The organism is Nocardia sp. NPDC049737 (assembly GCF_040674755.1).
Lineage (GTDB): Bacteria > Actinomycetota > Actinomycetes > Mycobacteriales > Mycobacteriaceae > Nocardia.
Genome location: NZ_JBFANH010000001.1, coordinates 115,344 through 230,686, shown reverse-complemented (window position 1 = coordinate 230,686; position 115,343 = coordinate 115,344). Strand labels below are relative to the sequence as shown.

99 protein-coding genes, 2 tRNA genes and 1 pseudogene are annotated in these 115,343 nt (G+C 65.9%); 35 read left to right on the top strand and 67 right to left on the bottom strand.

Annotated features, from left to right (window positions below; genetic code table 11):
* Positions 1-267: 267 nt before the first annotated feature.
* Positions 268-498, bottom strand: coding sequence for a helix-turn-helix transcriptional regulator (locus tag AB0J47_RS01075; RefSeq protein ID WP_364339058.1), 231 nt, complete (start codon positions 496-498; stop codon positions 268-270).
* 126 nt (positions 499-624) lie between these two features.
* Between AB0J47_RS01075 and AB0J47_RS01070 the strand changes: the two genes are divergently transcribed.
* Positions 625-1,092, top strand: a complete 468-nt coding sequence (locus AB0J47_RS01070) for a hypothetical protein (protein ID WP_364339056.1) — start codon at positions 625-627, stop codon at positions 1,090-1,092.
* 18 nt (positions 1,093-1,110) lie between these two features.
* On the opposite strand, the gene AB0J47_RS01065 is transcribed toward AB0J47_RS01070, so the two are convergent.
* The 8 genes from AB0J47_RS01065 to AB0J47_RS01030 are packed head-to-tail and all read right to left on the bottom strand — an operon-like array spanning position 1,111 to position 12,093.
* A complete protein-coding gene (locus AB0J47_RS01065) occupies positions 1,111-2,040 on the bottom strand; it encodes a hypothetical protein (protein WP_364339054.1) in 930 nt (309 codons plus the stop codon).
* A 55-nt stretch (positions 2,041-2,095) separates the two neighbouring features.
* Positions 2,096-2,728 carry a nitroreductase family protein gene (locus tag AB0J47_RS01060; RefSeq protein WP_364339052.1) on the bottom strand — a complete coding sequence of 211 codons (633 nt, stop codon included), beginning with the start codon at positions 2,726-2,728 and terminating at the stop codon, positions 2,096-2,098.
* Complete coding sequence (locus AB0J47_RS01055) at positions 2,728-3,714, bottom strand: ScbA/BarX family gamma-butyrolactone biosynthesis protein (protein WP_364339049.1); 987 nt, start codon at positions 3,712-3,714, stop codon at positions 2,728-2,730. The genes AB0J47_RS01060 and AB0J47_RS01055 overlap by 1 nt, the downstream gene beginning before the upstream one ends.
* A complete protein-coding gene (locus AB0J47_RS01050; RefSeq protein ID WP_364339046.1) occupies positions 3,711-4,643 on the bottom strand; it encodes a nucleoside-diphosphate kinase in 933 nt (310 codons plus the stop codon). The genes AB0J47_RS01055 and AB0J47_RS01050 overlap by 4 nt, the downstream gene beginning before the upstream one ends.
* A complete protein-coding gene (locus AB0J47_RS01045; RefSeq protein WP_364339044.1) occupies positions 4,640-5,731 on the bottom strand; it encodes an SDR family oxidoreductase in 1,092 nt (363 codons plus the stop codon). The genes AB0J47_RS01050 and AB0J47_RS01045 overlap by 4 nt, the downstream gene beginning before the upstream one ends.
* Entirely contained in the window at positions 5,728-5,979 is a 252-nt protein-coding gene (locus tag AB0J47_RS01040; protein ID WP_364339042.1) for a phosphopantetheine-binding protein, read from the bottom strand. The genes AB0J47_RS01045 and AB0J47_RS01040 overlap by 4 nt, the downstream gene beginning before the upstream one ends.
* Complete coding sequence (locus AB0J47_RS01035) at positions 5,976-9,374, bottom strand: AMP-binding protein (protein ID WP_364339040.1); 3,399 nt, start codon at positions 9,372-9,374, stop codon at positions 5,976-5,978. Before AB0J47_RS01035 ends, AB0J47_RS01040 begins: the two co-directional genes overlap by 4 nt.
* Positions 9,361-12,093 carry a phosphoenolpyruvate synthase gene (locus tag AB0J47_RS01030; protein WP_364339038.1) on the bottom strand — a complete coding sequence of 911 codons (2,733 nt, stop codon included), beginning with the start codon at positions 12,091-12,093 and terminating at the stop codon, positions 9,361-9,363. The genes AB0J47_RS01035 and AB0J47_RS01030 overlap by 14 nt, the downstream gene beginning before the upstream one ends.
* 251 nt (positions 12,094-12,344) lie before the next feature.
* On the opposite strand from AB0J47_RS01030, the gene AB0J47_RS01025 reads away from it, so the two are divergent.
* Together AB0J47_RS01025 and AB0J47_RS01020 are read left to right on the top strand one after the other, a co-directional pair.
* Entirely contained in the window at positions 12,345-13,055 is a 711-nt protein-coding gene (locus tag AB0J47_RS01025) for an ESX secretion-associated protein EspG (RefSeq protein ID WP_364339036.1), read from the top strand.
* A gap of 89 nt (positions 13,056-13,144) precedes the next feature.
* Positions 13,145-13,519 (top strand): hypothetical protein, encoded by a 375-nt coding sequence (locus AB0J47_RS01020; protein WP_364339033.1) that lies wholly within the window; start codon positions 13,145-13,147, stop codon positions 13,517-13,519.
* Between the two features lie 37 nt (positions 13,520-13,556).
* Here AB0J47_RS01020 and AB0J47_RS01015 read toward each other — a convergent pair whose 3' ends face one another.
* Together AB0J47_RS01015 and AB0J47_RS01010 are read right to left on the bottom strand one after the other, a co-directional pair.
* Positions 13,557-14,066: a hypothetical protein gene (locus tag AB0J47_RS01015; RefSeq protein WP_364339031.1), complete on the bottom strand. Its 510-nt coding sequence runs from the start codon at positions 14,064-14,066 to the stop codon at positions 13,557-13,559.
* Between the two features lie 328 nt (positions 14,067-14,394).
* Entirely contained in the window at positions 14,395-14,688 is a 294-nt protein-coding gene (locus AB0J47_RS01010) for a hypothetical protein (protein ID WP_364339029.1), read from the bottom strand.
* 418 nt (positions 14,689-15,106) lie between these two features.
* On the opposite strand from AB0J47_RS01010, the pseudogene AB0J47_RS01005 reads away from it, so the two are divergent.
* Positions 15,107-15,193, top strand: a pseudogene (locus tag AB0J47_RS01005) (type II toxin-antitoxin system VapB family antitoxin); the annotation flags it as partial.
* 39 nt (positions 15,194-15,232) lie between these two features.
* Here the strand turns inward: AB0J47_RS01005 and proB are convergent.
* From proB to AB0J47_RS00950, 11 genes are all read right to left on the bottom strand, one after another.
* Positions 15,233-16,348: a glutamate 5-kinase gene (proB, locus tag AB0J47_RS01000; RefSeq protein ID WP_364339765.1), complete on the bottom strand. Its 1,116-nt coding sequence runs from the start codon at positions 16,346-16,348 to the stop codon at positions 15,233-15,235.
* Between the two features lie 369 nt (positions 16,349-16,717).
* Positions 16,718-18,172 carry a GTPase ObgE gene (obgE, locus tag AB0J47_RS00995; protein WP_364339027.1) on the bottom strand — a complete coding sequence of 485 codons (1,455 nt, stop codon included), beginning with the start codon at positions 18,170-18,172 and terminating at the stop codon, positions 16,718-16,720.
* A gap of 154 nt (positions 18,173-18,326) precedes the next feature.
* Positions 18,327-18,593: a 50S ribosomal protein L27 gene (rpmA, locus tag AB0J47_RS00990; protein ID WP_330253217.1), complete on the bottom strand. Its 267-nt coding sequence runs from the start codon at positions 18,591-18,593 to the stop codon at positions 18,327-18,329.
* A gap of 40 nt (positions 18,594-18,633) precedes the next feature.
* The gene (gene rplU / locus AB0J47_RS00985; RefSeq protein WP_040687720.1) at positions 18,634-18,945 is read right to left on the bottom strand and encodes a 50S ribosomal protein L21; all 312 of its coding nucleotides are present in this window, start codon (positions 18,943-18,945) and stop codon (positions 18,634-18,636) included.
* Between the two features lie 302 nt (positions 18,946-19,247).
* Positions 19,248-22,451, bottom strand: a complete 3,204-nt coding sequence (locus AB0J47_RS00980) for a translation initiation factor IF-2 N-terminal domain-containing protein (RefSeq protein WP_364339023.1) — start codon at positions 22,449-22,451, stop codon at positions 19,248-19,250.
* 486 nt (positions 22,452-22,937) lie between these two features.
* The gene (ndk, locus tag AB0J47_RS00975) at positions 22,938-23,354 is read right to left on the bottom strand and encodes a nucleoside-diphosphate kinase (RefSeq protein ID WP_364339021.1); all 417 of its coding nucleotides are present in this window, start codon (positions 23,352-23,354) and stop codon (positions 22,938-22,940) included.
* A 45-nt stretch (positions 23,355-23,399) separates the two neighbouring features.
* Complete coding sequence (locus tag AB0J47_RS00970) at positions 23,400-23,741, bottom strand: DUF4233 domain-containing protein (RefSeq protein ID WP_364339763.1); 342 nt, start codon at positions 23,739-23,741, stop codon at positions 23,400-23,402.
* Between the two features lie 170 nt (positions 23,742-23,911).
* Positions 23,912-25,282: a folylpolyglutamate synthase/dihydrofolate synthase family protein gene (locus AB0J47_RS00965; protein WP_364339760.1), complete on the bottom strand. Its 1,371-nt coding sequence runs from the start codon at positions 25,280-25,282 to the stop codon at positions 23,912-23,914.
* A gap of 86 nt (positions 25,283-25,368) precedes the next feature.
* Positions 25,369-28,047 (bottom strand): valine--tRNA ligase, encoded by a 2,679-nt coding sequence (locus AB0J47_RS00960; RefSeq protein ID WP_364339019.1) that lies wholly within the window; start codon positions 28,045-28,047, stop codon positions 25,369-25,371.
* Positions 28,048-28,398: 351 nt separating this feature from the next.
* Entirely contained in the window at positions 28,399-29,355 is a 957-nt protein-coding gene (locus AB0J47_RS00955) for a YegS/Rv2252/BmrU family lipid kinase (protein WP_364339016.1), read from the bottom strand.
* Positions 29,352-30,929: an FAD-binding oxidoreductase gene (locus AB0J47_RS00950; protein WP_364339758.1), complete on the bottom strand. Its 1,578-nt coding sequence runs from the start codon at positions 30,927-30,929 to the stop codon at positions 29,352-29,354. Before AB0J47_RS00950 ends, AB0J47_RS00955 begins: the two co-directional genes overlap by 4 nt.
* A 185-nt stretch (positions 30,930-31,114) precedes the next feature.
* On the opposite strand from AB0J47_RS00950, the gene AB0J47_RS00945 reads away from it, so the two are divergent.
* Together AB0J47_RS00945 and AB0J47_RS00940 are read left to right on the top strand one after the other, a co-directional pair.
* The gene (locus AB0J47_RS00945) at positions 31,115-31,723 is read left to right on the top strand and encodes a helix-turn-helix domain-containing protein (protein ID WP_364339014.1); all 609 of its coding nucleotides are present in this window, start codon (positions 31,115-31,117) and stop codon (positions 31,721-31,723) included.
* A gap of 54 nt (positions 31,724-31,777) precedes the next feature.
* Positions 31,778-33,331 carry a glycerol-3-phosphate dehydrogenase/oxidase gene (locus tag AB0J47_RS00940; RefSeq protein WP_364339012.1) on the top strand — a complete coding sequence of 518 codons (1,554 nt, stop codon included), beginning with the start codon at positions 31,778-31,780 and terminating at the stop codon, positions 33,329-33,331.
* A 1-nt stretch (position 33,332) separates the two neighbouring features.
* On the opposite strand, the gene AB0J47_RS00935 is transcribed toward AB0J47_RS00940, so the two are convergent.
* Together AB0J47_RS00935 and AB0J47_RS00930 are read right to left on the bottom strand one after the other, a co-directional pair.
* A complete protein-coding gene (locus AB0J47_RS00935; RefSeq protein ID WP_364339010.1) occupies positions 33,333-33,860 on the bottom strand; it encodes a GNAT family N-acetyltransferase in 528 nt (175 codons plus the stop codon).
* Between the two features lie 20 nt (positions 33,861-33,880).
* Positions 33,881-34,552, bottom strand: a complete 672-nt coding sequence (locus tag AB0J47_RS00930) for a TetR/AcrR family transcriptional regulator C-terminal domain-containing protein (RefSeq protein ID WP_364339008.1) — start codon at positions 34,550-34,552, stop codon at positions 33,881-33,883.
* A gap of 131 nt (positions 34,553-34,683) precedes the next feature.
* Here AB0J47_RS00930 and AB0J47_RS00925 point away from each other — a divergent pair, with 131 nt between their 5' ends.
* The 3 genes from AB0J47_RS00925 to AB0J47_RS00915 all read left to right on the top strand — a co-directional run bounded on the left by AB0J47_RS00925 (position 34,684) and on the right by AB0J47_RS00915 (position 38,853).
* A complete protein-coding gene (locus AB0J47_RS00925; RefSeq protein WP_364339006.1) occupies positions 34,684-36,108 on the top strand; it encodes an MFS transporter in 1,425 nt (474 codons plus the stop codon).
* 25 nt (positions 36,109-36,133) lie between these two features.
* A complete protein-coding gene (locus tag AB0J47_RS00920; protein WP_364339003.1) occupies positions 36,134-36,964 on the top strand; it encodes an NAD(P)H-binding protein in 831 nt (276 codons plus the stop codon).
* 272 nt (positions 36,965-37,236) lie between these two features.
* A complete protein-coding gene (locus AB0J47_RS00915; protein WP_364339001.1) occupies positions 37,237-38,853 on the top strand; it encodes an FHA domain-containing protein in 1,617 nt (538 codons plus the stop codon).
* 53 nt (positions 38,854-38,906) lie between these two features.
* Here AB0J47_RS00915 and AB0J47_RS00910 read toward each other — a convergent pair whose 3' ends face one another.
* From AB0J47_RS00910 to AB0J47_RS00900, 3 genes are read right to left on the bottom strand one after another with little or no spacing between them, the layout of a single operon-like run.
* Positions 38,907-41,303: a protein kinase gene (locus tag AB0J47_RS00910; RefSeq protein ID WP_364338999.1), complete on the bottom strand. Its 2,397-nt coding sequence runs from the start codon at positions 41,301-41,303 to the stop codon at positions 38,907-38,909.
* Positions 41,300-42,136, bottom strand: coding sequence for a hypothetical protein (locus AB0J47_RS00905; protein WP_364338996.1), 837 nt, complete (start codon positions 42,134-42,136; stop codon positions 41,300-41,302). The genes AB0J47_RS00910 and AB0J47_RS00905 overlap by 4 nt, the downstream gene beginning before the upstream one ends.
* Positions 42,133-42,978, bottom strand: coding sequence for a hypothetical protein (locus tag AB0J47_RS00900; RefSeq protein ID WP_364338994.1), 846 nt, complete (start codon positions 42,976-42,978; stop codon positions 42,133-42,135). The genes AB0J47_RS00905 and AB0J47_RS00900 overlap by 4 nt, the downstream gene beginning before the upstream one ends.
* A 465-nt stretch (positions 42,979-43,443) precedes the next feature.
* On the opposite strand from AB0J47_RS00900, the gene AB0J47_RS00895 reads away from it, so the two are divergent.
* From AB0J47_RS00895 to AB0J47_RS00885, 3 genes are all read left to right on the top strand, one after another.
* Positions 43,444-45,774 (top strand): FdhF/YdeP family oxidoreductase, encoded by a 2,331-nt coding sequence (locus AB0J47_RS00895; RefSeq protein ID WP_364338992.1) that lies wholly within the window; start codon positions 43,444-43,446, stop codon positions 45,772-45,774.
* The gene (gene fdhD, locus AB0J47_RS00890) at positions 45,771-46,604 is read left to right on the top strand and encodes a formate dehydrogenase accessory sulfurtransferase FdhD (protein ID WP_364338990.1); all 834 of its coding nucleotides are present in this window, start codon (positions 45,771-45,773) and stop codon (positions 46,602-46,604) included. The genes AB0J47_RS00895 and fdhD overlap by 4 nt, the downstream gene beginning before the upstream one ends.
* A gap of 68 nt (positions 46,605-46,672) precedes the next feature.
* Entirely contained in the window at positions 46,673-47,206 is a 534-nt protein-coding gene (locus tag AB0J47_RS00885) for a hypothetical protein (RefSeq protein WP_364338988.1), read from the top strand.
* Positions 47,207-47,269: 63 nt separating this feature from the next.
* Here the strand turns inward: AB0J47_RS00885 and AB0J47_RS00880 are convergent, their stop codons facing one another.
* Both AB0J47_RS00880 and mihF read right to left on the bottom strand, forming a co-directional pair.
* Entirely contained in the window at positions 47,270-47,680 is a 411-nt protein-coding gene (locus tag AB0J47_RS00880; protein ID WP_364338986.1) for an NUDIX domain-containing protein, read from the bottom strand.
* Between the two features lie 52 nt (positions 47,681-47,732).
* Positions 47,733-48,047 (bottom strand): integration host factor, actinobacterial type, encoded by a 315-nt coding sequence (gene mihF, locus AB0J47_RS00875; protein ID WP_040687687.1) that lies wholly within the window; start codon positions 48,045-48,047, stop codon positions 47,733-47,735.
* Positions 48,048-48,675: 628 nt separating this feature from the next.
* Between mihF and AB0J47_RS00870 the strand changes: the two genes are divergently transcribed.
* Complete coding sequence (locus tag AB0J47_RS00870) at positions 48,676-49,053, top strand: nuclear transport factor 2 family protein (RefSeq protein WP_364338985.1); 378 nt, start codon at positions 48,676-48,678, stop codon at positions 49,051-49,053.
* A gap of 72 nt (positions 49,054-49,125) precedes the next feature.
* Here AB0J47_RS00870 and AB0J47_RS00865 read toward each other — a convergent pair whose 3' ends face one another.
* The 6 genes from AB0J47_RS00865 to AB0J47_RS00840 all read right to left on the bottom strand — a co-directional run bounded on the left by AB0J47_RS00865 (position 49,126) and on the right by AB0J47_RS00840 (position 55,189).
* A complete protein-coding gene (locus AB0J47_RS00865) occupies positions 49,126-49,464 on the bottom strand; it encodes an STAS domain-containing protein (protein WP_364338983.1) in 339 nt (112 codons plus the stop codon).
* 292 nt (positions 49,465-49,756) lie between these two features.
* Positions 49,757-51,037, bottom strand: a complete 1,281-nt coding sequence (gene clpX, locus AB0J47_RS00860) for an ATP-dependent Clp protease ATP-binding subunit ClpX (RefSeq protein ID WP_364338981.1) — start codon at positions 51,035-51,037, stop codon at positions 49,757-49,759.
* A 458-nt stretch (positions 51,038-51,495) separates the two neighbouring features.
* Complete coding sequence (locus AB0J47_RS00855) at positions 51,496-52,164, bottom strand: ATP-dependent Clp protease proteolytic subunit (protein WP_364338979.1); 669 nt, start codon at positions 52,162-52,164, stop codon at positions 51,496-51,498.
* A gap of 45 nt (positions 52,165-52,209) precedes the next feature.
* Positions 52,210-52,794 (bottom strand): ATP-dependent Clp protease proteolytic subunit, encoded by a 585-nt coding sequence (locus tag AB0J47_RS00850; protein ID WP_364338977.1) that lies wholly within the window; start codon positions 52,792-52,794, stop codon positions 52,210-52,212.
* A gap of 277 nt (positions 52,795-53,071) precedes the next feature.
* A complete protein-coding gene (tig, locus tag AB0J47_RS00845) occupies positions 53,072-54,445 on the bottom strand; it encodes a trigger factor (protein WP_364338975.1) in 1,374 nt (457 codons plus the stop codon).
* Between the two features lie 156 nt (positions 54,446-54,601).
* Positions 54,602-55,189: an FKBP-type peptidyl-prolyl cis-trans isomerase gene (locus AB0J47_RS00840; protein WP_364338973.1), complete on the bottom strand. Its 588-nt coding sequence runs from the start codon at positions 55,187-55,189 to the stop codon at positions 54,602-54,604.
* Between the two features lie 272 nt (positions 55,190-55,461).
* Between AB0J47_RS00840 and AB0J47_RS00835 the strand changes: the two genes are divergently transcribed.
* From AB0J47_RS00835 to AB0J47_RS00825, 3 genes are read left to right on the top strand one after another with little or no spacing between them, the layout of a single operon-like run.
* Positions 55,462-57,930: a phosphoketolase family protein gene (locus AB0J47_RS00835; RefSeq protein ID WP_364338971.1), complete on the top strand. Its 2,469-nt coding sequence runs from the start codon at positions 55,462-55,464 to the stop codon at positions 57,928-57,930.
* Between the two features lie 54 nt (positions 57,931-57,984).
* Positions 57,985-59,520 (top strand): 3' terminal RNA ribose 2'-O-methyltransferase Hen1, encoded by a 1,536-nt coding sequence (locus AB0J47_RS00830; protein ID WP_364338969.1) that lies wholly within the window; start codon positions 57,985-57,987, stop codon positions 59,518-59,520.
* A complete protein-coding gene (locus tag AB0J47_RS00825; RefSeq protein WP_364338967.1) occupies positions 59,520-62,090 on the top strand; it encodes a polynucleotide kinase-phosphatase in 2,571 nt (856 codons plus the stop codon). The genes AB0J47_RS00830 and AB0J47_RS00825 overlap by 1 nt, the downstream gene beginning before the upstream one ends.
* Before the next feature lie 27 nt (positions 62,091-62,117).
* On the opposite strand, the gene AB0J47_RS00820 is transcribed toward AB0J47_RS00825, so the two are convergent.
* Positions 62,118-62,708 carry a short chain dehydrogenase gene (locus AB0J47_RS00820; protein ID WP_364338965.1) on the bottom strand — a complete coding sequence of 197 codons (591 nt, stop codon included), beginning with the start codon at positions 62,706-62,708 and terminating at the stop codon, positions 62,118-62,120.
* 156 nt (positions 62,709-62,864) lie between these two features.
* Here AB0J47_RS00820 and AB0J47_RS00815 point away from each other — a divergent pair, with 156 nt between their 5' ends.
* Positions 62,865-64,103 (top strand): serine hydrolase domain-containing protein, encoded by a 1,239-nt coding sequence (locus AB0J47_RS00815; protein ID WP_364338963.1) that lies wholly within the window; start codon positions 62,865-62,867, stop codon positions 64,101-64,103.
* Positions 64,104-64,340: 237 nt separating this feature from the next.
* On the opposite strand, the gene AB0J47_RS00810 is transcribed toward AB0J47_RS00815, so the two are convergent.
* Positions 64,341-65,057, bottom strand: a complete 717-nt coding sequence (locus tag AB0J47_RS00810) for a TetR/AcrR family transcriptional regulator (RefSeq protein WP_364338961.1) — start codon at positions 65,055-65,057, stop codon at positions 64,341-64,343.
* Between the two features lie 98 nt (positions 65,058-65,155).
* Between AB0J47_RS00810 and AB0J47_RS00805 the strand changes: the two genes are divergently transcribed.
* The gene (locus AB0J47_RS00805) at positions 65,156-65,857 is read left to right on the top strand and encodes an NAD(P)H-binding protein (RefSeq protein ID WP_364338959.1); all 702 of its coding nucleotides are present in this window, start codon (positions 65,156-65,158) and stop codon (positions 65,855-65,857) included.
* A 34-nt stretch (positions 65,858-65,891) separates the two neighbouring features.
* On the opposite strand, the gene AB0J47_RS00800 is transcribed toward AB0J47_RS00805, so the two are convergent.
* The 5 genes from AB0J47_RS00800 to AB0J47_RS00780 all read right to left on the bottom strand — a co-directional run bounded on the left by AB0J47_RS00800 (position 65,892) and on the right by AB0J47_RS00780 (position 69,417).
* Positions 65,892-66,287 (bottom strand): DUF1801 domain-containing protein, encoded by a 396-nt coding sequence (locus AB0J47_RS00800; RefSeq protein WP_364338957.1) that lies wholly within the window; start codon positions 66,285-66,287, stop codon positions 65,892-65,894.
* Positions 66,288-66,651: 364 nt separating this feature from the next.
* Positions 66,652-68,151, bottom strand: coding sequence for an ATP-binding protein (locus AB0J47_RS00795; RefSeq protein WP_364338955.1), 1,500 nt, complete (start codon positions 68,149-68,151; stop codon positions 66,652-66,654).
* 162 nt (positions 68,152-68,313) lie between these two features.
* Positions 68,314-69,030: a response regulator transcription factor gene (locus AB0J47_RS00790; protein WP_364338953.1), complete on the bottom strand. Its 717-nt coding sequence runs from the start codon at positions 69,028-69,030 to the stop codon at positions 68,314-68,316.
* A gap of 195 nt (positions 69,031-69,225) precedes the next feature.
* Positions 69,226-69,299: transfer RNA gene (locus AB0J47_RS00785), tRNA-Pro, on the bottom strand.
* A gap of 44 nt (positions 69,300-69,343) precedes the next feature.
* Positions 69,344-69,417, bottom strand: a tRNA-Gly gene (locus AB0J47_RS00780).
* A 491-nt stretch (positions 69,418-69,908) separates the two neighbouring features.
* Here AB0J47_RS00780 and AB0J47_RS00775 point away from each other — a divergent pair.
* Entirely contained in the window at positions 69,909-70,862 is a 954-nt protein-coding gene (locus AB0J47_RS00775) for a GGDEF domain-containing protein (protein ID WP_364338951.1), read from the top strand.
* A 42-nt stretch (positions 70,863-70,904) separates the two neighbouring features.
* Here the strand turns inward: AB0J47_RS00775 and AB0J47_RS00770 are convergent, their stop codons facing one another.
* The 5 genes from AB0J47_RS00770 to AB0J47_RS00750 all read right to left on the bottom strand — a co-directional run bounded on the left by AB0J47_RS00770 (position 70,905) and on the right by AB0J47_RS00750 (position 75,221).
* A complete protein-coding gene (locus AB0J47_RS00770) occupies positions 70,905-71,687 on the bottom strand; it encodes an alpha/beta hydrolase (protein WP_364338949.1) in 783 nt (260 codons plus the stop codon).
* A gap of 24 nt (positions 71,688-71,711) precedes the next feature.
* Positions 71,712-72,647 carry a PDR/VanB family oxidoreductase gene (locus AB0J47_RS00765; RefSeq protein ID WP_364338947.1) on the bottom strand — a complete coding sequence of 312 codons (936 nt, stop codon included), beginning with the start codon at positions 72,645-72,647 and terminating at the stop codon, positions 71,712-71,714.
* 181 nt (positions 72,648-72,828) lie between these two features.
* Positions 72,829-73,908, bottom strand: coding sequence for an aromatic ring-hydroxylating dioxygenase subunit alpha (locus tag AB0J47_RS00760; RefSeq protein WP_364338945.1), 1,080 nt, complete (start codon positions 73,906-73,908; stop codon positions 72,829-72,831).
* A 98-nt stretch (positions 73,909-74,006) separates the two neighbouring features.
* The gene (locus AB0J47_RS00755) at positions 74,007-74,750 is read right to left on the bottom strand and encodes an IclR family transcriptional regulator (RefSeq protein WP_364338943.1); all 744 of its coding nucleotides are present in this window, start codon (positions 74,748-74,750) and stop codon (positions 74,007-74,009) included.
* A 12-nt stretch (positions 74,751-74,762) separates the two neighbouring features.
* Positions 74,763-75,221: a MarR family transcriptional regulator gene (locus AB0J47_RS00750; RefSeq protein WP_364338941.1), complete on the bottom strand. Its 459-nt coding sequence runs from the start codon at positions 75,219-75,221 to the stop codon at positions 74,763-74,765.
* A gap of 194 nt (positions 75,222-75,415) precedes the next feature.
* Between AB0J47_RS00750 and AB0J47_RS00745 the strand changes: the two genes are divergently transcribed.
* From AB0J47_RS00745 to AB0J47_RS00720, 6 genes are read left to right on the top strand one after another with little or no spacing between them, the layout of a single operon-like run.
* Entirely contained in the window at positions 75,416-76,870 is a 1,455-nt protein-coding gene (locus tag AB0J47_RS00745; protein ID WP_364338939.1) for an aldehyde dehydrogenase family protein, read from the top strand.
* 19 nt (positions 76,871-76,889) lie between these two features.
* Positions 76,890-77,990: an NAD(P)-dependent alcohol dehydrogenase gene (locus AB0J47_RS00740; protein ID WP_364338937.1), complete on the top strand. Its 1,101-nt coding sequence runs from the start codon at positions 76,890-76,892 to the stop codon at positions 77,988-77,990.
* A gap of 25 nt (positions 77,991-78,015) precedes the next feature.
* Complete coding sequence (locus AB0J47_RS00735; RefSeq protein WP_364338935.1) at positions 78,016-78,939, top strand: SDR family NAD(P)-dependent oxidoreductase; 924 nt, start codon at positions 78,016-78,018, stop codon at positions 78,937-78,939.
* Positions 78,936-79,811 carry an amidohydrolase family protein gene (locus tag AB0J47_RS00730; protein WP_364338933.1) on the top strand — a complete coding sequence of 292 codons (876 nt, stop codon included), beginning with the start codon at positions 78,936-78,938 and terminating at the stop codon, positions 79,809-79,811. Before AB0J47_RS00735 ends, AB0J47_RS00730 begins: the two co-directional genes overlap by 4 nt.
* A complete protein-coding gene (locus tag AB0J47_RS00725) occupies positions 79,811-81,322 on the top strand; it encodes a long-chain fatty acid--CoA ligase (protein WP_364338931.1) in 1,512 nt (503 codons plus the stop codon). Before AB0J47_RS00730 ends, AB0J47_RS00725 begins: the two co-directional genes overlap by 1 nt.
* A gap of 28 nt (positions 81,323-81,350) precedes the next feature.
* A complete protein-coding gene (locus AB0J47_RS00720; RefSeq protein WP_364338929.1) occupies positions 81,351-81,809 on the top strand; it encodes a MaoC family dehydratase in 459 nt (152 codons plus the stop codon).
* 10 nt (positions 81,810-81,819) lie between these two features.
* Here the strand turns inward: AB0J47_RS00720 and AB0J47_RS00715 are convergent, their stop codons facing one another.
* The gene (locus AB0J47_RS00715; RefSeq protein WP_364338927.1) at positions 81,820-82,635 is read right to left on the bottom strand and encodes a DNA-formamidopyrimidine glycosylase family protein; all 816 of its coding nucleotides are present in this window, start codon (positions 82,633-82,635) and stop codon (positions 81,820-81,822) included.
* Positions 82,636-82,853: 218 nt separating this feature from the next.
* Complete coding sequence (locus AB0J47_RS00710) at positions 82,854-83,327, bottom strand: ribose-5-phosphate isomerase (protein WP_364338925.1); 474 nt, start codon at positions 83,325-83,327, stop codon at positions 82,854-82,856.
* Positions 83,328-83,501: 174 nt separating this feature from the next.
* Here AB0J47_RS00710 and AB0J47_RS00705 point away from each other — a divergent pair, with 174 nt between their 5' ends.
* Positions 83,502-84,704 (top strand): M48 family metalloprotease, encoded by a 1,203-nt coding sequence (locus AB0J47_RS00705; protein ID WP_364338923.1) that lies wholly within the window; start codon positions 83,502-83,504, stop codon positions 84,702-84,704.
* An 8-nt stretch (positions 84,705-84,712) separates the two neighbouring features.
* On the opposite strand, the gene AB0J47_RS00700 is transcribed toward AB0J47_RS00705, so the two are convergent.
* The gene (locus AB0J47_RS00700; protein ID WP_364338921.1) at positions 84,713-85,375 is read right to left on the bottom strand and encodes a DsbA family protein; all 663 of its coding nucleotides are present in this window, start codon (positions 85,373-85,375) and stop codon (positions 84,713-84,715) included.
* Positions 85,376-85,538: 163 nt separating this feature from the next.
* Here AB0J47_RS00700 and AB0J47_RS00695 point away from each other — a divergent pair, with 163 nt between their 5' ends.
* The 3 genes from AB0J47_RS00695 to AB0J47_RS00685 all read left to right on the top strand — a co-directional run bounded on the left by AB0J47_RS00695 (position 85,539) and on the right by AB0J47_RS00685 (position 88,524).
* Complete coding sequence (locus AB0J47_RS00695) at positions 85,539-86,786, top strand: FAD-dependent oxidoreductase (protein WP_364338919.1); 1,248 nt, start codon at positions 85,539-85,541, stop codon at positions 86,784-86,786.
* Between the two features lie 97 nt (positions 86,787-86,883).
* On the top strand, positions 86,884-87,285 hold the full coding sequence (locus AB0J47_RS00690) for a YciI family protein (protein ID WP_364338917.1): 402 nt from the start codon (positions 86,884-86,886) through the stop codon (positions 87,283-87,285).
* Positions 87,286-87,291: 6 nt separating this feature from the next.
* Positions 87,292-88,524 carry a DUF6596 domain-containing protein gene (locus AB0J47_RS00685; protein WP_364338915.1) on the top strand — a complete coding sequence of 411 codons (1,233 nt, stop codon included), beginning with the start codon at positions 87,292-87,294 and terminating at the stop codon, positions 88,522-88,524.
* 82 nt (positions 88,525-88,606) lie between these two features.
* Here the strand turns inward: AB0J47_RS00685 and AB0J47_RS00680 are convergent, their stop codons facing one another.
* Positions 88,607-89,188, bottom strand: coding sequence for a nuclear transport factor 2 family protein (locus AB0J47_RS00680; RefSeq protein WP_364338913.1), 582 nt, complete (start codon positions 89,186-89,188; stop codon positions 88,607-88,609).
* 601 nt (positions 89,189-89,789) lie between these two features.
* Here AB0J47_RS00680 and AB0J47_RS00675 point away from each other — a divergent pair.
* Positions 89,790-90,266: an NUDIX domain-containing protein gene (locus AB0J47_RS00675; RefSeq protein WP_364338911.1), complete on the top strand. Its 477-nt coding sequence runs from the start codon at positions 89,790-89,792 to the stop codon at positions 90,264-90,266.
* A gap of 143 nt (positions 90,267-90,409) precedes the next feature.
* On the opposite strand, the gene AB0J47_RS00670 is transcribed toward AB0J47_RS00675, so the two are convergent.
* The 3 genes from AB0J47_RS00670 to AB0J47_RS00660 all read right to left on the bottom strand — a co-directional run bounded on the left by AB0J47_RS00670 (position 90,410) and on the right by AB0J47_RS00660 (position 92,004).
* Positions 90,410-90,856 carry a nitroreductase family deazaflavin-dependent oxidoreductase gene (locus AB0J47_RS00670; protein ID WP_364338909.1) on the bottom strand — a complete coding sequence of 149 codons (447 nt, stop codon included), beginning with the start codon at positions 90,854-90,856 and terminating at the stop codon, positions 90,410-90,412.
* 60 nt (positions 90,857-90,916) lie between these two features.
* Positions 90,917-91,351: a VOC family protein gene (locus AB0J47_RS00665; protein WP_364338906.1), complete on the bottom strand. Its 435-nt coding sequence runs from the start codon at positions 91,349-91,351 to the stop codon at positions 90,917-90,919.
* Positions 91,352-91,614: 263 nt separating this feature from the next.
* Entirely contained in the window at positions 91,615-92,004 is a 390-nt protein-coding gene (locus AB0J47_RS00660) for a helix-turn-helix domain-containing protein (protein WP_364338904.1), read from the bottom strand.
* Positions 92,005-92,154: 150 nt separating this feature from the next.
* Between AB0J47_RS00660 and AB0J47_RS00655 the strand changes: the two genes are divergently transcribed.
* Entirely contained in the window at positions 92,155-92,883 is a 729-nt protein-coding gene (locus AB0J47_RS00655; protein ID WP_364338902.1) for an alpha/beta hydrolase family protein, read from the top strand.
* Between the two features lie 147 nt (positions 92,884-93,030).
* On the opposite strand, the gene AB0J47_RS00650 is transcribed toward AB0J47_RS00655, so the two are convergent.
* Positions 93,031-93,867, bottom strand: coding sequence for a phosphoribosylaminoimidazolesuccinocarboxamide synthase (locus AB0J47_RS00650; protein ID WP_364338900.1), 837 nt, complete (start codon positions 93,865-93,867; stop codon positions 93,031-93,033).
* Positions 93,868-94,004: 137 nt separating this feature from the next.
* Here AB0J47_RS00650 and pepN point away from each other — a divergent pair, with 137 nt between their 5' ends.
* Entirely contained in the window at positions 94,005-96,587 is a 2,583-nt protein-coding gene (gene pepN / locus AB0J47_RS00645; protein ID WP_364338898.1) for an aminopeptidase N, read from the top strand.
* Positions 96,588-96,720: 133 nt separating this feature from the next.
* On the opposite strand, the gene AB0J47_RS00640 is transcribed toward pepN, so the two are convergent.
* The 4 genes from AB0J47_RS00640 to AB0J47_RS00625 form a co-directional block, all read right to left on the bottom strand.
* Positions 96,721-97,185, bottom strand: a complete 465-nt coding sequence (locus tag AB0J47_RS00640) for a DUF5130 domain-containing protein (RefSeq protein ID WP_364338896.1) — start codon at positions 97,183-97,185, stop codon at positions 96,721-96,723.
* Positions 97,172-97,447 carry a hypothetical protein gene (locus AB0J47_RS00635; protein WP_364338894.1) on the bottom strand — a complete coding sequence of 92 codons (276 nt, stop codon included), beginning with the start codon at positions 97,445-97,447 and terminating at the stop codon, positions 97,172-97,174. Before AB0J47_RS00635 ends, AB0J47_RS00640 begins: the two co-directional genes overlap by 14 nt.
* 217 nt (positions 97,448-97,664) lie before the next feature.
* Positions 97,665-99,239, bottom strand: coding sequence for a glycoside hydrolase family 13 protein (locus AB0J47_RS00630; protein ID WP_364339756.1), 1,575 nt, complete (start codon positions 99,237-99,239; stop codon positions 97,665-97,667).
* 163 nt (positions 99,240-99,402) lie between these two features.
* A complete protein-coding gene (locus tag AB0J47_RS00625) occupies positions 99,403-99,807 on the bottom strand; it encodes a globin (RefSeq protein ID WP_364338892.1) in 405 nt (134 codons plus the stop codon).
* 260 nt (positions 99,808-100,067) lie between these two features.
* Here AB0J47_RS00625 and AB0J47_RS00620 point away from each other — a divergent pair, with 260 nt between their 5' ends.
* Positions 100,068-100,775: an HNH endonuclease gene (locus AB0J47_RS00620; protein ID WP_364339754.1), complete on the top strand. Its 708-nt coding sequence runs from the start codon at positions 100,068-100,070 to the stop codon at positions 100,773-100,775.
* A 244-nt stretch (positions 100,776-101,019) separates the two neighbouring features.
* Here AB0J47_RS00620 and AB0J47_RS00615 read toward each other — a convergent pair whose 3' ends face one another.
* A complete protein-coding gene (locus tag AB0J47_RS00615) occupies positions 101,020-101,580 on the bottom strand; it encodes an XRE family transcriptional regulator (RefSeq protein WP_364338890.1) in 561 nt (186 codons plus the stop codon).
* 123 nt (positions 101,581-101,703) lie between these two features.
* Between AB0J47_RS00615 and AB0J47_RS00610 the strand changes: the two genes are divergently transcribed.
* A complete protein-coding gene (locus tag AB0J47_RS00610) occupies positions 101,704-102,408 on the top strand; it encodes an AzlC family ABC transporter permease (protein WP_364338888.1) in 705 nt (234 codons plus the stop codon).
* Positions 102,409-102,466: 58 nt separating this feature from the next.
* A complete protein-coding gene (locus AB0J47_RS00605; RefSeq protein ID WP_364338886.1) occupies positions 102,467-102,787 on the top strand; it encodes an AzlD domain-containing protein in 321 nt (106 codons plus the stop codon).
* Positions 102,788-102,944: 157 nt separating this feature from the next.
* Here AB0J47_RS00605 and AB0J47_RS00600 read toward each other — a convergent pair whose 3' ends face one another.
* The 7 genes from AB0J47_RS00600 to AB0J47_RS00570 all read right to left on the bottom strand — a co-directional run bounded on the left by AB0J47_RS00600 (position 102,945) and on the right by AB0J47_RS00570 (position 115,307).
* On the bottom strand, positions 102,945-103,610 hold the full coding sequence (locus tag AB0J47_RS00600; RefSeq protein ID WP_364338884.1) for a hypothetical protein: 666 nt from the start codon (positions 103,608-103,610) through the stop codon (positions 102,945-102,947).
* Positions 103,611-103,792: 182 nt separating this feature from the next.
* Complete coding sequence (locus AB0J47_RS00595) at positions 103,793-104,248, bottom strand: thioesterase family protein (RefSeq protein WP_364339752.1); 456 nt, start codon at positions 104,246-104,248, stop codon at positions 103,793-103,795.
* An 8-nt stretch (positions 104,249-104,256) separates the two neighbouring features.
* The gene (locus AB0J47_RS00590) at positions 104,257-109,236 is read right to left on the bottom strand and encodes an NAD-glutamate dehydrogenase (protein ID WP_364338882.1); all 4,980 of its coding nucleotides are present in this window, start codon (positions 109,234-109,236) and stop codon (positions 104,257-104,259) included.
* A gap of 611 nt (positions 109,237-109,847) precedes the next feature.
* Complete coding sequence (ettA, locus tag AB0J47_RS00585; protein ID WP_364338880.1) at positions 109,848-111,524, bottom strand: energy-dependent translational throttle protein EttA; 1,677 nt, start codon at positions 111,522-111,524, stop codon at positions 109,848-109,850.
* Positions 111,525-111,601: 77 nt separating this feature from the next.
* Positions 111,602-112,126 carry a single-stranded DNA-binding protein gene (locus AB0J47_RS00580; protein ID WP_364338878.1) on the bottom strand — a complete coding sequence of 175 codons (525 nt, stop codon included), beginning with the start codon at positions 112,124-112,126 and terminating at the stop codon, positions 111,602-111,604.
* A gap of 152 nt (positions 112,127-112,278) precedes the next feature.
* Entirely contained in the window at positions 112,279-113,247 is a 969-nt protein-coding gene (locus AB0J47_RS00575; protein ID WP_364338876.1) for a threonine/serine dehydratase, read from the bottom strand.
* A gap of 20 nt (positions 113,248-113,267) precedes the next feature.
* Positions 113,268-115,307 carry a cytochrome c oxidase assembly protein gene (locus AB0J47_RS00570; protein ID WP_364338874.1) on the bottom strand — a complete coding sequence of 680 codons (2,040 nt, stop codon included), beginning with the start codon at positions 115,305-115,307 and terminating at the stop codon, positions 113,268-113,270.
* Positions 115,308-115,343 lie beyond the last annotated feature (36 nt).

The following is a 115,343-nucleotide window of genomic DNA, read 5'->3' as shown; positions in this document are numbered from 1 at the left end:
GCGTTTCGGCTCGACAGGCACGGTGCTCCGGGCAAAGATAGGCAAATCCGGGCCGGATGAATGCCGGGTCCAGTCGCTGTGCGAACGTCAAGTTTTCGCGACGCCAGCAGTCGCCGCATACCACTGTGTTCATGTGGCACCTCATTCCGCTCACGGGACGTGTCACCAAGAATTCCCAATTCCGGCGGAATCAACGCCATATGAGCCCATGGCAACACAACCGTTACTTCGGCCGCGCACTGAAGCGTCTTCGCAGGTCCTGATGGGTCAGCGGTGGAGGTTCCTGCTTACCCAAGCCGCGATCTGGCTACGGTTGGCGAATCCGAGCTTGGTCAGGATGTGTTGCACGTGGTTCTGCGCGGTGCGCTCGGATAACACCAGCGTGGTCGCGATCTCGCGGTTGCTCTTACCGGCGGCGACGCGGGCCGCGACTTCGCGTTCCCGTGGTGAGAGCGTCGCTAGCCTCGTAGGTAGCACAATTCGGGAGGGTGCGGTCATGGCGTCGCTCGAATCCACCCAGGATTTCATCCGGCTCTACGGCGGCTGAGGCCTTTCAGATCTTGCGGTGGGACGAGGCTGTGCCGACACTGGTTCGGTCGGATTATCGCGAGTGCAGGAGCCAACATGGCCATCACAGCTGTTCGTCGTATCTCGTCCGGATTCGCGGTTCTCGCCGCAGTCGTTGCGTTGGGAGGTGCGTCGTTGCTGGCCGCCGGGACCGCCGTCGGCGCACCAGGGGATGTCACCACCGCGGTGACGCTATCCGGGCAGGCGGCCACCGGGTGCACGGCGCAGCTGAAGGCAACGGTGGCGGGGAGTTCGGCGCTCGGGCTCGGGAATTATATTCCGCCGGTGGAGTTCTGGGATGACGCGACGTTTCTCGGCAGTGTCACACCGACGGTGAACAAGGCGACGCCGTCGAATGGTGTCTCCTTGACGGCCCAGGTCGATTGGAAGCCCGCAACGACCGGTAATCACACGTTGCGGGCGAAGTACGTGGGCGGAAATTACACGCCCGAGTCGGAGGGCTCAGTTGTGGTGCGCGTCGGAACGGGCGTCGATCTCGGGTCGGCGTGCTTGCCGATCGGCTGAAATCTGCTGCGCTCGGACTTACGTCAGAGTGATCGCCTGAATGATCAGCGCTATGTACAGCGTCAGGATGAACAGGACGGCCGGGAGTACTGGATAATCCGGCTTGCTGCCGCGTACGAACTTCACCGCACCCCAAATGGGAAGCAGTAAGAGCGCCAACGGAATCCAGGCGACGACCGCCGTTTTCGTCCATGGCTGGACCAGGACGATGTCGGTAGCGGCGGCGACGGCGGCGCACAGCAGCCCGAAGGCCGTGCTGCCGGTCGCACCGAGCGCATTGGAGTAGAAGTGCTCGTCGGGGCGTGGCGTGCGAGATGTCTTGCGGGCGAATTCGAATTGCAGGAATGCGCCCGCGAAGATCAGGGCAACTGCCGCGGTCTTCCAGATTGCGCGGACCTCGCCGGTGTCAGCGGCAGAGAGGACGACATAGGCGGTGACCAGTAGTTGAACCGGATAGGTGACGGCCAGATTCGCCAGAATATCGGTTCGGATGGTCGCCGATAACCGCTCGAGACCCCACAGTGCCAGGCCGTAGGCGAGGACTGCGGCGATCATGAGCGCGGAGATCACCGAGAGCGTCAGGCTGGCGGCGATCGCACCGATGGCGATCGCGGCCATGGCGGCACGCAGTTCGGCGGCCGAGATCGCGCCGGTGACCAAGGGACGGTCCGGGTTGTGCACACGGTCGTAGTCCAGGTCCTTCTGCTCGTCGGCCATGCGCAGATACAGCAGGACGAACGCGACGACGACGATGCGCAAAGTTGTGGAAACCGTCGGATGCCAGCCCGAATCCGGTTGTGACACAAGGGCCGCGGTGCCCTCCAACGCCAGCACCCACAGCACGCCGTACAGAACGTAGTGCGGTTTGTACATGACCGCGGTGAAGCGCCCGATGCGAACGACGGAATCGAGGACACCCGGGGACGACGTGCCAGCGACCTCGCTCATGCCTGCGCCTCGCCGGCGCTCGGCTTCAGTACACGCTGCGACAACATTCGCTCGCTCACGCTTGCGTCCACCGGTCCCACATGGTCACCTCCGCGGCAGGCGTGCGCCGCAGTCCCGGGCCCTGGGTGCCGGGCAGCAGATGAGCGACCGGCAACATGGCGACCTGAGTGACCTGCTGGAACGGAATCCCGAGCAGATCGGCGATATCACGCTCATAGGCCAGATGCGCGGTCGTCATGGTGCAGCCGAGCCCACGTTCGTGCAGCGCGAGCATGAAGTTCCAGACCGCCGGATAGATCGAGCCGTAGAAACTGGCCAGCAGCAGCGCCGACGCATTCGCGGGTGGACGACCGAGAGAGCACACGATGACCAGGGCGGGCACCTCGTGTAGATGCGCCGCGAGGTGCTGCCCGGAGGCCAGATCACCTAGTTGGTCCGGACGGGGCGTGCGCGCGGAAAGGTAAGCGGCGAAACCCTTTCGGTAATACTCGGCGATCTGCTGTTTGGTCGCCGAATCCTCGACGACCAAAAAGCGCCACGGCTGACGATTGGTGCCACTCGGCGCATGCACCGCGATATCCAGGCAGTCCAGTAGATCCTGGCGCGCGACCGGACGGGTCAGGTCGAGGCGGCGGCGGAAGGCGCGGGTGGTGGTCAGCAGGTCGGTGCCCGTGAACTCCTCGCCCATCAGACTCCTTCGGAATCGGCCTCGGAAACCAGTGCATCCTCGGCGAATTCGAGATCTATCCGAGCGGCCACGGCATCGGCCTGGTGGATCTCGCAATGGATCACGGTACTGCCCGCCCCTTCATCGGTGATCTCGGCGATGCATTCCACGGGCAGGTCCAGTTCTACGAACCGGTCGAAAGTACTTGCCACACACTCGAGTTGGGGCATATCTCGCACGACCATCGACAATGCGGTCTGGCGGCAGGCCTCGATGAGCAGGCTGCCGGGCACATGGTCGAGCTGGTGGTCGAACAGGAAGGGATGGCCGAGATCGGGCACCAACCTCGCCCGTGCGATCGCGCCGTCGCGTACCGGCGGGCCGATCACCACATTGCGCCAGTTCTCCCGGCCCACCGAGGCGGGTGCGGCGCGCTCGGTCAGTGCCGAGGCACCGCGAAACGCACCGAGCCCCAGGCTTTCCCGGAATCCGCTACGCAGTGCCGACCACTGTCGCGCGGTCACCCAGGAGAAGGACCCGTCGACCGTCAGCATCGGCTCGCCGTCGGATTCGATCTCGAGCACCATATCGACGCCCTGCAGCGCGCCACCGCGCTGGTGACGCTGCGGAACTCGCACATGCATCACCAGATCGGCGGGCGCGGTACGCACCTCCCAGGCGGCGGTGTCGGATCCGGTGCCGTTGAAAGTGCGCACCACGAAGGCCATTTCGTTCGGCACACCGTAGAACTTGTGCGTCAATGCGATGGCCGCCTGCCGGGCCGCCTCCATGACCACAAGCGGATCATGGCGCACCGCAAGCGACCCGGCATGATCGCCGTAATACGCGTGCATCCTGGGTAGTTGAGCTCCGGCGACGAAGGTGTGCTCGCCCACGGCGTCCAATGAGGTGACGAACACCTCCGAGACCGCGCATCGGTGTGCGAGTTCCCGGGAGATCGTGCGGGTATGGCTCGCCGTCTGCACGGCGGCCGCATCTGTGGTCACGTTCGACCCTCCAACCATTCTTCGGCGGACACCGGCCGCAACGTCTGCGACGCGGTGCCGGTCCGCATGGGAAGTACATAGGATCCGAGTACGATCACCGACCACGGATCCAGCTCCCGGCCATCGGCCCAGGACTGATACAGCAACTGCGCGCAGTCCGCATCCGAGGCCGGATCGAAGCCGGGCGGGGCCGCCTTACCGCCCCCTGCCGAATCGTGCAGCACCCGGTCGAGCGCGTCCGCCCGATCGAAGCTGCGCGCGGGTGTGCGCGCATAGAGTTCCTCGGCGACCGCGACCGCGTCCGCTGTGCGGTCCGCTCCGGCGCAGGCCTGTGCGATCACTGTTGCCCGACTCCATTCGTCCAGGTAGATGGCGAGTTCCCGCAGCACGTCGGCGGGATCGTCGGGCGAATGCACCAGGTTGAGCAGATAGTTGTGGCGGCCGAGCAGATACCGCAGCTCGCCGGGGCGGCGCTTGCGCGGATCGGTAGCGCCCTTCGCCTCGGTGAGCCGCACCGGTACGGGCAGTTCACCGTCTGGGGCGTGCACGACGAGTACGAGCACATCCGAGATGGCGACCAGCAGATCGGCCAGACGGCGGCGTTCGGGGGAGGCGATATTCCACGCGAAATACCACAGCGCGCGCGCCAGATGCCGGTCCACCGGGACGCGGAATGCGCTGACGATCCGAAACCCGTTGTCGGCTAGCCAGTTCAGCGTCGGCTCGACGGAACGAGCGACGATCGCATCCGGCTTGAGCAGCAGTAGCGAATGCTCCCTGGCGAATTCGGCCACGTCGAGGCCGAGTCGATCGAGCTGGTCGACCGATTCCTGGACATAGGTGTCGGCGACATAGGCGTCGACCTTCTGCGGTGATGGCGTCAGCGTGCTCAGCAGTTCCCGCAGCGACTCGGGCGTCATCGCACTCATGGGGCGGCTCCGTCGAAGTCGTTGCCGGCCAGGATGTCCGCTATCGAAGGCAGCGGCATGCCCAGGTATCCCGATTCCAGGCAGTAGTCCAGCAGCACCCGCAGATACTCCTTGCCGCTGGCCGGGGACGGCTTGCCGAGCAGCACGTCGGCACGGGCGGTGTCGAATACCAGCCGTCGCCGGAAGTAGCTGGTGTAGAGCGAACCGATGCGGCGGTAGTACTCCCGCTCGATCGGCTCGAGATCGTCCTCGGCGAAGGTCGCCGCCGGCACGAAGGTGGCGACCTCGAAGGACGGATATTCGGCGAGCACATCGGAGACCTCGCGCAGCGAAAGAGTGTCGCGGCCGAGCGCGTGCAGCGTACGATTGCGCGCGGAGTCGAAATCCAATACGGCTGCGGCGATTACATCGGCGACATGATCGACCGGCGCGAGCGACAGCGTCGCGTCGTAGCGGCCGGGCAGTGCGCGCAACTTGCCCTCGACCATGAGTTTCACCACGGTGTAGAGGTTCTTGTACTCCCGGATCGTGCCGGTATCGCTGGCCCCGGTAACGATGCCGGGGCGCACGATCACCCACGACAGGCCCTGCTCCCCGGCCGCTCGCACCAGCTTTTCGGCGCGAAACTTGCTGTCCTCGTACCCATTTCCGAAAGTTTGACCGGCATCGAGTTCATCCTCGGCGATGGTGCCGCCGCGCATACCGCACACATATGCGGTGCTGACATGCACCAGCGGCACCTCCCACTCACGTGCGAGCGCGATGGCATTCGCGGTGCCGACCACATTGAGTTCCTCGTAGTCCGCGGCCGATGCATCGAATGCCGTGGTCGCCGCACAGTGCACGATGATGCCGACTCGCTCGGCGAGGTCTTCGGTATCGCGCTCGGAGAGACCGAATCCGGGCATGCGCACGTCGCCCGCGACTGCCGTACCCGGCTCGATCAGCGTGCCGTCATTGCGCACGATAGTCGAATTGCTGTGCAGCACAGCGGCGATCGGCCGACTCGCGGCCGCGAGCCTGGCCACTACCTCGGCGCCGACCAATCCGGCCGCACCGGTCACCAGCACGGTATCGCCGGAGCTCATAGTGGCACCTCGCCAGCCGCCGAACTGCCCGCGACCAGGGCGATCACCGCATCGACCCGGCGCACGCCCACCAGCTCCTCTGGCCGGTAGCGCGGCAGTTCGAACGCCCGCTCCAGGACAACAGTGAGTTCCATCAGACGCAGTGAATCGAACCCGAGATCCTCCACGAGGCGGTGCTCGTCGGACAATTCGGCGGGCGGTTGCGGGGCCATGGCCAGGACGATCCGGCGCACCTTATCCGCAGTCATGACTCTCCTTCCCGTAGATGCGGTTGTTGGCCACCGGAGGTCAGCAGATCGCGGGCCTCGTCCAGAGGTAGGTCGGTATTCAGGTACCCGGCGATGCGCAGCCAGTCGTAACCGATCGCCAGGGTGCGCCGCCACTGCTCACGCGAATCGAAGGAGGCCGGGAACCCCGCTGTCGTCTCTGCCCCCGCCGCGATCGATCGGACCAGTGTGACGAAATCGTCCAGCACCGCGAAACCCGCGAAAGTATCTCCGCCTGTTCCGATTATCTCCGAGAAACGGACCCGCCGTGCCGATTCCAGCTGTGCCAGCAGATCATCACGACGCAGGGCGTGGCCCGGCAACAGTCGTCGCAGGGTCTGTGCGGGCGCGACATCGGCAGGTAACGGGTGAATCCCGAATGCGGACAACAGGACACGGACCGCCATGGCGATGAGCCGGTGTGCGGCGATATCGGCGACCGCGCCCTGCGAGTTCTTGACCGCACCCGCCAGATCCTCCCTGGCGTTCTCCAGGACGACATTGGACCACACCAAATTCAGCGCGCATTCGGTGAATCTGGTTGCGGGCAGGGGTGACAGCGTCGCGATCACATCGTCGCGTGCGGCACCGGTCAGCCCCAGGGCGGGTGCGGCCGCGTAGGGCACCGGAGTATACGGCTTGACCGGCTTACACATGGCCAGCGCGGGTTCGATGAGTTCCCCGCCGCGCCACTGCAATCCGACCAGACCGAGCCCGAGGAACTCGAGCAGATCCTCGGCGATGTCGTGATCGGCGCGGCCGAGGACATCGCGCAACGAATGCCGGAACACCACAGAACGCCAGGCGCGGGCCGCGCTGTCCGAGAGTGCGAAGACGTCGCGGTCGTCGCGGATCACGTGGATGCGACCGCCGATCGTCCAGGTGGTGACTCCTGGGCGCCGCGCGAACAGAATCTGGTGCGGATCATCGGCGATCTCGGGGACACCGAGCGCCGCCGCCAACTGCCAGACGTGTTCCCATGCGACCTCGGTCGACTTGGTGAGGTCGTGGTAGCGATCGATGAGCGCGTCGGTTCCGATACGGTCGAGCTGTTGCGGCAGCCACTTGGTTTCCAGGTAGCTCTCGCCCTTGCGGGCGGACCAGCCCTTCATTGCCTGGAGCAGTCCGTCGCGCGCCCAGTCGGCGGCTTCGGCGTCGGCGTGTAGCCCCCGCAGCGCGACCGCATAGCGCAGCGCCTGCGTTGCACGCCGGGTCCACCAGTCGGCTATCAGGGCGGTGAAGTGCGAATGCGGCAGCAGTGCACGCAATTCCGCGACATTCGGTTCCCCGGCCTGTACCACGGTCGCGCGCAAGAATCGCTGACACCGGTTGAGCAGATCCTCGTCGATCTTGTCCGAACCACTCGCCGCCAGTTCCAGCTGATTGCGCAGCTGCGCCTCGCACCTGGTCCGCACCTCGACGCGACGGCCATCGATGAACAGCACCGTCGGCAGCGTCGGCAGGTCCTCGTCACCGGGTGCGACAACCAGGAAGTCGACATCGGATCCGGCATTGCCGAACCCTTCCGCCAGCGACCCCTCGAACAGCACAGTCGAATTTCGCGGTACCGCAACACTTTCCAATGCACGATCGAGCAACTGTCGCACTCGTTCGGCAGGCAGGGCAGGCTCGGGTACAACATCGTCGGTGGCCGGGCTGTCGGTGCGCAGCTCCGATTCTGTAGCGTCCTCGGTCGCGTGCACCACCGCGCCCGCCAACGCACCGTCCGCGAAAAGCTGCCACATATACCGACGCCGCGGTTTGCCGCTCGAGGTGCGGCGGATGATGCCGCGCGGGCCGGTCACGATATGCACCGTCTGTGCGGGCCCGAGTTCACCGCGAATGATCCTGCGCGCCTCGGCAATCCAGCCGCCCGGTGCCGATTCGGCGAACAGTGCGATGCCCTGGGCACCGGCCTCGGTGATCGCGACGGCGGCGAGCTTGCCCTTGGTGATTCCGGTTTCCTGTGCGACTCGGGATTCGATGTCCTCCATGAACACCGACCGGCCGCGGACCTTCAGACTCGACCCCATCCGGCCGAGTACGAAAACCTCGCCGTTGTGCAGGAATCCGGCATCGCCGGTGAACAGCACACGCTCGACGATCCGCGTTGACGAACCGATGTCGGGCTCGCCGGAGTAACCCAGCGCGACCGAATCTCCGACGACGATCATCTCGCCGAGGGTGTCATCGGGCAGCTCCCGGCCGTCTTCATCGACCACGCGCACGGTCGATTCGGGCGTCGAATAGCCGAGTCCGGTGATCCAACCGGAGCCTTCGACACGGTGGGTATCGTCGAGCAATTCCTCGGCCAGGATCGTAATCGGTTGGCCGAAGCGCAGATTCGGATTGTCCAGCCGCAGCGCGGTGATGGGTCGGTTGCGTGCCGAAGAAGTCACCATCAACGTCGCCTCCGCCAGACCATAGGCAAGGGTGTAGGCGTTGGTCGAAAAGCCTTGTCGGCCAGCCAGTCCCGCGAAAGACTGGAGATCGGCCACCTCGACCGGCTCGGAACCCACGGCCAGTGTGCGCCAGCCGGACAAATCCAGATCCGTGATCTCCTCCGGCGCGACGCGGTGGGCCACATAACCGAGGGCGAACGACGGCGAGGGCGTGTGCTGTGCGTGCGACATGGCCCGCAACCAGCGGGCCGGATCGCGGACGAACTGGTCCGGGCGCATCAGATACAACTCGCCCTGATTGGTCACGGTGGTCAGAAATGCGCCGACCAGGCCCATATCGTGATAGAGCGGCAGCCAGGAGACCATGGTTTCGCCGTGCCGCCAGTCGATCAGCGACGAGATCATCGCGATGTTATTGGCCAGGTTGTGCCAGCTGACCCGCACTCCGCGCGGCGTGCCGGTGGATCCGGAGGTGAATTGCAGCAGCGCGCATTCGTCGGGCTCGCCGAACTCGCGCTCCGCCGGCGCGGGACCCAGATTCGCGGCATCGATCACCAGCGGCTCATCGGTGCGTCCCGCCGCCTCCGCCGCTTTGCGCACCAACTGCTCGAACTCGGTCGAGGTCACCACCAAACGCGGCTGGGCCTGCTCCAGAATCGCCGCGATATGGGCGATGATCTGGTCGAGGTCGCCGAACATCGGCGGCGCGACCGGGGTGAAGACGCCACCACAGGCCCATACCGCGTAAAATGCGGCGGCACAGGGGAATCCGGTCGGCATGATCACACATGCGCCGTCGCCGCTGCCCATACCGTGTGCACGCATGCGCGCCGCGATCGACCAGCTCAGCTCCGCCAGATCGTGATAGCTGCGGTATTCCCAGCCGTCGGCCTCGTCGGCCAGGTGGATCCCGGCGTCACGCGCCGGATCGGCAAGCCAATTACGCACTGCGGCAACGTCTTTATCCGGCATCATCGCGCGGCTCTCCTCCCGACAGCACAGTCACGGTACCGTTCGTGCCATCGACCCGTATTCCCATACCAGAACGTATCTTCTTGGTCAGGTCCTTGACTTGGACCACGGTCGGAACTCCCAACTCCCGTGCCACGATCGCGACATGAGTGAGGGGGCTGCCGCGCTCGATCACCAACGCCGATGCCGAGGGCAGCGCGGCCACCCAACCGGGATCGGTGCGGTATGCCACCAGAATGCCGCCTGCCACGTCGCGTGGCTCGTCGACGACCACCGCAGTGCCCTCGACGATGCCTGATGCCGAGGGCGTGCCGGGCAGGACCGTGCCGACGGTTGCCGCCGGAGTGTCGGTGACCGGCACCCAGCCCTGGCGCGCGAGTTCCGCGCGCCCGAATGTCGGCCCTGCGGTGACGAAGCGGGCCGGAGCGACCAACTCGGCGTCCCTGGCGCGCTGGGCTTTCCGTGTGGCGACCAGATCGCGCAGGTTGTCTGTGTCGGCGCCCTCGTAGCAGCCGCGCAGTTCCTGGACGGTCAGTGCGAAGACATCGTCGAATTCGTCGATGACGCCGCGCGCCACCAGATCTCGGCCCATTACCCGGATCATCCGCTTGACCATGCCGAAGGCCCTGGTCCGGCAGAACCGCAGCCGCTCCCGATGCGCGGCGCACCGATTCACCTTGCCGCGCAGGCGCTCATAGATCCGCCGACGGAAGCCGTGCAGGTTGGCGTCGAGGTATTCGTCCGCCTCCGCACTGCGGCTGTGCTGTGCCGCCTCGCCGACGCGGCCGATCGCACTGCGCAGCATGATGAACAAGCTCGCGGGATCCTCACGCAGATCCGGGGTTTCCAGCTTCAGCTCGTCCAGGCTGCGGTAGCCGTAGCGATCGATGTAGTCCTCGACCCTGGCCAGGAATTCGGTGCGGTCACCGATGTCGTCGTAAATCTGCTCCGCCGCAGTCGAATTGATCAACGCCACCAGCTCGGAATCCTCGCGGACAAACTTCGCGAGCTCGGTCATAGCGCGCGCCGGTTCGGCGGATTCGACATCCGCGCCGGGCCCGACGACGGCGTACAGGAACCACTCCGGCGCCTTCGGCAGCAGCAGTTTGGTGAGCAGATACATCAGACCGGTGCAGGTCAACAAGATTGCGTCCAGGACCATCAGCGGACCCCAGCGCTCGACCAGGTCCCGGTCGACCTTGCGATAGGCCGCGTAGGCCTGTGCGCCGGTCAGCGTCGAGTAGTCGAGTGCGTCGTATTCGTCGTAGACGCGGTAGAAGTCGGTCATGAAGCGCTCGACCATATCGTCGATGCCGAACAGTCGCCGCACATAGGTCACCGTGGTAATCGCACGCGACCGCAGTCGGGCCGGCCGTGTACGGAAGGTGAACGGGCGCAAGGTCTTCGCGATCTCGTCGGGCAACGGTTCGTCGACGCCGAGCGCGGCCTCCAGCACCTTCCTGTTCAACGGATACCCGGGCGCGATGCCCACCATCCGGTACCAGTGCAGCAGGTTGTAGTAGACCCGGCCGTGAAAGTAGCCGAGTAGCACCGGAGTCCATCGATCGGTCTGGCGCAGTTGCGCATCGGGCACCCGCAGCGACTTCGCGTAACCGTGGTAGACGCGGCCGTAAATGTCGGCGGCGGTCGTGTAGGTCAGCGGGGAGGTGATACCGCTGAAACTTTCGATGATGTTGGAGTTGTCCCAGATTCGCTCTTCGCCGTCGGCCAGCACCTCACCGGCCCCGCGCAGTGCCGCACCGCGCGCCGCGCCGTCGGTGACCGCCGTGGTGATCGGACGCGACTGCAGGAACCAGAGGCCGTCGGCACCGATGGCCCACTCGATGTCCTGCGGCGCACCGAAATCGGCCTCCAGCTTGCGTCCCCACTCCACCAATTCGGCCAGTTCGGCATCGGCGAGCACAGTGCTCTCGCGGCGCTGCTGCTCGACCTCCAGCACCGCACAGCCCTGCGCTCCCGCGGGCGCATAGCTGCGATCCTTGTCCCCCACAGTCGTTTCCAGCACGGTGCCGGAGGTTTTGTCGACCACAACCGAATCGGCGTCCACCGCACCCGACACCAGTCCCTCGCCGAGCCCGTACACCGCACTGACAACCAATTCGTCCGCGGCGCCGTTGATCGGGTTCGCGGTGAACATCACGCCGCTGGACCGCGCATCGATAAGGCGTTGTAGGACAACGGCTATGGCATCGGCGCGCGGCTGTCCGTGCGCGAAGGCATAGCGGATGGACCGTTCGGAAAAGGCCGAGGCCCAACAGTCACGCACGCGCGCCGCGACCGCATCGACGCCGTTGACATTGAGGAACGAATCGAACTGGCCCGCATAGGAATGGCCGGGACCGTCCTCGACGACCGCCGACGATCGGACCGCGATCGCGCCCGCCCCCAGGCGGCTGTAAGCATTGTCGATCAGTTCGAGGACCGGCTGCGGCAGCGGCGCATCGACGATCGCGGCGCGTAGGTCCGCACCGGCGGCCAGCGCCGAATCGAGGTCGTCCGATGATGTGACATTCAACACAATAGCCGCCAAATCGACGTCGGTGTTGGTCTCGATAAGGAACCGGTTGAAGACGTCGGTGCCGAGCACCGCCCAGTCGGGAACGCGGAAGCCACCATTGTGCAAGGTGTACAACCCACCCGCTTTACCCCCGCCTAGCGCGGCAAATGTCGTCGAGTCGGTCCACGGTCCGAGTAGCTGCAAGACTTTTCTCCCATCACCCCATTCACCGCACCGGAGCAGGCGCTCCGGCACCACAAGGCAGCGCAAAACCGAAGGGGCTGTCTGGATATATCCGAGATTTGCTTTCGACGTTAGCCCGCAAACCTTGGGTACTGCTTGGCAAAGACTTGGTTCGAACGCCTCGAGGCACCAGTAAGCTGACCCTTTCGAGCGACCTGCAAGCAGTCGCTAGCGGCGCGATGACGTTCGTGGGTTGTTAGGAGTGATTCGGCGTGGGTTGGACCTTCACCCCGGACGAGTTCGCCCATATCTGGCGCGAAACCGAAGTGGACCGTCACCCGTATCCGCTGCGCATTCTCGAGACACCACGAACCGAGACCGAAGCCGACAAATTGCGCGCACAGCTGGAGGAGCGACTACCGCCGCGCAGCGATCCGGACCTATCGGCGTGCCTGCGGATCATGGCCACACCTCAGACCAGGATCGTGGCGATCGGTGGCGGGCACGGTCCCGGCACCGAGATCCGGCTGCTGGCCTGTGCGATCTACGACCGTGCCGTCCTGGCCATCCAGGAACCTGGTTCCGGACCGGATTTCGGTGGGCGCGTACGACTTTCGATCGGCCTCAGTGCCAAACTCGGTGCTCGGATCGCCGCATTGCTGCCCGCGGTCCCAGCCGGACACGAACCGGCGCGGGCGGCATCCGCCGAAGCGATCCGCGACGACGAGACGGTGGTCGTAGCGCAGCGGGCGGTGCCGTCGATACGGCGGCTGCTGCTCAAGCCGCATACCGCCGAGGGACACATCCGGATCGAAGGGCGACTGGACCAACCCTCCCCGCAGCCGCCGATCCACTACACCTGGATCGACGTCAAGGGCGACGGGCGCTATCTGATCAAAGCGGGCGATACCGTGCACATCGTGCCCGCCTCGGCCGAGCAACTCGCGACCCAGCTGCAGAAACGTATTCCCGCGCCGGCCTGATAAGCCGTAACCGACCGGAACTATTTCATCCGGAGGCATGGCTAACGGTTAGTCTGAGGCGGACCGACCGATCCCCGGGGGTGTGGTGCATGACGATCGAGAACAGCCGAGCCGATATTGCCCGCTTCAAACAGGAGGCACAGGCGGGCACCGTCAAGTTCGACCCGGATGCGGCGCGACGTTGCGCCGAAATGTACGACAACCAAGCCGACCGGCTCATCTATCTACGCCGACGCCTCGAATCGGCGGGCGAACTGGGCGGCTTCGGCGGATTCATCTCCGCACAGCAATTACAGGCCGGATTCGCGCACAAGGCCCGCGACGCCGCCACCCTGCTCGACCACTACATCGAAGCCGCCTACCGCATGAAGGAGGCCTTCCTGATCAGCGGCGGGCTGTTCGAGGAGGCCGATGCGGCGAATGCCGCGGCATTGCGGGCGATCGAAACGCGGGTACCGCGATGAGCTGTGATTCCGCGCAGAACGGCTATCAGCCACCCGATCAGCAAAACAAGACACACCACGCCACGCGCAAGACGCGGTCGAACGTCAGCGAGGCGCGACGATGAGCGGTAATGATCCCGATTACATCAGCTCGATGGAGCATTTCGAGTCGATGAAGCATGAGGAGATCTACGCCGAGACCCAGCAGATCGACGCCGCGCAGATCCTCAACGCATCGGTCACCTGGCTGGAAGTCGCAGGGACACTGGCGAGTTCGTTTCCACTGACCAGAGCCGGCTCGGATCGGGTAATGAATTCGATGGCCTGGGAGGGCGTCGCCGCCGAAGCCGCCTACGCCTGCGCCCGTAGCTACGCCGACTCCGTCGATGAACTCGCCGCGATCATGGGACAGGTCGGCACCCGCCTCGGCGCGGTGGCCGCGGCCGCCGAAGCGGTGAAGATCGCCGTTGTCCCACCGGGCAATTCGGGTCCGATCGGCGCCATAGCCCGACTGCTCGAAGCCGCCCATGTGATCAATGCGCAAATGGCGCAGGAAGCACTGCGCCAAGAAGCCGTCCTCGCCATGAACATGATCTACAAACCCGCCTACCAAATGGCAGGCACCGCCGTCCCGGCCCTCCCCCGCCCGCCCTCCTTGCCGGGCACTCCGGACGCGACGTTGGCACCCCGGCACTCGCCCACTCGCGAACCAAGCCAGCCCGGCGCGCAGATCCCCGAAACCGAGCCCTCCACCCCGCATTCCCAAACACCACAGCCAACCCCCACCCCGGAGCCCGAAGCACCACAACCCACCCCGACCCCGGGCACACCAGCACCTTCCACGCCAGAATCCCAAGCACCGCAACCAACCCCGGAACCCAGCCCCCCGGGCCCGTCTACACCGGAATCCCCAGCACCGCAACCAACTCCGGACCCAACGACACCAGCACCCACCACCCCGGCACCCAGCTCTCCGGAACCCGCACCAATTCCCGCCACGCCGGAATCCCCAGCACCGCAACCAACTCCGGACCCAACGACACCAGCACCCACCACCCCCGCCCCTGGAATCCCGGAGTCACAGGCACCACAGCCCACCCCGGCTCCGCCCCCTCAACCCGCCCCAGACTCACCGGTACCTGCCACGCCGGAATCTCCAGCGCCGCAACCAAACCCAGCACCTCCGACATCGGAATCCCAGGCGCCACAGCCCACTCCGGCCCCACAGCCGGAACCATCAACCCAACAAGCACCCCCTCCGGCCCCACCCCAACAGGCCCCGCCCCCAACGCAGGAGCCACAACCTCCGGAACCCGCACCAGCACCCCCAACTCAACAGGCGCCTCCACCCGCGCCCCCGGCCCCCGGCCCGTCGGCACCAACCCCTTCCCTCCCCGACCCCGGCGGCCAACCAGGCATCACCGGCCCCATCCCCGACCGAACCGGCCCCTCCCAACCCCCACCAACCAGCAACCAACCTGGCGTCATCCCAACCCCAGACAGCGGTCAGCGATGAGTAGCTCCCGAAAAGCACGAATCCGACTGGTCTCGACAAATCAGATCGGTGTCCAGATTCCGCCTATTCGTCGAGAATCATGATATGGCTCTGAGCATCCGGAAGCCGATCGGCTGGCGCGGGAGCTGGCGGCGCAAACCGGCGAAACTTTGACCGAGGCCGTCGTCATCGCTCGTCGCGGTACATCACTACGTTCCGGTTGCCGCAGGAAACAGACGCTAAACCTTGACCAGGTCGTCGGCGTGGATTACCGGACGTTGCATGGTGTCCGGGAGTTCCGTGGTGGAGCGGCCGAGCATGCCGGAGAGTTCGGTGCTGTCGTATTCGACTACGCCGCGGGCGACTATGCGGTTGTCGGGGGCGATGAGGTCGACTACGTCGCCGCCGTGGAAGCGGCCACGGACGCCGGTTATGCCTGCGGCGAGCAGTGAGCGACGGCGGTCGGCGACGGCTTGGACGGCACCCTCATCGATGAGGATGGCGCCGCGGCTATCGGCGGCGTGGCGGACCCAGAATTTGCGGGCGGAGAGGCGAACCGGGCGGGCGGCGAAGGCGGTGCCGACGGTGCCCGCGCTGAGCGCGATTTCGGCCTCGGTGGCGGCGGCCAGCAGGACAGGCACGCCCGCGTCGGCGGCCAGCCGGGCCGCGGAGAGTTTGGAGGCCATGCCGCCGGTGCCTAGTGCGCCGCCGCTGCCCGCGATGACGCCGTCGAGGTCGGCGCTGCTGCGCACCTCGGGGATGAAGTTGGCGGCACCCTTGCGCGGATCGCCGTCATACAGGCCCTCGACATCGGAGAGCAGCACCAGCGCGTCGGCGCCGACCAGATGCGCGACCAGCGCGGCTAGGCGGTCGTTATCGCCGAAGCGAATCTCTTCCGTTGCGACGGTATCGTTTTCGTTCACGACGGCGACCGCACCGAGCGAGCGCAACCGGTCCAGGGTGCGCTGGGCATTGCGGTGATGTTCCCGGCGCGAGAAGTCGTCGGCGCTCAACAGCACCTGCCCGACCGTGCGCCCGAACCGCGCGAACGAGGTGCCCCACGCATGCGCCAATGCCAACTGACCGACACTTGCCGCAGCCTGCTTGGTAGCTAAATCCCTTGGGCGAGTTGTCAATCCGAGCGGAGCGATACCCGCACCGATCGCACCGGACGAAACCACGACCACATCGGATCCGGCCTGCATCCGCGCCTCCACCGCATCGGCAAGCCGATCCAGGCGCGCCATGTCGAGTCCGCCCTTAAGGCTGGTCAGCGCCGAAGACCCGATCTTCACCACCACACTGCGCGCCGATGCAATCGCCGTCCTGGCTTCACTCAGCCCGGACTGCGACATCACCTCGGCCATCCCCGAACTCACCTGCATCGCAACCGAACTCCCTGTACCACAACAGAACCCACGAAGTCGATCGCCCGAACTGGCCTGGGCGCACCGGCCGACCGCAAGGCACAAGCCGCCACCGCCGAGCCAGCCGCCGCATCAACAGACCGAACCAGGCCCGGACCAACCGAGCTCACTGCACCAACCGACTCGATCGAACTCGCCGCACCATCCAGGCCAACGGAACCCGCCGGGAGCGATACTGCCCGAACGCACTGGCCCGCACTGAATTCCGACGCGCGCTGAACGGGCGACCCGAGCCGCAGCGCTCGCCGAAACGCCGTGCCAGACCCCGGCGCACACCACAAGCCCACGGCGTCCACGTTATTCCTCGTCGTCCTTGACCAGACCGCGGCGCACTCGGGAGGCGTGTTTGCGTTCGGCGGCGCTGATCCGGTCGTTGTGCTCCAGACGGATGTCGGTGCCGCGGCCGGTGGGCACCATATCGATGCCCGCGGAGATCTGCGGCTCCCACTCGAAGGTAACATCGCCGATCGTGACCGGCGCACCGGGCTCGGCGCCCTGCTTCACGAGTTCGTCTTCGACACCGAGGCGGGCCAGGCGGTCGGCGAGGTAACCGACGGCTTCGTCGTTGTCGAACTGGGTCTGGCGTACCCAACGCTCCGGTTGCGGCCCGCGCACGATGAAGCCGCCCGGCTCCTCGGGATCGGCGATCACACTGAAGCCGGACTCGTTCACCGCGATCGGGCGGATCACCGGACGCTTCGGCGCGGCCTTCGGATGCGCGCTCCGATACTGCTCGACCAGCTCGGCGAGCGCAAAGGTCAAGGGACGCAGGCCAGCTCGGCTCACCGCCGAAATCTCGAAGACCGGCCAGCCGCGAGCGGTGAATTCGGGCGTGACCATTTCCGCCAGCTCGGCGGCGTCGGGCACGTCGACCTTGTTCAGGATCACCACGCGCGGCCGATCGGCCAGATCACCGAGCCCGGTATCGGCATCCAGAGCCGGTTGGTAGGCGGCGAGTTCGGCCTCGAGCGCATCGACATCGGAGACCGGATCGCGTCCCGGCTCCAGCGTCGCGCAATCCACAACATGCGCGAGGACCGCGCAGCGTTCCAGATGCCGCAGGAAATCCAGCCCGAGCCCACGCCCCTCGCTCGCGCCCGGAATCAGCCCGGGCACATCGGCAATGGTGAAGGTGGTGTCACCGCTGGAGACCACACCGAGATTGGGCACCAGCGTGGTGAACGGGTAGTCCGCGATCTTCGGCTTGGCGGCCGAGAGCACCGACACCAGCGAGGACTTACCCGCCGACGGGAACCCGACCAGCCCCACATCGGCGACGGACTTCAACTCGAGGACGAGATCGCCTTCATCACCGTCCTCGCCGAGCAGCGCGAAACCGGGCGCCTTGCGTGCCTTGGAGGCCAGCGCGGCATTGCCGAGTCCACCGCGTCCGCCACGGGCCACGATGAACTTATTGCCCGAACCGACCAGATCGACGACCACCTTGCCGTCGTCGTCGAGCACCACGGTGCCGTCGGGCACCTTCAGCACCAGATCGGTGCCCTGCTTGCCGTCGCGGTTACTGCCCTCGCCCGGCTTGCCGTTGCTCGCCTTGGCGTGCGGGTGGAAATGGAAGTCCAGCAGGGTGTGCACATTCGGGTCGACCTCGAGGATCACATCCCCGCCGCGTCCGCCATTGCCGCCGTCCGGTCCGCCGAGCGGCATGAACTTCTCGCGGCGCACGGAGGCGCAGCCGTGACCACCCTTGCCCGCACGCACGTGCAATACGACACGGTCGATGAATTTGGACATGTCCGAATCATCCTCCTCGGTGGTAGCCGTAGCGACTGCTCGCAGGTCGCTCGTAAGAACCTGCTTTATGGGAACGCGATCGTTCGAGAACGCGAAAAGCGGGCCAGGGAATGCACCCTGACCCGCTCAGCTTTTCCGGAATCGGCAGAGGCGGTCAGGCCTCGACCGGCTCCGGAACCACGATGTTGACGGTCTTGCGGCCACGCTTGGTGCCGAACTCGACCTTGCCCGCCGCCAGGGCGAACAGGGTGTCGTCGCCGCCACGGCCGACGAGCACACCAGGGTGGAAGTGCGTGCCACGCTGGCGAACCAGGATCTCGCCCGCCGAAACGGCCTGGCCACCGAAACGCTTGACGCCGAGTCGCTGTGCGTTCGAGTCGCGACCGTTGCGGGAGCTGGATGCACCCTTCTTATGTGCCATTTCTGAACTCCTGTGAAGTAATTCGAGAAAGCGCGGAGGCTTACTTGATGCCGGTGACCTTGAGGACCGTCAGCGGCTGACGGTGACCCTGACGCTTGTGGTAGCCGGTCTTGTTCTTGAACTTGTGGATGCGGATCTTCGGGCCCTTGGTGTGCTCGACGACCTCGGCCGCCACCGAAACCTTGGCCAGCTTGTCCGCATCGGTGGTCAGCTCGGCGCCGTTCACCACGAGGACCGGGGCCAGCGCCACGGACGAACCCGGCGCACCCTCGATCTTCTCGACCTTCACCAGGTCACCGACCGCGACCTTGTACTGCTTTCCGCCGGTCTTGACGATCGCGTACGTTGCCATCGGTCGGCTGCCCTTCTTCCTGTAAAGCGCGCGGCTCGTGCTCGCGCGGCTGCGTGCTCCCGCCCGGATGACTCCGGCTGGAAACCACAGCACTCTGGTCTGGTAGTCACCGCCGCCACAGCAACCTGATGGCTCTCGGCTTCGAGCCGAGTCACAAACACAGCGCAGATAAGCGCTGTCGCCGGGCAGCGACTGTCCAAGATTACAGGACGGATACCACCCCGACCAAACCGGTGCCCGCGAAAGGCAGGAACCCCCGTCGCGGAATGCGGCGGGGGTCCCAGGTTTTCGGATCGTGGCAATCAGTTCACGTCGTCCACCGGTGGCCCGGCAGGACGACCGACGGCCCGGCGGCGTGGCTTGCGCGTCGGCACCACGACCGGCACATCCGCCGTGTAGTCGACCACGGGCCCCGCGGACCCCTGATCGGCCGTCGGCAGCACGAACACCGCGCCGGTGCTGTCGGCGGCAGGTGCGGCGGCCGAACGCGCGACGCGACGTCTGCGGCCGGTCGAACGGGGTGCGGATTCGGGCACACCGTTGGCCGATGCCACGACCGGCTCTTTCGCGGGCTCAGCGGCTTCGTCCGCCACCACGGTCGACTCTGAATTCCGAGCATCGATCGGAGCAGCGAACGCAGCGAACTCCTCGGATACAGCCGCAGCGGCTTCCTCGGCCGCCACCTCCGCGTCCGCGGCTTCCCAGGCGACCGCCTCCGCGACTTCCTCGGCTACCGCCTCCGCGACTTCCTCAGCGACCGCAGCAACGGACTCGGAGACCACGACCTCATCGACCGGCGCCTCATCGCTTGCGGCGACGACATCCGCAACGGCTTCCGCGACCGCAACGTCCTCCGGGTGCGCCGCATCCTCCGACTGATGCGCCGCCATCGCCAACGCCACCGGATGCGCGCGCTTGACGGCGATCTCCGCCTCGTCTTCGACAACATGCGCGGTGCCATTGCTGGCCGCAGCGGGTGCACTCGGTGCCGCACCCTTGTCCCGGCCACGCCGCCGCCGCGACCCGGTCTCGCGGCCACCGCGCGCACTGTCCTCGGCGCCGGTGAGCTCCACCGGGTAGGTGTGCACGATGATGCCCCGGCCGTGGCAGTGCTCACAGTTCGACGAGAACGCCTCGACCAGGCCGGTGCCCAGCTTCTTGCGGGTCATCTGCACCAGGCCGAGCGAGGTCACCTCGGAGACCTGGTGGCGGGTGCGGTCACGGCCCAATGCCTCGGTCAGCCTGCGCAACACCAGATCCCGGTTCGACTCCAGGACCATATCGATGAAGTCGACAACGATCATGCCGCCGATATCGCGCAGCCGCATCTGGCGCACGATCTCCTCGGCCGCTTCCAGGTTGTTCCTGGTGACCGTCTCTTCCAGATTGCTGCCGCCCGCACCGGTGAACTTGCCGGTATTGACGTCGATGACGGTCATCGCCTCGGTCCGGTCGATCACCAGGGTGCCGCCAGAGGGCAGCCACACCTTACGATCGAGCGCCTTGGCGAGTTGCTCATCGATCCGGTAGGTCTCGAAGACGTCGACACCATTGTTCTCGTGCCGGGAGACCCGGGCGAGCATGTCCGGCGCGACCGTGCGGATGTAGTTCTCGACGGTGCTCCAAGACCGCTCACCCTCGATGACCAGCCTGGAGAAGTCCTCATTGAACAGGTCGCGGATGACCTTGACCAACAGGTCCGGCTCTTCGTACAGCGTCTTGGGCGAGCCGTTGTCCTTGACCTCGGCGGCCTTCTCGATGGTGCGCCAGGTCGCCTGCAGCCGCTCCACATCGCGCGCCAGTTCGGTTTCGCTGACACCCTCCGACGCGGTGCGGATGATCACCCCGGCGTCGGCGGGCACGATATCGCGCAGGATCTCCTTGAGTCGCTTGCGCTCGGTATCGGGCAGCTTGCGGCTGATACCGGTGGACGAACCGCCCGGCACGTACACCAGGAAGCGTCCGGCCAAGCTGATCTGGGTGGTCAGCCGGGCGCCCTTGTGCCCGACCGGATCCTTGGAGACCTGGACCAGCACCTGATCGCCGGGCTTGAGCGCCTGCTCGATCTTGCGCTCCTTACCGCCGAGACCGGCGGCCTCCCAGTTCACCTCACCGGCGTAGAGCACACCGTTGCGGCCGCGGCCGATATCGACGAAGGCCGCCTCCATCGAGGGCAGCACATTCTGCACCTTGCCGAGGTAGACATTGCCGACCATCGACGCCGAGCCGGTATTGGTGACGAAGTGCTCGACGAGGATGTTGTCCTCGAGCACCGCGACCTGGGTCGCGGTCGTATGCTGCGCTGAATTGTCCCTCGCTTCGCTCGGGAGCGGGAAGGTCTTCTCGCGCACGACCATGACCCGGTCCACCGCCTCGCGGCGGGCCAGGAACTCCGACTCGGTCAGGATCGGCGGGCGACGGCGACCGGCCTCGCGGCCGTCGCGCCGCCGCTGCCGCTTGGCCTCGAGCCGGGTGGAGCCGGTGATGCCCTGCACCTCGTCGACGGTGGCGCGGCTGCGGCTCTTATTGCGCGGCTCACGCTCGTGCACGACGGTATTCGGTGGATCGTCATCGGAGGCGCTGTCGCTATCGGCGCCGTCCCCCGCCACCTTGCGGCGACGACGGCGACGGCGACGACGGCTCGAACCCTCCGGCACACCGGATTCGTCGTCCTCGGTCTCGGTGTCGTCGCTGGGCTCGGCTTCGGCCTCGCTCTTGGCGGCGGCCGGCTCGTCCTCGGCGCTCTCGTCGGTGGCTTCGGTGTCCTCACCATCGATTTCGGTGTCGGTGTGCTGCTCACCCCGGCCCCGACCCCGCCCTCGACGGCCACGTCGACGACGACGCGGCTGATCCGCCTCGCCCTGCTGTTCGGTCGACTCGTCCTCGGCGGTTTCGGTCTCTTCCTCGACGGTTTCGACCGCGCTCTCCTCGGCGCGACGGCTATCGCGCTCGGCCCGACGCTGCCGACGCGCCGCCTCGGCGGCCGCGGCGTCCGGCGGCAGGAACAGCGGTGCGGCGACCTCGGCCGCGGCCTCGAAGACGACCGGCGTCGTGACATGCGGCTCCCGCGGAACCGAATGGGTGAACAACTGCACCGACGGCTGATGCGCCGCGGGCTGCTCCCCAGTTGGCAGCGATCCGGACTGGTCGATCACTTCGTCCGGCGCGGAGAAGATGGGCCCCGGCTCACGCACGGCCGCCTCGGGCGCGGCGGCAACCGGCTCGGGCTCGGGCGCCACCGGCTCGGCCGCAACCGGTTCTTGCGCGGCGGCATCCGGCTCGACGGCCTCGGATTCCACCGTGCCGAGCGCTTCGCGGACAGATTCCGCTACCGCTCGATCGACATTCGATTGCGCACTACGTGCGTCGGCACCCAACTCGGCGAGCTTGGCCAGGATGCGTTTGCTGGTTACTCCCAGCCGCTTGGCAAGCGCGTGAACTCGGATTCGCTCCGGCAATTGTTCGGCATCCTGTGATGTTGTTGTCAGCGGCTCTTGTTCGGCCACGAAGTCTCCTCGGGTCCCCGGGCGCGTCCCTCCTGGCAGGAGTGACGCGGCCGACGCGGGGGCACTGTCCGTTCACCTCACGCGGTTGGCGCAAGGTCAAGTGGTCTCGCCCCGCATGCCCGGTTAACACCATTATGTTCGTCATCGGGCTAACTGGTCACGCGGCGCCTGGCTATTGGCTGAACTCCACGGCGCGAGCGCTCATCCAGCGTGCCGACGCGAACCTCCGGCCCCAGCAAGCGGCCAGCTGTTCGTAGCAGCGATGATCGGCATCGAACCGCAGTGTCATCCGGTTACCGTCCGGCACCGATCGTCCGCGTACCTGCGCGAACAGTCGGTATCGTGAGCAACCACTCCCAGTATCCCACACAGTGCGGCGACGTCTCGCCAGCGCCGCACGACTTAGCCTCGCTGGTGCGCGACTAGGTCCCGCGGCGACGCCGGCTGTGCTGTCTGTTCGCGCAGCTCACGCCTCAGGGCCTCGTATCAGGCGGGGAACTCGGGAAACCAGAGCGCGATTTCCCGCTTGGCCGATTCTGGCGAATCGGAGCCGTGCACCAGGTTCTCCTGGGTCTCCAGTGCGAAGTCGCCGCGAATGCTGCCCGGGACGGCCTTCTCGACCGGATCGGTGCCGCCGGCGATCTGACGGAAGGCCGCAATGGCGCGCGGCCCCTCCAGGATGGCCGCGACGACCGGGCCGGAGGTGATGAACTCGATCAAGGAACCGAAGAACCGCTTCTCGGCATGTTCGGCGTAGTGGCCACGCGCCAACTCGTCGGATACCTGCTTCAGCTCCAGGGCGGCGATCTTCAGGCCCTTGCGCTCGATCCGGGCCAGCACCTCACCGACGAGGCCACGGGCCACACCGTCCGGCTTGATGAGTACCAACGTCTGCTCAGTCACGGCGCTCAGCCTAATGGGCGATACCGCCGGTTACCGAACCGGCGGCTAGGAAGAGCCCTGGATGCGTTGGCTGGGCAGCAGGCCGAGTTCCATTCGGCGCTTGACGTCGGCGCGCAGCACCAGGATGAATCCCCAGACGACGGCGAAGAAGACGCCCATGACGCCGATGGACAGGTGCACGAAGACGCCCAGGATCAACAGGACCTGCAGCCCGAGATTGAACGGGATGGCCCACGGGCGGCGTTGCAATCCGGCGCCGAGGATCATCACCAGCGCGAGGACGACCAGGTAGCCGCCGGAGAACCAGCCGATACCGCCGCCGACGGACCCGACCACGGGCAGTGCGAGCAGCACCGTGATCGCCTCGAGGATCAGCGTGCCGGCCATGACGCCGCGCAGACCCTTCCACGGGTCGGTGGCGGGTTGAGGGACCCGCGGCTCGCCGTCGGCCCGGTCGGGCTCGGCGGCGTCGCCGGTTGGCTCAGTCACGCTGTCTCCTTGTCGGCATTCGCGGGTCCCACGTGCTTACGCATGCTGCCGCATTCGGACCGTGCGGCTCATGCCGGGTCCTTTCCGAATAGGGCGCGCGCCGCACCGGCAGTGACCACGGAGCCGGTCACCACGACGCCCGCACCGGAAACCATCTCGCCCGCATCACCGACCTCCTCGGCGATTGCGATGGCCGTTTCCAACGCGTCGGGCAGCGTCTCGGCGGTGACCACCCGTTCGTCACCGAAGCGCTGCACGGCGAGGTCGGCGAGGCGTTCGACATCCATGGCGCGCGGCGAACCATTGTTGGTGACCACGATCTCGTCGAATATCGGCTCCAGCGCGTCCAATATGCCCGCCACGTCCTTGTCGCCGAGCACCGCGACGACACCGACCAGCTTGCGGAAGTCGAATTCCGCAGTCAGCGTCGCGGCCAGTGCGCGCGCGCCCGCCGGATTGTGCGCGGCGTCGATGAAGATGGTCGGGGCATTGCGCATGCGCTCCATCCGGCCGGGACTCGTGACGCTCGCAAAACCAGCACGCACCGCCTCGACATCGAGCTGCCGATCAGCACCCGCGCCGAAGAACGCCTCGACAGCCGCCAGCGCGAGCACCGCATTGCGCGCCTGGTGCTCACCGTGCAGCGGCAGGAAGATTTCGTCGTAAATCCCACCGAGGCCCTGCAATTCGAGCTGCTGGCCGCCGACCGCTATCTGGCGGGCCAGTACCCGGAACTCCGATCCCTCGCGCGCCACCGCGGCATCGACCTCGACCGCCCGGCGCAGCAGCACATCCATGGCTTCGGGTTCCTGCTCGGCGATGACGGCGACGGTATCGCGCGGCACCAGGCTCTCCGGAGCCCGTTTGATGATCCCGGCCTTCTCCCCCGCGATGGATGCGAGATCGTCACCGAGGAAATCGGTGTGGTCCAGACCGATCGGGGTGATCACCGCGACCTGTCCGTCGATGACATTGGTCGCGTCCCAGCGGCCGCCCATACCGGTCTCGACGACCGCGACATCCACCGGGGCCTCGGCGAAGGCGGCGTAGGCCATGCCCGTGAGCACCTCGAACTTGCTCATCGCCGGACCGTCGGCGGCGGCGGACTGCTTATCGATCATTTCGATATAGGGCAGCAGTTCGCGGTAGGTCTGCACGTACTCGGCCGGGCTGATCGGCGCATTATCGATGCTGATCCGCTCGGTGGCCAGCTGCAGATGCGGACTGGTGATCCGGCCGGTGCGCCGGTGCAGTGCGGTCAGCAGCGCATCGATCATCCGGGTCACCGAGGTCTTGCCATTGGTGCCCGCGATGTGGATGGCCGGATAGCTCTGCTGAGGTGAGCCCAGCAGATCCATCAGCGTCGCGATGCGGCTCAGCGATGGTTCGATCTTGGTTTCCGGCCAGCGCCGATCCAATTCCGCCTCGACCAACGCCATTTCAGCCAGATCCACCGGGGACGGCCCGGATCCGAGTCGTCGCTTCCGATCTTCGTCGTCGGCGTACTGGGGTTCTGGTTCGTCGTTCATTTGCCGCTCAGTTCCGCGAGCCGGGCGCCGATGCGCGCGACCTCGGCCTCGGCGACATCGCGACGTCCCTTGATCTTGTCGACCACCTGGTCCGGCGCTTTGGCCAGGAAGGCCTCGTTACCGAGTTTGGCTGTGGTGGTTGCCAATTCCTTCTCGGCCGCGGCGAGGTCCTTCTCCAGGCGGCGGCGTTCGGCATCCAGGTCGACCGCGCCGGAGGTGTCGAGCTCGACCGTCACGGTCGAGCCACTGAGGCGCACCTCGACCGAGGCGGTCGCGGCGAATTCGGCGCCGGGCTCGGTGAGCCGGGCCAGGTTGGTCACCGAATCGTGCAGTTCGGTGAGGCCCGCGGTATCCAGGCCGATCAGCTTGGCCGCCACCTTCTGCTTATCGGCCAGACCCTGATCGCTGCGGAAGCGACGGATCTCGGTGATCAAGCGCTGCGCATCCGAAATACGTTGTGCGGCGGTCACATCCGTGGCCACACCGGTGGCCTGCGGCCAAGTGGCGACGACGACGGATTCGCCGCTGGTCAGCGCCCGCCACAGCGATTCGGTGACGAACGGGATAACCGGATGCAGCAGCCGCAGCACCGCGTCGAGCACATTGCCGAGCACGATACTGGTCGACTCGGCGCGCGAACCACCGGCGGCGAACTGCACCTTGGACAGTTCCAGATACCAGTCGCACAGCTCGTCCCAGGCGAAGTGGTACAGCGCCTCACACGCCTTGCCGAATTCGTAGGCGTCGAAGGCCGAATCCACCTCGGCGCGAACCTGTTCGAGCCGATCGACGATCCAGCGGTCGGCGTCGGTGAGTTCGGCGCGATCGGGCAGCGTGCCCTGCTGCGCACCGTTCATGAGCGCGAACTTGGTGGCGTTGAACAGCTTCGTCACGAAGCTGCGTGAGGCGAGGGCATGCGATTCGCCGACCGAGAGGTCACCGCCGGGCTGCGCACCGCGCGCCAGGGTGAAGCGCAGCGCGTCGGCGCCGTAGGAGTTGATCCAGTCCAGCGGGTCGATGCCGTTACCGCGGGATTTGGACATCTTCTTGCCGTGCTGATCGCGAATCAGGCCGTGCAGGAACACATCCTTGAACGGCACCTGCTTCGCACCGCCCTTGCCCGCGGTGAGGACGTGATCGTCGGAGACGAAGGTGCCGAACATCATCATTCGGGCCACCCAGAAGAACAGGATGTCGTAACCGGTGACGAGAACGCTTGTCGGATAGAACTTCTGGAGCTCCTCGGTGGAATCGGGCCAGCCCATGGTGGAGAAGGGCCACAGGCCGGAGGAGAACCAGGTGTCGAGCACATCCGGATCCTGCACCCAGCCCTCGGGCGCGGTCTCGTCCGGACCGACGCAGACCACCTCGCCGTCGGGGCCGTACCAGATCGGGATGCGGTGGCCCCACCACAGCTGCCGCGAGATGCACCAGTCGTGCATATTGTCGACCCATTCGAACCAGCGCGGTTCCTGGCTGGTCGGGTGAATCACGGTGTCGCCGTTGCGAACCGCGTCACCGGCGGCCTTGGCCAGCGATTCCACCTTGACCCACCACTGCATCGAAAGCCGCGGCTCGATCGCCTCGCCGCTGCGCTCGGAATGTCCGACGCTGTGCAGATAGGGCCGCTTCTCGGCGGCGATCCGGCCCTCGGCGGCGAGCCGCTCACGCACCTTGACCCGCGCCTCGAACCGGTCCATACCGTCGAATTCGGTTCCAGTGCCGGTAATCCGGGCGCGCTCGTCCATGATGTTCGGCATCGGCAGGTTGTGCCGCAGGCCCATCTCGAAGTCATTGGGGTCATGCGCCGGCGTGATCTTCACTGCGCCGGTGCCGAATTCGGGATCGACGTAGTCATCAGCGATGATCGGGATCTGGCGTCCGGTGATCGGATGCTCGAGGGTGCTGCCGATCAGATCCTTATAGCGCGGATCCTCCGGATGCACCGCCACCGCGGTATCGCCGAGCATGGTCTCCACCCGGGTGGTGGCGACGATCACATGCGGCTCATCGTCTTTCAGCGAGCCGTAGCGCAGCGAAACCAGTTCGCCCTCGACATCCTCGAATTTGACCTCGATATCGGAGATGGCGGTGCGCAGTTCCGGCGACCAGTTGACCAGGCGCTCGGCCCGGTAGATCAGGCCCGCGTCGTATAGGCGCTTGAAGATGGTCTGCACGGCACGGGAAAGCCCGTCGTCCATGGTGAAGCGGTCGCGGCTCCAGTCGACGCCGTCGCCGAGCGCGCGCATCTGCCACTGGATCTGTCCGCCGGATTCGCGCTTCCAGTCCCAGACCTTGTCGATGAACAGCTCGCGGCCGAAGTCTTCCTTGGTCTTGCCGTCCACCGCGAGTTGCTTCTCCACGATGGTCTGGGTGGCGATGCCCGCGTGGTCCATACCCGGCAGCCACAGCACCTCGTAACCCTGCATGCGCTTGCGGCGCGAGAGGGTGTCCATCAGGGTGTGGTCGAGTGCGTGGCCCATGTGCAGGCTGCCGGTGACGTTCGGCGGGGGCAGCACGATCGAGTAACCGGGCTTATCGCTGGCGGGATCGGCGGCGAAGTAACCAGCCGCTACCCAGCGCTCGTACATCTCGGCCTCCACCTCGCTGGGAACCCAGCTCTTGGGGAGGGCATCGGCACGATTACGCGGGTTGTCAGGGGTTGCGCTGGTCACCCCGGCATTCTAGTGGGATGCCCGCTGAGCTCCTAAAAGGGCTAGCGCATAGAAAAGGCGGGGTCTTCGGTGGATGAGGGACACCGAAGACTCCGCCCACAGGTGGAGCTTACCGCCGAAACGGGCCCGAGCTCGGAATCCACAACCAATTCTCAGCTTCTCGACGAGTTCAATATGCGGCTGCCGCAATGGCACCTTTTCCGCCCCTGACGGCGCGTCTGCTGCCCAAACAGCCGGACGCTCGCGCTGGCGGATGAGGGGGTTACACCCCTGCCGCACCGGAGTCGACCGCTGTCCTCGGCCGAACCACCATCGACCGCCTACGCCCGGTCGGTTTCGCGGCTTGCCGAATCAGGGGACGAGCACCGTAAGCGCGCCGGGCACCGCGCGGAGGGTTACGGGAAGAGTGCCCGCAGGTTCGCCGTCGGCGGTAGCGGGAGCGCCGGGAGCGGTGAGAGTCACCTGGGCGACGCGATACTGCTTCGACTTCGGATGATCGATTCGCTTACCGGCCGACAGGGCTGGCAGCATGCGGAGCATATCCAGGCGGGAAACCGCGCCTACGACAGTCAGATCCAGTAGCCCGTCGTCCATTACCGCATCCGGGCAGACCCGCATGCCTCCGCCGTAGGTGCGGGTATTGCCGATGGCCACCATGACGGCATCGGTCTCGATGACGGTGTCGGTATCGGGATTGTCGAGTGCGCCGGGCACGACACCGGACAGCTCGATTCGGTACGGCACGGTGAAGCGCCCGGAGATCTCGGCCAGTGCGGCGAAGGTGTAGCGGAGTGGACCCTTGGGCCAGCGCATATCGTTGGCGCGCAGGGTGACTCGCGCATCGAACCCGGTGCCGGTAACGGTGGCGAACCACTTGGGAGTGAATCCGGGCGAGGGCGATTCGATGCGACCGAGGTCGATGGTGCGGGTGCGGCCGCCGAGGATCAGGTCTGCTGCTGCGACGGGATCGTCAGTGGGCACACTGATCTCGCGCGCGAGATCATTGCCGGTGCCCGCGGGTATCAGGCCCAGCGCTACGCCGGTCTGCGCAATGGCTTCCAGCACGACATTCATCAATCCGTCGCCACCGATGCAGACCACCGCATCCGGCGTGGCGCTGCCGGTAATCGAATCCCGCACCTGGCGTATGGATTCGGCGGCCGATGCCGCGCGGACCTCGGTGACCTCGACCCCCCGAGCGGCGAAACGCGCCAGCGCGGCCGTGGCCACCTCGTGTCCTCTGCCGACACCGGACTGCGGGTTGGTCACAACGGTGATCGCACGCATCGGACGCGAAGCCTGTGTCACGGGACCAGCTTTCCCGGGTTGAGGATGCCCGCGGGGTCCAATTCCCGCTTCACCGCGCGCAGTACGCGCACGCCGAGATCGCCGATCTCCTCCGGAATCCAGGGGCGGTGGTCGGTGCCGACCGCGTGATGGTGGGTGATGGTGCCGCCCACGGCCACGATCGCGTCACCGACCGCACGTTTCGCGATATGCCACTGGGCGATCGGATCGTCCAACTGCTTGGCGATGACGGTGAAGTACAGCGACGCTCCGGTCGGATAGGTGTGCGAGATGTGGCACATGACCAGCGGCGGGGTGCCCTGTCCAGCAAGTGAATCCGTTAGTGCCGCAGTCACCTTCGCCTTGAGCTGGGCCAGATTCGACCAGGTGGTCGCGGTTTCGAGGGTTTCGCACAGCACACCGTGATCGAGCAGTGCATCGCGCATATAGGGTGCGGCGAAACGTCCGTGCTCCCATTCCTGAGCCGGGGTCTGTCCCAGCGAAGTCCCGCCCCCCGCCGCGAGCAATGCGCCCGCCTCGGCGCCGCGGGCCGCGACATGCGCCTGGGTGCCTTCGAAGGTGGTGACGGCCAGACAACCGGCCACCGCCTCGCCGCCGATATCGGCGGAGCGCGCCAGGTTCACTCCGGTCTCGACCTCATCGGACAACCGCAGCACCGTGGGCGCGGCACCCGCCTGCACCACTGAACGCAGTGCGGCGGCGCCAGTTTCGAAATCCGGAAACGACCAGGCCTGGTAGCCGATGGTTTCCGGGGCCGGATGCACCCGCAGCGTCACCTCGGTGATCACACCCAGCGCACCCTCCGACCCGACGAACAATTCACGCAGGTCCGGGCCTGCGGCGGAGGCGGGTGCGCGGCCGAGTTCGATGGTTCCGCTGGGTGTTGCGACCTTGAGATGCTGGACCATGTCGTCGAAGCGGCCGTAGCCCGCCGATGCCTGACCGGAGGACCGGGTTGCGGCGAATCCGCCGATACTGGCGAATTCGAAGCTCTGCGGGAAGTGACCGAGCGAAAGTCCATGTGCGGCGAGGAGTTCCTCAGCCTTGGGTCCGGTGAGTCCCGCGCCGAGCGTGGCGGTGCCACTGACCGGGTCGATCTCCGAAATACCGTCCAGGCGGCGCAGATCCAGCGCTATGACGGTGTCGAAGCGACCGCGGACCGGATCGACGCCGCCCACCACGCTGGTGCCGCCGCCGAAGGGTACGACCGCGATGGCATTGTCGGCGCAGTAACCGAGCACCGCGAGTACCTGCTCGTGATCGGCGGGGAAGACGACAGCATCGGGTGCGTCCTGCGGACCATCGGCGCGACGACGCAACAGGTCCGGGGTGCTCTTACCGCCCGCGTGCAGCAGCCGATCGTGGTGGTCGACCGAAATGCTGCCCACGCCGACCACCGCGACCAACCCGTCCCGTTGAGTCGGCGTCAGCGTCGACTCGCGTAGCGGCACATCGCCCTCATCGCGGCGCGCCACCGGGTCACCGGACACTCCGAATACCTGCGTCAACAGGTCCCGAATCGAAGCCGAGAGCGGCTTGTGTCCGGCGGGGATGCCCCAGGCGTCCCAAACCATACCCGCCGCATACGTGGGCTCGCCCAGGTTTGCGGCAGCCGCACCGGTCTCGGACTGTCCGATTTCGTCGGTGTGCTGTTGCGTCTCGACCATGCGTTACAGTTTGACATAGACTGTCAAGCAGTAATGATCAGGCATCCGTTTTCCGGCACTTCGGTGCCGCCGACACCCGGTGGTGATACCCGATGACCTCCGCAGCGTCCACCCCCGATGACGCGCTCTCGGCCACCGATCTCGCGATCCTCGACGCGGCCAGGGCCTGCGTCGAGGAGTTCGGGGTGCGCCGCACTACACTTACCGAAGTCGCCCGCCGCGCCGGTGTCAGTAGGCCCACCGTCTACCGCCGCTGGCCGGATACCGGATCGCTGGTGGCCGAACTGCTGGTGCGCGAATTGCACGCGATCGTCGCCGACACCATGCCTGCCGCGGGAGATGCGCGCACGCGGCTGGTCGCGGGGGTGGTCGCGGGTGCGGCGACGATTCGCTCGAATCCGTTGTTCGGCAAGATCTTCCGCACCGATACCGATCTGATGCTGACATATGTCTTCGGCCGCCTCGGGCGCAACCAGCGCGCTCTGATCGACCTGTTCAGTACGAGCATTCGAGAAGGCCACCGGGACGGCACGATTCGCGCGGGCGACCCGGAACAGATGGCGACCATGCTGCTGCTCATCGCGCAGTCGGCGGTGCAGTCGGCCGGTACGGTCGCGCCGTTGCTGGCCGGTGCGGCGCTGGACACCGAGTTGGCCCGTGCGATCGACGGTTATCTGACCCCCGTCGAGAAGGCGCAATGACAAAGGCCCGAATACCTCAGCACCGGCGATTGCCCGCCGTCGAAAAGGATTGTAATGACTACGAATTCGGCTGATCCCCACGGCAATTCCGCGCTGAATGCCGCACGCCGCAACCGTGAACTGACGCTGCTCGGCGACGGCGGCGAAATCGACGTGTTGGTGATCGGCGGCGGCGTGACCGGAGCCGGTGCGGCGCTCGATGCCGCTGCGCGCGGGCTGCGAACCGTGCTGGTGGAGCGCCACGATCTGGCATTCGGCACTAGCCGCTGGAGTTCGAAGCTGGTGCATGGCGGGCTCCGATATCTGGCCAGCGGGCAGGTCGCCATTGCACACGAAAGCGCGGTCGAGCGCGGGATTCTGATCACCACCACCGCACCGCATCTCGTTCGCCCCCTGCCGCAGCTGGTACCGCTGCTCCCGGAAATCGGTATCGCACAACGCACTTTGATCCGCGCCGGCTTTGTCGCCGGTGACGTACTGCGCCGCAGTGCCGGCACTTCGCCTGCGACACTGCCACGTTCGCGTCGGGTATCCACCGCCGAGGCGCTGCGGTTGGCACCGATCGTGCGTCGCGACGGGTTGCGCGGCGGCCTGCAAGCCTGGGATGGACAGCTGGTGGACGATGCGCGGCTGGTAGTCGCGCTGGCTCGCACGGCCGCCGCACAAGGCGCGATGATCCTCACCCGCCTGGAAGCCCTCGACGTGACCGGCGATTCGGCCACCCTGCGCGACACCCTGACCGGCGAAGCCATGACCGTACGGTCCCGCACGGTCATCAATGCCACCGGCGTCTGGGCCGATCAGGTCGACCCGAGTATCGAACTGCGTCCGAGCCGCGGCACCCATCTCGTTTTCGATGCCGAATCATTCGGCGGACTGACCGCTTCGCTTACCGTCCCCGTCCCCGGCAGTACCAGCCGTTTCGTCTTCGCCTTGCCCGCCGCGCACGGCCGGGTCTATCTCGGTCTCACCGATGAGGATGCCCCCGGCCCGGTTCCCGACGAGCCGAAGCCCACCGACGCCGAAATCGATTTCCTGCTCGACACCATCAACACCGCACTCCGAGAGCCATTGACCCGCAATGATGTTCGCGGCACATACGCCGGACTGCGCCCGCTGCTGCGGACGGCCGACAACAGCACCGCCGATATCTCCCGTCAGCACGCGGTCCTGCACTCCCCCACCGGCGTCATCACGATTGTCGGTGGCAAACTCACCACCTACCGCCGGATGGCCGAGGACGCTCTCGATGCGGCGATCGCGCACGGCAACCTCACCGCCGGTCCGTGCCGAACCAAGCGACTTCCGTTGGTCGGCGCGGTCTCCGGTGCGGCCCGCGATCGCATCAACGCCCCGACCGTGCTGGTCGAGCGCTACGGTAGCGAGTCCGCGTCCGTACTCCAACTTGCCGATCGGAATCCCGCCTTGGCCGAACAGGTCGCGCCCGGAATCGACGTCACCGCAGCCGAATTCGCCTTCGCGATCACCCACGAAGGCGCCCTCGACACCGATGACCTGCTGGACCGCCGCACCCGGATCGGTCTCGTCCCCGAGGACCGCGCGGCGGCCCTGCCCGCAGCGGAGGCCGCCTTCGCGCGGCAGTATTAGCTCAGTCCATTTGCCAGGTGTCGAGTTCGGCGCGCATGGCGGCGCGCGGCCAGAGGTCGAGGCCGTGCGCGGCCTCGGCGGCCCGGATTTCGCGTAATTCCGCGGTCTCCTCGGCGGCGGTCAGAAAGCGGAAGCCGAGGCGTTCGTAGTACGGGCCGTTCCAGGCCACATCAATGAAGGTTGTCAACGTGATCGCCTGCATCCCTTGGGCTTTCGCCCAGCGCACGGCATGGTCGATGAGCCGTTTGCCGATCCGCTTGCCCGCGTGATCCGGATCCACCGAAACCTGGTCGATATGGGCGTTACCGTCGACGATCCCGAGGATCAGATAGCCGATCGGGCGGCCAGCGGCATCGGGAAAGATCCAGGCGCGGCCCGCGTGCTGGAATTCCCGCAGCGTATCCAGTGACGGCGGATCGTCATCGGCAACGGCCATCATGCCGATGTCGGCGAATGGTTTGCCCGCCACGCGCTCGATATCTTGCAGTATCGGCAGGTCGTCCTCGACCGCCGGTCGAATCATCCGCATAGACGATTCTCCCACGGCATTCATTCGACCGGAGTCGCCAGGATGCCGTTGACCAGCGCACGCAGCGCCCAGCGCGACCGATCGTCGCCGCCGCCCGCCAGCATCTGTTCGCGCATGGCCACCAGTGTCGGATAGCGGTCGGCAGGTAGTTGGGCGAAATGACGGGCGACCTCGGCGACATAGTCCTGCTCGTTGGTGTCCTTGGTGTTGTACGTGCTCTGCTCCACGGCCTGCGCTGATATGTGCAGGTAGATCAGGTCGACGGCCCAGGAATTGGTCTGCGGGTCCACGCCGCCCTCGGCGAGCAGGGCGAGTAGCCGCTCCACGATCAGCAGCGCGTTCGGGCTCGTCGGGATCGAGCCGAGCGCGACCAGTGCGAGTCCCTCGTGTTTCGACATCGCGTCGACGGTCGTTTCGACCAGCGTCGTCAGGCGGTCGCGCCAAGTGTCGCCCGTGGGCTCGGGCACCGTACCGAGCACCTGGTCGAGCATGGCGGCCATCAGGTCGTCACGGTTGGCGACGTAGACATAGAGCGAGGCCGCGCCGGTATCGAGGTCCTGGGCGACGCGGCGCATGGTGAGGGCGGCCAAGCCGTCGCGGTCGAGAATGCGCAGACCGGTATCGATGATGACGTCACGACTGAGGGGTGCCTTCGCGGGACGGGCCCGGCGGCTGACGGGTGCGGCGCTCATATTTCGGAGCATACGCCTCGACGAACAGCGTTTGACACGAACGACGTTCGCCGCATAGGGTTTCCATCACATCGAACACTGTTCGTGACGATCATTGTTCGCTGCCGACACATCTTCCTCGAGAGCTGGACATGACCACCCCAACACAGCAAGCGGCGCCACCAGATACCAAGGTCAGCCCCCGAATGTGGGCGATATTGGCCGTCATTCTGGCGGCTGACATCCTCGACCTACTCGACTCGACTATCACCAATATCGCCGCGCCGACCATCGCGCGGGATCTGCACGGCGGACCAGCGCTGATCCAGTGGCTCGGTGCCGGATACGCCCTCTCCCTCGGCGTTCTGCTCGTCGTCGGCGGCAGACTCGGCGACCGCTTCGGCAAACGCAGGTTGTTCCTGATCGGCTTGGCCGGGTTCACCCTCGCCTCGATCGCCTGCGGCCTCGCCGTCGATCCGACCACGCTGATCTCCGCGCGACTCGTACAGGGCGCCTTCGGCGCGATGCTGATCCCGCAGGGTTTCGGCATCCTGACCAGCGTCTTTCCCCGTGAACAGCGCGGCAGGGCATTCAGCGTTTTCGGTCCGGCCCTCGGCCTGTCCGGAGTATGCGGACCGATCCTGGCCGGATTTCTCGTCGATGCCGATCTATTCGGCCTCGGCTGGCGTGCCATGTTCCTGATCAATATCGGGCTCGGCGGGCTTGCATTCGCCGCCGCCTATCGCCTACTGCCAACCGAACAGGGCGATCGCACCGTCACCATCGATGCACTCGGCGCTGTTCTGCTCGCCGCAGCGATGCTCGGCACACTATTCGGTCTGATCGACGGCTCGGCCCACAGCTGGACCGCTTCATCGTTCGCGTCGATAGCGGCGGGAGTCGCGGCCTTCGCGCTGTTCGCCCGTCGGCAGGTCACCGCGGTCGCTGCGCTGATCGAGCCGACGTTACTGCGGAACCGGGGCTTCACCTCGGGTCTGATCCTCGGACTCGCCTTCTTCGCCGCGGTCTCCGGGCTGTTGTATGTGCTGTCGCTGTTCATGCAGAACGGCCTCGGTTATCGCCCGACCGAAGCCGCGCTCGGCCTGGCGCCGCTGGCCGTCGGCATAATCATCGCGTCGATTGCCGCGCACCGACTATTGGCTGAACTCGGTCGCAATCTCATCCTGATCGGCCTATTGATCACCCTTTTCGGCACCGGCCTGCTACTGATTCTCGCACTCACCACCGCAATCACTAATGCCCCTTGGGCTCTCGCCGTGGCGATCCTCGTGCTCGGCCTCGGTATGGGCACTTGCTTCGGCAGCATCTTCGTTGTCACCATCGGCGATATCGACCCGTCCGAGACCGGCAGCGGTAGCGGATCGCTCTCCGCCGTACAGCAACTCGCCAATGCGATCGGCGCCGCCGCCATCACCACGGTGTACTTCCACACGGTCGGCTCCGGTGCGGCGCACGCACTCACGGCCAGCCTCGTATTCGTCACGGCCATCACGCTGATCAGCCTCGGTCTGGTGCGGCTGCTGCCGCGACATGCCCAGGCCGAGCCACAGCACTGAATCACTCTCGACTCGAGGACTTCTCATGATTCTCATTACCGGAGGCCGCGGCGCGGTCGCCACCAAGCTCCTGTCCCTGCTGCGCGCCGACGGCCACCCTGTCCGCGTCGGTTCCGGCCGGCCCGAGCAGCTTCCCGCGGGAGTACCCGCCATCACCTGCGACCTGCGCAACCCGGCCACCTTCGCCGCCGCACTCGACGGCGTCACCTCGGTATTCCTGTATGCCGAACCCGAATGCATCACCGAATTCGTCTCCGCCGCAACCGAAGCCGGAGTCGATCACATCGTGCTGCTGTCCTCGTCCGCGGTGCTCGATCCGGCTGCGACCACCAATCCGGTCGCGAAGTCCCACCTCGACGCCGAACTCGGACTGGCCGACGCACCGATGACCGTCTCCGTGTTGCGTCCCGGCGCCTTCGCCGGCAATGCCCGCGGCTGGTCGTTCGCGATCAAGGCCGAACGCCCCGTCAGCCTCCCCTACCCCAATGCCTACACCGATCCGATCCACGAACTCGACGTCGCCGAGTGCGCACATGCGCTGCTCACGAAACCCGACCACCGTGGCGGTATCTATACCCTCACCGGTCCGCAGACCTTGACGTTCACCGCGCAGATCGACCTGATCGCCGAGGTCACCGGCCGCACCGCAACCATCGCCCACGTCACCCCCGACGCGTGGAAGCAAGAGATGGCCGAATTCATCCCTGGCCGCTACGCCGACGGCCTGCTCGACTATTGGCGACGCTGCGACGGCGTCCCCACTCCGATCACCGACGCCGTCTCCATCCTGACCGACCACCCCGCCCGGCCATTCACCACCTGGCTCGAAGACCACGCATCCGAGTTCACCGGCTGACACCTGTCCGGGCTCATCGCGCACCGACCCGGCAGTATGAATCCCGCCGTACCGCCGGTCGTTCGCGCAGTGTCCGCGCGCAGCGGTTTGCCGCTCGCAGAAGACCGCATCTGCGGGATGGAGTCTTTGATATTCAGTGGTGCACGACACCTCGTCGATCAAGGCCGGTAAGAATCACAGCGTGTGCGCGCTTGCGGTTCTTCGGCGGCCGGTTTCGGGTGCTGGGCACGTTCTATGCTGGACGCCGGTAGTGGGCCGGGAAGGAGGCGCGAGTGCGGAATGACGCGTCGACGGTGGGGATTGCGCCGGGTGATGGTCTGATCGCACGCTTCGGCGCGGTTGTCGTCTATCTCGCGGACGAGACCCCTTCGACCGACCGGATACTCGGTGCGATCGAGGCCGTCGCGGATGCGCGCCATCCCGGGGCCGCGATCGCGCAGCGGCTGGCCGCAGTGGTTTTCGGCGGCAATTCCGAGGCGCCACCGTTCGGAGTTATCGCACCGACTGCTGATGGCACCGTCATTCTGCTGCGCGGACAGGTCAGCGCGGAGATCCAAGGCGCGGAAGGATCCCGCCGACTCTCCGGAGCCCGCGCGTTCACCTGGGTAGACGAAATCGTGCGAGAACCGGTGCGCCGGATCGCGGTCGGCGCGGACATCGCCTTCCCGATCCACGAACTCCCACGCACCGACCTGCGCGCCGGCATCGTCGCCGGCAGCGGCTTCGTCCTGCGCATAGCCACCCGCCGCACCGGAAAATCGGCGAACACCCGAGCCCGCACCACCGCTAACCCCTCCCCCGCCGAACCCCCGCCCACCGCTCCGGCCGGATTCGAAGCCCTGCGCGTCCCGACCGCAAAATCCGCGACCGAATCGACACCAGCCGCAGGCTCCGCCCAAAGCGCAGGCGTCACACGCGAGGCTGGATCTGCCCGTCCGACAGGGGAGTCCAGCCGAGACCCCGCTGCGCGGTCGACCGCCCCCAACGAGCAGGGGCGCTCCGCAGGATCCGCCACCGAGTACGACGGGCCAACCGAGAGGGCGGGAACCACCGGATCGGTGGACTCTGGCCAATCCGCACAGCGATCCACTACCAAGTCCACCGCACACGACAAGCCAACCGAAAAGGCAGGACCCACCGGATCGGTGGACTCTGTCCGGTCCGCGAGGGGATCGGCGGCGCAGAGCGTGGGATTCGGCGCGTCGGCCGATAAGGTCGGGCCCGCGAGATCGACGTCCGCTGCTCGACTCGGCGCAGCATCATCGGAGGCGCGGCCGAGTGGTTCGGCACCGTCGCGTGCATCCGGGCAGGCAGATGCGCCGGAGGAAATCGGCACCCAAGCCATGCCCGCCCGGGAACGAGAGGACGCCGCTGGAACGCGGGCGGGTTCGGCAGCGCGGCCGGAACCGATTGCATTGCACAAGATTCCGGCGTTGCAAGGGGTACGACCGCGGCCGCTACGACCAGTAGGCGAGGCGAATAATCAGGAGAACTCCGGGGCGCGACCGCCCGTAGGCGCGCTGGTTCTGGCGGATGGCTCCGCGTTTCCGCTGGACCGACCGTATGTCGTCGGCCGCAGCCCAATGATCGACGAGACAGTGCGTGCCGCCACTGCCACACCCCTCGCGGTCCCGCGCGATCGCCACGTCTCGCGGGTGCACGCCTACGTCTCGGTCGACCGCGGGAAGGTCTACGTCCGTGACGCCGCAACCCCCGCAGGCACATTCATCGCCGCCCCTGGCGCCGACGAATGGACCCGTATCGGCACAACGCCCACCGAACTGCACCCGGGATGGAGCCTCCGCATCGGCCAACGCATCCTCACCTACCGCACCGAGGCCCACCCGAAGCACCCAACCGAGGCAACCAGCAAACGGCGCCGTTCCTGAGCAGCTCACACCGCCACCGAAAAGCCTCCGGCCTCCGTTCCAGGGCTACTGCTTCAACGTTTATCGCGCCGTGCGCGGCGGAGCAAGCTGTGGCGCTTGCCGATTCGGCGTGCGGACGATGCGGCGGCGAGGCCAGCTCCGGCGGCGAGTACGGCGGTGATGGCAAGGGTGCTGATGGTGGGCGGAGTGTCGTGGAGAATCCAGGCGCCACCGGCCACGGCGACCGCGAGGATGGCTGAACTCGCGGACAGGCCGATGATGTTGGCCAGTCCACCGTGGGCACGGCGTAAGGTGCGGGTGTTGGACTCGAGGTAGGCAACGGCGAACAGGGCGAGGACCACGATCGCGGCCGCTGCGGCGGTGCGTGTCGGGCGCTGGGTGCTGCGGAATTCGATTCGCTGCGTGGCGATTTCCGTTCCGCTGCGCAGCAGGGTCAGCTCGCCGTCGAATTTCCCGGCCAGCACATGTGCGTTGACCGGATCGGGCAGGGTGGCCGCGCCGCCGGGCCGCAGCGGCACCGGATCCCCACCCAACCGCACACCGAATACCTCCACCGTGAGCGCAGCCGAGTCGACGTCGATTCCGTTGACCTGCAATGGAATCGGCTCCGACAGATCGACCTCGATCGGATTCGGACCCGTCGCATCGACACCGGCAACGGTGACAGTCCCGGGTACCAGATCCCCTCCGGCGGTCGGCGCGCCCACCCCGATCACCGCAACCGCACAAGCAGCCACCGCAAGCAACGCGCCAACCCCGAACATCGGCCACGGCGAAGCAAAGCTGACAACATCGCGGATCGGCACCAGATCTCGGCGATCGACATCAGCCAACCGAACTCCATTGTCCTGCGCCCTATGCACCGGACGCACGCGAACCATCGGCGGCCGGAAGGGCTCCGCCCTGAAAGGCCCAGGCCACGACCTTCCGGACGACGACACCTGTCGTGCCGACCCGCCATACCCCGAGGAACCCTGCCCGGCTCCATAAAAAGGCGGTCCTGCTGGCGCATCTCCCGAGGTAGGCGACCCCGGCACGGGCCGCGGCCTTGACGTCGCATCTCCCGACGCATCCGTGCCCGGCGCGGACCTCCTCGCCCCTGACAGCTCCGGCGCTGGCGGCTGCGCCCCGGGCGACCCGGATGCGCGCGGCTCCGACGTGGACCACTCCGGCGCTGGCGCCCCTGGAGCCCCTGGCGCGCCGCGTGCCGCCGCGCCGAACTGCTCGGAACCACCCGTGATATCACCACGCGCTGGTGGCACCGGCGATAACGGCGCACTCGGAGCCGGATCCGAACCCACTATGTCCGGCATCGACGAGATTTCGGTCGGAGCCGACGAAGGGAACGCTACCGCAGCGGGGCCGGGTCGTGGCGGTGAGGCACCGGTCGGAGGCTGGGTGGGGACAGCTGTTACCGGCGCGCGAGATTCGAAGCCCGCGGCAAGCACGCCTGTCCGGTGCCTGACAGCGGACTGCTCGAGCCCACTCTTCGCTCTCGGCGTCTGAACACCGGATCGCCCGGCGGCGCGACTGCTCCCGGTCGCGGCGGCGACAATAGTGTCCGCGCCGATGACCGGAATACCCACGGGCGTAAGCCAATCGCCACCCCAGCACGAGGCGGCGAGTTCGGCGAGAGCAATCCCGAAGAGTTCGGCGGTATCGAAACGATCGGCGGGATCGGTCGCCAGACCGCGCATCACCACGTCGGCGATCGGCTCCGGCACGCCCGGCGCGACCTCGACGAGCGGTATCGGAGTACCGAAGGCGTGTGCGAAAAGCGTTGCCAAATGGTCCTCATTCGGCGGAAACGGCAGTACCCCGGACAACAGCTGATACAGCATGGTCGCCAGCGCGTAGACATCGGTGGCGGGCGAAAGCGGCTGTCCGCGTGCTTGTTCCGGCGCTATATAGGACGGAGTCCCGACGATCTCACCGGTCCTGGTAACCAATGTCTCATCGCCACCGACGATCTTGGCGATCCCGAAATCGGTCAGCTTTATCGCACCGCCGGTACCGAACATGAGGTTCGACGGCTTGACGTCGCGGTGCAGAATCTTGTGCCGGTGTGCCGCTTCCAGCCCCGCGGCACAGGCCAGCCCGACCGCGACCGCGGTAGCCGCGTCGTATCCCTCGGTCGCGAACCGACTCCCAACGGTCCCACCGGGCAGATACTCCATAACCAACAGACACAGCTCATCGGCCTCGATGTAGTCGAAAACCCGCACCACGTGTGGATGATCGATTGCCGCAAGCAACCGCGCCTCGGCGACGAACCGACGCCGCACCTGCTCGTCATGCGCGAACTGCGGTGGAATCTGTTTGATGGCAACCGGCCGCCCCAACTGACGGTGCGTACCCGCGAGCACCACACCGCATCCGCCCCTGCCGACCTGCGCACCGATGTCATACGCGGGCAGCACGGCCCGCATTCGGCCGGTTTCAGATGTCAAGATGTCGCCCCATCCGGGAAGCGCACGGTTTCCACATCGGCGACTTCGTCGACCTCCTCGGTCGGCGGCAGATCCCCGACTTCCGGTGTCGGCGAACAGTATCCGAGTAGGAAGCCGACCGACGCCGCCACACCGGCAACCGTGAGCCACAGCCCGGTATCCGGAACCCACCACCGCAGTGCCGACGCGGTGAACCCGAATATCAAGCCGATGCCGATACCCGGCGCCAGTAACCGCAAGCCGCGCTGCCACCGGTTAGTGGACAGCCGGTGCCGGGCAATGGCCAACGTCGCGTCGGCAATGGCGAGCATGGTCAGCACCGCCAGCGCAATCCCGAACAGTCCGTATACCGAATACAACGAGCCGCGCACATCGGTGTCCATCGGTATCGAGGCGACCTGCGCGCCATCCTCGCCGATCACCGCCAAATCCGCGACGATCAGTCCGGTCGCCTGACCTTCGAGTCCGGTCAGATCGAGCCGATACTTCAGTGCCTCGGATTTTCCTGGTGCGATGGTCAATTCGACGGCGGTCGAGTACGAGAAGAAGGTCAGTCCGAGCACATGCCCGGCCAGGTCGACCTGCCGAATATGCAACGCCCCATCGCTGTTGTTGGTCAACGCGATAGCCACCCGAATGATGCTGTTCGGTTGCAGCCGTAGCGGTTCGGTGGCGGAGGTTTCGGCGATATCGCGATCGTCGATGGTCGCCGACATATCGACACCCTGCGGTTCGGCCGCTGCCGGTGCCACCGACAGCCCGACGAGCACAAGCGCGAACACACTGGGCAGCAGGATAATTCGCGTCGCCGCCGAGACACGGACTCGCATCATGGTTCCCTCCGCGCGGGTAGGTGCGAGACGAGCCGATGCCCGTAGAACCAGGCACCGATCAACAAGAAGAACAGAATCAGCGTCAATGTCGAAGTGGCGGAACTGATCCGGCTGACCAGCACAACATCCAACGGCGCGGTCAGCGTGCGCCCGCAGCGCGCCGTCACCTCATATCGCCCGACTTCGATCGACGTCAACGCCAGCGGTGCCCGAAAACCACCATCGGCCCCGGCGACGGCATTACCCACCGGCGTCTGCCCGACCAGCAAGCTGACCTGTGACTGCGGATCACACCCCGATCCGGCCGCGGTGACATCGCCACCGAGTCCGATCGCTGTGGGCGTGAGCTCGAGCGCGGCGGGTTGCGGCGCAATCGAGGGCGCCGGTGCCGTAGCGGCGGGCGTCGGCGGATCCGCAGGCCGAACGGTCGGCACAACCACCGTGGGCTGCCTCTTCGACGGATTTTCCGGTGGCCGTGGATCCGCCGGTATCTGCTGCTGCGGCGGCACCGTGGACGAATTCGCAGGTGGGTCCGCCGGGATCGGCGGCTGTGGATTCGGCGGCAAGGTGATGGTGATCGGCGGCAGCACAATATCGGGCAGCCGCGGTTGTTCGGGAGTGGAAGTCGGTCCGGAGCACCCATCCGACGTCCGTCCGGCGCACGGATCAGTCGGCACCGGACTGGTCGTCGTCTGCGTCCCGGTGCCGTCGTGCGTCCCGGTACCGTCACGCGTCCCACCACCGTCCGAATTGTCATTCGGCACCGCCGTGCTGGTCTGTGCCCCGGCCCCATCCCGCGTCCCCGGCCCGTGGTGTCCGGGCGCGGGTGCCGGCGAAACCACCGACGAAGTCGGCTCTTCCGACGCCGGAACCCCGAAAGCCGCTACCCTGCCGAACCCGACCGGCGCCGCCGCGACCAATAGCGCGGCGGAACAGAGAATCCCCCACCGCACACGCCGAGACGTCGCGTGTCGACGCTCCCCGCCGGCACGCGTCGGAATAGCCGCCAGCGTCCCCATCGCACATGCCTCAGATCAGCGATTTGATCAGTAGTTATGGTAAGCCGACAGCCGCCGACGCGGAGCCTTCTGGCTGAGCTCGAACCCAGCTAAAACCGCCGGCTACCAGGTAGCGTCACCGCTGTACCCGGCAATGCGCAAACCCTGCCGAACCGGCCACGAGTGCATACGATCCGAACCGGATGGCACCCCTCGGGCAGGGACCCCACCACCGCGACGGGAGCGTCCGGAATCAGGACAAACGGGTAGGTCCGCGACAAACTTCGCGGGGAGAGGACAATATCGGGCATGCACCGCAATGGGCCGACACAGGACATCGACGAGTCCGAATTGACCGTCACCCAGCCGAAGGAGCAGGCCGCGGGTGTGACGGCCGTTGCCGTTGCGCTCAAACGCGGGGTCGAGGAGATGGGTGTGCTGCGCACCGCGCGCACGCTGGCCCGCCTCAACCAGGTGCACGGCTTCGACTGCCCGGGCTGTGCCTGGCCGGAGCCGACGGGGCATCGCCGACCGGCCGAATTCTGTGAGAACGGCGCCAAGGCCGTCGCCGAGGAGGCGACGCTGCGCACCGTGACCCCCGAATTCTTCGCGCAGCATTCGATCGAGGAACTGGCGAGCAAATCCGGTTATTGGCTCGGCCAGCAGGGTCGGCTGACCCATCCGATGGTGCTGCGCCCAGGCGCGACCCATTACTTGCCCATCGAGTGGGACGAGGCCTACCAGCTCATCGTCGAGCACCTGCGCGCGCTGGAATCCCCCGACGAAGCGGTGTTCTACACATCGGGCCGCACCGCCAACGAGACCGCATTCCTCTACCAGCTGCTGGTCCGCAGCTTCGGCACGAACAATCTGCCGGACTGTTCGAATATGTGCCACGAATCCTCCGGCGCCGCACTGACCAGTTCCATCGGCATCGGCAAAGGTTCGGTCTCGATCGACGACTTCGGCAAGGCCGATCTGATCATTGTCGCGGGCCAGAATCCGGGCACCAATCATCCGCGCATGCTCAGCGCGCTGGCGGGCGCGAAGGCTAACGGCGCCAAGGTCATCGCGGTCAACCCGCTGCCGGAGACCGGACTGCTCGGCTTCCGCGACCCACAGACGCTCACGGGTTTCACCAGCGGTGTCGCCATTGCCGACGACTTCCTGCAGATCCGGCTCGGCGGCGATATGGCGCTGTTCCAGGGGTTGGGCAAACTGCTTTTCGAGGCCGAGGACCGCGCACCGGGCACGGTGGTCGACCGCGAGTTCGTCGATGCGCACTGCGCTGGCTTCGCGGAGTACGAAAAGAATGTGCGCGCGGTCGATCTCGGCACGGTGCGCGCGGCAACCGGACTCACCGACGACGATTTGTACCGCACCTCAACACTTTTGGCCGAATCCAAGAACATCATCATCTGCTGGGCAATGGGCCTGACCCAGCAGAAGCACGGCGTCGCCACCATCGAGGAAGCGACCAATCTGCTATTGCTGCGCGGCATGATCGGCAAGCCCGGCGCGGGCGTGTGCCCGGTGCGCGGCCACTCCAACGTGCAGGGCGACCGCACCATGGGCATCTGGGAGAAGATGCCCGATACCTTCCTCGACGCACTCGACCGCGAACTCGGCATCGCCAGCCCGCGCAAACACGGCTACGACACCGTCGATGCGATCCGCGCCATGCGCGCGGGCGCGGCGCGGGTGTTCTTCGGCATGGGCGGCAATTTCGTCTCCGCCACCCCTGATACCGGGGTGACCGAGGCCGCGCTGCGCAGTTGCGCGCTGACCGTGCAGGTCTCCACCAAGCTCAACCGCAGTCACGTCGTGCACGGCACGACCGCGCTCATCCTGCCCACCCTCGGCCGCACCGATCTCGACCTACAGAATGGTGCGAAACAGCAAGTTTCGGTGGAGGATTCGATGTCGATGGTGCATCTATCAACCGGTCGGCTGAAGCCGGTGAGCGAGCATTTGCGCAGTGAAGTCGCCATCGTCTGCGAACTCGCGCAGACGCTGCTCGGCGCGGATCATCCGGTGCCGTGGGCGCAGTATCAACTCGACTACGACAAGATCCGCGATGCGATCGCCCGTGTGGTGCCCGGCTGCGACGACTACAACAAGCGGGTGCGTGATCGCAACGGCTTCGTACTGCCGCATCCACCGCGCGACTCCCGCGAATTCCGCACTGCCACCGGCAAAGCCAATTTCGCGGTGAACGAATTGACCTGGACACCAGTCCCCGCGGGACGGTTGATCCTGCAGACCCTGCGCAGCCACGACCAATACAACACCACCATCTACGGCCTGGACGACCGCTATCGCGGGGTGCATGGCGGCCGCAAAGTTGTCCTGATGAATATCGACGACATCACCGAATTCGGTTTCGTAGACGGCGATCTGGTGAATCTGGTCTCCGAATGGACCGACGGCACCGAACGCAAGGTGACCGGTTTCCGCATCGTCGAATACTCGACCCCGCGCGGCAATGCCGCCGCCTACTATCCGGAGACCAATCCCCTCGTTCCGCTCGATCACGTTGCGGCACGGTCGAATACACCAGTTTCCAAGGCTGTGACCATCCGGTTGGAGCCGCACGTTCATGTGGGGCAGGACCCGAGCGCCAGCGAGGCGCGGTCGTGAGCAGAGTGACCGCGCGCCGCAAGACACGCCGCATCTCACCGAACGGCGTGATCGAACGCCCGGATTCCGTTGCGGTAGAAGAACCATTGGAGCTGCGCCTGGACGGACAATCACTCACCGTCACCATGCGCACCCCGGGCAGCGATATCGAACTGGTGCACGGCTTCCTCTTGGGCGAGGGCATCATTCAAGCCGCCGAGGATGTGGTGAGCGCCCGCTATTGCGCGGGCGCCGACGAGAACGGCCAGAACACCTACAACGTGCTGGATGTCCAACTGCGCACCCCTATCCCGGTGCACGGCCGCAACTTCCTCACCACCGGCGCATGCGGACTCTGCGGTAAGACTGCGCTCGACGAGGTCCGCACCCGCACCAGATTCCCGCTGCCGACAACCTCGATCACGGTCGACACCGAGACCCTCGCCGCCATGCCGGACCAATTGCGCACCCGTCAAACGGTTTTCGACGCCACCGGCGGTCTGCACGCTGCGGGACTGTTCACCCCCGACGGCACCGCACTCGCTGTGCGCGAGGACATCGGACGACACAACGCTGTCGACAAGGTGCTCGGCTGGGCGGTACTCGAAAACCGTATCCCCGCAAACGATCTCGTGCTCATTGTCAGCGGCCGGGCCTCCTTCGAGCTGGTTCAGAAGGCCGTGATGGCGGGCATCCCGATGCTCGGCGCCGTCTCGGCCCCCAGCTCGTTGGCCATCGATCTGGCCGCCGAATCCGGCCTCACCCTGGTCGGCTTCCTGCGCGGGGACACCATGAACATCTATTCCCGCTCCGACCGGCTGACCATCAGCGACGAGGTCGCCGCCTATTGATCGTGACCCGAGGTCCGACTTACGGTTGCAGCACCAGATCCCTGGTTCGGCGATGAACGGAGAGACCGATGCGGATCACGGTAGATGGCAAATCCGGCGGGCTACGTGTGCGGATGCGGTTCCAACAGCAGCGCAATCGCTGGCTCGCCGTGCGAATCATATTGGGGGTGTTGGCATTTCAGGGCGCGGTCGTCGGACTGTGGGCGGTCTTCGCGCCGCACTCCTGGTACACCAGCTTCCCGGGTTTCGGTATGCAGTGGATCGGCGCGGACGGCCCGTACAACCACCATCTCGCCTCCGATGTCGGCTCGTTCTTCCTGGCGCTGACCGCGGTGACACTGGCCGCGCTATTCCTCGGCGGCAGCGCACTTGCCCAGGTCGCGGGCCTCGGCTGGCTGGTCTTCGGCGTGCCACACCTGATCTATCACGCCTTTCACAAACCCGCCGACATGAGTGGGGGCAGTTTCACCCTCAGCGTCATCGGTGCGGCATTGATCGTCGCCCTCGGCTTGGCCCTGATCCTGGTCACCCCGCGTGGGCCGCAGTTGCGCGATCCCGCCCCGATCAACTTCCAACGCCCCCGCCGCCGTACGAACCGCTAGACCGCCGAAACAGTAACGCCCCACAGCGCATGCTGTGGGGCGTTCTCCGTGCGAAGTGAGCGTTCAGGCCGCGTGCCACCCACCAACCTCGGTCAAATGGTTGAGGGCCTGCACAACGGCCGGCGCGCACAGGTGTCCGTCGTCCGGCCCGAGCCACGCCATCTCGGCGATCTCCGCCGCCGGAGCCGGCGCGCCGTGACCGGGTGCGCGGAAGCAGTGCATCTCGACCAGCGTTCCGGGACGCCCGTGGGCTGGGGCCGTAATGGTCACCACGGGCGTTATCCGGTGCGCCTCCAATTCGACGCCGACTTCCTCGCGAACCTCCCGAACGAGCGCTCCCGCCAGGGTTTCTCCGGGTTCGGGCTTGCCGCCCGGCAGATAGAAGGCGTCGCGTCCCTCGGTCCGGACCGCGAGCAAGCGGCCGTTCTCGACGCACAGCCACGCCACCGACGTGAGCGTTCGTTTCCTGAGCATGGTCCTGCTGACCCTTTCGAGCGACCTGCAAGCAATCGCTACGGACGACGTGTCAGTCCTTCAGCGCTTCGAGCAACGCCGCACGCTGGCGCGCGCCGAGTCCACCGATGCGGCGGTCCTCGGGAATTTCCGCCTGGTCCATCAGCTTGGCCGCCTTGACCGGTCCGACACCGGGCAGCGCCTTGATCACGGCAGCGACCTTGGTCTTCTTGACCAGGTCGTCGCTGTCCGCCTTCTTCAACAGGTCGGCCACCGAAACCTTGCCGGCCTTCACCTTGCCGATCAGTTCGGAGCGCGCCTTGCGGACCGCAGCCGCCTTGGCCAACGCCTCAGTGCGCTGTTCCGCGGTCATGGTAGGCAGTGCCATGTCTCCTCCGCTTTCACTCGTCACTCGAACATCTGGTTGACCGGACCGAGTAAACAGCACGACGAGCACCACACAAGCTCGACACACCGGGTTCCGACAGCGAGAAATGGCGACAAGTTTTCTGAACCACCCGGGCCCCACCAGGCTCCAGACCCGCCCGGACCAGGCGAAAAGGACAAAATGAATCCGGTCATGAACCCCGCGGCGGCATTCAGCGAGGCCGCCGTCGGCCCCTGAGGCTTCACCAACAGTGATCGGACCGGACCGAGCGCACCGCCTTCGGGCACAGAAAAAGGCGGCGGCGCGGTAACACATGGAGGGTGAATAGCGACACCAAAAGCAGACGCACAAGTGCGGGACAGAAGGTTCAACGGCGAACCAGGGAGTCAATGGGGACTCCGAGTCCGGGCGCGATCGGCAACCTCAGTGATGCGGAATCCGACCGTCACCGTATCCCACATCACTAGCGCGCCAACAAGATATCCGAGGGGTATCGATCGACGAGTACTGGCGCGGGGGGCCATCTGCGCCAGTACGTCTGCCCCGCCCAACGGGATTCCTTGCCATGCGATCACCGGACACTGCTACGCTCCGAATTAGAACACGTTTCAATTCGTGAGAGGTTTCCATGGCAGCCAAGATCCGCGATGTGATCGAACAGTACGTCAAGCTGGTCGGTTCCGGCCCGACCGAGGCGATCGTCGACCTCTACGCACCCGATGCGGTGGTGGAAGATCCGATCGGCACCGAACCCAAGCGCGGCCACGACGCCATTCGCGAGTTCTACGAGGTGCTCGGAAACCTCGATCGGGAAACGCAGCTGCACGCGGATTCGGTTCGAATCGCGGGCAACCACGCCGCCTTCATGTTCACTCTCGTCACCAAGTTCGGCGATCAGCGCTTCACACTCTCGCCCATCGATGCGATGGACTTCGACGACGAGGGCAAAATCGTCGCCATGCGCGCCTACTGGAGCCAGGACGATATGCGCAACGAAGCGTCCTGAAGCCACCGCACGGGTCCATACAGACCGCGGGTGCGGCAGCCGAATTCGACTGCCGCACCCGCGTTTTCGGTATCAGGCGCTCGCGCGAGCCAACTCCAGCGGTTTCGGCCGCGCAACCGCGGCCAGGCTCGGGATGACATCGAAGACCGCGGCATGCCCCGCGACCTCGAGTAGCCGATCCACGCAGCGCGGACCCGTGATCAACTGGAGTTGCCGGCCGCTGTGGCCGAGCCAGGATCGGGCCTCCATCAACGCCCGCAGCCCGGCAACGCCGAAGAACGTCACCTGCGATAGATCGATAACGACCACCGCGCCCGCCGTAGGTAACGCTTCCAGCAGGGACTGCCGAAAGGCCTCGGCCGTCAGGTAATCCATTTCGCCGCCGACGGCACACAAGGTGACCGAATCCACCGGCGGTGACACGACTACGCACAGACGGTCGGCAGACCGCTGGGGTCCGGATCCGTCTGCGGCAGCGATACTTTGATCTGAGGAAACTAGAACTGTCGACATGAGGACCTCGGTCCGTCGAATCCGCCGGGCAGACACCTTGCGGCGGGAAACTTTTCGCCCCGATCATCCAGGACCAGGACTGGGCTGGTTACTCAACCGTGCCCTACGGATACCCAAACCGCCGGCCCGATACACATCGAGTGGGCCGGAAATTTCTCCGGCCCACTCGCGAGGTATGCGTACTGCGGTGCTACGCCGACTTCTCCCGACGCTCGGCGCGCTGGGCCTTGCGCGGCACGATGGTCGGCAGCACATTGTCGTTGACGGTGTCGGCGTTCACGACCACCTTGGCGACGTCGTCGCGGCTGGGGATGTCGAACATCGCCAGCTGCAGGACCTCCTCCATGATGGCGCGCAGACCGCGGGCGCCGGTGCCGCGCAGGATCGCCTGATCGGCGATCGCCTCCAGCGCGTCATCGGTGAATTCCAGGTCGACGCCGTCCATCTCGAACAGCCGTACGTACTGCTTCACCAATGCGTTCTTCGGCTCGGAGAGAATCTTGACCAACGAATCCTTGTCCAGATTCGTCACCGAGGCGACGACCGGGAGGCGGCCGATGAATTCGGGGATCAGACCGAATTTGATCAGATCCTCCGGCATTACCTCAGCGAAGTGGTCATCGGTATCGATATCGGCCTTGGAGCGCACCTCGGCGCCGAAGCCGATGCCGCGGTGTCCGGTGCGATCGGAGATGATCTTCTCCAGCCCCGCGAACGCACCCGCAACGATGAAAAGCACGTTGGTGGTGTCGATTTGGATGAATTCCTGGTGCGGATGCTTGCGCCCGCCCTGCGGCGGCACACTCGCCTGCGTACCCTCCAGGATCTTCAACAGCGCCTGCTGCACACCCTCACCGGAGACGTCGCGGGTGATCGACGGGTTCTCGCTCTTGCGGGCGATCTTGTCGACCTCATCGATGTAGATGATCCCGGTCTCGGCGCGCTTGACGTCGTAGTCCGCGGCCTGGATCAGCTTCAGCAGGATGTTCTCGACATCCTCACCGACATATCCGGCCTCGGTCAGCGCCGTCGCGTCGGCGATGGCGAACGGGACGTTGAGCATCTTGGCCAGCGTCTGCGCCAGGTAGGTCTTGCCGCAGCCGGTGGGGCCGAGCATGAGGATATTGGACTTGGCCAGTTCGACGGTCTCGCCGCGGCTGTCGCGACCCTTGTCACCTGCCTGGATGCGCTTGTAGTGGTTGTAGACGGCCACCGCGAGGGTGCGCTTGGCGGTGTCCTGCCCGATCACGTAGTTCTCCAGGAAGTCCCGGATCTCGGCGGGCTTGGGCAGCTCATCGAGTTTGACCTCACTGGACTCGGCCAGCTCTTCCTCGATGATCTCGTTGCATAGATCGATGCACTCGTCGCAGATGTACACCCCTGGTCCCGCAATGAGCTTCTTGACCTGCTTCTGGCTCTTTCCGCAGAACGAGCACTTCAGCAGATCGCCGCCATCTCCGATGCGCGCCATCTCGTGGGTCCCTACTTCCTTGTCCGCCTGCAACCGTCTATCCAGGTTGCCAGCAATCCGCCACCCTCGGGTGTAATCACGAACACCTCGAGCGATTCCGACGGTTCGAGCACTGCCGTCAACCGGGAGCAAAGGTCCCTAGGTCGACCGTACCCGGTGTGTGCGACGGAGGTCGACAACTCGAGCATGTTTCTCACGGGGGTCGTCCGAGTTCTTACCACTATGGAACACGTTCACCCCGATCGACGGCCATCCGACACTCCTGGCCGCCCGCCTCGGAAACCCTTCCGCCCGACACCCTTCCGGCCGGTCGGCTCCCCTGAAGCAGTCCGGCCGGGGCACATGCCGAGCGGCATGCGGCCCGGCCGGATTTTCCTGACATAGAGCAACTTACGAGCGATCAACGCGCCGCGTCCGGCGCGTCCGCCCTACTTCTGTCCGCACTACTTCTGGGCGCACTACTTCTGGGCGCTGAGCTTGCGGTAATCGAAGACCGTGTCGATAATCCCGTATTCCTTGGCCTCCTCGGCCGTCAGGATCTTGTCGCGGTCGGTGTCCTTGCGGATGGTGTCGGCATCCCTACCGGTGTGGCGCGCCAGCGTGGTCTCCATCAGGCGACGCATCCGCTCGATCTCGGCGGCCTGGATCTCCAGGTCCGAAACCTGCCCCTGAATGCCACCCTCCAGCGACGGCTGGTGGATCAGCACGCGGGCATTGGGCAGGCACGCGCGCTTGCCGGGGGTACCGGCGGCGAGCAGCACGGCCGCGGCGGAAGCGGCCTGCCCCAGGCAGACGGTGGCCACATCGGCGCGCACGTACTGCATGGTGTCGTAGATCGCCATCAACGAGGTGAACGAACCACCGGGCGAGTTGATGTACATGGTGATGTCGCGATCGGGATCCAGCGACTCCAGCACCAGCAGCTGCGCCATGACGTCGTTCGCCGAGGCATCGTCGACCTGCACGCCGAGGAAGATGATGCGCTCCTCGAACAGCTTGTTGTACGGGTTGGACTCCTTGACACCGAAGCTCGAGTGCTCGATGAACGAGGGCAGGATATAGCGCGACTGCGGGCTCGCCGGGGCGGTGCCGCCGAGACCGGCGCGCGGGTCGAACAGATTGGCCATCTTCGTCTCCAAAGTCTGGGTGGGTGAGCGGTCTGCGGCGCCGACTTACTTCGCGCCGTTGGCCTGATCCGCGTGGCTGATCACGTGGTCGATGAAGCCGTACTCGAGGGCCTGCTTCGCCGTGAACCAGCGGTCGCGGTCGGCGTCGACGGTCACCTGCTCGATGGATTTACCGGTGTGCATCGCCTGCAGCTCGTTCAGCTCGCGCTTGGTGTGTGCGAACTGTTCGGCCATGATCGCGATATCGGCCGCGGAACCACCGATGCCCGCCGACGGCTGGTGCATCATGATGCGCGCGTGCGGCAGGGCGTACCGCTTGCCCTTGGTGCCGGCGGTGAGCAGGAACTGGCCCATCGATGCGGCCAGACCCATGCCGTAGGTGGCGATATCGCACTCGGCGAACTGCATCGTGTCGTAGATGGCCATACCCGCGGTGACCGAACCACCGGGCGAGTTGATGTAGAGCGAGATGTCCTTGGTCGGATCCTCCGCCGACAGCAGCAGGATCTGCGCGCACAGCTTGTTGGCGATGTCGTCGTCGACCTGGGTGCCGAGGAAGATGATGCGCTCACGCAGCAGGCGCTCGTATACCGAATCACTGAGGTTGAGACCAGCAGTGGGGGAACTCATGACGACCCCTGCCTTGTTCATTGTCACGGATACCTGCCTTCTCTTCTCACCGGCTCTGATTGCTACACAGCCATCACTGGTTCGCTGTCACAAACATTAACGAAGCCGGGCGGCACCGAACTCCCGGTACCGCCCGTCTTCGCTCACAGCGCAATCTCGCTGACGCTCGATTGCGCTGTGCGCGAGAGCGCGCTGTGCTTCTGGTTCACTCGCTACGCTCCTTCACAGCGCAATCACACAACCACACGGCAGTCGATCGCGCTGTCCTTCCATGGAATTATTCGGCGCTCGCGGCGGCGGTCTCTTCGTTGCCGTCGGACTCGGAACCCTCAGGGGCACCGAACATTTCGGCGGTGTCGACGGCGTTGCCGTCGGAGTCGGTGACCTTCACCTTGCCGACCACACCGGCCAGCGCCTTACCGCGACGCACGTCCGCGAAGACCGCGCCGAGCTGGCCCGCCTGCTGCACCTGCTGGATGAACTGTTCGGGCGAGAGGCCGTAGCGCTGCGCCTGGAACAGGATCCGCTCGGTGAGCTCCTCCTGGCCGACCTGGGTGTTGTCCGCCTCGGCGATGGCATCCAGCAGCAGCTGGGTCTTCACCGACTTCTCGGCGGACTCCTTGGTGTCCTTGTCGAATTCCTCGCGGCTCGAGCCCTGGGCCTCGAGCGCCTCGGCGAGCTTGGCCTCGTCGTGGTCGAAGCCGTGCACGGCATCGTGCACCACGGCGTCGATCTCGGCCTGCACGACCGCCTCCGGCAGCGGCACCTCGACCTGCTCGAGCAGGGTCTCGAGCACCTTGTCGCGGATCTGACCGGCCTGCTCGACCTTCTTGACGCGCTCGACCCGGTTGCGCAGGTCTTCCTTCAGCTCGTCGAGGGTGTCGAATTCGCTGGCCAGCTGGGCGAACTCGTCATCGGCCTCGGGCAGCTCGCGCTCCTTGACCGAGCGCACGGTGACGGTGATGACCGCTTCCTTGCCCGCGTGCTCACCGGCGACCAGGGTCGAGGTGAACTCCTTGGACTCGTCCACCGAAAGGCCGATAAGCGCCTCGTCCAGGCCCTCGATCAGCTGGCCGGAGCCGACCTCGTGGGACAGGCCGGTGGTGGCCGCCTCGGGCACGTCCTCGCCGTCGACGGTGGCCGAGAGATCGATGGAGACGAAGTCGCCTTCCTGGACCGGACGCTCGACACCGGTCAGGGTGCCGAAGCGCTGGCGCAGCGACTGCAGCTGCTCCTCGATGTCCTCGTCGCCGATGGTGAACGAGTCGACGGTCACCTCGATGCCGTCGTAGGCGGGCAGGGCGATCTCCGGGCGCACGTCGACCTCGGCCGTGAAGGCCAGCTCCTGGCCGTCCTCGATCTTGGTGATCTCGATCTCGGGCTGGCCGATGACCTTGACTTCGGAGGTGGTGACGGCCTCGCTGTAGCGGCCGGGCAGCACATCGTTGACGACCTGCTCGAGGATCGCGCCGCGGCCCAGGCGGGCCTCGATGAGCTTGGCCGGGGCCTTACCCGGACGGAAGCCGGGGATGCGCACCTGGTTCGCCAGCGCCTTGTAGGCCTTGTCGAAGTCCGGCTTCAGCTCCTCGAAAGGCACCTCGACGTTGATCCGGACCCGGGTCGGGCTCAGCTGCTCGACGGTGCTCTTCACGGACATGCTCCTTGTTCGTTGGTCCTGGTCGACTTGCTTGTGGCCGACTTGCTTGGGGTTATCACGAGCGAAATCGCCGCACGGCTTAACGTGCGTATCTCGACCAGGTTAGTTGACCCGTCGCGACGGGCTGCAGGCAGCACCGCCGCGGCGAGATTACTTGCCGACGGCGACCGCGTCGGTGACGAAGACCAGCGTTTCGTTGGGCTTGATGCCATTGCCACCCGCGCCGTAACCGAGGTTCGGCGGGATGATCAGCAGCCGCCGCGCGCCCGCCTGCACGCCGACCAGGCCCTGCTCCCAACCCGGAATGACCTTTCCGGCACCAAGGGTCAGCTGAAACGGCTTGCCGCGGTCGAACGAGCTGTCCAGCTTCTTCTTATCCGACCAGGTGATCAGCGTGTAGTTCATGGTCAGCGGCTGACCGGCGACCGCGCCGGGCCCGGTGCCGGGGACCAGATCCTTGACGACGAGCTGGGTCGGCGGGGTGCAAGTGTCCGGGATGGTGATCTTCGGCGTGGCGCCGAAACCGCCGACCACCACGATGTCGTCGGCGGTGCATTCGGCGCCGGTGTTCTGCGCGGGCAGCTGACCGAAGGTGGGCTGCGCCGACGCCGCGGCCGATGACGTGGCCGCAGACGTGGTGGTGCTCGAGCCCTTGTCGTCGTCCGAGCCACAGGCGGCCAGCGCGAATGTCGCGGCGGCGATGGTGCCGATACCGATGATCCTGCGCAGTGTTTGCATGCGGCGGACCATAATCCACCGCTGCTCGCCCCACCCAGCCACCCGCCGATAGTGCGACGACCGATGGCATCCGATCAGGTGACTTCCGGCACCAGACGCCCCCCGCCTCGACGCGAGACCGTGAGAACCGATTGACACGGACACACGTGGGTAGGCTGGCTGTGAATTCTCCATCCGGCGTTATCAATCCAACGTCGGCAACCGTGCAGGACCCGGTAACCGGCGGTCCCTCCAGGTGCCGCCGCCGATGCCCGAGTGAGGAGAGTCGGCGCATGACCCAGATGGCCAGTGTCGGGGGCGATACCTCGGCCGACAATGTCGAAAGCGGCGGCGGTGCGACCGTCGCGCCGCAACCGTATCGGCTCGCGGAAGTGCCAGGGCCGCTCGAGCGCGCGGAACTGGAAACGCTCGACGCGTGGTGGCGGGCCGCGAACTATCTGGCGGTGGGCCAGATCTATCTGATGAGCAATCCGCTGCTGCGCGAACCGCTGCGGGCCGAGCACATCAAACCGCGGTTGCTCGGACATTTCGGCACCGTGCCCGGCCTGAATCTGGTCTGGGTGCACGCCAATCGGGCGATTCGGCAGCGCGATCTCGACGCGGTCTTCGTGGCCGGGCCAGGTCACGGCGGGCCGGGACCGAATGCCTGCGCCTGGTTGGAGGGGACGTACTCCGAGCTGTACAGCCATGTGCCGCAGGACGAGCCGGGGATGGGCGCGCTGTTCGCACAGTTCTCCTTCCCCGGCGGAGTGCCGAGTCACTGTGCGCCGGAGACGCCGGGTTCCTTCCACGAGGGCGGCGAGCTCGGTTATTCGCTGTTGCACGCGTTCGGGGCGGCGCTGGACAATCCGGATCTGACGGTGTTCTGTGTGGTCGGCGACGGTGAGGCGGAGACAGGACCGCTGGCCACCAGCTGGCACGCCAATAAATTCCTCAACCCGATGCGCGACGGCGCGGTGCTGCCGATTCTCGCGTTGAATCAGTACAAGATCGCCAATCCGACCATCCTTGCGCGCATTCCGGAATCCGAATTGCTGTCGCTGATGCGCGGATACGGCTACGAGCCGATCGTCGTCTCGGGCAGCGACCCCGCGGCCGTCCATCAGGAGATGGCCACTGCCGTGGACACCGCCCTGGATCGCATCACCGAGATTCAGCGGGCCGCACGCACAGGGACCGATGGGGTGCGCCCGAGCTGGCCGATGATCGTGCTGCGCACACCGAAGGGGTGGACCTGCCCGCCGGTGGTCGACGGCGATCCGGTCGAGGGGACTTTCCGGGCACATCAGGTGCCATTGGCGGGTGCGCGCACCGATGATGCGCATCGGGCCGTGCTCGAACAGTGGTTGCGGTCCTATCAGCCGGAGCAGCTCTTCGATGAGTCGGGCAGGCCGGTCACGGAGCTGCTCGACCTGGTGCCGGACGGCGATCGACGCCTGAGCGCGAATCCAATTGCCAACGGGGGCATGCTCGTTCGGGATCTGCGGCTGCCCGATTGGCGGTCCTACGGCGTCGAGGTGCGCGAGCCGGGAGCGACCCAGCACGAGGCGACCCGGGTGCTCGGCGCCTGGCTGCGCGACGTCACCGCGCGCAATACGAACAACTTCCTGACCTTCGCCCCCGACGAATTGGCGAGCAATCGACTGCAGGACATTCTGCAGGTCACCGGCCGTAACTGGCAGGCCGAAATCGGCGACTTCGATGTGGATCTCGACCGCATTGGACGGGTGATCGAGGTGCTGTCCGAGCATATGTGCCAAGGGCTGCTCGAGGGCTATCTGCTGACCGGCAGGCACGGGGTGTTCACCTGCTACGAGGCATTCATCCACATCATCGACGCGATGTTCAACCAGCATGCCAAATGGTTGGACGCGAGTGCGGCGGTACCGTGGCGGCGACCCATCGCGAGCTTGAATTACCTTCTGTCATCACATGTTTGGCGACAGGACCACAATGGATTCACCCATCAGGATCCCGGATTCCTCGATGTGGTGCTGAACAAGAAGCCATCGATCGTGCGAGTGTATCTGCCGCCGGACGCGAATACGCTGCTGTCGACCTACGATCACTGTCTGCGTTCACGGCACTACGTCAATGTGGTGGTCGCCGGGAAACAGCCACAAGCGGACTGGCTTTCGGTTTCCGATGCCGCCGTGCACTGCGCGCGCGGCGCCGGAATCTGGGGCTGGGCCGGACAGAACGACGATCCGGGCACCACGCCCGATGTCGTGCTCGCCTGTGCCGGGGATGTACCGACGCTGGAAACGCTCGCGGCGGCGGCGATTCTGCGTGCGCGTCTGCCGGAACTGCGTATGCGAGTGGTGAATGTGGTCGACCTGATGCGGCTGCAACCATCCGACGAACATCCGCACGGCCTGTCCGACAGCGAGTTCGACTCGCTGTTCACCCGGGACCGACCGGTGATCTTCGCATTCCACGGATACCCGTGGTTGATCCATCGACTCACCTACCGGCGCACCAACCACAGTGAGCTGCATGTGCGCGGATACAAAGAAAAGGGCACCACGACAACACCTTTCGATATGGTAATGCTCAACGATCTGGACCGATACCACCTGGTCATGGATGTGATCGATCGGGTGCCGACCCTGCGGGAGAAGGCGGCGGGACTGCGGCAGGAGATGGTCGACGCACGCTGGAATGCCCGTGCCTGGACTCGAGAACACGGCGAGGACATTCCGGCGGTCGCGAACTGGACCTGGCCGAACCTCAGTCTCTGATAAGGCCCGCGAAACTTCCTTGCGTGCGGTGTGCGGCTCGGCGACGATCGCAAGATGCTGTTGACGATCACCTGCACACCGCCGGAAGGCGCGGCTTGGCCCGCGACCGATCTGGGCTTCTTGCTGCATAAGAACCCGGACCGAGTGCAGGCGTTCGAGCAGTCCTACGGCACCGCGCATGTGATGTACTCGGAGGCGACCGCGGCGCGCTGTACCGCGGCGCTGCTCTTGGAGGTGGATCCGATCCGATTGGTGCGCGGGCGCTCGCGCAGCACACCGGATTTCAGTCTCGGACAGTATGTCAACGATCGGCCGTATGCGGCGTCGTCGCTGCTGTCGGTGGCGCTCGGCGCGGTATTCCGCACCGCACTGCACGGACGCTGCGATCAACGGCCGGGATTGGCGCAGACCGCGCTGCCGTTGCGGATCGCATTGCCCGCGGTGCCGTGCAAGGGCGGCCCGGAAGCGGCCGAGCGGGTCTTCGCACCGCTGGGCTGGACCGTGATCGCTGAACCACTCCCCCTCGATCCGGCCTTTCCGGAGTGGGGCGATTCGCATTACGTACGACTGGAACTCACCGGAACCATCCGCCTTGCCGACGCACTCGCGCACCTGTATGTCCTGCTGCCGGTGCTCGATGGGGCCAAGCACTACTGGCTGGCCGCAGACGAGGTCGACAAGCTGATTCGCGCGGGGGCCGGGTGGTTGGCCGAGCATCCGGAACGGAGCTGGATCACGCGGCGGTACTTAGCGCGCCGTCAGTCGCTGGTGCGGACCGCGCTGGCGCGGTTGGCCGAGGTGGACGATGTCGAGGCCGAGGAGCTCGATGCGGTCGAGGAGGGGGTCGACGGGGCGGACGAGCCCGCTGAAAATGGCGCGGCCGTAGCAACCGAGATCGCCGTGGAATCCCCCGCGTCGACGGAGGCTGCGCCGGTAGCCGATAGCGAAGAGCGTGCACCGTCGTTGGCGGTGATGCGGCGGGCGGCGGTCCTGGCCGCGCTGCGGGAGGTCGGGGCACATCGGGTGCTCGATCTGGGCTGCGGCGAGGGGGCATTGTTGCGAGAACTACTGGTCGACAAGGCCTTTACCGAAGTCGTCGGTGTCGACGTATCGATGCGAGCGTTGAATATCACCAAGCGGCGGTTGCGGCTGGATCGGATGCCGGAGCGGGTGGCGCAGCGGTTGACGTTGCTGCAGGGGGCGTTGACGTATACCGATGCGCGCCTGCGCGGCTATGACGCTGCCGTACTGATGGAGGTCGTCGAGCACATCGACGAGCCGCGGTTGGGTGCGCTCGAATCCTCCGTATTCGGTTCGGCCGCACCGGGTTCCGTGGTAGTAACGACGCCGAATGCGGAGCACAATGTGGTGTACGAGACGCTGCCCGCGGGCAAATTCCGGCACTCCGATCACCGATTCGAGTGGACCCGTGCGGAATTCGCGGACTGGGGGTCTCGCGTGGCCGAACGGTACGGGTACACGGTGCGCTTGGTGCCCGTCGGTGTCGAACATCCCGAATTCGGCCCGCCCACCCAGCTGGCCCTGTTCACGAAGGCCGCGACCGATAGCAGTACGAGAGGAGCCGCGTAATGACCGAGCTATCCGTCCCGGAGCTCTCCCTCGTCGTGCTGATCGGCAGTACCGGATCGGGCAAATCGACGTTCGCACGCAAGCACTTTCGGCAGACCGCGATCGTGTCCTCGGATGCGTGTCGCGGGACTGTCAGCGATGACGAGAACGATCAGTCGTCGACGCCGGACGCCTTCGCATTGCTGCACCACATCGCCGGTATCCGGCTGCGGCGCGGCCTACGCACCGTTATCGACGCCACCAATGTGCAGCCCAAGGCGCGTCAGGAGCTGATCGCGGTGGCGCGAGCGCACGATGTGCTGCCGGTAGCGATCGTGCTCGACGTCCCGGATGGCGTGTGCTTCGAACGCAATACGCAACGTCCCGACCGGTCGCACCTGCCCAGGCACGTGGTGTCCCGGCAGCAGCGCGAACTGCGCCGGGGCATGCGCGGTCTGGAACGCGAGGGCTTCCGGAAGGTGTACATACTGCGCGGTGTCGAGGAGATCGACTCGGCGACCATCGTCGACGAAAAGGCATGGAACGACAAGCGTGAGCTCACGGGGCCGTTCGATGTGATCGGCGACGTACACGGCTGCCGCACCGAATTGGAAACGCTGCTGGGCGAACTCGGCTACGACCTAGCGCGTGACGACGCCGGCCGGGCCGTCGGCGCGAGTCACCCGGCCGGGCGAACCGCGGTATTCGTCGGCGATCTGGTCGATCGCGGGCCGGATACGCCGGGTGTGCTCCGACTCGTCATGGGGATGGTGCGCGCGGGAACTGCGTTGTGCGTCACCGGAAATCATGAGAACAAGCTGGTGCGCGCACTCGACGGCCAGAAGGTGCGTATCGCGCACGGACTCGCGGAATCACTGGCCCAATTGGAGGCCGAGGACGAGGATTTTCGCAAGGCGGCGCTGGACTTCTGCCGTGGCCTGATCAGCCACTATGTGCTCGACGACGGCCGACTGGTGGTCGCGCACGCCGGGCTCAAGCAGGAGTACCACGGGCGCGCTTCGGGGCGGGTTCGCGCCTTCGCGATGTACGGCGAATCCACCGGGGAGACAGACGAATACGGTCTGCCGGTGCGTTATCCATGGGCCGAGGATTATCGCGGTCGCGCCACCGTGCTGTACGGCCACACGCCGGTCACCGATCTGCGCTGGGTGAACAACACTCTGTGCCTGGATACCGGGGTCGTCTTCGGTGGCAAGCTCTCGGCTCTGCGGTATCCGGAGCGCGTGCCGGTTTCGGTTCCGGCCGAACGGGTTTGGTACGAACCGGTACGTCCGCTGCAGGCCACTACCATCGCGACGCCCGACGGTGTGGTGCATCGCGATCCCGGCGTGCTCGATCTGGACGATGTGATGGGCCGCCGCGTGGTGGAAACCCGGCAGCACGGCCGCGTCGGCGTGCAGGAGGAAAACGCCGGGGCCGCATTGGAAGTGATGAGCCGCTTCGCCGTCGACCCGCGCTGGCTGGTGTACCTACCGCCGACCATGGCGCCTTGTGCGACCACCCAGCTGGACGGCTACCTCGAACATCCCGCCGAAGCCTTCGACTACTACCGGTCCGAAGGTGTGCGGCGCGTGGTGTGCGAGGAGAAGCATATGGGCTCGCGCGCAATCGTCCTCGTGACACGCTCAGCGCAGGCCGCGGCCGATCGGTTCGGTGTCGATGACGGCAGTACCGGCGCGCTCTACACCCGCACCGGGCGTCCGTTCTTCGACGACACCGCGCAGACCGAGGAGCTGCTCGCCCGGGTTCGTACCGCGGCCGAAACGGCGGGCCTGTTCGATGAACTGAACACCGAATGGCTGCTGCTCGATACCGAGCTGATGCCGTGGTCGGCCAAAGCCGTTGGCTTGCTGCGCAATCAGTACGCCGCCGTCGGTGCGGCCGCCCGTGCGGCACTCGGCACCGCGACCGATCTGCTTGCCGACGTCGCAGCTCGCGGCTTGGATGTAACCGATCTCGCGAACCGCACCGCCGCGCGCAAGACCGACGCGGCGGCCTTCACCACCGCCTACGGCCGCTACTGCTGGCAAGTCGACGGCTTGGCCGGTCTGCGCATCGCACCGTTCCAGATCCTGGCGGGCTCGGGAATCAATTACGCAGTGCGCGATCATGATTGGCATTTATCGACGGCCGACCGGCTGGTCGCCGCCGATCCCGACCTGTTCACCCCGACCGGCCGAACGATCGTCGATCTGACCGATCCGGACAGCGAAGCCGCCGCCACCAGCTGGTGGACCGAGCTGACCACGGCGGGCGGCGAGGGCATGGTGGTGAAGCCGTACGCCGCGATGGTCCGTAACGAAGGCGACCACCTGGTTCAGCCGGGCGTGAAATGCCGAGGCCCCGAATACCTCCGGATCATTTACGGCCCGGAGTACCTGCGCGACAACAACCTACACAGGTTGCGCACCCGCGGTCTGGGCCGCAAGCGCTCAATGGCGCTGCGCGAGTATGCGCTGGGCCTGGAAGCGCTGGACCGTTTCGTCGCAGGTGAACCGCTGTGGCGCGTGCACGAAGCGGTGTTCGCGGTCCTCGCCCTCGAATCGGAGCCGGTCGACCCACGCCTGTGAAGGATCACCCCCGCGGCCGGTACCTGGTCATGGCTCGACCACCCGGCCGTGGGCAGATCCCTCGATCAGCTCCACATAGGCCCGGACAACATCGGCCACCGGAGTGCCCGCAGAACCGTTACGCCCGAGTGCGGTGAGGGTCTCCGAGATCCAGCCCGGACTCACCGAATTCAAGCGGATTCCGCGCGGCAGTTCCAGCGCCGCCGCGGGCACGAAGCCGCCGAGACCCGCATTGACCGCAGCCGCGAAGGACAGGCCCGGCTCGGAGAAGGTCGAGATGCCATTGGTCAGCGTGATGGATCCGGAGTCATTGAGGTGCCGGATAGCGTGGCGGACCAGGTGAATTTGGCCTAGGAATTTGCCTTCCAGGCCGAGGAAGTACTCGTTGTCGGTCGAGTCGGCGAGTTCTGCGAGTTGGCCGCTGGCGGCTACGGCGACGACCGCGTCGATATTGTCCACCGCATCGAACAACGCGGCGATCGACACCGGATCGGCCAGGTCGATCTGGACCGGTCCGCGCCGCGAAGCGCGAACAACCTGATGATCCGGGTTCGCCTCGAGGGCGTCGACGAGGGCCGAGCCGATGGTTCCGGTAGCACCGATCACAACAATCTTCACGGGTCAGCCAAACCTCGTCGGGCCGCGCGCTATTCCGCCCACCGGTGCGTGCCATTGCATCTATCGCGTAACGCTGGTTACAGTAAGTTAGCAGGCTGCTTGCAACTGTTAGCAGCAGCCTGTGTGGCGTTATCTGACAGACAAAGGAGTCTGACCATGCCAGCTGCGAGCACCGATGGCGCGGGCGTGCCCGGCCACATGCTGGTCGACGATCGATTCACCACCGTCGCGGCCAAGTTCCTTTCGATGTTCCGGCGGAAGAGCCAGGGCGGCGGCGCGCTGGCGGTGTACCTCCACGGAGAGCCGGTGCTCGATATCTGGGCAGGGTGGGCAGATAGCGACCGGCGGTGGCGAGCCGATTCCATGGCACTGTCCTATTCGACCGGTAAGGGTGTCACCGCGACAGTCGCGCATCGGCTGATCGAGCGTGGTGTGCTCGAGTTGGACGCGGCGGTGGCGGACTATTGGCCGGCATTCGCGGCGCAGGGCAAGGGCAATATTACGATCCGCGAGGTGCTGAACCATCGCGCCGGAATGCAGCGCACCCGCGGTCTGGTCGCCGATTCGGACGATCTGCTCGACCACGATGCCGTGGCCACCGCGATGGCCGCATCCGCGCCGGATCCATTGCGGCTGCGGGCTTCCGGATATCACGGCCTGACCTTCGGCACCCTGGTCGCGGAAATCGCGCAGCGCGCCACCGGCCGCGACTTCATCGACCTCGTCCGCAGCGAACTTCGAGATCCACTGGGCGACAATGATTTCTGGTTCGGCGTACCCGAGAATCAGCGGCAGCGACTTGCTCGGCTCTCGCCTCGCCTCGGCATCGCCAGGGTCCCGTTCGACACGCTCATCGCACCGTTCGCCCCAGTGAAGATGATGAACTCCGCCCGCGGCGCGGTCTACGACGGCTGGGCCGATATGACCCTCGGCATGCGACCCTACGATGCGATGATGCCGGGCTGGAACGGCGTGTTCACCGCCCGTGCCATCGCCAAGATGTACGGCGCAATCGCCAATGACGGCTTGGTCGGCCACCGCCGCCTGCTCCGTCCCGAAACCACGCGGCGCATCGCGGAAATGCCGCCGAACAGCCGCTACGACTACGTCCTCGGCGCACCACCGCATTTCGCACTCGGCTACCACCGCGCCATCGTCGGAACCCGCCTCACCCGCCAAGCCCTCGGTCACTTCGGCATCGGCGGCTCTGGCGGTATCGCCAATCCCGGTCTCGGCCTGGGCATCGGTTTCGTCACCAACCATTTGGGCAACCACGCCATGTCCCTCGGCGACGCCCGCCTCCCCTTCCTCGCCGCGCTCAGCGAGCGCGCCGCCCGCGTGGCCATCGGCGATCCGGCTGCCGACACGCTGAACGGCACTCGCGCCGCCAGTTGATACCGCACCAGCGAGCGCCGGCGATCGCGGGCGATCGGTCCGCGGGCTCGACACCGATGCGAAGCCACGCGCCTACACCTCGCGGATCGCCGCGGCCACCGCGACAACACAGAACGCAACGGTCGGCCGAATAGTCCAGTCCGTATGTCCGACTGGCAGCGCGAGCCGATCAGGAAGGCCGCCAGAAACGGCAGCACAACCGTGTCGGCGCCCAGCAGCCCGGAGCCACGACCGGGCTCAATGCTCGGGTGGCCGCAATCCCAGTGAACGGATGAGGTGGCGGATTTCGTTGCGGTAGAGCTTTTCCGGATCGGTGGTCTGGGAGCGCAGATGTCCGAGGATTTCCAGGGAGACCAGGCCGTGCAGGTGGCCCCAGATGCGCAGGGCGATCGCGACGGCGGCGGGAGGTAGGCCGGGGAACTCCGCCTTGACCTCTTCGACGAGTTTCGGTTCGAAGTCCGACCACTCGAAACCATTGTCCGCGTAGAAGTTTTCGGCGTGCGGCCACGCGCCTGCGGCCAAGCCGGTCAGACCGGCGCACACTCGGTGTTCCGCGTCCGGGGCCGCACCGCCCTCAGGAGCCTGGTAGTTGGGCACGGGATCGCCGTAGATGAGGCGGAAACCAGCCGGATTCGCCACGGACCAATCGCGAAATGCACAGGCCCACGCGAGGATTCGCCCCGAAGCGTCGGCGGCGGGTCGGGCATCGCGGGCAGCCTCGACCGCATCGGCCAGTTCGGAGTACACATCGTTGATCAGCGCGGTGATCAGGTCGTCGCGGGTCGGGAAGTAGCTGTAGACCGCGTTGGCGGTCATGCCCATTTCGCGCGCGATCGCCCGCAGTGTGATAGCGCCCGGTCCGCCCTCGGCCATCAACCGGAGCGCGACCTGCTTGATCTCCGCTGTCGTCTCGGAGCGTCGTAACTCCCGCCGGCTCGGCGTCGCAGTGCCCACGGCGGCAACTCTACAGCGGCGTGAGAAAACTAGACGTTGCTCAAAAACTTCACGCCGTATAGTTTATACACACCGTATCAATCAGTAGGAGGAGAACCATGTTCATCGGAGTAGTCGGCGCGACCGGCAATATCGGCCAGCGAGTACTCACCGAGGCGGTCGCCCGCGGCCACCACGTCACGGCGTTCACCAGGGACGCCGGCCAGATCACCACCAGCCAGCCGAACGTCAACTGGCGCAGCCTCGACATCTTCGACAGCGCGGCCATTGCCGCGGCCCTCCCCGGCATGGACGTCCTTATCAGCTGCTACCAACCCGGAAACGCGGCAGCCGATTTCGATGACACCGTCGCACGCTCCATCGCCGATCCGACGGTCTACGCGAGTGCCGCGCGTTCACTGCTCGATGCGCTGCATACGCACCCGCGCACGCGGCTGATCGTGGTCGGCGGCGCGGGGAGCCTGGAGTACGAGCCCGGCCGGATCACCGCCGATGACGACCGGCGCCTGGCCGATACCCTCGATGGACTCGGCCTGCCCCGTGAATACGCCGCAGCCGTACGCGGCCACCGCGCCGCTCTCGATATCCTGCGCACCTCGAACCGACTCTGGACCTACCTCAGCCCGGCCGAATTGATCGCAGCCGGCGAACGCACCGGCCGCTACCGGGTCGGCGGCGACCAGCCGATCCGCGATACCGACGGCAACAGCCGCATCTCCATCGAGGACGCCGCTGTCGCCCTACTCGATGAGGTCGAACTACCGCGATTCATCCAGCGGCGCTTCACAATCGGCTATTGACGGATGCTTCCGCACCGATGATCGGTGCGGAAGTTCAGCTTTCGCGTTTCAACTTGCGCCAACCACCCGCGCGGTTATTGGCGATGATCTGCTCGAACATTGCGAGCAGAGCTGGGGCATTGAGCTTTTCGCCCTCGTGGATGGCCACGGTGCGCCCGGTCTTGTTTTCGTGGCCGCCGGTGATGATGCCCTCGGGGTCCGGCACGATGCCGCCGTCGTAGAGGAAGACATTCACATGGGTCTTGGCCGCGAGCAGGGCGCAGATATTGCCGTCGAGCACGAAGTACGGCTGGACGGTGCGTTTGATGGTCTCGACGACCTCGGGATCAGCGGCGTGCACCAACTCGCGCACCTCATGACAGATCGCCTGCTGCCACTGGGGGAGCGGCTCGATGTAGGCGTCGACGCGCGGGTCCTTCCGATCGGACATGCGACCGATCCAAGCACAACCCGTACCTGATCACGGCCGATTTCTGCCGATCCGATGATCAACTCGGTTCGACACCCACGTGGTCGCCTACCTGATCCATCCCGAACACGGTGCCAGCGCAATCGCTCCGGGGCGCTATGTGATTCGCCGCCAACGCGAATGCGGCACCTCACGCCTCGGCCGCCCCGTGAACCACCTCATCGCCGACTGAGTTTCATCGGCGACTGCCGCGCCCGACGACTGCCGGGTTGGTCTTACACCGCCTCCACAGGCAGCGACCGCCGGTGCGGTGCAACGACATCGTCTCCTACCCGAAACCAGAACAATCATTAACTTAACCCGTTCGCGCCGAACCCGCCGATGATCAGGAAACGGCGAAAAGGATCCGGAAAGTCGCACCCGCGCCGGGTGTGCGCAACAGCTGGATCCGCGCACCGTGCGCCCCCAGGATCGCATCCGCAATCGCGAGACCGAGTCCCGAACCGCCGGTGCGGGAACGCGATTCGGCGGCCCGGTAGAAGCGATCGAAGATGCGCGGTGCGTTCTCCGGCGCGATGCCGGGTCCGTCGTCGTGCACATCGAGTACCGCGAATTCGGCCCCATCGGGCAGTTCCGCACCCGCTTCGGCGGCGACCGGATCGATCAACGCCGTCGCGGCTCTGATCCCGACGGTGACGGTGATCGCCGCCTCGACGGGCGTATGCACCAACGCATTGGTGACCAGATTCGTCACGACCTGCCGCAACCGATGCTCGTCACCGACGATCCGAACCGGGTCATCCGGACTCTCCAGACCGATATCCCGATCCGGAGCTCGGGTGGCGGCATCGCGCACCACTTCCATCGCGAGCATCACCAGATCGACCTCCGTCAGATCCAGCGCCCGTTCCTGATCGGATTTGGCCAGCAGCAACAGGTCGTCGACGAGCACACCCATTCGGATCGCCTCGCCCTCGATCCGGCTCATCATCTCCCGCACGCCAACCTCGTCCGACGCACCACCGCGCCGATACAGCTCGGCATAACCGCGCACCGAGGTCAGCGGGGTGCGCAGTTCGTGGGAGGCGTCGGCGATGAACGCCCGCATCCGCTGCTCGGAATCGGCGAGCTGACGTAGTGCCGTGGACAGCCGGGTGACCATCACATTGAACGCGGTGCCGAGCCTGCCGACCTCAGTATGCGGATCGGTCTGTGCGACACGGCGGTCCAGATCCCCGCCCGCGATCGCCTCGGCCGTGTGCTCGATCCTGGTCAGCGGTCGCAGGCCGATTCGCACCAGGACCGCCGCGATCACGCAGATGGCGAGCAGCAGCGTGGCCCCCGCCACCAACTCGATCGTGCGGAGGTTGCCGGTGGTCGCCTCGGTGGTCGCCAGCGACATCGCGATCGCGACGGTGCCCCCATCGGGCTGCCATTCGGTCGCCGGCTGCACGACAGTGCGCACCCGCCAACGGATATCGCTGTTCTGGTCACCGACCGTGAACGCACTGTTGGGGCGGGCGCGTACCGATGCCGCGTCCATCGCGGGCAATCCGGGCACGGTGCTCACCTGGGCCGGTGCGCCGAGCTTGCCGATCTGACGCCCTTCGACATCGAAGAACATCAGCCGGAAATCCGACGGCAACTGCTCGTACTCCGGCGGGCCGGATGGCGGGGGCGGCGGCGGCCGCTTGGTCGAAGTCATATCGCTGGCAACGTGATTCAGCTGGTCGTCTACTCGGCCGAGCAGCGCGCGATCCAACATGGTCACGCTGAGCAGGCCGAAGGCAGCCATTCCGATACCGGCGATCGCGACCAAGGCCAGCAGCAGCCGGGTGCGTAAGGTCAACCGGCGAGCCCGATTCCACACCCGCCGCTCGTTCATGACTGCGCCTCGCTGGCGCTCGGCTCCGCCATGACCGAGCGATGCCCGGCAGTGTTGATTGCTCGCTCGCCGCGCTCACTCATGACTGCGCCTCACTGGCGCTCGGCTCCGCCATGACCGAGCGATGCCCGGCAGTGTTGATTGCTCGCTCGCCGCGCTCACTCACGAACGTCCGCCGCCGAGCCGCAGCGTGTAGCCGACACCGCGAATCGTGTGAATCAGCGGCGGATTCCGGGCATCGACCTTGCGGCGGAGCTGGCTGATGAATGTCTCCACGACACGTCCGTCGCGGCCGGTCTCCGCACTCCACACCCGATCGATGATCTGCTGCTTGCTGACCACCTTCTCGGCGTTGACCACCAGATACTGCAGCAGGCTGAATTCGGTGGCCGACAGCCAGATCTCGGTGCCCGCACGATATGCCGCATGCGCATCGACATCCAGTTCCAGGTCCGCGTACCTGAGCACCCGATCGTCGCCGGACTCCGGGCCGAGGGTGCGCCGCAGAATCGCGCGCAGCCGAAGCAGGACCTCCTCGATGCTGAACGGCTTGGTCACATAGTCGTCGCCACCGGCGGCCAGCCCGGCGATCCGATCCTCGACCGCGTCCCGGGACGTCAGGAACAGCACCGGTACCCGACTGTCGGTCTCCCGCAGCCGCCGCGCCACCGCATAGCCGTCCAGATCCGGAAGCATCACGTCCAGCACCACGATGTCCGGCGGATGCGCCGCCGCTTCGGCGAGCGCCGCGTACCCGCTGCCGGCGGTATGCACATCGAAGCCGCTCATCCGCAGCGCGGCGGAGAGCAGGTCCAGAATGTTGGGCTCATCATCGACCACGAGAACGGTCGCGGCCGGTGACGTGTCACGGTCGGGCACGGCTACACACTATGCCGCACCGCCCAACGGGCCGGGGAAGCGATCGGATCGTAGGAATTTCACCCCGAACCGGCGATGCCAGCTACCTTGCCGCATCCCGCCAGCACCTTGCCGAGCTACCTCCGAGGGTGACACGCGAAACGCGGAACGTGGCCCACCGCAACCGAACCCGGTCCGTGGACACTGGCACTCTTGTCGGGGTGACAGGATTTGAACCTGCGACCCTCCGCTCCCAAAGCGGATGCGCTACCAAGCTGCGCTACACCCCGTGGCCTCGCGGCGAAAGACGGTGCCGACGAGGATGAATCCTGCGTGGAGCGGGTGACGGGAATCGAACCCGCACCATCAGCTTGGAAGGCTGAGGTTCTACCATTGAACTACACCCGCAGGCATACGACATCTGATGGGATCGCCACGATGTCGTGTGCGAACCGACTGTACCGAATCGGGCGGCGGAAACGCCAATCAGCCCCCATTAAAGCGCTCAGCGCGGCCGCTGTCCGCCGAATCCCCGCCGTCGACGGTAGCCGATCGCTATCACTGAGCCGGAAACATCCCTTTCGGCATGCTGTCGGCGTGTCGGTCCGCGACTTCCCGGCGAACAAAATTGATGTGTAACGCCGGCGGTGCGACAGCGATGACATACCCGATCGCCATTCGCGAGGGACCGATAACTCGTTATAAAACGGCGTTTTTCAGTGCCGAGTGGCTTGCTAGGATCCTTTTTGCCGGACGGGGGTATCTGGAAAGGGGGCGGTGAGCGTGCACCAAGTGAGGTGGACACAACCGCGTAGCAGTGGGAACGATCGGGGTGACGCCGGCACCTGTGTGGGAACAGGGCACCCGGGTACCGACATCACCCGTGGCGGGTGAGTGCGATGTCTGCGGATGTCGAACCACCAGTAGCGCAGATGGCAGGCGCGTGGGCGCGTGCGGTCTGCGCGGAACCGGGATCACACGCGTCACCACAACAGTTGCAGCCGGTATTGGTCGAGATCATCGGGCGGCTACTTTCGCTGGCCAGGTCCGAGCCCTTCCCGGTGCCCGCGGCGCGGGACTTGGGGGCGCGGCTGGTCGAGGCTCCGTTCGAACGGACCAGAATGCTGGCCCAGGCCACCCGCTGGCTGCTCGGCTTCCCGGCGGGGGCGCCCGGGTCGCTGGTCGCCACGCGCTGGCCGCTGGTGGCCAGTCAGGCCATCGACAGCTATGCCCAGGCGCTGCAGGAGCGGGCGCTGGCCCAGCAGGAGCAACACATTTCGGCCGCGGTGTCGTTGCGGGTGCAGGAGATCGCCGCGCTGCAGCATCGGCTGCGGCACGAAGCCACCCATGACGCGCTGACCGATCTGGCCAACCGGACGCTGCTGCAGGACAAGGTGCGGCTGATGACGGCCGACCCGAACCGCGGCGTCGGCCTGCTGCTGATCGACCTGGACCGGTTCAAGCAGATCAACGACAACTACGGACATGCCGTCGGCGACGAGGTGCTCGTCGAACTGGCCCGCAGACTGCGCGAGATCTGCCCGCCGGATACGGTCATTTGCCGTTACGGCGGTGACGAATTCGTGCTCGCCACCAACCCGTTGCACAAGACCGTCGGCGAAATCGCAGGTCAGATCGTGGCCGCGCTGAAGGATCCGGTGTGGACGACGGCCGGTCCGGTGCCGGTCTCGGCCAGTGTCGGCACCGCCTACTGTCCCCCGGGCGACTCCTGTGATTTCACCGATCTGCTGCGTAGCGCCGATCGCGCGATGTATTCGGCGAAGACCGCGGGCGGACGCCGCTTCGCCCTCGCCGACTCCGATAAACCCGAAATCAAGGCCGTCGCAGGCTGATCCGATACCGGCCCTCTGGTCACCCCCAGAGGGCCGGTCCAGTCAGCTGGCCGGGTACAGGAAACCTTGTACAAGCGACACGAGTTCGGCTGGCTTCTCGAAGAACACCACATGGCCGCTATCGATTTCGGCGTATCGACTGTTCGGGATCGCGGCATGCAGGTCGCGGGCATGGGTGACCGGCACCAGCTGGTCCTGGGTGCATCCGATCACCAACGTCGGTGCGGCGATACGACTGAGCTCGTCCCGGATGTCCACTTCGAGGTTCACCTCGATCTGCCGCAGCGTTCCCGGTTCGGGTTTCGTGGCGCGCAATTGCGCCAGACCCGCGTGGCCGAGTCCGCTCAGGAACGCCGGGCTGAACGCCAGCAGCGGACCGAATGCGGAGGCCATTTCCGGACCGGCCTCCAGCGACGCCGCCCAGCCGTGCAGGACGAGCAGTTGCCGGGGATCCTCGGTCACCGCCCAACCCGCCACCAGGACGAGGCTGCGCACCAGATCTGGACGCCGTCCCGCGACCGCTGCCGCGACAACCGCGCCGAGGGAGAAACCCACCAGGTCGACCTGGCCGGTCGAGGAGTCCTCGATGGCCGCGATGATCTGCTGGACCAGCAGGTCAAGGGTCAGTCGGCCCTCGGGTGCAGTGGTACCGCCGCTGCCCGCGTAGTCGGGTGTGACAACGGTGTTGCGGTCGCTGAACCCGGCGATGAGGTGCCCGAAATTGGATTCGGCACTCATGCTGGTGCCATGGACGAGGACCAATCCTGGTCCGGCACCGGCCACGGAGTAGTGGACATCAGTATCTGAGACTCTGACGACGGGCATAACGGGAACCTTTCGATAGTCGGACTAGATGTCCAGGACGAGAAGCGGGGTGTGGGCGCGTGAGCGGCAGATCATCATCACGTCGGTGTCCTGTGGGGTGAGGATGCTGTCGCGATGGTCCGGAATACCGTCCAGGACAACGGTCTCGCAGGTGCCGCAGGTGCCTTCGCGACAGGAGGACAAGACCGCGATGCCGGCCTGTTCGACAGCGTCGAGGATGGAGGTGTTCGCCGGGATGTGCACGGTGACACCGGATTGCGCGCATTCGACATCGAAGGCGGAATCGACAGTAACTTCGGTCGGCTTCGGTGCGAACCGCTCGAGGTGCAGGGCATCGGCGGGCCAGGTTGCGGCGCAGCGGCTTTCGACGGCCGCCAGCAGTGACTCCGGGCCGCAGCAATACACCAGGGTTCCCGGATCCGGATTGGACAGGATGGCGTCGAGATCGAGCGGGCCGGTCTCGCTCTGCGGCCACACCTCGATCGGCCCGAGCGCCGACAGTTCGGGTAGGTAGGCCATGCTCGCGCGGGTACGGCCGCCGTAATGCAGGCTCCATTCGCCACCGCGGGCCGCGACGGTGCGGATCATCGGCAGCAGCGGTGTGATACCGACACCACCGGCGATGAACCGATAGCGCTGCGCGTCTCGAAGCGGGAAGTTGTTGCGGGGGCTTCGGATTCGCACGCGCTCGCCCATGGTCAGCCGGTCGTGGACGTAGGCCGATCCACCACGGCTGTTCGGCTCACGTAGGACCGCGACCGTCAATCGGTCGTGGTCGTCGGGATCGCCGCACAGCGAATACTGGCGCACCAGGTCCGGGCGCAGAATCAGGTCGATGTGTGCGCCCGGCTGCCATTTCGGGACGTGCCCCTCGGTTACGGAGAGGGTGAGTTCGACGATGCCGTCGGCGAGGGTGCGGCGGTCGGCGACGGTGCCCGCGAATTCCGGTTCGGCGGTCATGCTCCGGTCCCGACCAGAGTCGTGGGCTGCGGATCGGCAACGCGGGTGTGATGACCGTCGGGGTGGGCGAGCAACCACTGCCAGATCTCGATCGGGTCATCGGCGATATGGGTTGCACCGCAATGGCATCGACCGAATAGTTGATCGCTGCCCGGGTACCACTGCACGCGGTGACAGGCGGTCATGCTCGGGTCGTTTCGGTCCGGGCGAGCTCGGCGATGAGCCGACGTGCCGCCAGCGCGCCGGTGTCGATATTGATCGACAGCTCCTGGTAGGTGCCTCCGGCGCGTTCCTCCGCGGCGATGACCTCCTCGACCAGGTTCAGCGCCACCACGTCCTGCATGACCACGGTGTGATTGCTCTTGTGCAGGTAATCGGTCACGTCCTGGTCGTCGATCGCGAAATCCCTTGCCACCATCCAGAAGTCGTGTACCGAATGCGCGGTTTCCGGAGTGAGGGCGTACACGATTTCGGTGTGGAACGCGCCGAGATCGGCGTCGGCGCCGTGACCGGGCAGATAGCCGTCGGGTGGATAGTTGCCCTGCGGCGCGACGCGACTGTGCAGCCGGTACAGGCACGGTGGCTGGAACTCGATGTCCTGCCAGCGGGTGATGCGCCCGGCGATGCCGGTCGAATTGGCATAGAAAGGCGGGCATTCGGCATCGTCCATGTGCCGGCTCACCCGCACCACACCGGCGGCCTGGTCGACCTCGGTGGTGATCGGCGTCTCCGCGACCTCTGGGGTGCCGATATAGCCGCCGTGCAAATAGGTTTCGTGGGACAGGTCCATCAGATTGTCCATCAGCAGCGCATGCCTGGCCCGGATGGTCTCCAGGCCGCGGATAGTGGTCCAGCCGTCCTGTACCAGCCACGGTGCGCGCGGTATCGCCCCCGGGTCGGCCGACTCGCGGTCGCCGATCCACACCCAGACGAACGAATCCTGTTCCACCACAGGGTAAGAGGCGACTCGGGCGCTGCGGGGAATGCGGGTCTGCGCGGGCACCGCGACACAGCTGCCGGTGCGGTCGTAGGTGAAGCCGTGATAGCCGCAGACGACACGGTCACCGACCAGCCGCGACTGCGACAGCGGGTAGCGGCGGTGGATGCAGCGGTCGGATAGTGCCGCCACCGCGCCGTCCTCGGTCCGGTAGAACACCAGTGGCTCGTTGCAGATGGTGCGCGCGAACAAGTCGCGACCGATCTCCTGACCGTAGGCGGCCACATACCACTGGTTGCGGACAATTGCGGTTGTCGGGCTCATCGGAATGCTCCTGAATGTGATCCCCGGGGGCGGGCTGTGCGGTCCATCGTGTGGGCCGCGCGATGCGTGAGCCAAGACACACTTCCGTCGAACGGAAGTCAGCGCCCGCCACCCAACTGCCGGGTGATGCCGTGGGCCGCGGTGCGCACCGCCGGAGCCCACATGCCCCGGCGGGCATCCCCGGCCGGTATGACAATCGACAGCGCCGCCGCGACCTGGCCGTCCGAACCGAAAATCGGTGCGGCGACGGAATATCCGTCGAGGGTCACCTGTCCATCGCTGATCGCGACCCCGGTGCGGCGCACCTCGGCCAGTGTCCGCCGCAGCACCTCGGGCGTACTGATTGTCTTCGTGGTGAATACCGCCAGCGGCCGGTCGGCGATCTTGGCCACGACCTCGGCGGGAGTGTAGGCCAGGATGGCCAGCCCGACGCCGGTCGCGTGCATCGGCCAGCGTGCGCCCACACGTGTGCGCACGAATACGGCGTCGCGGCCGGCGAGGAATTCGACATAGACCACTTCGGTGCCATCACGGACCGCCAGCTGCACATTCTGGTGCGTCGCCTCGTACAGGTCCTCCATGAACGGCAGCGCGACATCACGGATCGGCCTGGCGCGCGGACAGTAGGAGGCGATCTCCACCATGCGCAGACCGATCTGATATCCGCCACTCGCGGCGCGATCCAGCGCACCCCACTGCACGAGATCGACGACGTGGCGGTAGACCGTCGTCTGCGGAAGACCGGTGCGCTCGGCGAGTTCCGACAGCTTCAACACCGGGTGGGCGTTATCGAACGCCTCCAGCAGAACCAGTGCGCGGGCCAGGACCGACGACTGGGTCATTGCGGAGGCCTGTCAGGACAGCGCATGCCAAGCCCGGACCAACGCCGAGCGGAAATCGTCGGCCTGCTCGGCCGTCATACCGCTGATCATCTGCTGTTCCACCGCGTCGACCTCGTCGGCGACATCGGCAAGCAACCGCCGCCCCGCCTCGGTGAGGTGGATCAGCAGCTCGCGCCGATTGCGTGAGTTGCGTTCGCGCGCAATGAGTCCACGACTTTCCAGCGCGCGGACCACATCCGCGACCGACTGTGCCGTGACGAACGAATCCCGCGCCAGCTGCGCGGCCGGTAAGCCATCGTGCCGCTCGAGCACGGTCAGCGCGGTGTACTGCAATGTGGTGATCCCGATCGGGCGCAACAGCTCGTCCAAGCGCGCCCGCACCGCCAGCTCGACCCTTTTCACCGCGTACAGCAGCGAGGTCTGACTGCCCGGCAGTCGGCTTACGGTCGGCTTCGCCTCCGAAATCGTCACCAGCATTCTCCTCACCGCTGCGTCGTCACGGGCGCCGAACCGAGATGTTCGGCGAAATCGAGGATAGACCATTGACAGGAATCCTGTTAGTGGCGAATAGTGGCTGACATCACTTAAACCATCAGGTTTCCTGTTGATAAGAGCAGGCGCATCTCGGCCGAGCGGCCGAATCGTCGGGACGGGACCAAGGAAGCATGAGCACGAACGACAAAATCGACGGACAGCTGTTCATCGACGGCAAATGGCGCAACTCCGCATCGGGTGGCCGCAGCGATGTCGACGACCCCTCGACCGGTCAGGTCATCGGCACCGTCGCCGAGGCCGACCGCAGCGATGTCGACGACGCGGTGAACGCCGCGCGCGCGGCATTCACCGGTGCCGAATGGGCGGGCCGCAGCGGTCGGGAACGGGCTCGCATCCTGCTCCGGATCGCCGAGCTGGTGCGCGAAAACGCCGACGAGCTGGTCCGACTGGAAAGTCTCGATGTCGGCAAGCCCGTCACCCTGTGCCGATCGGTGGACGTCGCGACCACCATCGAACAATACGAGTACTGCGCCGCGCTCGCCCAGACCATCGACGGCGCCACCCGCCGCACGCCGCTGCCCGCCTTCGCCTACACCCGCCGCGACCCACTCGGTGTGGTCGCCGCCATTACTCCGTTCAACTTTCCGCTGATCCTGTCGACCTCCAAAATCGCGCCCGCGCTCGCCGCGGGCAATTCCATCGTCCACAAACCGGCCGAGGAAACGCCGCTCAGCGCGCTGTTCATGGCGACACTGTTCGAACGGGCCGGTGTGCCATCGGGGGTGGTCAATGTGATCACCGGCCCAGGGCCGGTCGTCGGTGCGGCACTGCTCGAGCACCCAGGTGTCGACAAGATCGCGTTCACCGGATCCACCGAGATCGGTCGGCGCGCGGCGAGCGCGGCGGGTGCGGCCTTGAAGCCGGTGACCATGGAACTCGGCGGCAATGCCGCGCACATCGTGTTCGCCGACGCCGATATCGAGAAGGCAATCGGCGCGATCATCAAGGGTTTCGTCTTCAATACCGGGCAGTTCTGCATGGGCGGTCCCCGACTGCTGGTCGCGCGGCCACTCTACGAGACCATCGTCGGCATCCTCGCCGAAGCCGTCGCGGGCGTACCTGTCGGCGACCCCCGTGATCCGGCGACCGTGGTGGGACCGATGGCCGCGCGACGGCATGTCACGAAGGTCGAGGAATATGTCGCGCTGGCCCGCCGGGAGGGCGGCCGGGTGGTGTGCGGCGGCGAACGCCTCGAGCTGGACGGCGGGTATTACTACAAGCCAACCGTGATCGCGGACCTCGCCAACGATTCCCGGGTAGTGCAGGAAGAAATCTTCGGACCGGTGCTCACGGTGCAGGCATTCGATACCGAGGACGAAGCGGTCGCGCTGGCCAACGGCACGCGCTACGGACTCGCGTCCGGCCTGCACACCAGCGATCTCGCCCGCGCGCACCGCGTCGCCGACAAATTGCAGGCCGGAATCGTCTGGGTCAACGACTGGGCCATGCTCGACCCGGCCATGCCGTTCGGCGGTGTCAAGGACTCCGGCTTCGGACGCGAATACGGACCGGAGGCCCTGGCGTCCTACACCAAGGTCAAATCCGTTGTCATCGCCCTCGATTGAATCCGCAAGGACCCCCCTCATGACCACCACCACTCGGGCAGCCGTCGTCGAATCCGGCGGTGCGCCTTTCACCCTCACCCCGATCGAACTCGATGAACCACGACCGCACGAGGCGATCGTGCGCATGGTCGCTGCCGGTGTCTGCCACACCGACCTCGGCGTCGCCAGCGGTGGGCTGCCGTTTCCGCTCCCCGGCGTCCTCGGTCACGAAGGCGCGGGCATTGTCGAACGCGTCGGATCCGATGTCACCGGCGTCGTACCCGGCGATCACGTACTGCTGTCGTTCACGTCGTGTGGAGCATGCGCGAACTGTCGCGACGGACACCCTGCCTATTGCGCAACCTGGTTGCCGCTCAACCTGATCGGCGGTGCGCGAGCGGACGACAGCCACACCATCACCCGCAATGACACACCCCTGGGCGGGCATTTCTTCGGGCAGTCGTCGTTCAGCCGACTCGCGCTCGTCGACGAGCGCAGCATGATCGTCGTCGACCCCGACGTACCGCTGGAAACGATTGCACCGCTCGGGTGCGGCGTCCAGACCGGTGTCGGCGCGATCTGGAATGTCGTGCGGCCGCGCCCGGGATCGAGCATTGTCGTACTCGGTGCCGGTGCGGTCGGATTGTCCGCGATCATGGCGGCCACGCTGTCACCGGCCACGACGATCATCGCCGTCGACCAGGTCGCCGAACGCCTCGAACTGGCCTGGGAACTCGGCGCCACGCACATCATCGATGCGACGACGACCGATGTCGCCGCGGCGATCACCGAGATCACCGGTGGCGCGGACGCCGTTGTGGAAACCACCGGCAGTACCGCCGTACTGCGCACCGGCGCGGATGTCCTTGCCGCACGCGGCACGCTGGTCATTGTCGGCGCCCCACCATTCGGTGCCGAGGTGGCGCTCGACGTCAACGCCATGCTGCCAGGCCGAAGGGTCGTCGGACTCACCCTGGGCGACAACGAAACTCACACTGTCATACCGGCTTTGGTGTCGCTGGTGCGCAACGGGCGGCTCCCGATCGACAGGCTGATCACCCGGTACCCGTTCGACGATATCGGGCAGGCCGTGGCGGATATGACCTCCGGCAAGACGATCAAACCCGTCCTCATCTTCTGACGCTCACCGATAAGGAGCACTGCATATGGATCTCACCGGCAAAGTCGCCATCGTCACCGGCAGCGGCCAAGGTCTCGGCCTCGCCTACGCCAAGGCTTTGGCCGCCGCGGGCGCGGCGGTCGTGGTCAACGACGTGGCCGCCGACCGCGCTGAGAAGGCCGCCGCCGAAATCGCCGAAGCGGGCGGTCGAGCACTCGCGGTACCGGTCGCAGTCGGCACCACCGAGGCCGCGCAAACACTCGTCGCGGCGGCCGTCGACGCGTTCGGGCGACTGGATGCGATGGTGACCAATGCGGGCATCCTGCGCGACAAAGTGCTGTGGAATATGTCCGACGACGACTTCGACGCCGTCATCCACGTCCATCTGCGCGGCACCTTCACCTGTGTTCGGGAAGCGGTCAAGCACTTCCGTCAGGCCGGTCACGGCGGGCGGGTCGTGCTCGCCGGATCCCCGGCCGGTCAACGCGGCAATTTCGGTCAAACCAACTATGCGGCAGCCAAAGCCGGTATCGCGGCAATGGCGCGTACGTGGGCGATGGAATGTGCGAAGGCGGGAGTCACGGTAAACGCGATCATCCCGAATGCGGCGACCGCGATGACCGAAACCATTCCTTTCCTCGCTCCCTACGTCGAGGGAATGAAGAATGGGGAGCCGATCCCGTCGGTAGTGCGCCGCGCCGCCTCCTTCGGCACTCCGGAGGACGTCGCCGGACTGGTGGTTTTCCTGGCCTCCGAGGCGTCCGCCCATATCACCGGCCAATGCGTAGGCATCGGCGGCGACCGGCTGTCGCTCTGGTCGCATCCGAGCGAAATCCGCAGTGCCTTCCTCGACGGCGGCTGGACCGCCGACGCGATCGCCGAGGCATTCGACTCCTCGATCGGTGAGCAGCTCGAAACCTACGGCATCCCGCTGCCCAAGATCCCGACCACCGCGCCGCAGCTGTCATGAGTCTGGATCTCGACCAACTCGTCGCGATCGACGTGCACACACACGCCGAAACCGATGGCTGCGGCCACTATTCGCTACCGGACCCGCTCCGGGCGGGTGCCGACGCCTACTTCGGCGCCGAGTCGGGACCGCCCACCATCGACGAGATGGCCGCCTACTATCGGCAGCGCCGCATGGCCGCGGTGGTATTCACCGTCGACGCCGAAGCCGCACTGGGCCACCGGCGGATCAGCAATGAAGACATCGCCACCGCTGCCGCCGCACACAGCGACGTCCTCATCCCGTTCGCCAGTATCGATCCGGCCAGAGGAAAGGCGGGACTGGCCGAAGCCCGGCGACTGGTCGTCGAGCACGGGGTCCGCGGCTTCAAATTCCATCCGAGCGTGCAGGCTTTCCGGCCCGACGATCGTGCGGTCTACCCGCTCTACGAGACCATCAGCGAACTCGGGGTGCCCGCCCTGTTCCACTCCGGCCAGACCGGAATCGGATCGGGGCTCCCCGGTGGCGGCGGCATCCGGCTCAAATACTCCAATCCGATGCTGCTCGACGATGTGGCCGTCGACTTTCCGGATCTGACGATCATCATCGCGCACCCATCGTTTCCCTGGCAGGACGAAGCGTTGGCCGTGGCCACCCACAAACCCAATGTCTATATCGATCTGTCCGGGTGGTCACCGAAATACTTTCCGCCGCAACTGGTCAAGTACGCCAACAGCCTGCTCAAACGAAAGGTGTTGTTCGGCTCGGACTTTCCGCTCATCTCACCGGATCGGTGGATGAAGGACTTCGAGCAACTCGATATCAAGGACGAGGTCCGGCCGCTGATCCTGCGTGAGAACGCCATCACCGCACTGGGATTGAGGTCGAGATGATGGATCAGGGAATAGGCTCGTGGCCGCGTCGGCGCGCCCGGATGGAGCCCCATGCCATCGCTTTGATCCAGGAGGACCGCCGCGTCGACTACGCCACCCTCGCCGATCGCGTGGATGCTCTCGCCGCAGCCTTCGCCGACTTCGGCGTCGGGCCGGGCGACCGGGTCGCCTACCTCGGGCACAACGATATCGCGACCTTCGAAACGCTTTTCGCCACAATGCATCTCGGAGCCATCTTCGTCGCACTCAATACTCGGCTGGCGGCGGCTGAGATCGCCGGTCTGCTCGACGATGCCGACCCCACGGTGTTCGTCACCGGTGCCGACACCGGCATCGATGCGCTCGCACGAAGCTCCGCCAATGCCCAACTGCTGCACCTGGGCGAGCAGTACGAGAACGCGATCATCGAGCACACCGGCCGAACACCGCCCGCCAACGCGGTCGGACTCGACGATCCCGCATTGATCCTCTACACCTCCGGCACCACCGGCCGCCCCAAGGGCGCTGTGCTCACTCACAGCAATATCGTCTGGAACACCCTCAACCAGTTCGCTCATTTCAGTCTCGGCCGCGACGATGTCAGCTTGTGTTCCGCGCCGCTGTTCCACGTACTCGGCCTGGGGCAGATCACACTGCCCACCCTGTACGCGGGCGGAACCGTCGTTGTCATACCGAAATTCGATCCCAGTGAGTTCCTCGCCACCATCGAGCGCTGCCGGGCCACGGTTTTCCCGCTCGCCCCGACCATGTTGAAAATGCTGTGCGAAGCGCCGGAATGGGAGACCACCGATCTGTCGAGCGTCCGCTGTATCGCCTTCGGTGGCTCCCCCGTCCTCGAACATGTAGCCAAGGCGTGGCTGGCCCGCGGCATCCAGGCCCTACAGGGCTACGGCATGACCGAGGCGGCGCCCGGCGTGCTCATGGCACTGCGCCACGGCGCCGACGCGCATCCGGTATCCGCGGGTGTTCCGCACTTTTTCACCGATGTCGCGCTGCTCACCCCGTCCGGCGAGATCATCGAAGGACCCGGCCAGGGCGAACTACTCGTCAAGGGCCCCAATGTCTTTGCCGGATACTGGAATCGACCCGACGCCACCGAAGAGGCATTCATCGACGGCTGGTTCCGCACCGGCGATATCGTCCGCATCGACGATGACGGCTGGTCGCACATTGTCGACCGCGTCAAAGACATGATCATCTCCGGTGGCGAGAACATCTACCCCGCCGAGGTCGAAGCAGCCATCGCGGGTCTGGAGGGCGTCGACGACTGCGCTGTGGTCGCCGTGCCGGACGAGCGTTGGGGTGAGGTCGGATTGGCGTACATTGTCGTCCGCGCCGGTCACGTCATCGATGAAGACGCGATTCGCACCCATCTCGAGGCAAACCTCGCCCGATACAAAATCCCGAAATATTTCATCTTCCGCGAGCAGCTGCCGCGCAACGCCCTCGGCAAGCTCCAACGCCTACTGCTCCGCGACGACGCTCGCCAAATGCGCAGGCCGACACCGTAAATCCGCAACAACCGAAGGAGCGCGCCACATGGCGACCACCGTCGACAACCCCACCGACCTACTCGACCTCATCGGCACCGACCTGGGCACCAGCGACTGGCTCGAGATCCCACAACGCGATATCGACATGTTCGCCGAAGCGACCCACGACGAGCAGTGGATCCACGTCGATGTCGAACGCTCGAAAACCGGCCCCTTCGGCAGCACCATCGCCCACGGCTACCTGACCCTGTCGCTACTCATTCCACTCTGGTCGGAAATCCTCGTCATCGAAAACCGTGGGATGGCAATCAATTACGGCCTCAACAAGGTCCGCTTCCCATCCCCCGTCCCCGCGGGCTCGAAGGTCCGCCTCAGCGCCACCCTCGCCGACGCCACCGACCTCGGCGACGGCGCGGTCCAAGTCACCGTCGACGCGGTCATGGAACGCGAAGGCGCCGACAAACCGGTATGCATCGCCCAGATGGTGCACCGCTACTTCCGGTAGAGCAGACCTGTCAGCTGGCCTGGCAGGTGGGGCACCAGAAGAGGTTTCGGCCCTCCAGCACGCTGTGTGCGACCGACGTGCCGCAGAGGCGGCAGGGCGCGCCGGCGCGGCGGTAGACATAGGTGCGTGGGCGGTCGGCCGCGTAGGACGGTTCGCCGTGGTCGTGTTCGGGGCGGACGACCACCATCTTGCCGACCCGCACGCCCACCCGCATCAGCGCGACCAGGTCGGTCCACATCGCGTCCCACTCGTCGGCGGTCAGCGCGGTGCCCGGTCGGTGTGGCGAAATGCCGTGCCGGAACAGTAGTTCCGCGCGATACACATTGCCGACACCGGCGAGCACCTGCTGGTCCATCAGTAGTGCGCCGATGCGCCTGCGCGAGCGATGAATTCTGCGCCAGGCCCGTTCGGGATCGGCGCCGCGGCGCAGCGGATCCGGGCCGAGCCGCTCGGTCAGCGCCGCCACCTCCGCACGGGTGTACACCTCGCAGGCGGTCGGGCCGCGTAAATCGGTGCCGTACAGGCGATCATCGGCCGACGCGTCACCGACGATCCGCATCCGCACCTGCCCGACCGGCTCCCCCATCGGCAGCGGCACCTCGGTGAACACCCCGTACAGGCCGAGGTGCACATGTACGACCAGACCCGACTCGTAGTGGTGCAGAAGGTGTTTGCCCCATGCCTCGGTCTTGATGAGCACCTGACCGTCGACCCGCGCGGCCCCGGCGGCGAACTTGCCCTGCGGGCTGGAAACCCGCACCACACCCCCGCCGAAGCGCCGCTGATGTAGTCGGGCGAGCCGATGCAGCGTGTGCCCTTCAGGCATCGAAGCTCGAAATCCTCTCCGGTCCGCCGATGCGCGCGGCAGGGGCGGCGACCCCCTGCCGCGAGTTCGAAACGCACACCACACTGCTCGCGAAGCGCGATTGCCACAGCCGCGCAAGCCGGTGCAGCGCATAGCCCTCAGGCATCGAAAGTAGAGATCCTATCCGGTCTGCCTCGCATCGCCGCTCGGCCTACCTTGCGCGACGACGGATTACGCGCTCAGTTGGCCGGAACCGCCGGTGCCACACCGGTCTTCTCGTACTCGGCCAGGATGTCGATGCGGCGCTGGTGGCGCGGCTCCTCGGACCATTTGGTCGAGACGAACGCGTCCACGATCGCCAGCGCCTCCTCGGTGGAGTGCATGCGGCCGCCGATGCCGATCAGCTGGGCATTGTTGTGCTCGCGGGCCAGCTGCGCGGTCTCCACGCTCCAGGCCAGCGCGCAGCGGGCGCCGGGCACCTTGTTCGCGGCGATCTGCTCACCGTTGCCGCTGCCGCCGAAGACCAGCCCCAGGCTGCCCGGATCGGCGACGGTGCGACGGGCCGCCTCGATGCAGAAAGCGGGGTAGTCGTCGAGTGCGTCGTATTCGAGGGCGCCGCAGTCGACGACCTCGTGGCCCGCCTGCTCCAGATGGGCCTTGACGTGATTCTTCAGTTCGAAACCGGCATGGTCGGCACCCAGGTATACGCGCATGGCTGCGATTGTGTCAGGCGTGTTTCGCAGTGCCGCGAGAGGGGACATGCGACGCCGCGCCACCGCGATTAACACTGTTAGGGGCCTCGGCGAATCGACAGATGCGCCACCCCTGGTGTCCGCAACGCCAACGGCGCCGAACCCCGTCCCCGGCAAATGAATAGAGTTCTCAGCATGCAGCCGCCCGAATCCAAGCCGCCCCAGCAGGCGGGCCAACCCGCCGACCCCTATCCCGCATTGGGCGGGTGGGCGCAGGCTCAGGACGCGACCGCCACCTCGGCCGGGCACGTTTCCGCCCAGCACGATTCGCCCCAGTACCCATCGACATCGCAGTACCCGTCGACACCCCAGTACCCAACGACACCCCAGCCCTATCCCGGTTCGCCCTACCCGACACCCCAATACGGTCCGACGACATACGCCCAAGGTCCCTACGGTGTGGCTCCGGTCCCACCCGGTACGCCCCCGCAGCGGCAGCCGCGCGGCCTGTCCCCGTACGGCATGCCCGCACGGCACCCATGGGAGATTCCGCTGCTCGTCGTGGTCTGTGTGATCACCACGCTCGCGATGCTGATCGCGCTGGCGGCGTGCATCGATCTCGTGCTGGATGGGAAGCAGCCGAATATCTACCTGGTCATCCTGGTCTTCGCGCCGATCGTGGTGTGGTTCCTGCGCGGTATGAGCTACGCGTCCATGCGAGTCAATGGCGTCAAGATGTCGCCGACCCAGTTTCCGGAGGGCTACCAGCTGGTGGTCGAGGCGGCGGCCCGATTCGGGATGGCCAAAGTGCCGGATGCCTACGTCGTGCTCGGCAACGGCCAGATCAATGCCTTCGCCTCCGGTCACGGGTTTCGGCGCTATGTCGCGGTCTACAGTGATCTATTCGAAATCGGCGGCGCCGCACGCGAACCCGAGGCGCTCGCCTTCATCATCGGTCACGAGGTCGGACATATCGCGGCCGGGCACACCTCGTACTGGCGTCAGCTCGGCATGTTCGTGGCGCCGTCACTGCCGATCATCGGCAGCTCGCTGATCCGGTCCCAGGAGTACACCGCCGACAACCACGGCTACTGCAACCGGCATGGCGGCGCACCTAGGGCCATGGGCACCCTCGCCGCGGGTAAGTATCTGAACAAACTCGTCGGCTTCGACGAAATGGCCGACCGGGCCGCGGTGGAGAAGGGCTTCTTCGTCTGGATCAGCAATGCCATGTCCTCGCATCCAGTGCTGACCTGGCGGATGTGGGCACTGCGGGACCGCAGCAGGCACGGCAAGCTGTTCTGGCGACCGCGCCGACCGGCCGGTGCGCCACCGGCCGGTCCGTATCCGAGCAGCTACGGCGAGGTTCCGGCATTGCCGCCGAAACCCGTGCCGTAGGTCCGCGTTCAGTCGAAGGACGGATCCTCGGTCCTGGTCCGCTTCAACTCGAAGAAGTGCGGGTAGTCGGCCAAGGTGACCGCCGCATCCCACAGCTTCCCGGCCTCCTCACCGCGCGGAATCCGCGACAGCACCGGACCGAAGAAGGCATTGCCATTGATATGGATGGTCGGGGTACCGACATCCGGACCGACCTTATCCATGCCGGCGTGATGGCTCTTGCGCAGCGCCTCGTCGAATTCGGTGCCCTCGGCGGCCGCGGCGAGTTCGGCGGGCAGGCCCACCTCGGCGAGCGAATCCGCGATCACCGCGGCGAGGGATTCCTTGCGGGACTCGCGCGAGTACTCCTCGCGACGGTTGTGGATGCGGGTGCCCATCGCGGTGTAGAGCGGGGAGAGCACCTTGTCACCGTGCTCCTTCGCGGCGGCGATGGCGACCCGGACCGGGCCCCAGCCGGTAGCGAGCAGCTCCTCGTACTGCGGCGGCAGCCCCTCCTTGCCTTCGTTCAGCACCGACAGGCTCATGACGTGGAACCGGGCCTCTATATCGCGGACCTGCTCGACCTCGAGGATCCAGCGGGAGGTGATCCAACACCAGGGGCACAGCGGGTCGAACCAGAAATCGGCAACGTTCTTGGTGGTCGTCTCGCTCACAGACCAGTTCCTCTCCATCGCACGCTCGTAACGCACGGATTCGCCGCGCCACTATCCGTGGCCAACCACACGGGCGCGCGATTCGTTCCCGGACCGGAGGCCCGATTTTCTCCAAAGGTGGCCTCTGGTCCCAGTAGGGTGACACGCAGGCGTCCGGTTCCCTCCCGAAAAGGAGTCCGTTATGACCTCCGATCAGCATTTCGTCATCGTCGGCGGCGGGTTGGCCGCCGCCAAACTGGCGGAAGCACTGCGCGCCAACGATTTCCCCGGAACCGTCACGCTGATCAGCGCCGAGAACTACCTGCCCTACGAGCGACCACCGTTGTCCAAGGAACATCTGGCCGGTAAGAAATCGCTGGAGGAATTCACCGTCGACCCGGGCCAGTGGTACCGCGATCACCATATCGACGTCCGGCTCGGCACCGAAGTCGGCGCGATCGATCCGAGCGCGAAAACCGTGACGCTGCCCGATGGTTCGACACTCGGCTACGACAAGCTCGCACTCGCGACCGGCTCGACACCGCGCCGCCTGCCGATTCCGGGCATGGATGCGCGGGAGGTGTACACGCTGCGCACCATCGGCGACTCCGACAGTCTGATCGAGCTGTTCGGCTCGGCCCGGCGGCTGGTCATCATCGGGGCGGGCTGGATCGGGCTCGAGGTCGCCTCGGCCGCGCGCGCCGCCCAGGTCGAGGTCACCATTGTCGAATCCGCCGAACTGCCGCTGCTGGCGGCGCTCGGACCCGAGATGGGTCGGGTCTTCGCGGATCTGCACCGCGACCACGGCGTCGACCTGCGATTCGGAGCCCAGGTCGAGGCGATCACCACTCATCAGGCCGGGGCAATCACCGCTGGTCAGGGCGGGGTGGATCTGGCGAGCGGCGTCCGACTCGCCGACGGCACCGTGATCGAGGGCGATGCGGTACTCGTCGCGATCGGCGCGCGACCGAATATCGAACTGGCCGCCAACGCAGGTCTCGCGACCGACGGCGGCGTACTCGTCGACGCGAGCCTGGCCACCAGTGACCCGGACATCGTGGCGGTCGGCGATATCGCCGACGCGCAGCATCCGGTGCTCGGGCGTCGAATTCGGGTGGAGCACTGGGCGAATGCGCTCAATCAGCCCGCCGTCGCGGCGCAGACCATGCTCGGCAAGTCGGCTTCCTACGAACGCCTTCCGTACTTCTTCACCGACCAATACGACCTGGGCATGGAGTACACCGGATATGCCGCCACCGGTGAGTACGCGCAGGTGGTCGTGCGCGGTGATATGGCGAAGCGCGAGTTCGTCGCGTTCTGGCTCGATGCCGAGAACCGGGTGCTGGCGGGGATGAATGTGAACGTCTGGGATGTGACCGACCGGATCAAGGAGTTGATCGGCCAGCAGGTCGATCCGGAACGGCTCGCCGACACCTCGACATCGCTGTGATGCAGATCACTATCAAGGTTGCGTCGAATCGGCGCATCCAGCTCCGACCTCATCGCGAGCGCGCCGCTCGGGCGCACCGCAGGCTAGGAGACCGGAAATGAAGTACATGCTGCTCAAGACCTATGGGCCCGCCGCCAGCTGCGACGTCCCGATCACCGAGTGGACGCCGGAGGAGATCAAGGCGCATATAGACTTCCAGCGGGCGCTCGGCGCGGAGCTGGCCAAGACCGGTGAACTGGTCGATGCGCAGGGCCTGGCCGGGCCGGACGAGGCACGACTGGTCAGTTCGGACGGACGATCGGCGCCGGTTGTCACCGATGGACCGTTCCCGGAGACCAAGGAATTCCTGGCCGGATATTGGCTTGTCGATGTGGAAAGTCCGGAACGTGCGCTGGAGATCGCCGCACAGGCTTCGGCGGGCCCCGGCCCCGGCGGTAAGCCGATCGGTGAGTACATCGAGGTGCGCGCGGTGATGGGTGCCCCGGCGACCGAACAATAGTTACCCATGCACGAAGCGCTGCCCATCGAGGAACTGTTGCGCGAACTCGCGCCGCAGGTCCTCGGCACGTTGGTACGCCGATTCGGCGATTTCGACACCGCCGAGGACGCGCTACAGGAGGCGATGCTCGCGGCGGCGACCCAATGGCCCGCCGATGGGTTGCCGGATAATCCGCGAGCGTGGTTGACCCAGGTCGCGCAGCGGCGAATGGCCGATGTGGTGCGCGCCGAGGTGGCCCGGCGACATAGGGAGACAACGGTTTTCGAGCGCGATGTGCCCGATGCCGAGGCCGTCGATCGTGACGATACGCTTGCCATGTTCTTCCTCTGCTGCCATCCGGCCCTGTCCTCCGCTAGTGCCATCGCGCTGACATTGCGTGCGGTCGGCGGGCTCGGCACAGCAGAGATCGCCAATGCCTTCCTGCTGCCGGAAGCGACCATGGCGCAACGGATTACGCGTGCGAAGAAGAAACTGGCCACCCTCGACCGCCCGTTCGCCCGGCCCGGTGATGCGCAATGGCATGAGCGGCTCGATGCGGTGCTGCATGTGCTGTACCTGATCTTCAACGAGGGGCACACCACCACAGCGGGACCCGACCTACAGCGGACCGACCTCTCGAACGAGGCGATCCGCCTGACCAAGTCGATCCATCGACTGCTGCCCGACGACACCGAAGTCACCGGGCTGCTCGCGCTCATGTTGCTCACCGACTCCCGGCGCGCCGCACGCACCGGAGCGCACGGTGAATTGATTCCGCTCGCCGAACAGAACCGCGCACTGTGGGACCGCAAGCTGATCACCGAGGGCATCACCTTGACGACCAGCACCCTCGCCTCGGGCCTCACCGGCCCCTACCAGATCCAGGCCACGATCGCCGTACTGCACGCGCAGGCGCTGCGTGCCGAGGACACCGACTGGCGTCGAATCCTGGCCCTGTACAACATGATCGAACGCATCTCGAAGAACCCGATGGTCACCCTCAACCGCGCCGTCGCCACCGCCATGGTGCACGGCCCCGCCGCCGGACTCGAACTCGCCGACACCCTCGAAGACCAACTCGCGGGCAACCACCGCCTCGACGCCGTCCGCGGGCATCTATACGAAATGGCAAGCGATTTCGCCGCCGCCATCACCTGCTACACCTCCGCCGCCAACCACACCACCAGTACCCCCGAACGCGACTACCTGACCCTCCGCGCCGCCCACCTCCGTCTGGACGCCGGCACGACGACAGACTGACAGTGGCTGGTCCAGTAGCCGCATTCGACCTCACCTATTTCGAAAACCGCCGAACCGACTGAAAGTCGGTGAAATCACCTCACTAGAGCCCGGTAGCTTCGTGGAATTTCTGAACGACCTCATCGAGCGGAGCGTCCGCCTCGATCACCGTGCCGTCGGGGTTGATCAGATCAATACGGGTACGGGTGAGCTTGGAATATTGCTCCACCCAGTGGCCGTCGGTGTTTGTATAGCACTCCCAGTAGTGGCCGTAACCGTGCACCCCGAACGTATTGCCCCAGACAAGTACGTCATCCATCGTCCACACACCCGCGGCAGTCGTCGCGGACGTCATCTTGATTTGCGGGTCGTAGCCTTGGTGGTGTGTAGTAGCGCTACCGAGCGTGAGTTTCAGGAAGGCGATGAACGAATCCCTGTCGGGAAAGATGGGGCCGCCGCTGCCGGTGGTGTCCACTATGACGTCAGGCGCGAGGTGTGTGCTCAGGTCGGACCAGTTCTTGGTATCGATGGCATGGAAATAGTCTTGCTTGAGCTGCTGGACCGCCTCGATGCCGGGCGCCGAGACGGCAGGTTGCGAATAGCACGAGGGAAGCGGGCCCGATGACTCTGCGTTGGCGGTCGGGATACCGATGGTACCGAGCATTGTCGCCGCACTGAACGCCACAGCGGCGCACAGTATGCCGGACCGCTTCCGCCCACCCGCTCCGGCCCGGAACCGACCGCGATTTTCTACGGACATTTCTTCTCCTCTTCTAGCAGCAGGGCGCGAAGACCCCGGTTGTTTGCGACGACAGCCCCGCCAAAGGCATTGGCTAGAGCGCCATCTCCAGTGACGTTGCGTGCGTGCCGCGGCAATGTACTGCTGGCAATCGCTAGCGAAGGCGGTGGTCCGAAAGGCGGAAGAGGTCGAGCGAAACCCGATCCCCGGAGAGGATTCGCGCGTTGCCGTCCCGGTCATCGGAATGCGATTTGACTGTGCCGCATCGACATCGCGAAGCGGGACAGAATTCACCCTCGCACTAAGGTGATCTCAGCAATGTAGCAACGGGTTTCGCGTGCCGTCACGGAAGTCCTTGGGTGACGAATCGATTGGATGCTGGATATGGCCGTGGAGTCCCTGGTAGATGGGGCTCACCACAAGATCCATCTGTACCAAAGGGACTCCACGTGATCGCTTGTCCTGCCATGCTCGATGTTCCCCAGGACTGCTGGATCCGCCGTGTCTTGTACGCGCCAGGGCGGCGCTAGGCGGCAGACTGCTCGGTGTGGCAGGCAAATTCAGTGCTGGGATTCTGTTGTTCCGTCGGACCGCCGGTGATACCGAGGTGCTGATCGGGCATATGGGTGGGCCGTTCTGGGCGCGTAAGGATGCGGGGGCGTGGTCGATCCCGAAAGGTGAGTACGAGCCGGAATACGAGAGTGCCGAGGTGGCCGCGGCGCGTGAGTTCCTCGAGGAACTCGGGCTGCCGGTGCCCGAGGGCGAGCGGGTGCCGTTGGGCGAGGTCCGCTACGGCAGCGGCAAATCCAGCAAGAACCTCACCGTCTGGGCCGTCGAGGGCGATCTGGACCCATCCGCCGTTGTCCCCGGCACCTTCGAAATGGAGTGGCCGCCCAAATCCGGTCGCCTCGCCACCTTCCCGGAAATCGACCGCGTCGAATGGTTCGACCTCGCCACCGCGCACGACAAACTGGGCGCAGGTCAGCGACCCTACCTCACCCGGCTGGCCGAACACCTCGCCTGACCGACCCTTGCCCACCGAACACCGGCACCCACTCACCCCGAACAAATTCGCACCATCCGCCTGGCCTGGCAGATGCCGCAGCGCGATTGCGAAACACGAGAGTTCCACAGTCTGATCGAAAGGCATTCACGGCAGTCGCCGGGTCAGTCCTGCGGAGTGAGCAGGACGATCGGGATTTCGCGGTCGGTCTTCTGTGCGTACTCGTCGTACAGCGGGAAAATGCGCGCCATCTGGAGCCAGAGGGGCGCACGTTCGGCCGTGGACGCGACCCGGGCGCGAGCGGTGAACCGACGGCCGCCGACCTGCACTCCGACGCTCGGGTCCGCTTGGAGGTTCTTGTACCACGCCGGATCCTCGTCGGCACCACCTTTGGAGGCGACGACGACGAAGTCCTCGCCTGCGGTGCCGTAGATCAGGCACGTGCGGCGCGGAATGCCGGACCTGCGTCCGGTCGTGGCGAGCACGAGCGTGTAGACGCCGTTCGACTCGTGTCCCTCGGTGCCACCCGAGGCCAGATACGTACGAGTCTGCTCAGCGACCCAGTCCCACTGCGAGTCGGTGGCGTGGTCAAGGTCATCGGCGACAGCCATGACGGAAAGTCCTTCCTGGAACGGAATTCTGGTACGGAACATGCTGACTGGCGATCTACTTCAGTTGAGCTCCTCGACCAGCCCGACGATGATGCCCTCGGGGCCGCGGACGTAGCAGTACCGGTAGATGTCCCCGTACCGTGCCACCGCGCCCACGAGTTCGGCGCCGTGGGCGCGCAGACGGTCGAGGACGTCCTCGACAGCGTCGACGACGAACGTGAGTCGAGGGATGCCCGGGGTGTTCACCGGCGCCCTCGGTGCAGTGCTGGTGGCCACCGGCGTATGGAACGTCGACAGCTCGACCCGGCCGTGGCCATCCGGGGTCCGCACGACGGCGATATCCGCTCGAACGCCGTCCAACCCGAGGAGCTGATCCGCCCATTCACCCCCGACTGCTGCCTCGCCCTCCAGTTCCAGGCCCAATTCCACGAAGAACGCGATAGCAGCCGCGAGATCCTCGACCACAACGCCGATGTGATCCATCCGATAGATCATCGTTCCTCCTGTGCTACGCGGCCCCGTCGTGGCCGCTCGTGCCCCTGGGACGGAGCTGGCGCAATGTTCTCGACACGGCGAGGTCTGTGATGGTCATCACAGTCCCGGCAGCGCTTTCTCGCTCCTTCGAGAAAGGGACTCGACCGACCAACGCCGCAGCATCCATCAGCTCCGGATCCACACCGCTCTTACCCTGCACCACACGTTTGTCCCGGTCGGCCCGCAGATTGACCGGGGACAGCACACGGTCATTCAGCAGACTCCTAGGTGGACGTGGCGTCGGCGCGTGTGTCGTATTCGGCACGGGCGGCGTCGATGTGTGCCAGGTGCGTAATGCTCCACTCCAACAGGGGTAGGGCCGCTGCGCGGAGACTCGTGCCCATCGGGGTGAGTTCGTAACTGACGTGGGGCGGCATGACGTTGCGCACGGTCCGGGTCAGGATGCCGTCGCGTTCCAGGGCGCGCAGGGTGACGGTGAGCATGCGCTGGCTTATGCCGTCGATGGCGCGCTTGAGTTCGGTAAACCGGCGTGGTCCCTGGCTGAGATGTCGCACGACCAGCAGTGACCACTTGTCCCCGACGATGTCCAGCACTTCCCGTGTTCGGCACGCATCGTCGTGGCTCTGTGGCGGCTCGCCCGCTGTGGCGGTCATGGTTACCTCCCAGGAACCGGGGCACCGAAATGTGCCTTATTGCGCGATCTATATCGCGCGCACCACACTGATTGTGGTTCCTAAAGTGTACCGAGGCAAGAAAAGTAACCACCAATGTCGGTGCACTACCGCACATCGAAAAGGACGATCATGTCTGTATTTCTGCTGGTCCACGGCGCCTGGCACAGCGGCCTGTGCTGGCAGCGAGTGGTACCGCTGCTGGAATCGGCCGGGCATCAGGTGCACGCGCCCTCGCTGACCGGCTACGGCGACAAGGCGCATCTACTGGGCCCCGAAGTGGGGCTCGACACCCACGTCGCCGACGTCATCGAGCTGATCAAAGAAAAGGACCTCACCGACGTCGTCCTCGTGGGGCACAGCTATGCGGGATTGGTCATCTCGTCGGCGGCCAACCAGATTCCGGACCGGATCGCGCACCTGGTGTATCTCGACGCGATGGTCCCGGAGGACGGCGAGACCGCGATCGACGTCCAACCCATAAGCCAGCGCCTGATCGACCTCGCCGCAAGCTCGGGCAGCGGCTGGCGCATTCCCCCGCTGCCCGAGCAACCGTCACCTTTCGGCCTGTTCGGTGTCACCGACCCGGCCGACATCGCCTGGCTGCGCACGATGCTCTCAGATCAGCCGGTGCGTTGCCTGCAGCAACCGGTCCGCTTGGACAACCCGTTCGTGAACGCGATCCCGCGCACGCACATCCACTGCGTCGGCGCAACGCCGGAGGGCATCACCCGGCGACCCGTTGCCTCGATCCAGCCCAACGGTTCCGCTGCGCAGGTGTGGGAGTTGCCGACCGGCCACGACTGCATGATCACCATGCCGGCCGAACTCAGCGAACTGCTGCTCGGGCTCGGCCGTTAGCAACTGGTCGTCAGCGATGACCGAGGACAGGGCCGCAGTCCGGTCATCGGCAATACCGCCTGAAAGTGGTGGCCCCACAACGGGTTGCAAACGACATCGAGACGCAGTGCCGGGTAGCTAGCGAGCCGGCCCGAGTCGCCCTGATGATCAGCGGGACTCTCCGCCCCAACTCTGCCCCGTGATGAGTTCGTATGCCTCGATGTACTTCTGCCGAGTGGCATCGACGATTTCGGCGGGGACCTCTGGCCCCGGGTACTCCTTGTTCCAGCCCGTGGAGGTGGACCAATCGCGGACGAACTGCTTGTCGAAGGAGCGCTGCGGACGCCCCGGTTCCCATTCGGCGCCGGGCCAGAAGCGCGAGGAGTCAGAGGTCAGTACCTCGTCGCCGAGGGTGAGAACGTCACCGTCCCAACCGAATTCGACCTTGGTGTCGGCGACGATGACACCGCGCACTGCGGCGTGCGCGGCACCGCGGGTGTAGATCCGCAAGGTCAGCTCGCGCAACTGCTCGGCGACCTCGCGGCCCTCCTGATTCACCACATCCGCAAAGGTGATGGGCTCGTCGTGCCCTTCGGAGGCCTTGCTGGTCGGAGTGAAGATCGGCTCGGGCAGTATGTCGCCATCGCGCAGTCCGGGCGGCAGTGCGACGCCGGAAACCGTCCCGGTGCGCTCGTACTCCTTCAGCCCCGACCCGGTCAGATAGCCGCGCGCGATGCATTCGACCTGCAGCATCTTCAGCGGCTTGACGCGGATGCCGCGACCGGCGAATTCCGCGGGCACATCGGTCGCGGAGACCACATGGTTGGGCACATCGGTGAAGTATTCGAACCACCAGTTCGACAGCTGGGTCAACAGTGCGCCCTTATCCGGGATCGGCGTCGGCAGCACCACGTCGTAGACCGATACCCGGTCCGACGCCACGAGCAGCAGCGTGTCGCCGTCCTCGTAGAGGTCGCGCACCTTTCCGGCGTGGATGTGCTTCACGTCGCAGCTCCGATCCTGGTCGATAGGGTTTATGGGAAAAAGTCCCGCGCGGGCAACCTTACCGAGGTGGCATTGTGGTGAGTGCTGTGCCCGCCGGGGGCCGCCCGTGCATGTTCTTCGAACCACGAAGGAGTCCAATGTCCGCACCGAACCTGACTCGCGACCAGGCGATCGAACGCGCCTCGACAGTGCAGGTCGAGAACTATCGCATCGAGCTCGACCTGACCGACGGGGCGGGGCAGCCGGGCGAGCAGACCTTCTTCTCCCGCAGCACGGTCACTTTCACCGCGTCCGCGGGTGCGAGCACGTTCATCGATATCGTTGCCCGCGGGGTCCGCTCCGCCGTGCTCAACGGCACGCCGATCGACATCGCCGACTACGACGAAGCCAAGGGCATCACCCTCACCGGGTTGGCCGAGCGCAACGAACTCGTCGTCGAGGCCGACTGCGAATACTCCAATACCGGCGAAGGCCTGCACCGCTTCGTCGACCCCACCGATGACTCGGTCTACCTGTACTCGCAGTTCGAAACCGCCGATGCCAAGCGGATGTTCGCCTGCTTCGATCAGCCGGATCTCAAGGCCACCTTCGATATCAGCGTCACCGCCGCACCGAGCTGGAAGGTCATCTCGAACGCAGCCGCGGTCGATACGCTCATCGCCGATCCCGGCAAGCACCTGTTCCGTACCACCCCGCGGATGAGCACCTATCTGGTCGCGCTCATCGCGGGCCCGTACGCGGAATGGACCGACGCCTACACCGACGATCACGGCACAGTTCCGCTCGGCATCTACTGCCGCGCCTCGCTCGCCGAGCATATGGACGCGGAGCGCCTGTTCACCGAGACCAAGCAGGGATTCGGCTTCTACCACAACAACTTCGGTGTGCCGTATGCCTTCGGCAAGTACGACCAGCTGTTCGTCCCGGAGTTCAATGCGGGCGCGATGGAGAACGCCGGTGCCGTTACGTTCTTGGAGGACTACGTCTTCCGGTCCAAGGTGACCCGCGCCTCCTACGAGCGACGCGCCGAGACCGTACTGCACGAGATGGCGCATATGTGGTTCGGCGATCTGGTCACCATGAAGTGGTGGGACGACCTGTGGTTGAACGAGTCGTTCGCGACCTTCGCCTCGGTGCTGTGCCAGTCCGAAGCAACCGAATACACAAGTGCCTGGACCACTTTCGCGAATGTGGAGAAGTCCTGGGCCTACCGGCAGGACCAGCTGCCCTCCACCCATCCCATTGCCGCAGACATCCCGGACCTGCACGCGGTGGAAGTCAACTTCGACGGAATCACCTATGCCAAGGGCGCTTCCGTGCTCAAACAGCTCGTCGCTTATGTCGGTCTGGAGCCGTTCCTCGCCGGTCTGCGCGCCTACTTCACCGAACACGCCTACGGCAATGCCACTTTCGACGATCTGCTCTCGGCGCTGGAGCAGTCCTCTGGCCGTGATCTGTCCGGCTGGGGCGCGCAGTGGCTCAAGACCACCGGCCTGAATATCCTGCGCCCGGATTTCGAGGTCGACGCCGAGGGCAAGTTCACCTCGTTCGCCGTGGTACAGGAGGGCGCCGCACCCGGGGCGGGCGAACGTCGCGTCCATCGCCTCGCCGTCGGCGTCTACGACGACCAGGACGGAAAGCTGGTGCGCACCAAGCGCGTCGAGCTCGATCTCGCTGCCGCCGAGCGCACCGACGTCCCCGAACTCGTCGGTGTGCCACGCGGCAAGTTCGTGCTGGTCAACGATGACGACCTCACCTACTGCTCGGTGCGCCTGGATGCCGACTCGCTCGACGTGCTGGTGAACCGCATCGCCGATATCGCCGAACCGCTCCCTCGCACGCTGGCCTGGTCTGCCGCCTGGGAGATGACCAGGCAGGCCGAATTGCGGGCCCGCGATTTCGTCGCTCTGGTCCAGCGCGGCATCGGCGCCGAATCCGAAATCGGTGTGGTGCAACGACTCCTGATGCAGGCGAACACCGCGATCGGCAGCTACGCCGATCCGGAATGGGCCGCCATCACGGGCTGGCCCGAATACGCCAACCGGGTGCTGGAGCTCGCCCGCGAGGCCGTGGCGGGTTCGGACCACCAACTCGCCTTCGTCAACGCGCTGACCGGCGCCAAGCTGTCGGCCTGGCATACCGAGGTGCTACGTGAACTGCTCGACGGCGATCCGGCTAAGGTCGGCCTCCCCGGTCTGATCGTCGATACCGATCTGCGCTGGCGGCTCGTCACCGCGCTGGCCGCGGGCGGTGAGATCGACGTCGACGGTCTGGCCACGCCCACGATCGATCAAGAGTTGTCCAACGATCCGACCGCCGCCGGTAAGCGCCATGCCGCGGCCGCAGCGACGGCCCGTCCGATCGCCGAGGTGAAGGAGCAGGCCTGGACGACGGTGATGTCCGACGATTCGGTCCCGAATATCACCGCCCGCTCGATCGTCGGCGGCTTCGCGCCCAATGGCCAGGGTGAGCTGCTGACGCCGTACGTGGAGCGCTATTTCGCCGATGTTCCCGGCGTCTGGGAGCGCCGCTCCAGCGAGGTCGCACAGACCGTGGTCGTCGGGCTCTACCCGGCCTGGGCGATCAGCGAGGAAGCGGTCGCGGCGGCGGACAAATTCCTCGCCGATGACCATCCGCCGGCCCTGCGCCGCCTGGTGAGCGAGGGCAAGGCGGGTATCGAACGCTCGCTGCGCACCCGCGCCTTCGATGCCCAGAACTGAATGCCCTCGCGACACTGAGACGGGGCGTGCCATCCAGTGCGCACGCCCCTTTCACGTTTCGACAGCCGAAACGCAACTGGCGCGTCCACCTCATCGGTGAACGCGCCAGAGCACGCGGAATACAACTACTGAATCAGCGACCGATGGCCGCGGCCATCACGCGAACCGCGGAGACCAGACCGTCGATGAGCTCGCCCTGCCGGAACGAGCTCAGTGCGGCGGTGACGCCGAGCTGGCAGACGCGGTCATTGGCGCGATCGGCGACCTCGCGGCCGGAGCGCACCTCGATGGCCTTGTCATTGGGCGAAACCGCGATGAGCACCGAATGCGCGGCCTCGGGGGTCGTGGGGAAGACCGCGTCTGCACCGGCGGCCGGATCCGCCCCGAGATCGCCGATGTAGATGTTGAAGCGCACCTTGGTCGCGCGCGTCGCCTCGGTGAGTACGTTGTCCATCGTGAGCCGCTCGTCATCGCTGAACGGGGCTTCCTTGAACACCGCGCCGGCCTCGTGCACACCAGAGACGCGACCGCTGCTGGTGATCACCGAACCGTGCGGCAGTTCGGATTCGATTACCGCAGGCCAATTAGAACTTGCCACTTGCCCGGCCTCCGATCAGCTCCACCTCGGCGGATTCGATTGCCACATGGTGCCCATGCGACGAGTCAGCGTGGTGGCCCGATCCGGTCACCTCGTCGGTAGCACTCCACAGCACGGCAGGCTGGGTCCACTTCTGACCGAGGTCGAAGTGGACCGGCTTCTCGCCGGGCAGTGGCTTGCCGAGAAACGACAATCCGGCGATCGCGCCGTAGATCACCAGCGGGATGCCGAGGAAGATCAGCACTGTCTCGAGAACGCTCATGACTGCGCCTCGCTGACGCTCGGCTCCGTCATACGCATGGCGCGCTGGCACATGGTTCGCTCGCTTCGCTCACTCACGGGACTTACGGTAGACGATCCTCTGTAGTAGTTCGCGTTCTGGTCGGACTCGTGTTGTCCGCGCACGACTGTGCCTCGCTGGCGATCGGCTCCGTCGTGCGCGATGCAGGCTGTGACTTCCGTCGGCTCGCTGCGCTCGTTCACACCAGCCAGGCGGCGGCATTCGCGGGCAGTTGTCCGTTCACCGGTGGGGCGCTGGCGAGCAGCACATCACCCGGTGGCAGCGGGATCGGCTCGGGCGAGGTATTCAGTACGCAGACCAGTCCACCCGGTCGCCGGAAGGCGAGACAACCCGCCGGACTGCCGTACCACTCGATCCGCGGTCCCGCGAATTCCGGTCGGACACCGCGTAATTCGATTGCCAAGCGGTACAGCGACAGCGTGGAGCCCAGCGCCTCCAACTGTGCCTCGACCGACGACGACGCCCACTCCGGCGGTATCGGCAGCCAGGACTGCGCGGCCGTGGTGAAGCCGAACGGTGGCGCCGCACCCTCCCACGGAATCGGGACCCGGCAGCCGTCGCGTCCGCGCTCGGTATGTCCGGAGCGCTCCCAGACCGGATCCTGCAGCACCGCCTCCGGCAGATCGTCCACATTCGGCAGTCCGAGTTCGGCACCGTTGTAGATGAAGACCGCACCGGGCAGCGCCAACTCCACCAGCATCATCGCCCGGGCCCGCGCGACCCCGACCGGACCATCGCCGTATCGGGTGACCTCGCGCTCGATGTCGTGGTTGGACAGGGTCCAGGTGGGCGAGGCGCCCACCGGCGCGACGGCCGCGAGCGAATTGTCGATGGCCGCCCGCACTGTGTCGGCGTGGAATTCCGCTTCGGCGAGGCGGAAGTTGAAGGCCAAGTGCAGTTCGTCCGGTCGGACGTACTCGCCGAAGCGGGTGTTGTCGTCGACCCACACCTCACCGATCGAGACCGCGTTCGGATACTCGTCGAGCACCTTGCGGATGCGGCGGTGAATCTCGTGCACATTGGGATTGTTGAAGCGCGGATCGCTGTCATCGTGCACGAGCATCTTGGTCTCGACGCGCTCCATATCGGGCAGGCCGTCCGGTTTGGCCATGCCGTGTGCGACATCGAGGCGGAAGCCGTCGATGCCGCGGTCGAGCCAGAACCGCAGCGTCTGCTCGAAATCCGCGGCGACCTCGGGATTCTGCCAGTTCAGATCGGGTTGCTCACGCGCGAAGATGTGCAGGTACCACTGGCCCGGGGTTCCGTCGGGCTCGGTGACGCGCGTCCAGGCAGGTCCGCCGAAGATGCTCGGCCAATTGTTCGGCGGCGCGGCGCCGTCGGGACCGCGGCCGTCGCGGAAGATGTAGCGCTCACGTTCGTGGCTGCCGGGCGCGGCGGCCAGCGCCGCGACGAACCACGGATGCTGGTCACTGGTGTGGTTCGGCACCAGGTCCATGGTGACCCTGAGATTGCGGTCGTGCGCCTCGGCGATCAACTCGTCCATCGCCGCCATGCCACCGAACAGCGCGTCGATATCGCGCGGATCGGCGACGTCGTAGCCGCCGTCGGCCATCGGCGAACGCATCACCGGACAGATCCAGAGCGCGTCCACCCCGAGTAGTTCGAGGTAGCCGAGCTTCTCGCGAACTCCGCCGAGATCGCCGATCCCGTCACCGTCGGAGTCCGCGAAGGATCTCGGATAGACCTGGTAGAACACGGCCGACCGCCACCAAGGTTGGGCGGTGCGATCCACCGACGCCGGCGCGGTAGGTGTATCAGTCACATCCGCAATAGTGCCAAAGATTTTCGGTAAATTCGCCCAGGCTCAACTGTGTTCTGCGACATTCGGCAAATTTTCAGCGTTGCACAACATGAGCCGAAACCCTGGTCCTGACCCCGAACTGGACGAAAGCATCTCACCAAGCCGCATTCATCAGCGAATTTGCCGCCATCTCCAAATAGTCGAGCAACGCCTTGCGATGTTCATCGTCCAGAATTTCCGGTTCGATTTCCGCCACGCCGATGTGCATGCAGCGCAGCCATGCGTCGCGCTCCACCGGACCGATTTTGAACGGCATATGCCGCATCCGCAGCCGCGGGTGCCCGCGTTCGTCGGAGTAGGTGCGCGGCCCGCCCCAGTACTGCTCCAGGAACATGCGCAGGCGCCGCTCGGCCGGACCGAGGTCCTGCTCCGGATACAGCGGGCGCAGCACCTCATCGTCGGCCACCTCGCGATAGAACGCCGCGACGATTCGCTGGAACGTCTCCGCCCCGCCGATCGCCTCGTAGAACGACGTGGCTGTCTGCTCGCCGGAAGTCATCAAATCCTCTCGATCGGGGCCAGGCTGTGTTGTTTCGAGCGACCCGCAAGCGATCACTACTGATCCTTTCGAGCGACCCGCAAGCGATCGCTACGGCCCGCCGTCCATTGTGCCCGCGTCACAAACGGGCTGCCCTTCAACCACAGTTCATCCGACATTGTGCGAAATCACCGTGCAATAGCAGGCGTTCCATGGTCAACTGGGTGGCAGTCTCTGCCGAGATACCACATGATCTTGATTACGAAGAAACCGGGGTCACCATGAAGCAGCGGCACGGCCGATCACATGAGGCCAGGACGCACCGACAACTCCAGCCCGCCGACGTCCACAATCGTGGGTCGGGGGCTACTCCGCTGCACATCTTGTCCGACCACCATCCGGGTGCCCATCGCACCGGTGAGCTTGCTCACCACATTCCACACCTCACGCAGGTCCAGAACGACGCCGCCAACTGGTTGAAGCGCCGGGTGTTGCTTCTGAATGCCACCTACGAGCCGCTCACCGCCTTGTCCGCGCGCCGGGCCGTCGTTCTTCTCATCTGCGATAAAGCCGACACCGTCCACCACGACGCCGAGGGTTCGGTGGTGCATTCCGCCGAATCCGCCGTCACGATTCCCTCTGTCATCCGGCTGCGCAGCTATGTGCATGTGCCCTATCGGGCGCGCGTCCCGATGACCCGCGCCGCCCTCATGCACCGCGACCGCTACCGCTGCGGCTATTGCGGTGGCAAGGCAGAGACCATCGACCACGTCATCCCGCGCAGCCGCGGCGGCGAACATTCCTGGGAGAACTGCGTCGCGAGCTGCGCGCCGTGCAATCACCGCAAGGCCGACAAGCTGCTCAGCGAACTGGGGTGGACGTTGCGTTCGCCACTGGTATCGCCGAAGGGGCCGCATTGGCGGCTGTTGTCCACGACCACCGAGCTGGATCCGGTGTGGTTGCAGTATCTCGGTGAGGGTGCGGCCTAGTCCCTTGCCCGGAGTGGTTCCGTCGTCAGCTCGGGCGGGATTCATTTTCCTGCCGCGCATGTTCTTCGCATCCGCAGAGAGTCCATCGCTGCGCATCAGCGGGTGCGTCGCAGCCGTGGCCGAAGGGCTGAGCGAACCGACGACCGCGCTGCGGCTGTCGGCTGCGAGCGCGACACCCTGACCGGTGGCGAGCATGGCGCCGAGCGCGTCGTTGAGCGTCGAGGATCGTGCGACGAGGTTCCGGCTAGGTGTATTCGACGACTAATGCTGCCCATGTATCAGGGGCGAGCGCCTCGAAGACGTGCGGGGCATCGCCCGGGTAGGAGATGTAGTCGCCTGGGCCGAGTTCGACGGGCGCGTCGATCGGACCGATGAGGGCGCGACCGGTGGCTAGCAGTACATGCTCGATCACGCCCGGGATATGCGGATCGGATTTGCGGGCATGACCGGGTTCGGCCGTGATTCGGAACAGATCGCGGCGCGAGTTGGCCGGACCGGCTGCCAACAGCGTGGCGCGGTACTCGGACTCCGCGGCTGCGACCACCGGGCCCTCCCCTGCGCGGACCACCTGAACGGTCGGGCGTGGCGGGTCGAGCAGCCGCGAGAAGGGAATGTCCAGGGCGACGCACAGCGCCCACAAGGTCTCCAGGCTCGGATTACCGGTACCGGATTCCAGTTGGGACAGTGTGGATTTAGCCACACCCGCCCGGTTGGCGACCTCGGTGAGCGATAGCCCGGCGCGGGTGCGCTCGCGGCGCAGGGCAGCGGCGATCACCGCCTGTGGCGTCGTCGGACTCTGCTCCATTTCCGCTCCCGTCGACTAGAGGGATGGCAGGCCGGGGAAGCCGGCCGGGGTCGGTGAGTACAGCTGACCGCCCAACAGAGAACCATATTGACGAATCGTCCCGCCATGTTCACTATAAGCTACATGCGTTCGATATGGCGAACACTCGATCGGGACACACTCTCCGGGATCGCGGCGGTACTGCTCGCGGTAGGGCTGATCGGTGTTTCCTACGGCGCGACCGCTGTCACCTCGGGTTTTCCACTGTGGGTACCGATTGTGCTCGGGATCGTGGTGCTCGCGGGAGGCGCGGAATTCCTGTTCATCGGGATCATGGCCGCCGGTGGCAGCCCGATCGCGGCGGTACTGGCCGGACTGCTGGTCAATGCGCGGCATCTGCCGTATGGCCTGTCGGTGCCCGATGTGGTCGGTACCGGATGGCGGCGGCGTATCGGCGTGCATGTGATGAACGACGAATCCGTCGCACTGGCACTGGCCCAACCCAATGTGGCGCGTCGGCGGGCCGCGTATTGGGTGAGCGGGTTGGGTGTGCTCGTTGCGTGGCCCGGCGGTGCGGCGATCGGTGCGCTGATCGGGACGATGGTGCCCGATACCGGTGCGATCGGGTTGGATGCGGTGTTCCCGGCGGTGTTGTTATCGCTGATCATGCCTGCCTTGCGAGCGCGTGGCACTTTGCGCGCGGCTTTGATCGGAGCGATCGCGGCCGTGGCGAGTGCTCCGTTCCTCCCCGCAGGAATGCCTGTGCTGGTTGCGCTTTCGGGGCTGTTCTTCGCTATCTCGAGGGAAGGCGACGGCAAGGCCGAATCTGAAGAAACGCAGGCGGCATGAGCAAGCGATTCATCGGCGGAGCACATCCGACCGGACCGAGGATTGCGGAGGCGCAGCCGTGAGTACTCCGGTCTTGCTGGTGGCCATGTTCGCGCTGTCCGCCGGAACATATGCCTTCCGTTCATCGGGCCCGGCACTGCGCAACCGCATCCGGTTCCCAGCGCGAGCAACAAAACTGCTGGAGATCGGCGCGGTCGTCCTGCTCGCGGCGATGGTCGCCATCACCACTGTGCCCATAGGCTCCGGCAACCTCGGATTCGCCCTGCCCGCAGGGGTTTTGGTCGGCGGCCTCCTGGCATGGCGCAACCAACCGATGCTGGTGGTCATTCTTGCCGCGGCAGGTACGACCGCTCTGCTGCGTTTAGTCGGCATCACCTAACTCGGGTAGTGGCTGCACTCCGATACACACGGTGTGTAGCCGCTACAACGGGTGCGGCACACCCCTTTTAGGCTGCTCCACACGACGGGATCCCGAAAACCCGAGCAGGCGAGCGGGATAGCGCTGCCTGGCGTGGACACCACAGGTCGATGGTCGGTCAGCTGGGAGTAAGGGGGATTCCGCCGCCTAGGCGGCGCGCCACGGAGCCGTAGCGGGCATCCAACCGGAGCCAGGTTCTGGTGGCGCGGACCCGGACGATTTCGGCGGGCGGGATGCGGCGGGAGTCGGCCTTGTCACCGGAGTGTGGAATGAAATCCATTGCGGTCAGGGCGAATACGACGCGCATCGGAACCTGCACCCGAACCTCGGCCGCGGATACCGTGAGCACCGTCTGGTCCAGCAGGGAGGCGGGTGGGCCGTGATTACTGCCGTGCTCCTTGGCCAGCGCCACACCCTGTTCGGCGAGTTCGACGAGGGTGCGCACGGGCACATCATCGACGTGTTCGAAGCCGGCATCCGGCGGCAGCGCACCGCGCCAAGCCGAATCCATCGAGTAGCCGAGATCAATCGGACTCCCGGACGGCAAACCGGCCAGCACCAGATCGGCGCCGACGGTGACATCGTCGACGCCGAGTTCGGCGACCACGGTACGCACCGCGAGCGCCTCGAAACCCGTTGCCACCCACGCGGATACATACCGTTCCCCGCGGCGGCGCATACGCACCACCGCCGCGGGGTCCAGTCGAATGGCCCGGCTCAGAAAAGTCGCCAGATTCTCCCGCTCGGCCGGATCGGCAACCTCCAGGACGCGCTGTCCCGACATCAGTGCTCCCACATCACCACATCGCGGCCGCCGCGCGACAACCGCTGTCCGCCACCACCGCTACTCAACCGGCTGCAGCCATCACCATACGAGCCGACGCGGACGACCGCTGCTCGACGGCCGACGCCAGCCATTACCGCCCAGCGATCCGAGTCCACCACCCGAACTATCCGGGCAGTCGCTCACTCTTTCCACTCGGCGAGGTAATCCCGTTCGCTATCGGTGAGCCGACGCAGGCGCTGCGAGCGCATATCGAAGGCCGCGATCTGGGTCGAGGCGATCACCGCGGGCGGCGAGTCCGGGGCCGCGCCATTGGCCCGGACCTCGTAACCGATGGTGAAGTCGACCGCACGCAGCTGCTCGATCCACATGGCGATGTCGAGCGGGGTGTCCTCGTGACGCAGTTGGCCGCGGTAGCGGACCCGAAGGTCCGCCAGCACACAGCCAGACCGCAACGGCGCGGTCGGGCGTCCATCCTCGAACAGCCATGGAATCCGTGCCTCCTCCAGCAGCGTCACCATGCGGGCATGGTTGACGTGCTGGAACACGTCCATGTCCGACCACCTGACGTCTACCTTGGCGTGGAAGCGCTTGGGCAGCAGCAGGCTGCCACCAAGCGCCCTCCCATTACCGTTCATCGAACTGGTCAACGCGGTACCTCCGATTGGGCGCCCACCCCGCTCACCATGCTTCGCACTTGCCGCGCTGCAACCGACAGCGTGGCGAGATCGTGGGTTCCGGACTCGAACAACTCCGACAGCGCGGCCCGAGCGCGCCCGAGCCGGGACTGGTTTTTCGACTCCCAGTATGCAATCTTCTCGTCCGCTGTCTCCTCCGGGTCGCCCCCGGAGAGCACGTCGAGGGTCAGCGAGCGCAGCGATCCGTACATATCGTCGCGCAGTGCGAGCCGGGCCAGCGAATGCCAGCGATCGCCGCGTTCCAGGTGGCTGACCGCCTGCAACAGCCAATCGATCTTGAGGTGATCGTTGAGCGCGTAGTACAGCGAACCGACCTCCTCACCGCTGCGATCGGTGATATCTGCGATATCCAACACATCGAGCAGCGGGAACAGATTCAGCAGCCCGAAGACCTCGGTGGCGAGGTCGGTCGGCGCGCCGCGGGCGATCACTTCGGCGGACTGATCGGTCAGCGTGGAGACGTGATGTCCGCGCAGCCAGCCGGGCACCTTCGGCGCCAGCTCCCGCACGCCCCGGCTGTACCGATTGATCTCCGCGCCGACCGCGATCGGCTGCGGGCGGTTGCTCAGCAACCAGCGCGAGGCGCGGTCCAGCGTCCGCTTGGTCTCCAGTTCGAGTTCGTCGCGCACCGACACCGCGGCGTCGGTGGCCCGGATCCGCTCCCACATATCGTGCAGATCGAAGATCTCGCTGGCCGCCGCGAATGCGCGCACGGCGTCGGTCGAGCTGGCGCCGATCTCCTCGTTCAGCCGATGGGCGTAGGAAATGCCGCCGTAGTCGATCATCTCGTTCACCACCATGGTGGTGGTGATCTCGCGACGCAGGCGGTGCCGCTTGATGGCGGTGCCGAAGCGCTCGCGCAGCGGTGTCGGGAAGTACTCCGGCAGCCGGGTGGCGAAGTAGGCGATATCCGGGAGATCGGTTTCGAGCAGATCGGCCTTGAGCGAAAGCTTCACGTGCGCCATGAGATTGGACAATTCTGGCGAGGCGAGCCCCGTGCCCTCTTCGAGCCTGCGCTTGATCTCCACCTCCGATGGCAGCGCTTCCAGCTCACGATCCACCCCGCGACGGGCCTCCAGATCCTCGATGAGCCGCTGGTGCACATGCAGCATCCTGGGCGCCTCGGCCCGGGAAATACCCATCAGGAAGTTCTGGGAGACGTTGTCCTGCAACACCATCTGGGCGACCTCATCGGTCATCGAGGCGAGCAGCGGATTGCGTTCGGCCTCGGGCAATACACCCGCGCTGACCACACCGTCGAGCAGCACCTTGATATTGACCTCGTGGTCGGAGCAGTCGACACCGGCCGAGTTGTCCAGTGCGTCGGTGTTCATCTTGCCGCCATCGCGGCAGAACTCGATTCGGCCGAGCGCGGTCGCACCCAGATTGCCGCCTTCGCCGATCACCTTGACCCGCAACTGATTTCCATTGACGCGCACCGCGTCATTGGACTTGTCGCCGACCTCGGCATTGGTCTCGGTACTCGCCTTGATGTAGGTGCCGATGCCGCCGTTCCACAGCAGTTGCGCAGGCGCGAGCAGGATCGCCCGCACCAGTTCCGGCGGTGACAGCGCGACCACATCGTCGGCCAACCCCAACGCCTTTCGCGCCTGCGGGCTGATCGGCACCGACTTGACGGTGCGATCCCAGACGCCACCGCCGGTGCTGATCAGCGAGGTGTCGTAATCGGCCCAGGACGAGCGCGGCAATGCGAACATCCGCTGCCGCTCCCGGTACGAGGTGGCCGCATCGGGATCAGGATCCAGGAAGATGTGCCGGTGGTCGAAGGCGGCGACCAAGCGGATGTGCTCGGACAGCAGCATGCCGTTGCCGAAGACGTCGCCGCTCATATCGCCGACGCCGACCACGGTGAAATCGGTGGTCTGCGTGTCGATATCCATCTCCTGGAAGTGGCGTTTCACGCTCTCCCACGCGCCCTTGGCGGTGATGCCCATCGCCTTGTGGTCGTAACCCGCCGAACCACCGGAGGCGAATGCGTCACCGAGCCAGAACCCGTAGCGCTGCGCCACACCGTTGGCGATATCAGAGAAGGTCGCAGTGCCCTTATCGGCGGCGACCACAAGGTAGGTGTCGTCGCTATCGCGACGGATCACCCGCTCGGGCGGCAGTACCGCACCGGTCGCGCGGTCGACATTGTCGGTGACATCGAGCAGCCCGGAGATGAAGGTCCGATAGCATTCGACGCCCTCAGCGCCGAGTGCCTGCCGATCCGCGGTCGGATCACCGGTGGCCGCGGGCGGCTGCTTCACCACGAATCCGCCCTTGGCGCCGACCGGCACGATCACCGCATTCTTCACCGCCTGTGCCTTCACCAAGCCGAGGATCTCGGTGCGGAAATCCTCCAACCGGTCCGACCAGCGCAACCCGCCACGGGCCACCGGACCGAAGCGCAGATGGACGCCCTCGACCCGCGGCGAGTACACGAAGATCTCGAATTGCGGCCTCGGCTTGGGCAATTCGGCGATTTCGCGCGGTTCCACCTTCACCGAGATGTACCCGCGCGAATTGCCCTGGGCGTCGGTCACGTAGTAGTTCGTCCGCAGCGTCGCCTTGACCAGCGACAGGATCGCCCGCAGGATCCGGTCGGCGTCCAAGCTGACGACCTCGTCGACGCGTCCGCGGACCCGGGTCTCCAATTCGGCGGCGTGCTCAGCCGATTCGGTATCCGGATCGAACCGCGCCGCGAACAGATCGACGAACAGCCGCGCGATATCCGGGTAGGCCAGCAGCACCCTGGTGATATTCGCCTGGCTGTAGGGGAAGTCGGCCTGCTGCAGGTACTTCGCGTACATCCGCAGGATCGATACCGCCCGCCACGTCAGCCGGGCGCGCAGCACGAGTTCATTGAGCCCGTCGGCCTCGGCACGCCCGAACCAGACCGCCTCGAAGGCCTCGGTGAACCGGTCGTGCAGACCACGCTCCTCCGATTCCAGCGCATCGGCTCTGGCCGATGACTCCAGCAGTTCGGCGTCCAGATCCCGGTCCAGCGAACTACGCAGCAGTTCCGGGCGAGCCAGCAGGCCGAAGTCGTAGATCCAGCGTTCCCCGCCGTCATCGCCGGGCACCGGATCCAACAGAATCTGATATGGCCGCTCGTCGACCACCTCGACACCGAGACTCTGCAGCACCGGCAGCACCTGGCTCAGCGAGATGCCGCTACCGCCGATGTAGAGGGTGAACCGCCACGAACCCGGCACCGAATCCGCGCGACGATACAAGTATTGGTCGATGGAGCCCGCGGCAAGGCCCTCCAGCCGGACCACGTCGCCCAGTGCGCGCTCGGCGGCGAAATCCTGTTTGTACGCCTCCGGGAAGGACTCGGCGTAGCGCTGCACGACGCCGGGATCCACCACGGTCGAGGTACTCACCGCATCGTTGAGGCGGTCGTCCCAGGTATTCGTCGCCTCGGCGAGCAGGTTCTGGATGCGCAGCCGATTAGCCTCGGAGGTGTCGGCCTGGGCCATCGATTCGCGCGGCAACCCGAGATCGGACTCCGGCATGCGCACCGTGAAATACACACTGGCCAGCTCGCTTTCGCTGACCCGCGCGGAGTAGTCGATGGAGACACCGCCCAGTTCGCGCACCAGGATTTCCTGCATCTCCAACCGCACCCGCGTGGTGTAGCGATCCCGAGGCAGATAGACCAGGCACGCGACGAACCGTCCATAGCCGTCCGAGCGCAGGAACAGCCGAACCTGTCGGCGCAGACCGACATTCAGCACCGCGGTCGCGGTGCGACGCATGGTCTCGACATCGGAGGAGAACAGTTCGGTGCGCGGGAACGACTGGATGACCTCGAGCATGGCCTGCCCGGAGAACGAATCCAGGTCGAAGCCGCTCTCCTCGATCACCGAACGCACCCGGCGCTCGATCACCGGAATATCCAGGACGTTCTCGTGTACGGCGGTCACGGTGAAAACACCGATGAACAGGTGCTCGCCGACAATCGTGCCGGACTCGTCGAAGTCGGCGACGCCGACGAAATACGGGTACACCGAGCGGTGCACGGTGGCAGGCACCAGGCCCTGGGTGAGCATGAGCAGCTGGCGGTCACCCGCGTTGATCGGCACCCGGAAGTCGGTGCCGACATCGGGGCGCAGCACGCCGAGGCAGGTGCCGGGCAGCGGGTTCGAGATCGTCTGTCCCTGGTCGGCGCTGAGCTGGTAGCGGGCATAGCCGAGCACGGTGAAATTGCCACTGGCCAACCAGCGCAACAGGTTCGCGGTATCGACCAGATCGATATCGGAGAACGGCGCATGGCCGGATTTCGCCGCCACCTCCAGCTCGTCGGCCAGGTTGCTCTGCACCTGTTTGATGGCCTCGGTATCGCCGATGACCTGACGCACATCCGCGACCACATCCGGCATCGACTGCTCGATCCGGTCCAGCAGGGCCGGACTGGTCGACGGGTGCAGTTGCAGGTGCATCCATGATTCGCGCAGGCCGTCGGTCCCGTTGCTGTCGACCTCGTGCGGTGCGGCGCTGGTCAGCCGTCCGTCCGGATCGCGCGTCACCTCGAAGATCGGGTGGATCACCTCGCTCACGCTGACGCCCATCCGGCTCAGCGACGAGGTGATCGACTCCACCAGTAGCGACATATCGTCGGTGACCAGCTGCACCGCGGCGCCGAGGCCGGAGCCGTCGTCGGGGTGGTAGACCCGCACCAGCGCCCGCCCGACGGGGCGGGTCATCGCGAGTTCCATATGCCGCCGGAAGATCTGAGTGATCCCGGTGATCGCACAGTCCACATCGCCCGCATCGACGTGGCGGAAATACGCCTCCTCGAGGGTTGCGAGCTCGCCGCGCAGCGACTGCGGCAAACTCGCGGCCCACGCCGCTGTGTTCACCCGCCCCGCCGGCTGCGCCGGCTGCCGTCCTCCATCGGACAATTCGGACGAGACCGTCATTTTTTTCGCCAACTCCTCGGATTCGGTTCCGCAACAAAGTGACGCCGGTCCGAGAGTAGCTGTGCCATGCTGACGCGTGGGTGAAATCCCTTCTAAATGCAGGGTGTTCACCGATACCGCAGCGTTCGCCGCTTGATAGCCGAGGTCGATGGTCTCGGCACAGCTTCCGATCGGACCGGCGACGTCAGGTAGACGCGATCGCGGTGGTAGCGACCCAATGCCCGGACTGCGCCTGCGCATGCACGGTCCCCACCATAGTCAGATCTTTGGAACGGCGTGTGTCGACCGTATTTCCTTCGATGAAGACACTGCGCGGTGCGTGTTCGCCGCAAATCCTTCGGCAGAACGCCCCTTCGAGGTCGTCATGCACAAATGTGATCGCCTCCGTGCCGGTCCGCAACCCGCCGCGGCGACTGGGCACCGAAGGGTCTTCGGCAATAGGGATTCCTGGATTGCTCGGCCTGCGCCTACTACCTACGCGACAGCGTGCGAACCGGAACGCGCATGCCGCTTCAGCCTGGCCGAAAACATGGTGTGGCGGCTCGATTGAGCCGCACCCGGCTCGTCCGACAGGGCAGTGCACACCGCAACCGCCCCGCCGGACACCAAACTCAGTCGCGGGTGAGCTTGCGGTGCGTCACCCGGTGCGGGCGGGCCGCCTCCAGACCGAGGCGCTCGATCTTGTTGGCCTCATAGGCCTCGAAGTTACCCTCGAACCAGAACCATTTTGCCTCGTTGTCGTTGTCACCCTCCCACGCCAGGATGTGGGTGCAGGTGCGGTCGAGGAACCAGCGGTCGTGGGAGATGACCACGGCACAGCCCGGGAACTGCTCGAGCGCGTTCTCCAGTGAACCCAGCGTTTCCACGTCGAGGTCATTGGTCGGCTCGTCGAGCAGGATCAGGTTGCCGCCCTGCTTGAGGGTGAGCGCGAGGTTCAGGCGGTTGCGCTCACCACCGGAGAGCACCCCGGCCGGCTTCTGCTGATCCGGACCCTTGAACCCGAACGCGCTGACGTAGGCGCGCGAGGGCATCTCCTGGTTGCCGACCTCGATGAAGTCCAGCCCTTCGGAAACGACCTGCCAGACATTCTTCTTCGGGTCGATGCCCGCGCGGTTCTGGTCGACATAGCTCAGCTTGACCGTCTCGCCGACCTTTACCTCGCCGCTGTCGGGCGACTCGAGCCCGACGATCGTCTTGAACAGCGTGGTCTTACCGACACCGTTCGGACCGATGACACCGACAATGCCGTTGCGCGGCAAGGTGAACGACAGATCCTTGATCAGCTGACGATCGCCGAAGCCTTTGTCCAGATGCGCGACCTCGACAACCACACTGCCCAGGCGCGGACCCGCCGGGATCTGGATCTCCTCGAAGTCCAACTTCCTGTGCTTCTCGGCCTCGGCCGCCATCTCCTCGTACCGACCGAGACGAGCCTTGTTCTTGGCCTGGCGGGCCTTGGCGCCGGAACGCACCCAGGCCAACTCCTCCTTGAGCCGCTTCTGCAGCTTCTGGTCCTTCTTGCCCTGGACCTCGAGACGCTGGGCCTTCTTCTCCAGGTAGGTGGAGTAGTTGCCCTCATACGGGTAGGCGCGACCGCGGTCGAGTTCGAGGATCCACTCGGCGACATTGTCGAGGAAGTACCGGTCATGCGTGACGGCGAGGACGGCGCCCTGGTAGGAGGCCAGGTGCTGCTCGAGCCACAGCACGCTCTCGGCATCGAGGTGGTTGGTCGGTTCGTCGAGCAGCAGCAGGTCGGGCTTGCTGAGCAGCAGCTTGCACAGTGCGACGCGGCGGCGCTCACCCCCGGAGAGGTTGGTGACCGGCTCGTCCGGCGGCGGGCAGCGCAGTGCGTCCATGGCCTGCTCGAGCTGGGAGTCGACATCCCAGGCATCGGCGTGATCGAGGTACTCCTGCAGTTTGCCCATTTCGTCCATGAGCTCGTCGGAGTAGTCGGTGGCCATGAGTTCGGCGATCTCGTTGAAGCGATCCAGCTTCACCTTGACCTCGCCGAGGCCCTCCTCGACATTGCCGCGAACCGTCTTCTCCTCGTTCAGCGGCGGTTCCTGCTGCAGGATGCCCACCGTGGCGCCCGGCGCGATGAAGGCATCTCCGTTGTTCGGCTGGTCCAGTCCGGCCATGATCTTCAGCACGCTGGACTTACCCGCGCCATTGGGGCCGACGACGCCGATCTTCGCGCCGGGAAGGAAGTTCAAGGTGACATCGTCGAGCACGACCTTGTCGCCGTGCGCCTTGCGAACCTTCTTCATTTGGTAGATGAACTCAGCCATAAAGGAAAGCCTATCGGTGTGGGTATCGATGGAATGCAGCAGAGCCACCACTGTCGCCGGGGTATCCGGCCGTGCGGTCAAGCGTCGACGGGCTCGGTATCCGCGAGCCGGGGCGGTGCGGAAGTCAGGGACGTCGCGTCCTCCCCCGGTCCCTCCCCATCGACGCGTGCACGGTCATCAGCGCTGGATCGGTCACAACTATTCCGTGCCAGGGTACTGGGTCCGGACGCCGCGCTCGAAACCGCGCGCCGGACCACCTGCGCGGTGCAGCGGGACAGGTCCGGTCCGATCGAGGTGGCGCGCATCTCGATATCACGCCGTTCCACGCCGTCCTTGGCTCGGTACTCGTGGGTGCGCAGCTGGCCGTAGGCGATGACCGGATCGCCGCGCCGCAACGAGGCGTCGACACCGACCACAAGACGACGCCAGCAGCTGACGGTGAGGTAAAGAGTCCCGCTGTCGACCCATTCACTCGTCTCCGGATTGAACCGCCGCGAATTGCTCGCCATCCGAAAGGTCACGACCTGCTCGCCGTTGGTCAGATCACGCTTGACCGGGTGGGTGACCACGGTCCCGATCACGGTAACCATCGATTCATACATCGTTGCGCCCCTTTATATTTCGATCCGTCAGGCTCTCACCCCTCACTGAGAGGCCCTTTCAGCCTGACGGTTTCGAACCCCTCCGGCCGCCCCGATTCCCGAATGTGGACAACTTCGCGACATGTGGACAGTCGCCGCTTCACACACCCGAGTCAGAAGACCGCCAGATCCGTATTGGCCCCACACAGCACGATCACCGGGCGCTCCCCTTCGGCAGGCACATAAGCACCGCTCTGCACGGCGGCCAATGCCGTCGCCCCCGCAAGTTCCACCACAACCCGGAACTCGCGCCACAGATATTCGCGCGCGGTCGAGATGGCGTCATCGGTCACCAGCAGCGATCGGACTTCATAGCGTCGCGCGATATCCAGCGCGATATCCCCGATTCGATTGGCGCCCAAAGAATCCGCCGCGATGCTGCGCACATTCACATCTACCGGCCGGTCCGCGAGCAGCGCGGCGTTCAGCGTCGGAATGCCCTCCGGTTCGATCCCGACCACCTGCTGTCGCCGCCCCAACGCCGCCGCGATACCGGCGACCAACCCGCCGCCACCGACCGCGACCAGCACCGGCGGCCGCCCGCGCACCTGCTCTTCCAGCTCCAGCCCGACAACACCCGCACCGGCAACCACGGCAGGCAGGTCGTAGGCATGCAGCTGCAGCGCGCCCCGCTCTTCGGCCAGCTCGGTCGCGTACCTGTAGGCCTCGCCGTAAGTCGTTCCGTGCCAGAGCACTTCGGCACCGTAGGACCACATCGCGGCCACCTTGGTATGCGGCGCCGACTCGGGAACCACCACCGTGCACGTCTTACTGAGACGAGCCGAGGCCAGCGCGGCCGCGATCCCGGCATTCCCACCTGAGGCGATCACCACGTGGTCGACCTGAGCCGAGGACTCCAACAGCGCGTTGAAACTGCCGCGCACCTTGAATGTCCCGCCGTGCTGCAGGTACTCGAGTTTCAGCGTGACCGGAACCGGCCCGTTCGGGCCGATGATCGAGGTATGGAAGACCGGCGTCTTGCGCACCTGGCCGGCCAGCCGTCTGCGGGCCGCCCGCACATCGGACCGATATACCCGTCGGGCGTGCCTGTTCTCCACCACCGCGGTACCCCGCTCACTCACGCTTGCACCTCGATGGGAGCTCAATGACGTATTCCTCGATCACGTTTGGCCAGTTCGGCGAACATGGCATTGTGCGCGGCCAGTTCGGCGTCGTGGTCGCGGTCGGCGGCCCGGTCGGTCCGCTTCGCGAGTTTCGCGTCGCTGCGTGACCACTGGATGAGCAGCGCCAACATCACCACGACCAACGGCACCTCACCACTGGCCCACGCCAGGCTACCGCCGGTGCGCTGATCACCGAGCAGGTCGTTATTCCAGCCGAGGGCAAGACTGCGGAAGAACCATCCGCCCATCACGGTGGTCATGCTCATCAGCGCTATACCAAAGAAGGCGTGGAAGGGTAGGGAACCGAACACCATGCCCAGCTTGGTCAGCGGCTGCACCTGGCGCGGTTTGGGGTCGATGCCGATGACAACCCAGTAGAACAGATAGCCGCTGAGCAGGAAATGCAGATTCATCAGCAGATGCGCCGCATGGGAATCGACGAACGAGTCGTAGATACCGCCCATGTACAGGGCATAGAACCCGCCGACGAAGATCACCGACGCGACGATCGGAAGGGTCAGAAATCGCGAGACCGGATTGTGCACCGCGACCAGAATCCACTCACGCGGCCCGGGCACGCCGCCGCGCCCGGCCGCTGGCAACGCCCGCAGCGCGAGGGTGACGGCACCGCCGAGCGCGAACAGAATCGGCGCGAGCATCGATAACGCCATGTGCTGTCCCATGTGCACACTGAAGACCGCGGGCGAATACCGTCCGACCCCGGACGAGGTGGCGAAAAGCAGGATTGCGCAGGCCGAGAGCCAGGCGATGGTGCGCCCTATCGGCCAGGCATCGCCCCGCGCGCGCAACCGCCGCACCCCCAGCAGGTACAGCACGGCAAGCACGATGGCCAGCGTGCCGAAGATCAAGTCGAAGCGCCAGTCGAAAAGAATGCGCGAGGCGGTCGGCGGGCCGTCGAGGTTGTAACCGAGTTCCACCTCGGCGGGTGTCGGCACGCTGGTCGGCGGCGGTGGCGGCGTGCGCCCCAACCCGACGGCCAGACCCATGGTCGCCGCGAAGATCAGCACCTCCAGCCCGCCGAATCGAATCAGTGCGGCGCGGTCACGCGGATTCGCGGCGAGTGCGGGCAGGCTGGCGCGGCGCTGCAGATACCCGAAGAGGCCGAGCACGGCGAGCGCGCAGGCCTTGGCGATCACGAGTCGGCCGTAGTTGGTGGTGAACAGATCGCTCCACGGCACCCGCACCCAGGAATTGATCACACCGCTGACGCCGATCACGACGAAGGCGATCGTGGCGGTGAGTGAGAACCGCCTGGCCGCGGTATCTGTGTGCTCGCCGTCGCGCATCGCATGCGCGAGCACCGCGAACAATCCACCGACCCATACCGCGGCCGAAACCAGATGCAGGATCAGGCTGTTCGTGGCCAGGTCGTGCGCGCCACCCGCGGAGGAATGTCCGGTCAGTGCCAGCGGCATCATGGTCACGATCGCGCCGCCGAACAACACCGGGGCCCATCCCCAACGCAGCGCGAGTCGGCAACCCACCGCGACGATCAGCGCGAACACCACCGTCGTGCGCCACGCCTGGGCCAGCTCCACTTGGTCGATCGCGTGCCACAACTGCTCCGGCCGCCAGATCTGCCGCACCGGCTGCCCGGTGGTGTCGGACACCGTCAGCGGTATGAGCAGTGCCGCACAGCACGCCCAGACCAACGCGAAGTTCGAAGCGCGTCGCATCGCCCGATATCCGCCGACATCGAGCAGCCCATTGGCCTGCGGCGGCACCAGGAATGCGGCGAGCAGCAGTGAGCCGACGGTCAGCGCGGCGGACAGATCGGCGAGTGCGCGCACCGCGGGCAGGCCATAGGTTGTCAATGATCCCGGATCCGGAATGCCGAGCAGACTCAGCGCCTGCGCCGCCGAGAGCCCGACGATCATCGCGGCGACCACCGCCGCGATCGCACCGGCCAGCACGGTCAATATCGCGAAGGTCGCCCCGTAGCCCGGCTTACCCGCTGTGAGCTCGGGTGCGACGGACGGGTCCCGCGGTGACGACATGGCACTGAGCGTAGTCGGCCCTTAATGCGTGGCCCG

Excerpts from the sequence above, each read along its gene's own strand:
- AB0J47_RS00970 (WP_364339763.1), bottom strand. The coding sequence starts at position 23,741 with ATGGCCGGCACGCTGATCCTCGAGGCGATCACGGTGCTGCTCGCACTG.
- rplU (WP_040687720.1), bottom strand. The coding sequence starts at position 18,945 with ATGGCAACGTACGCGATCGTCAAGACCGGCGGAAAGCAGTACAAGGTC.
- AB0J47_RS00615 (WP_364338890.1), bottom strand. The coding sequence starts at position 101,580 with ATGGAGCAGAGTCCGACGACGCCACAGGCGGTGATCGCCGCTGCCCTG.
- AB0J47_RS01040 (WP_364339042.1), bottom strand. The coding sequence starts at position 5,979 with ATGACTGCGGATAAGGTGCGCCGGATCGTCCTGGCCATGGCCCCGCAA.
- AB0J47_RS00905 (WP_364338996.1), bottom strand. The coding sequence starts at position 42,136 with ATGATGCGAGTCCGTGTCTCGGCGGCGACGCGAATTATCCTGCTGCCC.
- AB0J47_RS01065 (WP_364339054.1), bottom strand. The coding sequence starts at position 2,040 with ATGAGCGAGGTCGCTGGCACGTCGTCCCCGGGTGTCCTCGATTCCGTC.
- AB0J47_RS00930 (WP_364339008.1), bottom strand. The coding sequence starts at position 34,552 with ATGAGCGCCGCACCCGTCAGCCGCCGGGCCCGTCCCGCGAAGGCACCC.
- AB0J47_RS00570 (WP_364338874.1), bottom strand. The coding sequence starts at position 115,307 with ATGTCGTCACCGCGGGACCCGTCCGTCGCACCCGAGCTCACAGCGGGT.
- AB0J47_RS00600 (WP_364338884.1), bottom strand. The coding sequence starts at position 103,610 with ATGTCGGGACAGCGCGTCCTGGAGGTTGCCGATCCGGCCGAGCGGGAG.
- rpmA (WP_330253217.1), bottom strand. The coding sequence starts at position 18,593 with ATGGCACATAAGAAGGGTGCATCCAGCTCCCGCAACGGTCGCGACTCG.
- clpX (WP_364338981.1), bottom strand. The coding sequence starts at position 51,037 with ATGGCGCGCATCGGAGATGGCGGCGATCTGCTGAAGTGCTCGTTCTGC.
- AB0J47_RS00925 (WP_364339006.1), top strand. The coding sequence starts at position 34,684 with ATGACCACCCCAACACAGCAAGCGGCGCCACCAGATACCAAGGTCAGC.
- ettA (WP_364338880.1), bottom strand. The coding sequence starts at position 111,524 with ATGGCTGAGTTCATCTACCAAATGAAGAAGGTTCGCAAGGCGCACGGC.
- AB0J47_RS00740 (WP_364338937.1), top strand. The coding sequence starts at position 76,890 with ATGACCACCACCACTCGGGCAGCCGTCGTCGAATCCGGCGGTGCGCCT.
- AB0J47_RS00870 (WP_364338985.1), top strand. The coding sequence starts at position 48,676 with ATGGCAGCCAAGATCCGCGATGTGATCGAACAGTACGTCAAGCTGGTC.
- AB0J47_RS00700 (WP_364338921.1), bottom strand. The coding sequence starts at position 85,375 with ATGGAGAGGAACTGGTCTGTGAGCGAGACGACCACCAAGAACGTTGCC.
- AB0J47_RS00945 (WP_364339014.1), top strand. The coding sequence starts at position 31,115 with ATGACCTCCGCAGCGTCCACCCCCGATGACGCGCTCTCGGCCACCGAT.
- AB0J47_RS00755 (WP_364338943.1), bottom strand. The coding sequence starts at position 74,750 with ATGACCCAGTCGTCGGTCCTGGCCCGCGCACTGGTTCTGCTGGAGGCG.
- AB0J47_RS01060 (WP_364339052.1), bottom strand. The coding sequence starts at position 2,728 with ATGGGCGAGGAGTTCACGGGCACCGACCTGCTGACCACCACCCGCGCC.
- mihF (WP_040687687.1), bottom strand. The coding sequence starts at position 48,047 with ATGGCACTGCCTACCATGACCGCGGAACAGCGCACTGAGGCGTTGGCC.
- AB0J47_RS00690 (WP_364338917.1), top strand. The coding sequence starts at position 86,884 with ATGAAGTACATGCTGCTCAAGACCTATGGGCCCGCCGCCAGCTGCGAC.
- AB0J47_RS00795 (WP_364338955.1), bottom strand. The coding sequence starts at position 68,151 with ATGAACGAGCGGCGGGTGTGGAATCGGGCTCGCCGGTTGACCTTACGC.
- AB0J47_RS00745 (WP_364338939.1), top strand. The coding sequence starts at position 75,416 with ATGAGCACGAACGACAAAATCGACGGACAGCTGTTCATCGACGGCAAA.
- AB0J47_RS01050 (WP_364339046.1), bottom strand. The coding sequence starts at position 4,643 with ATGAGTGCGATGACGCCCGAGTCGCTGCGGGAACTGCTGAGCACGCTG.
- AB0J47_RS00710 (WP_364338925.1), bottom strand. The coding sequence starts at position 83,327 with ATGCGCGTATACCTGGGTGCCGACCATGCCGGTTTCGAACTGAAGAAT.
- AB0J47_RS00840 (WP_364338973.1), bottom strand. The coding sequence starts at position 55,189 with ATGCAAACACTGCGCAGGATCATCGGTATCGGCACCATCGCCGCCGCG.
- AB0J47_RS00695 (WP_364338919.1), top strand. The coding sequence starts at position 85,539 with ATGACCTCCGATCAGCATTTCGTCATCGTCGGCGGCGGGTTGGCCGCC.
- AB0J47_RS00800 (WP_364338957.1), bottom strand. The coding sequence starts at position 66,287 with ATGTCCGATCGGAAGGACCCGCGCGTCGACGCCTACATCGAGCCGCTC.
- AB0J47_RS01020 (WP_364339033.1), top strand. The coding sequence starts at position 13,145 with ATGACGATCGAGAACAGCCGAGCCGATATTGCCCGCTTCAAACAGGAG.
- AB0J47_RS00735 (WP_364338935.1), top strand. The coding sequence starts at position 78,016 with ATGGATCTCACCGGCAAAGTCGCCATCGTCACCGGCAGCGGCCAAGGT.
- AB0J47_RS00595 (WP_364339752.1), bottom strand. The coding sequence starts at position 104,248 with ATGAACGGTAATGGGAGGGCGCTTGGTGGCAGCCTGCTGCTGCCCAAG.
- AB0J47_RS00725 (WP_364338931.1), top strand. The coding sequence starts at position 79,811 with ATGGATCAGGGAATAGGCTCGTGGCCGCGTCGGCGCGCCCGGATGGAG.
- AB0J47_RS00895 (WP_364338992.1), top strand. The coding sequence starts at position 43,444 with ATGCACCGCAATGGGCCGACACAGGACATCGACGAGTCCGAATTGACC.
- AB0J47_RS00965 (WP_364339760.1), bottom strand. The coding sequence starts at position 25,282 with ATGGCGTTGGTCGAGGCGGAATTGGATCGGCGCTGGCCGGAAACCAAG.
- AB0J47_RS00770 (WP_364338949.1), bottom strand. The coding sequence starts at position 71,687 with ATGCCCGTCGTCAGAGTCTCAGATACTGATGTCCACTACTCCGTGGCC.
- AB0J47_RS00920 (WP_364339003.1), top strand. The coding sequence starts at position 36,134 with ATGATTCTCATTACCGGAGGCCGCGGCGCGGTCGCCACCAAGCTCCTG.
- AB0J47_RS00580 (WP_364338878.1), bottom strand. The coding sequence starts at position 112,126 with ATGTATGAATCGATGGTTACCGTGATCGGGACCGTGGTCACCCACCCG.
- AB0J47_RS00625 (WP_364338892.1), bottom strand. The coding sequence starts at position 99,807 with ATGACTTCCGGCGAGCAGACAGCCACGTCGTTCTACGAGGCGATCGGC.
- AB0J47_RS00655 (WP_364338902.1), top strand. The coding sequence starts at position 92,155 with ATGTCTGTATTTCTGCTGGTCCACGGCGCCTGGCACAGCGGCCTGTGC.
- AB0J47_RS00705 (WP_364338923.1), top strand. The coding sequence starts at position 83,502 with ATGCAGCCGCCCGAATCCAAGCCGCCCCAGCAGGCGGGCCAACCCGCC.
- AB0J47_RS00660 (WP_364338904.1), bottom strand. The coding sequence starts at position 92,004 with ATGACCGCCACAGCGGGCGAGCCGCCACAGAGCCACGACGATGCGTGC.
- AB0J47_RS00850 (WP_364338977.1), bottom strand. The coding sequence starts at position 52,794 with ATGAGTTCCCCCACTGCTGGTCTCAACCTCAGTGATTCGGTATACGAG.
- AB0J47_RS00940 (WP_364339012.1), top strand. The coding sequence starts at position 31,778 with ATGACTACGAATTCGGCTGATCCCCACGGCAATTCCGCGCTGAATGCC.
- AB0J47_RS00720 (WP_364338929.1), top strand. The coding sequence starts at position 81,351 with ATGGCGACCACCGTCGACAACCCCACCGACCTACTCGACCTCATCGGC.
- proB (WP_364339765.1), bottom strand. The coding sequence starts at position 16,348 with ATGTCGCAGTCCGGGCTGAGTGAAGCCAGGACGGCGATTGCATCGGCG.
- AB0J47_RS00590 (WP_364338882.1), bottom strand. The coding sequence starts at position 109,236 with ATGACGGTCTCGTCCGAATTGTCCGATGGAGGACGGCAGCCGGCGCAG.
- AB0J47_RS01010 (WP_364339029.1), bottom strand. The coding sequence starts at position 14,688 with ATGTCGGAGGTGCTGGGTTTGGTTGCGGCGCTGGAGATTCCGGCGTGG.
- AB0J47_RS00935 (WP_364339010.1), bottom strand. The coding sequence starts at position 33,860 with ATGCGGATGATTCGACCGGCGGTCGAGGACGACCTGCCGATACTGCAA.
- AB0J47_RS00880 (WP_364338986.1), bottom strand. The coding sequence starts at position 47,680 with ATGCTCAGGAAACGAACGCTCACGTCGGTGGCGTGGCTGTGCGTCGAG.
- AB0J47_RS00950 (WP_364339758.1), bottom strand. The coding sequence starts at position 30,929 with ATGGTTTGGGACGCCTGGGGCATCCCCGCCGGACACAAGCCGCTCTCG.
- AB0J47_RS00635 (WP_364338894.1), bottom strand. The coding sequence starts at position 97,447 with ATGAGCGTTCTCGAGACAGTGCTGATCTTCCTCGGCATCCCGCTGGTG.
- AB0J47_RS00830 (WP_364338969.1), top strand. The coding sequence starts at position 57,985 with ATGCTGTTGACGATCACCTGCACACCGCCGGAAGGCGCGGCTTGGCCC.
- pepN (WP_364338898.1), top strand. The coding sequence starts at position 94,005 with ATGTCCGCACCGAACCTGACTCGCGACCAGGCGATCGAACGCGCCTCG.
- AB0J47_RS00670 (WP_364338909.1), bottom strand. The coding sequence starts at position 90,856 with ATGGCTGTCGCCGATGACCTTGACCACGCCACCGACTCGCAGTGGGAC.
- AB0J47_RS00610 (WP_364338888.1), top strand. The coding sequence starts at position 101,704 with ATGCGTTCGATATGGCGAACACTCGATCGGGACACACTCTCCGGGATC.
- AB0J47_RS00855 (WP_364338979.1), bottom strand. The coding sequence starts at position 52,164 with ATGGCCAATCTGTTCGACCCGCGCGCCGGTCTCGGCGGCACCGCCCCG.
- AB0J47_RS00835 (WP_364338971.1), top strand. The coding sequence starts at position 55,462 with ATGACCCAGATGGCCAGTGTCGGGGGCGATACCTCGGCCGACAATGTC.
- AB0J47_RS01070 (WP_364339056.1), top strand. The coding sequence starts at position 625 with ATGGCCATCACAGCTGTTCGTCGTATCTCGTCCGGATTCGCGGTTCTC.
- AB0J47_RS00760 (WP_364338945.1), bottom strand. The coding sequence starts at position 73,908 with ATGAGCCCGACAACCGCAATTGTCCGCAACCAGTGGTATGTGGCCGCC.
- AB0J47_RS00715 (WP_364338927.1), bottom strand. The coding sequence starts at position 82,635 with ATGCCTGAAGGGCACACGCTGCATCGGCTCGCCCGACTACATCAGCGG.
- AB0J47_RS00885 (WP_364338988.1), top strand. The coding sequence starts at position 46,673 with ATGCGGATCACGGTAGATGGCAAATCCGGCGGGCTACGTGTGCGGATG.
- AB0J47_RS00805 (WP_364338959.1), top strand. The coding sequence starts at position 65,156 with ATGTTCATCGGAGTAGTCGGCGCGACCGGCAATATCGGCCAGCGAGTA.
- AB0J47_RS00685 (WP_364338915.1), top strand. The coding sequence starts at position 87,292 with ATGCACGAAGCGCTGCCCATCGAGGAACTGTTGCGCGAACTCGCGCCG.
- obgE (WP_364339027.1), bottom strand. The coding sequence starts at position 18,172 with ATGTCCAAATTCATCGACCGTGTCGTATTGCACGTGCGTGCGGGCAAG.
- AB0J47_RS00665 (WP_364338906.1), bottom strand. The coding sequence starts at position 91,351 with ATGATCTATCGGATGGATCACATCGGCGTTGTGGTCGAGGATCTCGCG.
- AB0J47_RS00620 (WP_364339754.1), top strand. The coding sequence starts at position 100,068 with ATGAAGCAGCGGCACGGCCGATCACATGAGGCCAGGACGCACCGACAA.
- AB0J47_RS00765 (WP_364338947.1), bottom strand. The coding sequence starts at position 72,647 with ATGACCGCCGAACCGGAATTCGCGGGCACCGTCGCCGACCGCCGCACC.
- AB0J47_RS01075 (WP_364339058.1), bottom strand. The coding sequence starts at position 498 with ATGACCGCACCCTCCCGAATTGTGCTACCTACGAGGCTAGCGACGCTC.
- AB0J47_RS00815 (WP_364338963.1), top strand. The coding sequence starts at position 62,865 with ATGCCAGCTGCGAGCACCGATGGCGCGGGCGTGCCCGGCCACATGCTG.
- AB0J47_RS01045 (WP_364339044.1), bottom strand. The coding sequence starts at position 5,731 with ATGAGCTCCGGCGATACCGTGCTGGTGACCGGTGCGGCCGGATTGGTC.
- AB0J47_RS00825 (WP_364338967.1), top strand. The coding sequence starts at position 59,520 with ATGACCGAGCTATCCGTCCCGGAGCTCTCCCTCGTCGTGCTGATCGGC.
- AB0J47_RS01035 (WP_364339040.1), bottom strand. The coding sequence starts at position 9,374 with ATGATGCCGGATAAAGACGTTGCCGCAGTGCGTAATTGGCTTGCCGAT.
- AB0J47_RS00775 (WP_364338951.1), top strand. The coding sequence starts at position 69,909 with ATGTCTGCGGATGTCGAACCACCAGTAGCGCAGATGGCAGGCGCGTGG.
- AB0J47_RS00730 (WP_364338933.1), top strand. The coding sequence starts at position 78,936 with ATGAGTCTGGATCTCGACCAACTCGTCGCGATCGACGTGCACACACAC.